The 115,343-nt window shown below is 57.3% G+C and carries 102 protein-coding genes (2 of these 102 cut by a window edge); 62 read left to right on the top strand and 40 right to left on the bottom strand.

The genetic code is table 11. The features are described from left to right. Positions 1 to 712 carry the 3' end of a DUF3772 domain-containing protein gene (locus AABB92_RS08590; RefSeq protein WP_031377410.1) on the top strand. It extends 1,733 nt beyond the left edge of the window, so the window shows 712 of its 2,445 coding nt (coding positions 1,734–2,445); the start codon falls outside the window, past its left edge; it ends in the stop codon at positions 710 to 712. A gap of 121 nt (positions 713 to 833) precedes the next feature. Here the strand turns inward: AABB92_RS08590 and AABB92_RS08585 are convergent, their stop codons facing one another. From AABB92_RS08585 to dld, 3 genes are all read right to left on the bottom strand, one after another. Then, positions 834 to 3,485, bottom strand: a complete 2,652-nt coding sequence (locus AABB92_RS08585) for a beta-N-acetylhexosaminidase (protein ID WP_046288439.1) — start codon at positions 3,483 to 3,485, stop codon at positions 834 to 836. 51 nt (positions 3,486 to 3,536) lie between these two features. After that, the gene (gene chiP / locus AABB92_RS08580) at positions 3,537 to 4,904 is read right to left on the bottom strand and encodes a chitoporin ChiP (protein WP_046288543.1); all 1,368 of its coding nucleotides are present in this window, start codon (positions 4,902 to 4,904) and stop codon (positions 3,537 to 3,539) included. A 353-nt stretch (positions 4,905 to 5,257) separates the two neighbouring features. Further along, a complete protein-coding gene (dld, locus tag AABB92_RS08575) occupies positions 5,258 to 6,961 on the bottom strand; it encodes a D-lactate dehydrogenase (RefSeq protein ID WP_031377409.1) in 1,704 nt (567 codons plus the stop codon). Between the two features lie 156 nt (positions 6,962 to 7,117). Here dld and bglX point away from each other — a divergent pair, with 156 nt between their 5' ends. The 5 genes from bglX to idi all read left to right on the top strand — a co-directional run bounded on the left by bglX (position 7,118) and on the right by idi (position 14,446). Then, a complete protein-coding gene (bglX, locus tag AABB92_RS08570) occupies positions 7,118 to 9,415 on the top strand; it encodes a beta-glucosidase BglX (protein ID WP_031377408.1) in 2,298 nt (765 codons plus the stop codon). An 81-nt stretch (positions 9,416 to 9,496) separates the two neighbouring features. Then, entirely contained in the window at positions 9,497 to 10,372 is an 876-nt protein-coding gene (locus tag AABB92_RS08565; protein WP_031377407.1) for an oxygenase MpaB family protein, read from the top strand. Between the two features lie 215 nt (positions 10,373 to 10,587). After that, positions 10,588 to 11,697: a suppressor of fused domain protein gene (locus tag AABB92_RS08560; protein WP_046288438.1), complete on the top strand. Its 1,110-nt coding sequence runs from the start codon at positions 10,588 to 10,590 to the stop codon at positions 11,695 to 11,697. Between the two features lie 177 nt (positions 11,698 to 11,874). Next, positions 11,875 to 13,770, top strand: a complete 1,896-nt coding sequence (locus tag AABB92_RS08555) for a methyl-accepting chemotaxis protein (protein WP_031377406.1) — start codon at positions 11,875 to 11,877, stop codon at positions 13,768 to 13,770. 148 nt (positions 13,771 to 13,918) lie between these two features. After that, entirely contained in the window at positions 13,919 to 14,446 is a 528-nt protein-coding gene (idi, locus tag AABB92_RS08550; RefSeq protein WP_031377405.1) for an isopentenyl-diphosphate Delta-isomerase, read from the top strand. A gap of 197 nt (positions 14,447 to 14,643) precedes the next feature. On the opposite strand, the gene AABB92_RS08545 is transcribed toward idi, so the two are convergent. Further along, positions 14,644 to 16,119, bottom strand: a complete 1,476-nt coding sequence (locus tag AABB92_RS08545; RefSeq protein WP_046288437.1) for an MFS transporter — start codon at positions 16,117 to 16,119, stop codon at positions 14,644 to 14,646. Between the two features lie 354 nt (positions 16,120 to 16,473). Between AABB92_RS08545 and osmF the strand changes: the two genes are divergently transcribed. From osmF to AABB92_RS08525, 4 genes are read left to right on the top strand one after another with little or no spacing between them, the layout of a single operon-like run. Further along, on the top strand, positions 16,474 to 17,385 hold the full coding sequence (gene osmF / locus AABB92_RS08540; RefSeq protein WP_046288436.1) for a glycine betaine ABC transporter substrate-binding protein OsmF: 912 nt from the start codon (positions 16,474 to 16,476) through the stop codon (positions 17,383 to 17,385). 3 nt (positions 17,386 to 17,388) lie between these two features. Further along, positions 17,389 to 18,564, top strand: a complete 1,176-nt coding sequence (locus AABB92_RS08535; RefSeq protein ID WP_031377404.1) for an ABC transporter permease — start codon at positions 17,389 to 17,391, stop codon at positions 18,562 to 18,564. Then, positions 18,557 to 19,504, top strand: a complete 948-nt coding sequence (locus tag AABB92_RS08530) for an ABC transporter ATP-binding protein (protein ID WP_031377403.1) — start codon at positions 18,557 to 18,559, stop codon at positions 19,502 to 19,504. Before AABB92_RS08535 ends, AABB92_RS08530 begins: the two co-directional genes overlap by 8 nt. Then, complete coding sequence (locus AABB92_RS08525) at positions 19,492 to 20,223, top strand: ABC transporter permease (RefSeq protein WP_046288435.1); 732 nt, start codon at positions 19,492 to 19,494, stop codon at positions 20,221 to 20,223. The genes AABB92_RS08530 and AABB92_RS08525 overlap by 13 nt, the downstream gene beginning before the upstream one ends. Positions 20,224 to 20,396: 173 nt before the next feature. Here the strand turns inward: AABB92_RS08525 and AABB92_RS08515 are convergent, their stop codons facing one another. After that, positions 20,397 to 21,131 (bottom strand): MerR family transcriptional regulator, encoded by a 735-nt coding sequence (locus AABB92_RS08515; protein ID WP_031377402.1) that lies wholly within the window; start codon positions 21,129 to 21,131, stop codon positions 20,397 to 20,399. A gap of 150 nt (positions 21,132 to 21,281) precedes the next feature. On the opposite strand from AABB92_RS08515, the gene AABB92_RS08510 reads away from it, so the two are divergent. The 4 genes from AABB92_RS08510 (at position 21,282) to ybiB (ending at position 25,699) form a co-directional block, all read left to right on the top strand. Beyond that, positions 21,282 to 21,845, top strand: coding sequence for an XRE family transcriptional regulator (locus AABB92_RS08510; RefSeq protein ID WP_031377401.1), 564 nt, complete (start codon positions 21,282 to 21,284; stop codon positions 21,843 to 21,845). Next, a complete protein-coding gene (locus AABB92_RS08505; protein ID WP_046288434.1) occupies positions 21,842 to 22,360 on the top strand; it encodes a GNAT family N-acetyltransferase in 519 nt (172 codons plus the stop codon). Before AABB92_RS08510 ends, AABB92_RS08505 begins: the two co-directional genes overlap by 4 nt. A 172-nt stretch (positions 22,361 to 22,532) precedes the next feature. Continuing rightward, on the top strand, positions 22,533 to 24,701 hold the full coding sequence (gene dinG / locus AABB92_RS08500; protein WP_031377932.1) for an ATP-dependent DNA helicase DinG: 2,169 nt from the start codon (positions 22,533 to 22,535) through the stop codon (positions 24,699 to 24,701). 29 nt (positions 24,702 to 24,730) lie between these two features. Further along, positions 24,731 to 25,699 carry a DNA-binding protein YbiB gene (gene ybiB / locus AABB92_RS08495; RefSeq protein ID WP_046288433.1) on the top strand — a complete coding sequence of 323 codons (969 nt, stop codon included), beginning with the start codon at positions 24,731 to 24,733 and terminating at the stop codon, positions 25,697 to 25,699. A gap of 1 nt (position 25,700) precedes the next feature. Here ybiB and AABB92_RS08490 read toward each other — a convergent pair whose 3' ends face one another. From AABB92_RS08490 to hutH, 3 genes are all read right to left on the bottom strand, one after another. After that, a complete protein-coding gene (locus AABB92_RS08490; RefSeq protein WP_031378060.1) occupies positions 25,701 to 26,858 on the bottom strand; it encodes a M20 aminoacylase family protein in 1,158 nt (385 codons plus the stop codon). A gap of 191 nt (positions 26,859 to 27,049) precedes the next feature. Continuing rightward, on the bottom strand, positions 27,050 to 28,738 hold the full coding sequence (gene hutU / locus AABB92_RS08485; protein WP_031378059.1) for a urocanate hydratase: 1,689 nt from the start codon (positions 28,736 to 28,738) through the stop codon (positions 27,050 to 27,052). A gap of 10 nt (positions 28,739 to 28,748) precedes the next feature. Further along, the gene (gene hutH / locus AABB92_RS08480; protein WP_046288432.1) at positions 28,749 to 30,308 is read right to left on the bottom strand and encodes a histidine ammonia-lyase; all 1,560 of its coding nucleotides are present in this window, start codon (positions 30,306 to 30,308) and stop codon (positions 28,749 to 28,751) included. A gap of 306 nt (positions 30,309 to 30,614) precedes the next feature. On the opposite strand from hutH, the gene hutC reads away from it, so the two are divergent. Then, positions 30,615 to 31,370: a histidine utilization transcriptional repressor HutC gene (hutC, locus tag AABB92_RS08475; RefSeq protein ID WP_031378058.1), complete on the top strand. Its 756-nt coding sequence runs from the start codon at positions 30,615 to 30,617 to the stop codon at positions 31,368 to 31,370. Here the strand turns inward: hutC and AABB92_RS08470 are convergent. Beyond that, entirely contained in the window at positions 31,354 to 31,896 is a 543-nt protein-coding gene (locus AABB92_RS08470; protein ID WP_046288431.1) for a HutD/Ves family protein, read from the bottom strand. The two genes, hutC and AABB92_RS08470, sit on opposite strands and share 17 nt — an antisense overlap. Continuing rightward, positions 31,893 to 33,248: a formimidoylglutamate deiminase gene (locus AABB92_RS08465; RefSeq protein ID WP_046288430.1), complete on the bottom strand. Its 1,356-nt coding sequence runs from the start codon at positions 33,246 to 33,248 to the stop codon at positions 31,893 to 31,895. Before AABB92_RS08465 ends, AABB92_RS08470 begins: the two co-directional genes overlap by 4 nt. Positions 33,249 to 33,329: 81 nt before the next feature. On the opposite strand from AABB92_RS08465, the gene hutI reads away from it, so the two are divergent. The 7 genes from hutI to AABB92_RS08430 all read left to right on the top strand — a co-directional run bounded on the left by hutI (position 33,330) and on the right by AABB92_RS08430 (position 40,257). Further along, positions 33,330 to 34,547 carry an imidazolonepropionase gene (hutI, locus tag AABB92_RS08460; RefSeq protein WP_031377043.1) on the top strand — a complete coding sequence of 406 codons (1,218 nt, stop codon included), beginning with the start codon at positions 33,330 to 33,332 and terminating at the stop codon, positions 34,545 to 34,547. After that, positions 34,544 to 35,332, top strand: coding sequence for an N-formylglutamate deformylase (gene hutG / locus AABB92_RS08455; RefSeq protein WP_031377042.1), 789 nt, complete (start codon positions 34,544 to 34,546; stop codon positions 35,330 to 35,332). The genes hutI and hutG overlap by 4 nt, the downstream gene beginning before the upstream one ends. Positions 35,333 to 35,641: 309 nt before the next feature. Further along, complete coding sequence (locus tag AABB92_RS08450; protein WP_031377041.1) at positions 35,642 to 36,490, top strand: transporter substrate-binding domain-containing protein; 849 nt, start codon at positions 35,642 to 35,644, stop codon at positions 36,488 to 36,490. 12 nt (positions 36,491 to 36,502) lie between these two features. Next, positions 36,503 to 37,222: an ABC transporter permease gene (locus tag AABB92_RS08445; RefSeq protein WP_031377040.1), complete on the top strand. Its 720-nt coding sequence runs from the start codon at positions 36,503 to 36,505 to the stop codon at positions 37,220 to 37,222. 11 nt (positions 37,223 to 37,233) lie between these two features. Continuing rightward, positions 37,234 to 37,965, top strand: coding sequence for an ABC transporter permease (locus AABB92_RS08440; RefSeq protein ID WP_031377039.1), 732 nt, complete (start codon positions 37,234 to 37,236; stop codon positions 37,963 to 37,965). Position 37,966: 1 nt separating this feature from the next. After that, a complete protein-coding gene (locus tag AABB92_RS08435; protein WP_031377038.1) occupies positions 37,967 to 38,761 on the top strand; it encodes an ABC transporter ATP-binding protein in 795 nt (264 codons plus the stop codon). Next, positions 38,758 to 40,257 (top strand): HAL/PAL/TAL family ammonia-lyase, encoded by a 1,500-nt coding sequence (locus AABB92_RS08430; protein ID WP_031377037.1) that lies wholly within the window; start codon positions 38,758 to 38,760, stop codon positions 40,255 to 40,257. The genes AABB92_RS08435 and AABB92_RS08430 overlap by 4 nt, the downstream gene beginning before the upstream one ends. 3 nt (positions 40,258 to 40,260) lie before the next feature. On the opposite strand, the gene AABB92_RS08425 is transcribed toward AABB92_RS08430, so the two are convergent. Next, positions 40,261 to 40,893 (bottom strand): flavin reductase family protein, encoded by a 633-nt coding sequence (locus AABB92_RS08425; protein WP_031377036.1) that lies wholly within the window; start codon positions 40,891 to 40,893, stop codon positions 40,261 to 40,263. A 140-nt stretch (positions 40,894 to 41,033) separates the two neighbouring features. Here AABB92_RS08425 and rlmF point away from each other — a divergent pair, with 140 nt between their 5' ends. Then, positions 41,034 to 41,957 (top strand): 23S rRNA (adenine(1618)-N(6))-methyltransferase RlmF, encoded by a 924-nt coding sequence (rlmF, locus tag AABB92_RS08420; RefSeq protein WP_031377035.1) that lies wholly within the window; start codon positions 41,034 to 41,036, stop codon positions 41,955 to 41,957. Positions 41,958 to 41,990: 33 nt separating this feature from the next. Here rlmF and ybiO read toward each other — a convergent pair whose 3' ends face one another. From ybiO to rhtA, 6 genes are all read right to left on the bottom strand, one after another. Beyond that, positions 41,991 to 44,264: a mechanosensitive channel protein gene (gene ybiO / locus AABB92_RS08415; protein WP_031377034.1), complete on the bottom strand. Its 2,274-nt coding sequence runs from the start codon at positions 44,262 to 44,264 to the stop codon at positions 41,991 to 41,993. A 147-nt stretch (positions 44,265 to 44,411) separates the two neighbouring features. Next, a complete protein-coding gene (glnQ, locus tag AABB92_RS08410) occupies positions 44,412 to 45,134 on the bottom strand; it encodes a glutamine ABC transporter ATP-binding protein GlnQ (protein WP_031377033.1) in 723 nt (240 codons plus the stop codon). Beyond that, positions 45,131 to 45,790, bottom strand: a complete 660-nt coding sequence (glnP, locus tag AABB92_RS08405) for a glutamine ABC transporter permease GlnP (protein WP_031377032.1) — start codon at positions 45,788 to 45,790, stop codon at positions 45,131 to 45,133. Before glnP ends, glnQ begins: the two co-directional genes overlap by 4 nt. An 80-nt stretch (positions 45,791 to 45,870) precedes the next feature. Beyond that, positions 45,871 to 46,617 (bottom strand): glutamine ABC transporter substrate-binding protein GlnH, encoded by a 747-nt coding sequence (glnH, locus tag AABB92_RS08400; protein ID WP_031377031.1) that lies wholly within the window; start codon positions 46,615 to 46,617, stop codon positions 45,871 to 45,873. Between the two features lie 328 nt (positions 46,618 to 46,945). Next, complete coding sequence (gene dps / locus AABB92_RS08395; RefSeq protein WP_031377030.1) at positions 46,946 to 47,449, bottom strand: DNA starvation/stationary phase protection protein Dps; 504 nt, start codon at positions 47,447 to 47,449, stop codon at positions 46,946 to 46,948. 325 nt (positions 47,450 to 47,774) lie between these two features. Further along, the gene (gene rhtA, locus AABB92_RS08390) at positions 47,775 to 48,689 is read right to left on the bottom strand and encodes a threonine/homoserine exporter RhtA (RefSeq protein ID WP_031377029.1); all 915 of its coding nucleotides are present in this window, start codon (positions 48,687 to 48,689) and stop codon (positions 47,775 to 47,777) included. A gap of 368 nt (positions 48,690 to 49,057) precedes the next feature. On the opposite strand from rhtA, the gene ompX reads away from it, so the two are divergent. Further along, positions 49,058 to 49,570, top strand: coding sequence for an outer membrane protein OmpX (gene ompX, locus AABB92_RS08385; protein ID WP_031377028.1), 513 nt, complete (start codon positions 49,058 to 49,060; stop codon positions 49,568 to 49,570). Positions 49,571 to 49,963: 393 nt separating this feature from the next. On the opposite strand, the gene AABB92_RS08380 is transcribed toward ompX, so the two are convergent. Further along, entirely contained in the window at positions 49,964 to 50,155 is a 192-nt protein-coding gene (locus tag AABB92_RS08380) for a hypothetical protein (protein ID WP_031377027.1), read from the bottom strand. A gap of 258 nt (positions 50,156 to 50,413) precedes the next feature. Between AABB92_RS08380 and mntR the strand changes: the two genes are divergently transcribed. From mntR to AABB92_RS08345, 7 genes are all read left to right on the top strand, one after another. After that, positions 50,414 to 50,872 carry a manganese-binding transcriptional regulator MntR gene (mntR, locus tag AABB92_RS08375; protein WP_046288429.1) on the top strand — a complete coding sequence of 153 codons (459 nt, stop codon included), beginning with the start codon at positions 50,414 to 50,416 and terminating at the stop codon, positions 50,870 to 50,872. 21 nt (positions 50,873 to 50,893) lie between these two features. Next, positions 50,894 to 52,003 (top strand): SLC13 family permease, encoded by a 1,110-nt coding sequence (locus tag AABB92_RS08370; protein ID WP_031377026.1) that lies wholly within the window; start codon positions 50,894 to 50,896, stop codon positions 52,001 to 52,003. A 151-nt stretch (positions 52,004 to 52,154) separates the two neighbouring features. Further along, the gene (locus AABB92_RS08365; RefSeq protein ID WP_031377025.1) at positions 52,155 to 53,300 is read left to right on the top strand and encodes an HlyD family secretion protein; all 1,146 of its coding nucleotides are present in this window, start codon (positions 52,155 to 52,157) and stop codon (positions 53,298 to 53,300) included. After that, complete coding sequence (locus AABB92_RS08360; RefSeq protein WP_031377024.1) at positions 53,297 to 54,865, top strand: DHA2 family efflux MFS transporter permease subunit; 1,569 nt, start codon at positions 53,297 to 53,299, stop codon at positions 54,863 to 54,865. The genes AABB92_RS08365 and AABB92_RS08360 overlap by 4 nt, the downstream gene beginning before the upstream one ends. Position 54,866: 1 nt before the next feature. After that, positions 54,867 to 56,399: an efflux transporter outer membrane subunit gene (locus AABB92_RS08355; RefSeq protein ID WP_046288428.1), complete on the top strand. Its 1,533-nt coding sequence runs from the start codon at positions 54,867 to 54,869 to the stop codon at positions 56,397 to 56,399. Positions 56,400 to 57,275: 876 nt separating this feature from the next. Beyond that, positions 57,276 to 57,677 carry an H-NS family histone-like protein gene (locus AABB92_RS08350; RefSeq protein WP_031377023.1) on the top strand — a complete coding sequence of 134 codons (402 nt, stop codon included), beginning with the start codon at positions 57,276 to 57,278 and terminating at the stop codon, positions 57,675 to 57,677. A gap of 178 nt (positions 57,678 to 57,855) precedes the next feature. After that, a complete protein-coding gene (locus tag AABB92_RS08345) occupies positions 57,856 to 59,448 on the top strand; it encodes an ABC-F family ATPase (protein WP_046288427.1) in 1,593 nt (530 codons plus the stop codon). Positions 59,449 to 59,482: 34 nt separating this feature from the next. On the opposite strand, the gene moeB is transcribed toward AABB92_RS08345, so the two are convergent. Together moeB and moeA are read right to left on the bottom strand one after the other, a co-directional pair. Then, on the bottom strand, positions 59,483 to 60,244 hold the full coding sequence (moeB, locus tag AABB92_RS08340) for a molybdopterin-synthase adenylyltransferase MoeB (RefSeq protein WP_031377022.1): 762 nt from the start codon (positions 60,242 to 60,244) through the stop codon (positions 59,483 to 59,485). Then, a complete protein-coding gene (gene moeA / locus AABB92_RS08335) occupies positions 60,245 to 61,480 on the bottom strand; it encodes a molybdopterin molybdotransferase MoeA (RefSeq protein WP_031377021.1) in 1,236 nt (411 codons plus the stop codon). Between the two features lie 266 nt (positions 61,481 to 61,746). On the opposite strand from moeA, the gene AABB92_RS08330 reads away from it, so the two are divergent. From AABB92_RS08330 to AABB92_RS08305, 6 genes are read left to right on the top strand one after another with little or no spacing between them, the layout of a single operon-like run. Continuing rightward, a complete protein-coding gene (locus AABB92_RS08330; RefSeq protein WP_046288426.1) occupies positions 61,747 to 62,706 on the top strand; it encodes an isoaspartyl peptidase/L-asparaginase family protein in 960 nt (319 codons plus the stop codon). A gap of 9 nt (positions 62,707 to 62,715) precedes the next feature. Continuing rightward, a complete protein-coding gene (locus AABB92_RS08325) occupies positions 62,716 to 64,572 on the top strand; it encodes a dipeptide ABC transporter ATP-binding protein (protein ID WP_031377020.1) in 1,857 nt (618 codons plus the stop codon). 54 nt (positions 64,573 to 64,626) lie between these two features. Then, a complete protein-coding gene (gene gsiB / locus AABB92_RS08320) occupies positions 64,627 to 66,162 on the top strand; it encodes a glutathione ABC transporter substrate-binding protein GsiB (protein ID WP_031377019.1) in 1,536 nt (511 codons plus the stop codon). Between the two features lie 46 nt (positions 66,163 to 66,208). Next, a complete protein-coding gene (gene gsiC / locus AABB92_RS08315; protein WP_031377018.1) occupies positions 66,209 to 67,138 on the top strand; it encodes a glutathione ABC transporter permease GsiC in 930 nt (309 codons plus the stop codon). After that, complete coding sequence (gene gsiD / locus AABB92_RS08310) at positions 67,135 to 68,040, top strand: glutathione ABC transporter permease GsiD (RefSeq protein WP_031377017.1); 906 nt, start codon at positions 67,135 to 67,137, stop codon at positions 68,038 to 68,040. Before gsiC ends, gsiD begins: the two co-directional genes overlap by 4 nt. Beyond that, on the top strand, positions 68,037 to 68,486 hold the full coding sequence (locus AABB92_RS08305) for a DUF4385 domain-containing protein (RefSeq protein ID WP_031377016.1): 450 nt from the start codon (positions 68,037 to 68,039) through the stop codon (positions 68,484 to 68,486). The genes gsiD and AABB92_RS08305 overlap by 4 nt, the downstream gene beginning before the upstream one ends. Before the next feature lie 60 nt (positions 68,487 to 68,546). Here AABB92_RS08305 and rimO read toward each other — a convergent pair whose 3' ends face one another. Beyond that, positions 68,547 to 69,878: a 30S ribosomal protein S12 methylthiotransferase RimO gene (rimO, locus tag AABB92_RS08300; RefSeq protein ID WP_046288425.1), complete on the bottom strand. Its 1,332-nt coding sequence runs from the start codon at positions 69,876 to 69,878 to the stop codon at positions 68,547 to 68,549. 376 nt (positions 69,879 to 70,254) lie between these two features. Between rimO and AABB92_RS08295 the strand changes: the two genes are divergently transcribed. The 5 genes from AABB92_RS08295 (at position 70,255) to AABB92_RS08280 (ending at position 74,766) form a co-directional block, all read left to right on the top strand. Beyond that, positions 70,255 to 70,890 (top strand): carbonic anhydrase, encoded by a 636-nt coding sequence (locus tag AABB92_RS08295; protein WP_031377015.1) that lies wholly within the window; start codon positions 70,255 to 70,257, stop codon positions 70,888 to 70,890. Positions 70,891 to 71,027: 137 nt separating this feature from the next. After that, positions 71,028 to 71,687: a DUF3313 domain-containing protein gene (locus AABB92_RS08290; protein ID WP_031377014.1), complete on the top strand. Its 660-nt coding sequence runs from the start codon at positions 71,028 to 71,030 to the stop codon at positions 71,685 to 71,687. A 72-nt stretch (positions 71,688 to 71,759) separates the two neighbouring features. Beyond that, positions 71,760 to 71,933 carry an Hha/YmoA family nucleoid-associated regulatory protein gene (locus AABB92_RS23445; protein ID WP_152659102.1) on the top strand — a complete coding sequence of 58 codons (174 nt, stop codon included), beginning with the start codon at positions 71,760 to 71,762 and terminating at the stop codon, positions 71,931 to 71,933. Next, a complete protein-coding gene (locus tag AABB92_RS08285; protein WP_031377013.1) occupies positions 71,930 to 72,883 on the top strand; it encodes an Rpn family recombination-promoting nuclease/putative transposase in 954 nt (317 codons plus the stop codon). Before AABB92_RS23445 ends, AABB92_RS08285 begins: the two co-directional genes overlap by 4 nt. A 740-nt stretch (positions 72,884 to 73,623) precedes the next feature. Further along, positions 73,624 to 74,766 carry a PQQ-dependent sugar dehydrogenase gene (locus tag AABB92_RS08280; protein ID WP_031377012.1) on the top strand — a complete coding sequence of 381 codons (1,143 nt, stop codon included), beginning with the start codon at positions 73,624 to 73,626 and terminating at the stop codon, positions 74,764 to 74,766. 1 nt (position 74,767) lies between these two features. On the opposite strand, the gene AABB92_RS08275 is transcribed toward AABB92_RS08280, so the two are convergent. Further along, positions 74,768 to 75,424, bottom strand: a complete 657-nt coding sequence (locus tag AABB92_RS08275; RefSeq protein WP_031377011.1) for an HAD family hydrolase — start codon at positions 75,422 to 75,424, stop codon at positions 74,768 to 74,770. A gap of 272 nt (positions 75,425 to 75,696) precedes the next feature. Between AABB92_RS08275 and AABB92_RS08270 the strand changes: the two genes are divergently transcribed. Further along, entirely contained in the window at positions 75,697 to 76,899 is a 1,203-nt protein-coding gene (locus AABB92_RS08270; protein WP_031377010.1) for a serine hydrolase, read from the top strand. Between the two features lie 39 nt (positions 76,900 to 76,938). Here the strand turns inward: AABB92_RS08270 and ybjG are convergent, their stop codons facing one another. Beyond that, the gene (gene ybjG / locus AABB92_RS08265; protein ID WP_031377009.1) at positions 76,939 to 77,544 is read right to left on the bottom strand and encodes an undecaprenyl-diphosphate phosphatase; all 606 of its coding nucleotides are present in this window, start codon (positions 77,542 to 77,544) and stop codon (positions 76,939 to 76,941) included. Between the two features lie 408 nt (positions 77,545 to 77,952). Then, positions 77,953 to 79,641, bottom strand: a complete 1,689-nt coding sequence (locus tag AABB92_RS08260; RefSeq protein ID WP_046288424.1) for an aspartate:alanine antiporter — start codon at positions 79,639 to 79,641, stop codon at positions 77,953 to 77,955. Between the two features lie 258 nt (positions 79,642 to 79,899). Here AABB92_RS08260 and ybjM point away from each other — a divergent pair, with 258 nt between their 5' ends. Further along, positions 79,900 to 80,265: an inner membrane protein YbjM gene (gene ybjM / locus AABB92_RS08255; protein WP_046288423.1), complete on the top strand. Its 366-nt coding sequence runs from the start codon at positions 79,900 to 79,902 to the stop codon at positions 80,263 to 80,265. A 118-nt stretch (positions 80,266 to 80,383) separates the two neighbouring features. On the opposite strand, the gene AABB92_RS08250 is transcribed toward ybjM, so the two are convergent. After that, the gene (locus tag AABB92_RS08250; protein WP_031377006.1) at positions 80,384 to 80,647 is read right to left on the bottom strand and encodes a GrxA family glutaredoxin; all 264 of its coding nucleotides are present in this window, start codon (positions 80,645 to 80,647) and stop codon (positions 80,384 to 80,386) included. A gap of 256 nt (positions 80,648 to 80,903) precedes the next feature. Here AABB92_RS08250 and AABB92_RS08245 point away from each other — a divergent pair, with 256 nt between their 5' ends. The 10 genes from AABB92_RS08245 (at position 80,904) to rlmC (ending at position 89,673) form a co-directional block, all read left to right on the top strand. Continuing rightward, entirely contained in the window at positions 80,904 to 81,155 is a 252-nt protein-coding gene (locus tag AABB92_RS08245) for a DUF1418 family protein (RefSeq protein WP_031377005.1), read from the top strand. 16 nt (positions 81,156 to 81,171) lie between these two features. After that, entirely contained in the window at positions 81,172 to 81,894 is a 723-nt protein-coding gene (gene nfsA, locus AABB92_RS08240; protein ID WP_031377004.1) for an oxygen-insensitive NADPH nitroreductase, read from the top strand. A 21-nt stretch (positions 81,895 to 81,915) separates the two neighbouring features. Beyond that, positions 81,916 to 82,818 (top strand): 30S ribosomal protein S6--L-glutamate ligase, encoded by a 903-nt coding sequence (gene rimK, locus AABB92_RS08235; protein ID WP_046288422.1) that lies wholly within the window; start codon positions 81,916 to 81,918, stop codon positions 82,816 to 82,818. Between the two features lie 86 nt (positions 82,819 to 82,904). Beyond that, positions 82,905 to 83,384 (top strand): YbjN domain-containing protein, encoded by a 480-nt coding sequence (locus AABB92_RS08230; protein WP_031377003.1) that lies wholly within the window; start codon positions 82,905 to 82,907, stop codon positions 83,382 to 83,384. A gap of 386 nt (positions 83,385 to 83,770) precedes the next feature. After that, entirely contained in the window at positions 83,771 to 84,880 is a 1,110-nt protein-coding gene (gene potF / locus AABB92_RS08225; protein WP_031377002.1) for a spermidine/putrescine ABC transporter substrate-binding protein PotF, read from the top strand. A 123-nt stretch (positions 84,881 to 85,003) separates the two neighbouring features. Beyond that, complete coding sequence (gene potG, locus AABB92_RS08220) at positions 85,004 to 86,137, top strand: putrescine ABC transporter ATP-binding subunit PotG (RefSeq protein ID WP_031377001.1); 1,134 nt, start codon at positions 85,004 to 85,006, stop codon at positions 86,135 to 86,137. A gap of 9 nt (positions 86,138 to 86,146) precedes the next feature. Next, complete coding sequence (gene potH / locus AABB92_RS08215; protein WP_031377000.1) at positions 86,147 to 87,109, top strand: putrescine ABC transporter permease PotH; 963 nt, start codon at positions 86,147 to 86,149, stop codon at positions 87,107 to 87,109. After that, positions 87,106 to 87,951, top strand: coding sequence for a putrescine ABC transporter permease PotI (potI, locus tag AABB92_RS08210; RefSeq protein WP_031376999.1), 846 nt, complete (start codon positions 87,106 to 87,108; stop codon positions 87,949 to 87,951). The genes potH and potI overlap by 4 nt, the downstream gene beginning before the upstream one ends. A gap of 75 nt (positions 87,952 to 88,026) precedes the next feature. Then, positions 88,027 to 88,494 carry a YbjO family protein gene (locus tag AABB92_RS08205; RefSeq protein ID WP_031376998.1) on the top strand — a complete coding sequence of 156 codons (468 nt, stop codon included), beginning with the start codon at positions 88,027 to 88,029 and terminating at the stop codon, positions 88,492 to 88,494. Positions 88,495 to 88,542: 48 nt separating this feature from the next. Next, complete coding sequence (gene rlmC / locus AABB92_RS08200) at positions 88,543 to 89,673, top strand: 23S rRNA (uracil(747)-C(5))-methyltransferase RlmC (protein WP_031376997.1); 1,131 nt, start codon at positions 88,543 to 88,545, stop codon at positions 89,671 to 89,673. Positions 89,674 to 89,711: 38 nt separating this feature from the next. On the opposite strand, the gene AABB92_RS08195 is transcribed toward rlmC, so the two are convergent. From AABB92_RS08195 to AABB92_RS08170, 6 genes are all read right to left on the bottom strand, one after another. Continuing rightward, positions 89,712 to 90,443, bottom strand: a complete 732-nt coding sequence (locus AABB92_RS08195) for an arginine ABC transporter substrate-binding protein (RefSeq protein WP_031376996.1) — start codon at positions 90,441 to 90,443, stop codon at positions 89,712 to 89,714. Between the two features lie 124 nt (positions 90,444 to 90,567). Further along, positions 90,568 to 91,236 (bottom strand): arginine ABC transporter permease ArtM, encoded by a 669-nt coding sequence (gene artM, locus AABB92_RS08190; RefSeq protein WP_031376995.1) that lies wholly within the window; start codon positions 91,234 to 91,236, stop codon positions 90,568 to 90,570. Beyond that, positions 91,236 to 91,952 (bottom strand): arginine ABC transporter permease ArtQ, encoded by a 717-nt coding sequence (gene artQ / locus AABB92_RS08185; RefSeq protein WP_046288421.1) that lies wholly within the window; start codon positions 91,950 to 91,952, stop codon positions 91,236 to 91,238. The genes artM and artQ overlap by 1 nt, the downstream gene beginning before the upstream one ends. Before the next feature lie 6 nt (positions 91,953 to 91,958). Further along, the gene (gene artJ, locus AABB92_RS08180) at positions 91,959 to 92,690 is read right to left on the bottom strand and encodes an arginine ABC transporter substrate-binding protein (protein ID WP_031376994.1); all 732 of its coding nucleotides are present in this window, start codon (positions 92,688 to 92,690) and stop codon (positions 91,959 to 91,961) included. A 15-nt stretch (positions 92,691 to 92,705) separates the two neighbouring features. After that, positions 92,706 to 93,434 (bottom strand): arginine ABC transporter ATP-binding protein ArtP, encoded by a 729-nt coding sequence (gene artP / locus AABB92_RS08175; RefSeq protein WP_069728086.1) that lies wholly within the window; start codon positions 93,432 to 93,434, stop codon positions 92,706 to 92,708. Positions 93,435 to 93,658: 224 nt separating this feature from the next. Then, the gene (locus AABB92_RS08170) at positions 93,659 to 94,198 is read right to left on the bottom strand and encodes a lipoprotein (RefSeq protein WP_031376992.1); all 540 of its coding nucleotides are present in this window, start codon (positions 94,196 to 94,198) and stop codon (positions 93,659 to 93,661) included. 106 nt (positions 94,199 to 94,304) lie between these two features. Between AABB92_RS08170 and AABB92_RS08165 the strand changes: the two genes are divergently transcribed. Next, positions 94,305 to 94,625: a heavy metal-binding domain-containing protein gene (locus tag AABB92_RS08165; RefSeq protein ID WP_031376991.1), complete on the top strand. Its 321-nt coding sequence runs from the start codon at positions 94,305 to 94,307 to the stop codon at positions 94,623 to 94,625. After that, positions 94,622 to 95,446, top strand: coding sequence for an N-acetylmuramoyl-L-alanine amidase (locus tag AABB92_RS08160; protein ID WP_031376990.1), 825 nt, complete (start codon positions 94,622 to 94,624; stop codon positions 95,444 to 95,446). Before AABB92_RS08165 ends, AABB92_RS08160 begins: the two co-directional genes overlap by 4 nt. A gap of 11 nt (positions 95,447 to 95,457) precedes the next feature. Here AABB92_RS08160 and ltaE read toward each other — a convergent pair whose 3' ends face one another. The 3 genes from ltaE to AABB92_RS08145 all read right to left on the bottom strand — a co-directional run bounded on the left by ltaE (position 95,458) and on the right by AABB92_RS08145 (position 99,266). Further along, complete coding sequence (gene ltaE / locus AABB92_RS08155; RefSeq protein WP_031376989.1) at positions 95,458 to 96,459, bottom strand: low-specificity L-threonine aldolase; 1,002 nt, start codon at positions 96,457 to 96,459, stop codon at positions 95,458 to 95,460. A 66-nt stretch (positions 96,460 to 96,525) separates the two neighbouring features. Next, positions 96,526 to 98,247, bottom strand: coding sequence for a ubiquinone-dependent pyruvate dehydrogenase (gene poxB, locus AABB92_RS08150; RefSeq protein ID WP_031376988.1), 1,722 nt, complete (start codon positions 98,245 to 98,247; stop codon positions 96,526 to 96,528). Positions 98,248 to 98,366: 119 nt separating this feature from the next. Further along, entirely contained in the window at positions 98,367 to 99,266 is a 900-nt protein-coding gene (locus tag AABB92_RS08145) for a LysO family transporter (protein ID WP_031376987.1), read from the bottom strand. A 135-nt stretch (positions 99,267 to 99,401) separates the two neighbouring features. Here AABB92_RS08145 and AABB92_RS08140 point away from each other — a divergent pair, with 135 nt between their 5' ends. Further along, on the top strand, positions 99,402 to 101,042 hold the full coding sequence (locus tag AABB92_RS08140) for an ATP-dependent nuclease (protein WP_031376986.1): 1,641 nt from the start codon (positions 99,402 to 99,404) through the stop codon (positions 101,040 to 101,042). Between the two features lie 75 nt (positions 101,043 to 101,117). On the opposite strand, the gene cspD is transcribed toward AABB92_RS08140, so the two are convergent. Continuing rightward, complete coding sequence (gene cspD / locus AABB92_RS08135; protein WP_046288420.1) at positions 101,118 to 101,342, bottom strand: cold shock-like protein CspD; 225 nt, start codon at positions 101,340 to 101,342, stop codon at positions 101,118 to 101,120. Between the two features lie 316 nt (positions 101,343 to 101,658). Here cspD and clpS point away from each other — a divergent pair, with 316 nt between their 5' ends. Then, positions 101,659 to 101,979, top strand: coding sequence for an ATP-dependent Clp protease adapter ClpS (gene clpS / locus AABB92_RS08130; protein WP_003849318.1), 321 nt, complete (start codon positions 101,659 to 101,661; stop codon positions 101,977 to 101,979). Between the two features lie 52 nt (positions 101,980 to 102,031). After that, positions 102,032 to 104,308, top strand: a complete 2,277-nt coding sequence (gene clpA, locus AABB92_RS08125; protein WP_031376985.1) for an ATP-dependent Clp protease ATP-binding subunit ClpA — start codon at positions 102,032 to 102,034, stop codon at positions 104,306 to 104,308. 86 nt (positions 104,309 to 104,394) lie between these two features. Here the strand turns inward: clpA and infA are convergent, their stop codons facing one another. From infA to trxB, 5 genes are all read right to left on the bottom strand, one after another. Then, complete coding sequence (gene infA, locus AABB92_RS08120; protein ID WP_002211347.1) at positions 104,395 to 104,613, bottom strand: translation initiation factor IF-1; 219 nt, start codon at positions 104,611 to 104,613, stop codon at positions 104,395 to 104,397. Between the two features lie 345 nt (positions 104,614 to 104,958). Continuing rightward, positions 104,959 to 105,651 carry a leucyl/phenylalanyl-tRNA--protein transferase gene (gene aat / locus AABB92_RS08115; protein WP_031376984.1) on the bottom strand — a complete coding sequence of 231 codons (693 nt, stop codon included), beginning with the start codon at positions 105,649 to 105,651 and terminating at the stop codon, positions 104,959 to 104,961. Positions 105,652 to 105,683: 32 nt separating this feature from the next. Beyond that, positions 105,684 to 107,414, bottom strand: a complete 1,731-nt coding sequence (gene cydC, locus AABB92_RS08110) for a heme ABC transporter ATP-binding protein/permease CydC (protein ID WP_031376983.1) — start codon at positions 107,412 to 107,414, stop codon at positions 105,684 to 105,686. Further along, positions 107,414 to 109,183, bottom strand: a complete 1,770-nt coding sequence (gene cydD, locus AABB92_RS08105) for a heme ABC transporter permease/ATP-binding protein CydD (protein WP_031376982.1) — start codon at positions 109,181 to 109,183, stop codon at positions 107,414 to 107,416. The genes cydC and cydD overlap by 1 nt, the downstream gene beginning before the upstream one ends. 144 nt (positions 109,184 to 109,327) lie before the next feature. Next, positions 109,328 to 110,296 (bottom strand): thioredoxin-disulfide reductase, encoded by a 969-nt coding sequence (trxB, locus tag AABB92_RS08100; protein WP_031376981.1) that lies wholly within the window; start codon positions 110,294 to 110,296, stop codon positions 109,328 to 109,330. A 522-nt stretch (positions 110,297 to 110,818) separates the two neighbouring features. Between trxB and lrp the strand changes: the two genes are divergently transcribed. The 3 genes from lrp to lolA form a co-directional block, all read left to right on the top strand. Further along, positions 110,819 to 111,313 carry a leucine-responsive transcriptional regulator Lrp gene (gene lrp, locus AABB92_RS08095; protein WP_006118610.1) on the top strand — a complete coding sequence of 165 codons (495 nt, stop codon included), beginning with the start codon at positions 110,819 to 110,821 and terminating at the stop codon, positions 111,311 to 111,313. A gap of 118 nt (positions 111,314 to 111,431) precedes the next feature. Further along, entirely contained in the window at positions 111,432 to 115,022 is a 3,591-nt protein-coding gene (locus AABB92_RS08090; protein WP_046288419.1) for a DNA translocase FtsK, read from the top strand. Positions 115,023 to 115,203: 181 nt separating this feature from the next. Then, positions 115,204 to 115,343, top strand: partial view of an outer membrane lipoprotein periplasmic chaperone LolA gene (gene lolA, locus AABB92_RS08085; RefSeq protein WP_031376650.1) — the 5' end (the start) only. It continues 472 nt past the right edge of the window; the window shows 140 of its 612 coding nt (coding positions 1–140); its start codon is at positions 115,204 to 115,206; its stop codon lies off the right edge, out of view.

Raw genomic sequence — 115,343 nt, 5'->3', positions numbered from 1 at the left:
CACCATGGATGTTGGCATGCGGGTGTCGCTGGTGACGTTGTTCAGCAACATTGGCTACGTGCTGATTATCCTGCTGACTCTGTCGATCATGGGGCTGCAGTGGAACAAACTGGCGTGGATTGTCAGTGCGCTGTCGGTCGGTATCGGTTTTGGTCTGCAGGAGATTGTGAAGAACTTTATCTCGGGGCTGATTCTGTTAACCGAGCGTCCGGTGAAAGTGGGCGATCTGGTGACCATCAGCGGTATTGAAGGCGATATCCGCCGGATTAACGTGCGCGCCACCGAGATCCAGCTAGGTGATAAATCCACCGTTATCGTGCCGAACTCGCAGTTCATCTCGCAGAACGTGCGTAACGCCACCATGGGTAATGCGCAGGGTGTGGTAACGATTACGCTCACCTTCCCGCTGGATATCGATCCTTCTAAAGTTCGCGATATCCTGCTGGAGGTCTATAACGAAAACGAACGCATTCTGGATACGCCAGAGCCGTCGGTGTCGTTTAAGGATCTGACCCAGCAGGGGATTGTGCTGAGCGTGACCGGCAACGTAGCCGGGCAGCGCCAGATCTCCGGGGCGAAGAGCGACCTGCTGTTTGATATTCTGACCCGCCTGCGTAAAGAGGGCATTATGCTCTCTACGCCGCAAACCATGATCATCGAGCGTCGCCCGCAGGCGGCAATAGCCTCCTCCGACGAGCAGCTGCTGTCATAAATATCAGGCCGACGCATGTCGGCCTTTTTTATCTCATGCCGAGCGGCCTTTCATCGCGGCGCACTGCTCCGGGTCTATACCGATCCGGCAGCAGGCTGACCGCTTCAACTACCACTGTGCCTTACAGCGTTTCAACCCGGCTGTGACGCTCGCCATCAGCACTCACCGAGCGGATCTGCACCGCACCGCTTACCGCCGGCGGTCGGATGGCATCATATCGCAGCCAGTGGCTGCCCTTATCGAGGCTGTACTCCAGCGTCACGCCCGGTAGCGCCACGTTCATCGTCAGCACGCCGTTGATAATTTTCGCACCAGGCTGCGGCAGGCGGTAGCCGATACCGGATTTATCCAGCTTCGCCAGCTCACGCTGTCCCAGCAGATTGGCGAAGCGTTGCCAGTCCTGCTGCAGTGCGTGCCGATCGACCAGACGGGTCTGGCCGCCGATAAATTCGCGTCCGGCCTGATAGTCCAGCTCCCAACTGGCGCGATGCCAGCTGCGTTCCGCCACGGCGAACAGGCGGGGATAAATCATATATTCCATCTGTGGGTCGGTGCGCACGGTTTCACTCCACAGCTGAGCCGAAATGCCATAGGCACCGCGCCACGGCTTATCCGATTTAGCCGTGAAATATTTACCGTCGCGATCGGTCGAGGTTTCGGCATTCTGCGGCAGGTTGTCCGGCGCGAAGGCAAATATTTTACGTTCATCGCTGAAGCGGGTGCCCCAGTAATAACCGCGCTCAAGTGGATTCACTTCGTACGGGAAATCCAGATAGAGGTAATCCGGGCTGGTGATCACCACATCGTAGCCTTTTTGCGCCCAGTCGCCGGCGCTGTCAAAACCGCCCCAGTAGAGGGTATCCCAGAAATTGACCGCCACTCGCGGCGTGGCGAAGGCGCGGGCGTTCTGCGCGTCTTTTAACCCATCCTGCCATGCCTGCATGTTGCCAATACCGTGCCGGTTAACCGTCTTGCTTACCGCCAGCGCGAAATAGCTCGGCAGGTGGGTCAGGTCGGTGACTTTGCCACTTTTCACCAGCGCCTGACAGACCTGCGATTTCGCCCACGGCTGATCTTCCTGTTGCCAGTCACGCAGGCCAGTGCCGGGCTTAGGGTGCTGGCGATCGGAATAGCCGGCACCAAAACGGATATTTTTCGCCTCATCACCGCCGAACTGCCAGCGGGTTAACGGCTGTCCCGCCTGACGGTGCATCGCCTGCATCTCCCCAATCACTTTGTCGACAAAGCGCAGAGAGCTATCAATGCACGGGTTGAGGTAGCTGGTACGATCGTAGAACTGTACCGAGGTGGTATTGGAATCGTCGGTCGGATCGCGCAGGCGATATGCGCTGGCCTGTTCGGGTTGCCCGGCGCGCATCAGCCGCTGATAGCGCGCCTCCATGGCAATTACTGCCGCGCGGGCGTGGGCCGGCATATCGATCTCCGGCATTACGGTGATATGGCGGGCCGCGGCATACTCCACAATCTCAATGTAGTCGGCGCGGCTGAAGTAACCGCTGCCGTTGTTGTCGCTAAACGGCCCGGAGCCGAGCTGCGGCAGCAGGCAGCGCTGCTCGCTGACATCATGGCAGCGCTGGCTGCCCACCCCGGTTAATTCCGGTAAGCCGGGGATTTCGATGCGCCAGCCCTCATCGTCGCTGAGATGAAAGTGGAAAACGTTCATCTTCCAGGCCGCCATCTGATCGAGCAACCGCAGCACCACCTGCTTACTGTGGAAATTACGCGCCACATCAAGGAAGGCGGCGCGATAGGCAAAACGCGGCGTATCCCGCGCTTCCAGCGTGGCGATCTGCGCTGTGCCGTCGGCGGGTACCAGCGACAGAATCGACATCAGGCCATAAAAAGCGCCCGCGGCATCGTAGCCCACCACTCGGGCACTGCGGCTGTTGATATTCAGCTGGTAGGCACCGGACTTCGCCAGTTTGCCACTGAAGTGGTCGGGCCGGATTTCGCTGGCGATCGCGTAGCCCGCTGCACTCTGTTTAACCCCCAGTCGTTCGAAGTGCTGGCTGACTACCTGGCGAGTGGCTGTGTTGAGCCCGTTAAGCGACAGCTTCACGCCGTGGCTGAGCGTGGCATCGTGCGGGTGAAGTTTGACTTCAAGCGGCGTCGGGCTGATCTGACCGCGCAACGCCGAGGCCGGCAGGGTGGCGATATCGCTGTTTTTATCAAAACGGCTGACCGGCTGCATCAGGATGTTCTGGTCGTCGGCGCTGCGTCGCCAGTTATCGCCGAAGGGCAGCACAAACTGACTCAGATCCTCACTGTCGGTGCTGGCAATAATTTTTGGCGTCGCTTCTCCGGCGGTCACATACCAGCGCGGCATCACATCGGTGATAAATAGCTGCCAGTACTCGTTAACGATTGGGATCGTCACCGATTCACCCGCGCCAATACCGGTGAACTTGTCGGTTGGCTCAAGGCGTGTCAGATCGCCAACAATGTGCGTCATCTTAAACTGGTCGTTATCTACCCGCAGCGTCTGGTGCACGTTGCTCATGGTGATTGCCCAGTTTTTGCTGGTCAGCGCCGGGCCATGATTGGTCAGGGTAATGGTGGCGCGGTTACAGGAAGACCAGTCGGCACCCAGTGCGGCGCAGTTTGTGCCATGCAGGGCAGCCAGATTATCGGTCACCTGATAAGTGACGCCGAACTGGCTGATTTGATTAACAATCTGCTGGTCGGACAGGCTGGCGTGACTGGCCAGAGCAACGCTCAGCAGGCTGAGCGCGAAAAAACGTGGGTTTACCATTTTCTTTATCCTTATGTCGGCAGAAGCGATAGCCGGGTCAGAGCCGCAAGGTCAGAACAGGGTGAAAGGCGCGATTACCATCAGCTTGATATCCTTCTCATCCTGAAAAATGTTGCCGTAGCCGCCGCTGTAACTGGGCAGATTGCTGTGATTGTCGTAGCGGGTGTAGTGCAGCTTAAACAGCGTATCTTTGGCGCGACCCTGCTGAATCTGGTAGATCAGATCGAGGTTCCAGGCTGATTCAGTCAGCCGCTGGCGCTGATCGAAGGCGGGTTGGCTGGAAGGCTTTGCATCCCAGCCCCAGACCCAGGAACCGCCCACTTTCCATCCCGCCAGCTGCCACGGCGTTAAATCGAGCAGGGCACCGGCAAAGATTGCTTTTTCACCGTTGGCGTTCCAGTCAGAGCGGGCATCCCACCAGATATCCAGGCGGCCATTGGAGCTGGCGTAGCCTGGGGTCATGCGCTGTAAGAAGAAGCCCTGATTGCCTTCTGCTTTGACCCAGCTGCCCTCGAGCCGCAAATCGACCGGACCGACGGTATAGCCGAAGGTGATCGCCTGTAACCAGGCGAGGCCGTCATAAACATCACTGGCATTACTCGCGCCGCCATGTTGTTTATCCTGCGCGCCGTAAAATTGATAACTGGTTCGCAGGTCGTTGCCAGTGAGTGGAATTGTCCACGACGCTTTAGCAAAATATTGATCGATATAGCCAGCTGACTGACCAAAAGCGCCTTCCAGCACCAGACTGTTTTTGAAATCATATTTAACGCCGAAAGAATGCAGGTAACGAATATCCGTTACGCCATCTGCCTGTCGGAAATGATATAAATCACGATACCAGGGGGCTTTATATTTATCGCTCCACAGATATGAAAACGATAATTCGCCCGCCTGGCCGAAATCATAAATGGCACCGGCTTCCGCGCCGCGATAGGTGCCGGGTAAAAAACTCCAGTGTGGCGCAACTAATGTCTGTCCGGCTGGCTGAATATAACCCGCCCGTAACCAGTAGTCCTGATATCGGGCTTTCAGCGCCGCTTTATACAGCGAGGCACCGCTGGTGTCGCCCTGCCAATCTTCATCCCAGCGATTACGTGCCCGGCTGAAGCCAATTTCATTCGGTGCGGCCGGGCCGCTGTGGGCCAGTTCGGCTGCACCGAACACGGCGAGATCGAGGCCCAGCCAGTCGGCGGCGTACCCTGACTGGAAGTCGAGATTAGCGTTAAGCGTAGTGTGGTGCAGGTTAGCCCGATATTCACCGTTGTGTTCACTGTTTGGGTCGATCTCTTTTCGATCACGCTGACGTTGCCAGTAAAAAAGATTACCGCCCAGTGAAGAATCGTCAATAAAACCAGCCGCCTTAACCGGGTGAAGCCATAAGGCGGATCCGGTACTGGCCAGAATAACTAATTGCATTAAAGCTAACGCGTAATTAAATTTTCGCATTGCGATTCCTTGCTGAATAGAGCGCCAGGGTGCGGGATGTCATAAATAAGTGCTGGAGCCAATCTATTTTTCGCGACGCGAATTATCAATCGGGCGATCGATCTTTTGTGAGAGATTGTGCAGAAAGAAATAATACGAAAATAAAGCAATTGCGACTTAATACTGATAATTAATTTTTATCGCTGTGAATGTTTTTTTAGCTAATAAAGATTGTTAATAAAGGTGCGGTGCAGAGGCGAAATGTATTTAAGCCAAAACAGACCATTAAAAAAGCCTGCTCAGCGTGGCAGGCCTGGGTCGCAGATGTGCTAGCGGGTGACAGCTTAAGGCTGTCTGACCGCCCAGCCTTTCAGTTTACTGGTTTTGCCGATGCCCGGATTGAAGCTGTTGGTGGGATCGAGTTGCCGGTAAAACGCCGCCAGTTGGGGTTTGGCCTGATAGAGGTGTCCGACGTTGTGCTCAGCCGGATATTCCGCACCGCGCGCCTGTAAAATCTCCAGCATCTGCGCCTTCAGCGCATGCGCGTCGACCCCTTTCCGGACGATGTAATCCTGATGGAACACGTGACAGAAGAAGTGGCCGTAGTAGAGACGATGGCTGAGCGAGGCTTTTATCGCCTCAGGCAGGGTTTCGAACCAGTCCGGATCGTTGCGGCGTAATGCGATATCCAGCGCCAGAATATCTTCCACTTCATCCGCGTGCACCGCGTGATAACGAACTGCCGCGCCCGCCGCGGCAAAGCGATGCAGAAAGGCGTGAGCCCCTTCTTTGCCTTCACACTCAAAGTATTCGCCGCCGCCTTCGCGGAAGTAATCGCGTAAATAGTTGCGGGCTTCCGCAACGCCATCGCCCGACATCTTCAGCATCAGATAGTGTTCATACTTGTCGCGATACTGCTTCATGCGTTTCGGCAGATGGGCCGGGAACAATCGGCTCAGACGCTGCAGCAGCCGGTCGCTGAAGTGCGGTTTAATAAACGACAGTTTGCTCAGCCAGGCGTCAACGCGGCCTTTAAGGGTGAAAAACAGCGGCATCTTGTCGGTGCCCAGCTTGTCGATCATCAGGAAGGTGTCTTTGCCGTAGACCTCAGCGATGTCATAGATGTCGCGGTGCATATATTCGCCCGCCACCGGCAGGTTGCTGAAGTGCGCCAGCATGTGGCGACGGATATCGCTCAGCACGCTCGGATCGTTGGTACCGATATAAAATACCTGCTGCTGAGGCTCGGTGGCAAAGGTGTCGAGACGTACGGCGAACACCGCCAGCTTCCCGGCACAGCCCGATGCCTCAAACAGGCGGCGGGCATCAGCGTTATAGCGGGCTGGCGTATCGGCATCGACTTCACGCACCCGGCTGGCGTAATCGTGATCGGAGGCGTGGCGACCGTCATGATGGACATCGGTTTGCTGCCAGCGATCGTCATCCAGCCGGCCGAGGATCTCTTCCGGCGACTGGCCTAAATCGATGCCAAGGTGGTTAACCAGCCGCAGTTTTCCCTGCGCATCAATCTGCGCGTACAGCGCCATTTCGCTGTAGGCCGGGCCGCGTTTGATCAACGATCCGCCGGAGTTATTACAAATCCCGCCCAGCACCGAGGCGCCAATGCACGACGATCCAATGACCGAATGCGGCTCGCGTCCCAGCGGCTTAAGCACTTTCTCCAGCTGATAGAGCGTGCTGCCCGGGAACGCCAGCACTTGCTTACCGTCATCGATTAACTGCAGCTTATCCAGCCGCAGGGTGCTGATGATCACCAGCGGGCGATCGTAATCATCGCCGTGCGGGGTAGAGCCTTCCGTCAGGCCGGTATTGGCCGCCTGCATCAGAATAATGGCATCGGCATTCACCAGCGTCTGCAGCACCCGCCACAGCTCCAGCAGGGTGGCAGGGAACACCACCGCCAGCGCGTCGCCTTCGCCGGAGCGAAAGCCTTTACGATAGCGGGCGGTCTGTTCAGGTTCGGTGAGCAGGTGAGCGGGGCCGACCAGGCGGCGTAGGTCAGAAAGCAGGGCAGAGGTCTGTTTCATGGGCAATTCCCTTGTCTTATCAGTGCGTCATTACTGTAGCACGTCAACTCACTGCAACGCAGTGTGACACCGGCAGGCTACCTGCTATTCTCTTCTTGTGGCACACTGCCGCCTGTTTATTCGATATTGCGCAGTTACTTAAGAGAACCCACCCTGATGAAATGGATTTACTCTGTTAGTCTCGCTGTCTCCCTCGCGATGCAACCGGCATTGGCTGAGACAGTGCCAGGTAACCACCCGATGACCGAACAGGCGCGGGATGCGTTCGTCAACGATCTGCTGACCAAAATGACGCTGGATGAGAAAATCGGCCAGCTGCGTTTAATCAGCGTCGGGCCTGATAATCCAAAAGAAGTCATCCGTGAGATGATCAAGAAAAGTCAGGTTGGCGCGATTTTCAATACCGTTACCCGTCAGGATATCCGCGCGATGCAGGATCAGGCGATGCAGCTCAGCCGGCTGAAAATTCCGCTGTTCTTCGCCTACGATGTGGTTCACGGGCAGCGCACTATTTTTCCGATCCCGCTCGGCCTGGCCGCCAGTTGGGATCTTGATGCGGTAAAAGAGGTGGGGCGGGTTTCCGCCTATGAAGCCGCCGACGACGGCCTCAACATGACCTGGGCGCCGATGGTGGACGTCAGCCGGGAACCGCGCTGGGGCCGTGGCTCAGAAGGCTTTGGTGAAGATACCTACCTGACCGGCGAAATGGGCCGCAGCATGGTGCAGTCGATGCAGGGCAAAAGCGCGGCTGACCGCTATAACATCATGACCAGCGTTAAACACTTCGCGCTGTATGGCGCAGTGGAAGGCGGACGCGATTACAACACAGTCGACATGAGTCCGCAGCGGATGTTCCAGGATTATCTGCCGCCCTATAAAGCCTCGCTGGATGCAGGCAGCGGCGGCGTGATGGTGGCGCTGAATTCAATCAATGGAGTACCGGCCACGGCGGATAGCTGGCTGCTGAAAGATTTGCTGCGCGATAAGTGGAAATTCAAAGGCATCACCATCAGCGATCACGGTGCCATTAAAGAACTGATTAAGCATGGTGTTGCCAGCGATCCACAGGATGCGGTGCGTATTGCGCTGAAGTCGGGCGTCGATATGAGCATGAGCGACGAATATTACAGCAAATATCTGCCCGATCTGGTGAAGAGCGGTGCGGTCAGCATGGCGGAGATCGACGATGCGGCGCGTCACGTCCTCAATGTCAAATATGACATGGGGCTGTTTAACGATCCGTACAGCCATCTGGGGCCGAAAGAGAGCGATCCGCAGGATACCAACGCCGAAAGTCGCCTGCATCGGGCCGAAGCGCGCGATGTCGCACGCAAAAGTATGGTGCTGCTGAAAAACCGGCTGGAGACCTTGCCGCTGAAGAAGTCGGGCACCATTGCCCTGATTGGCCCGCTGGCGGACAGTCAGCGCGATATCATGGGCAGCTGGTCGGCGGCCGGCGTAGCGAAGCAGTCCATTTCGCTGCTGCAGGGAATGCGCAATGCCACAGCCGGCAAAGCGACGCTGCTGTATGAAAAAGGTGCCAACATCACCGATAGCAAAGGCATTCAGGATTTCCTCAACCTGTATGAGCAGGCGGTGTCGGTCGATCCGCGTTCGCCGCAGCAGCTGATTGATGATGCGGTGGCCAAAGCGAAGCAGGCAGATGTGGTGGTTGCGGCGGTTGGTGAAGCGCAGGGCATGGCGCATGAAGCCTCCAGCCGCAGCGACCTGGTGATCCCGGCCAGCCAGCAGAAGCTGTTAGCCGCGCTGAAGGCTACCGGCAAACCGCTGGTGATTGTGCTGATGAATGGCCGTCCGCTGGCGCTGGTGAATGAAGACCGGATGGCCGATGCGATGCTGGAAACCTGGTTCAGCGGCACCGAAGGCGGCAATGCTATCGCTGACGTGCTGTTCGGAGATTACAATCCGTCGGGCAAGCTGCCGGTCTCCTTCCCGCGTTCAGTCGGTCAGATTCCGATCTACTACAACCATCTGCCGACCGGCCGTCCGTATAACCCGGAGAAGCCGAACAAATACACCTCGCACTATTACGATGCGGCTAACGGCCCACTCTATCCATTTGGCTATGGCCTGAGCTATACCACTTTCACCGTGTCGCCGGTAAAAATGTCCTCATCGACCATGCCGCGTAACGGCAGCATTGAAGCCAGCGTCACGGTGACCAACAGCGGCAAGCGCGACGGTGCAACGGTGGTGCAGCTGTATCTGAACGATCCGGTTGCCTCCATCAGCCGGCCGGTTCAGGAGCTGCGCGGCTTTAAGCGCATCATGCTGAAAGCGGGCGAGTCGCAGACCGTGACCTTTAAGATTGATGTCGATGCGCTGAAGTTCTGGAACCAGCAGATGCAGCAGGTGGCAGAACCGGGTAAATTCAATGTGATGATCGGGCTGGATTCCGTTCGTACCCAGCACGCACAGTTCGACTATTTATAACCGTCCCTCTTTGCTTCCTGAGGGAGATGCGGCGCGCCAGAGGTTACGGCGCGCCGCATTCTTTCTGTTATCAGAGCCATCATGATTAATCTGCGTGACCGCATCCAGCAACAGGTGTTTCGTCTTAACGGCCTGTCGCTGAATGAATTCGACATTTCTCAGCCGCCTGGCGATCCCGGTCTGTTTGGCCCGGACAGCATCATCTGGCAGGTACACGGTGATTTTACCTCAATGATGTGCGGCGGCATCAGTGCGCTGCTGCTACAGATGCTGCACCCGGCTGCGCTGGCTGGCGTCTGGGATCACTCTAACTTTCGTCAGGATATGATGGGTCGCCTGCGGCGCACCAGCCAGTTCATTGCGGTCACCACCTTTGGTAACACCCAGGATGCACATACGCTGATTGAGCGGGTGAAGCGTATTCACCTTAAAGTCAGCGGCGTCGACAGCGCTGGCAAACCTTATGCCGCCAGCGATCCACATCTGCTGACCTGGGTACACGTGGCGGAAACCAGCCGTTTTCTGGCTGCCCATCTGCGCTATAAAAATCCGCGCCTCAGTCGCGCCGATCAGGATCGCTATTATCAGGAAGCCGCGCTGATCGCCGAAGCGCTGGGAGCGGAACGGGTACCCAAAAGTGTCGTCGATGTTGCGGATTACCTGCAACAGATGCGTTCGGAGCTGCGTTTTGATCAGCGCACGGCGGAAGTGACGCGCCTGCTGATGAACGCGCCCGCCCCAAGCTGGCAGGCCAGACCGGTAATGAAAGTGATGCTGAAGTCAGGCTTTGGCCTGATGCCGGACTGGGCGCAGGCGATGTCGGGCCGTGAAATCGGCCGCTGGCAGCAGGCGGTGATCGATCAGCAGATCGCGGCGATTGCCGTCGGTTTACGCTGGTCGATTCAGCGCGGTGCCTGGTATCGGGCGATGGTCAGGATGGGCCGCCATCCGGTCTGATGACTGCCCGATTCGCGCCGGTGCGCTTTCATTTTCAGTCGGCTAAACGCAGCGTATCCGCCTCTGCGGCCGCCCCCCTCCCGCCCGAATCTGACTCCGCCATACTCGACTCGATGACGCACTTTGAGACTATTACCCTTGTCTCAGATGGCGGCAGTCACGATCCTGCTCTATTCTCGGGGAAAATGGATTCCTCCAGGCTTTGTCGAGGCACTATGACGTACAAATCCCTGATTGCTGAAGTCCACAATCAGCAACGCACCCTGACCGCGATTGTTGAGCAGGATGCGCGCACCGCCTATTTTTACATCTGGCCGACCGATCTGTTTCGCAGCCAGTACGCGGTGCGCGGCTGTTGGTTACGTAATCTGCTGCCGGCACCGGCACAGGAAGATCGTGAAGCGATGGAGCAGGGCATAGCGCCGCTGCTCAGCGCCGAATATTGCCGTAATCTGGAAGCCGAGCCGGAACTCGATCCGGCTGGCCTGCAGGTGCTGTGGGAGCCGAGTGATGATGGCGCGGCCTTGTGGTATTACGGCCAGTTGCTGGCGGTGATCCCAGGCTGGAGTCTTTATCAGGATAAGCAGGTCAGCTTCTCTGCCGGCTGCATCAAAAAAAACCGACTGACGGCGCCGCTCGGATCGGCTTCCACCAATGATTATTACGCCCGCGCCGAGCAGCAGCGTCAGTTCTGGCGTGAATGGCACGACGGCAGTGAGTGGGATAAGGTGCAGCAGGATTTAATGGCCTGCTATCAGGCCCGCTTTGGCGAGTCGGTGAAATATTACGCCATCGATCAGGGCAGCTGGCCACCGATGGCGATTTCCCAGCACTGGCACCAGGGCGTCTGGTACTTCCTGACGCTCGGCATGAGCATCCGGCCGATGCCGCAGGTCGATTATCTGTTTGATGAGCTGGCGCCGCAGTATCGCCGTATCGAACTGGGCATGGCGGTTGACGGTGAAGTAATGACTGAAGGCAATGCGGTGCAGATGGCCAGCGCGCTGGCGGAGTTTGTGCATCTGCCGTGGGCGCGCCTCACCTGGCTGGGGGAAGGGCACACCCTGGCGTCAGAAGTGGCACCGGTCGGCTTTGACAGCTTTTTACTGGCGGGTGAACTGGCCAGCGAGAGCGCGCAGTTCAAACTGCCGAAGCGCGACGGCGATCGACCCACGCTGCTGTGGACTACCCCGATTACCGAGGCGGAGCGCCAGTTCGCCCAGGCTGATGAGCACGGCGGACAACAGCTGCGCGAGCGGCTGACGGCAGACGGCAATAACCATATTTTCCGGCCGCGTCAGCAGGTGGTGGATTCGCCGGAGTAGTGCCCGACCCGGTCGCTTCCGGCCGCCTGGCGACGACACGTCGCCAGGCGTAATACTAAATTCTCAGGCTAATCAGCCATTTTTCAAATCTGTGATCCTGCTCATCTCAAGTTCCGCTGGGCCGCGCCGTTAACCCGGATAAGGCAATCGCGCCACACCAGGTCCAGGGGAACAAAGATGTTAAAAACAACACAGTCCCGCTTCACTGCAACACTCATCGCTTTCTTCGTTGCACTCCTGTTGATCACCGTCTGGGTGATCAACCAGTTTGTCGCTCCACAGTTGATTGACAGCGAAAGCCGCCTGGTTCGCTATCAGGTTGATTCCCTGGCGTCCGGCATCGTTGAACAGATGAACCGGGTTCAGGCGCAGCAGCGCGCTATCACCGAGGCCGCGTCTGTGATGGATAGCGCCACCATCGACACCTTACTGCCGACGCTGGTGAACCAGTATCAGGACAGTAACGTGTTTGGCGGCGGCATCTGGCCACTGCCGAATCGTCGCGATCCGGCAAAAGAGAAAAACAGCAGCTTCTTTGCCCGCAACGCCAGCAACGAACTGCAGGTCAACACCTACTGGAACTCCGATGCGGCTGACAAATACTGGGAGCAGTCCTGGTACAAAGATGGCATGGCAGCAGAGAAAGGGCAGTGCGCCTGGGCCAAAGCTTACCAGGATGCAGCCAGTCCGCAGCCGCGCACCAACTGCGCCATGGCGATCTATCGCGACGGGACCGTCTGGGGCGTTGCGACCATTGACGTCACGCTCGGCTTCTTTAACCAGCTGGCAAAACAGATGGGCGAGGCGATTCACGGTAACGTGCTGATCGTAGAAGCCGACGGCAAAGTGGTCGGTAACGGTGCGCTGGTGAACGCGGCACCGAAACTGGAAAACCTGGCCGACGTGCCGTTGCCGATGGCCGCGCCGCTGAAATCGCTGCTGAGTGGCATCGGTAATCAGCCGCTGGAGACCACCTTTGACAGCAACGACGGTGAGCAGACGCTGTTAGTGCAGGCGATCCCGGGCAGCCCGTGGTATCTCGCCAGTAGCCTGCCGACCAGCCTGCTGAAAGCGCAGTCTCACAATATGCTGACCCGTCTGGGCCTGGTGCAGATCCCGCTGGCGGTGATCCTGCTGCTGGTGCTGCTCGGTTTTGTGCGTGCCATGATGAAACGCCTCAGCGTGCTCAACAGCAATATCGAAGCCCTGTCGACCGGCGGTGCGGATCTGACTCAACGTCTGCCGGCCAGCAACAGCCCGGAATTTAACGCGGTGGCGCAAAGCTTCAACCAGTTTATCAGCTACCTGCAGGGGCTGATGCAGCAGGTCGGCGACAGCGCGCTGGCGATTACCGCTGCCTCGCGTGAGATTGCCAGCGGCAACGCCAACCTCTCGTCACGTACTGAAGATCAGGCCAGTTCGATTGTCGAAACTGCGGCCTCGATGGAGCAGCTGACCGGCACGGTGCGCCAGAATGCTGACAACGCCACGCACGCTAACCAGCTGGCCGGCGATGCGTCACAGGTGGCGGCGCGCGGGACGGAAGTGGTACGTCAGGTAGTGACCACCATGGGCGAGATCCATCACTCCTCGCGTAAAGTGGTCGATATCATCAGCGTGATCGACAGCATCGCCTTCCAGACCAATATCCTGGCGCTTAACGCCGCGGTGGAAGCGGCGCGGGCCGGTGAGCAAGGGCGCGGGTTTGCCGTGGTGGCGTCGGAAGTGCGTAACCTGGCACAGCGCTCGGCTAACTCAGCGCGTGAGATCAAAAAATTGATCGAAGAGTCGGTGTCGAACATTGATGCCGGTAGCGCGCTGGTGGAACAGGCGGGACAAACCATGGATGAGCTGATGCAGGGCGTCAGCAGCGTCACCACACTGATGAGCGAAATCATGTCGGCCAGCCGCGAACAGAGCATGGGGATTGAGCAGGTTAACGTCGCGATCACCCAGCTTGACGGCACCACTCAGCAGAACGCCGTGCTGGTGGAGCAGGTATCAGCTGCGGCACAGGCGATGGAAGTACAAAGCACTCAGCTGGAACGGGTGGTGCAGAGCTTCAGATTGTAATCCCTCCTCAGGCCAGCCTTGCTGGCCTGATTTTCTTCCCGCCTCATCCGCCTATCCCAGACTGGCTGCTGTTAAAAATTCCGCGTTGTGACCGCCCAAACTGGCAATCTTGTGCCAGAATAGTTGGGAATAATCTCAAGGAAACGCCATGTCTGCTATTGAAGTTATCCTCGTTGACCACCTCGATCGTCCCACCGGCAAAATGGAAAAGCTGGAAGTGCATGAAAAAGGATTACTGCACCGCGCGGTGACGGTCTACGTCTTCAATTCCCGGCAGGAGCTGCTGTTACAGCGGCGCGCCAGCGATAAATATCACTGTGGTGGTTTGTGGAGTAACACCTGCTGCGGTCATCCTTATCCCCATGAATCAACCCAGGATGCCGCTGAACGGCGTCTGCGTGAAGAGATGGGAATGGAGGTCAGCCTGACGCCGATGTTTGAGCTGAGCTACAACCTGCCGCTGAGTAATGGCCTGACCGAACACGAATATGGTCACGTCTTCTTTGCGGTTTGTGATCGCCTGCCACAGCTTAATCCGCAGGAGGCTGACGCTTTTGATTACCGTTCACTGGCGACCATTGAACAACAGATGCGCCAGCAGCCGCAGCAGTTCACGCCGTGGTTTTTGCATACTTTTCCGCGCATTCCGGCCCATCTCGACGCGTTTCCGGCATAAAAAAACCGCACGCTAAGGTGCGGTTCGGGTCGTCGATAACGCGATGGCTCAGGCAGCATACCTCCTTCGCAAAATCGCTGTTTCAGGCAGGCTCAGCACGGGCCATGCACGGCCCGCGCTGCTTTGCTAGCGACGTACGCTCCCCTCGCTTTATCTTCCGCAGCCGTTATCGCTACATCCTGAGAAGCTATTCAGGATCAACGCGGCAGCTCAAAATCCTCGGCATCCACATCATAACCTGACGGTTCCCAGCGGATCGCCAGTAAGGCCAGCAGGCCCGCCAGCGGGGCCAGAAAAATGACCCAGAACACCCCGGTCCCCAGCGCCGCGACCAGCACCGGAAACAGGAACAGCGACAGGGTCGAACTGCCACGCATCAGCGTCTGGTTAAAGCCAACCCCCACGCCACGCAGCGAGGTCGGATAGCTGAGTGAGGCAAAAGTCATGGTATGCGAGCCGGGACCGAAGCCCTGACCAAACAGGAACAGCGCCAGCATACCAATCGCCAGGGCCGCTTCCTGACCGCCGTCCGGGCGTCCAATCAGCGCCAGCCCGAGCAGTGCCACGCACTGACAGGCATAACCGGCCACCGACATCTTCCATGCTCCGAGACGCGGCACCAGCCGTACCGCCAGAACGCCGCCGACAAACGCAAACAGCAGATTCAGCGCCAGCGACACCAGAATGGTGGTCAGCATCGACTGGGCAAAGAAGCTGGAGATAATCACCGGCAGGCCAAACGCCACGGCGTTATAGGCAAACGAGGAGGCGATGGAGGTGATGGTCGCCAGCACGGTGCGGCGTCGATAGACACCCTGCAACAGCGCGCCGTAGTTACGCCAGCTGGCTGGTCGCGCCGGTCGGACGGGCGTCAGCGCCGCATCCGGTGCCACCTGGGCGTTGATATTCCACGCGCTGCGTAAGATTGAGGCGGCCGCCTGCAGATCGCCCTGATTAGCGGCCCACACCGGCGACTCGCTCATGTAACGACTGCGAATGGCGATGATGATGATGGCCGGTACCGCGCCAAAGCCAAGGATCAGCCGCCAGAGCCAGTCGGTATGGCTTTCCGGCAACACCGCGTAGAGCAGCAGCACCAGCAGATAAGAGATGCTGATCGCTGCGTACCAGGTCGGGCACCACATCGCCACGCTGGCCGCTTTATTGCCTTTACCGCGCAGCTTCGAAAACTCTGCCAGGAAGGCCATCGCCACCGGCAGATCGATGCCGACGCCGAGCCCCATCACGAAACGCGCTCCGCCTAACACATATTCGTTTGGCGCAAACGCACAGGCGATTGCCGCCACCACGAAAAAAAACATATCGGCCATGAAAACCCGATAACGGCCAATTTTATCGGTCAGGTATCCGCCGATCAGCGCGCCGATGATCGCCCCGAAGGTGATGGACGAGGCGATCATCCCGGTGCCGGTCGGGGTCAGATTAAATTCGCGCGCCACGTCTTTGATACCAAACGCCAGCGCGCCGAGATCGTAGGCGTCGAGAAATACCCCACCGAGCGCGATAGCGACCACAATGCGCGCGTTATTACGGGCGCTGTCGCCGCTGTTCACCAGGCGGGAGACATCCGCCGCGCTGCGGATCCACTGCGTTTCGCCGCTCGGCGCACTCCCTGTTGTGGCCACATGGGCTGAAGAGATCAGGTCGGTCATGATGTTGTGAGTCTTTTATTATAAAAACAGGCCATCGAGAATAGCCGTTTAGACGCCCAGACGTAAATTCAATTGAGTTATGAATAATAAGTTTTTAGTCTCAAATCGTTATTAATTTGCGATAAAGTCATCTACGAGCCGGCACAGCCAGGCTACGCTTTTAAGGCAGATAACCAAACCGCTCTGCGTCAGGCGACGGCATTCATTGCGGCGCTGCCGCTGCACCGGATCACCGGATCAGTGCTGGGCACCGCGATGCGCGAACCTGAATCACCGGGGTGACAAGAATCGATAACAACAGATCAAAACAACAGGTCATAACAACAGGCAATAACACGCGATAAGGAACAGGTCATGGTCAAAGTTCGGGGTTGGATTGGAATGAGCGCGTTGCTGCTCAGTCTGGGCATCGCACACGCTGCCGATCCGGTGCGGGTCGGTTCAAAAATTGATACTGAAGGTTCACTGCTGGGTAACGTGATTTTGCAGGTGCTGGAGAAGCATGGCGTCAAAACCGTCAATAAAATTCAGTTGGGTACCACTCAGGTGGTGCGCGGCGCTATCACCGCCGGGGAACTGGATATCTACCCGGAATATACCGGCAACGGCGCTTTTTTCTTTAATGACGAAAAAGACAGTGCCTGGAAAAATGCCCGTCAGGGCTACGAAAAAGTCAAAAAACTGGATGCCGACAAAAATCACCTGGTGTGGCTGACGCCTGCGCCAGCCAACAACACCTGGACCATTGCGGTGCGTAAAGATCTGGCAGAGAAAAATCAGCTGACCTCGCTGGCCGACCTCAGTGCCTGGCTGAAAAAGGGCGGCACTTTCAAGCTGGCGGCCTCGGCAGAATTTATCGAACGCAGTGATGCGCTGCCGGCCTTTGAAAAAGCCTACGGTTTCGATCTTAAGCAGGATCAGCTGCTGTCGCTGGCCGGCGGTGATACTGCCGTTACCATCAGCGCGGCGGCGCAGCAAACTTCAGGCGTTAATGCGGCGATGGCCTACGGCACCGACGGCCCGGTGGCGGCGCTGGGATTACAGACGCTGACCGATCCAAAAGGCGTGCAGCCAATCTACGCCCCGACGCCGGTGATCCGTGAATCGGTGCTGAAAGCCTATCCGCAGATTGGCGACTGGCTGAAACCGGTATTCAGCGCGCTGGACGAGAAAACGCTGCAGCAGCTGAACGCCAGAATTGCGGTGGACGGCCAGGACGCCAGCAGCGTGGCGAAAGAGTGGCTGCAACAGCAGAAGCTGCTGTAACTGATGAAGATATCGCGGGAAGCGATACGACGTCCCGGTCAGCAGCCGGTCGCACTGCTGCTGCTGGCACTGCTGAGCCTGGCGCTGGTGGCGCTGCCTTTTCTGACCTTCGCGCCGAACCGACTGGTGGCAGGCGCGCCGCTGATGGGCTGGCAGATCAGCCAGTCGGCAGTAGTGCTGCCGCCGCTGGCGGTATTATGGCTGCTGCTGTGGTGTCCGCCGTCGCGCGTCAGCCTCAGCCTGGCGCTGTTGTCGGCCGAACTGCTGCTGGCGGCGATGATCTGGCTGAGCGGCACTCAGGCGACGCTGCTTAGCCAGCACGGTAGCCGACTGGCTCGCACCAGCTTTGCCAGCGGCCTGTGGTGCAGCGGGGCGCTGCTGCTGTTGCTGATCACCGACACGGTGCGGCAACTGACCCGTCACCGGCTGGCACAGCTGCTGCTTAACCTGCAGGTGTGGCTGCTGCCGCTGTTGCTGCTGTTCAGCGGCCAGCTTAACGATCTCTCCCTGCTGAAAGAATATGCCAATCGCCAGGCGGTATTTGACGCCGCGCTGGTGCGCCATCTGACGTTGCTGGCGGGCACCGTGCTGCCAGCGCTGATCATCGCGCTGCCGCTGGGCATTCTGCTGTTCCGACAGCCACGCTGGCAGAGCGGGGTATTTGGCGTATTGAATGTGATTCAGACAGTGCCTTCGGTGGCGCTGTTTGGCCTGCTGATTGCGCCGCTGGCGGGCCTGGCACAGCGTTTTCCGTGGCTGAGTGCCTGGGGTATCAGTGGCATCGGCATGGCTCCGGCGCTGATTGCGCTGGTGCTTTACGCCTTACTGCCGCTGGTGCGCAGCGTGGTGGTCGGTCTGCAACAGGTGCCGCAGGAGGTGCGTGAAAGCGCGCGCGGCGTCGGGATGAGCGGCCGGCAACAGTTTTTCGCGGTTGATGTGCCGCTGGCCTTACCGGTATGGCTGGCGGGTCTGCGGGTGGTGGTGGTACAAACTCTGGGCATGGCAGTGGTCGCGGCGCTGATTGGTGCCGGCGGCTTTGGCGCGATTATTTTCCAGGGCCTGCTGAGCAGCGCGCTGGATCTGGTGCTGCTCGGAGTGATTCCGGTGATTGCGCTGGCGGTCACCGTAGATGCGCTGTTCCGCCTGCTGATCTCACTGCTGGAGAAAAAAGATGATTGAATTTAACGGCGTCTCGCGCGCTTTTAACGGCAAAGCGGCGGTCAGCGATCTCTCATTGACGGTGGCGGAAGGGGAGTTCTGCGTGCTGCTGGGCACCTCCGGTTCCGGTAAGTCGACCACCCTGAAGATGATTAACCGGCTGGTTGAGTTCGACAGCGGCGAGATCCGTTTCGCCGGCGAGTCGATTCGTCAGCTTGATGCCCGCGCGCTGCGGCGGCGGATGGGCTATGCCATTCAGTCGATCGGCCTGTTTCCTCACTGGACGGTAGAAAAAAATATCGCCACGGTGCCGGCGCTGCTCGGCTGGTCAAAACCGCAGGTCACGCAGCGGATAGAGGCGCTGCTGACGCTGCTCAACCTCGATGCGCAGCTGCTGAACCGTTATCCGCATCAGCTTTCCGGCGGACAGCAGCAGCGGGTTGGCGTGGCGCGTGCGCTGGCGGCCGATCCGGAGGTGTTGCTGATGGATGAACCGTTTGGCGCGCTCGACCCGGTGACCCGTGGCGCGCTGCAACAGGAGATGCTGCGTATTCACCGGCTGTCGGGACGCACCATTGTGCTGGTAACCCATGACATCGATGAGGCGCTGACGCTGGCCGACCGCATCGTGCTGATGGATAATGGCGGGATCGTCCAGCAGGGAAAACCGGTTGAGCTGCTGACCCAGCCGAAAAATGAGTTTGTACGTGATTTCTTTGGCCGCAGCGAAATGGGCGTGCGCCTGCTGTCGCTTGGACAGGTCGGCAACGCCGTGCGGCGCGGTGAATGGCTGGCGGGCGAACCGATTGCCGCCGGGCTGACGCTACGCGAAGCGCTGTCGCAGTTTATTACCCGGCGAACCGACAAACTGCCGGTGATTGATGAACAGCAGCAGCCGCTGGGCGTGCTCTATTTTCACGATTTGCTGACGCTGCGTGAGGAGACCGCATGCGCCGGCTGACCGATCCGCTGCTCTGGCTGGTGCTGCTGTATGGCGCGCTGCTGACGCTGATGCCCTACAGCGGGCCGCTGTTCCATCGCTGGTTTCCCGAGCTGGCGCGGCCGCTTTATCAGCAGGAGACCTTCTGGCAACTGACGCTGGCGCACCTGTTTCTGGTCGTCACCGCCAGCCTGCTGGCAATGGTTATCGGCGTCGGCAGCGGGGTGATAGTGACCCGGCGCGCCGGTCGGGCGTTCCGGCCGCTGATGGAAACGCTGGTGGCGGCCGGACAAACCATTCCGCCGGTGGCGGTATTAGCGATTGCGGTGCCGGTGATGGGATTTGGTGCCTGGCCTGCCGTGGTGGCGCTGCTGCTCTACGGTTTGCTGCCGATCTTGCAGGGCACGCTGGCCGGTCTCGACAGCGTACCCGCCAGCAGCCGGGAGATTGCCGAAGGGGTCGGGATGAGTGCATGGCAGCGTCTGTGGCAGATTGAGCTGGCGCTGGCCGCCCCGGTGATTATCGCCGGGATCCGCACCTCGGTGATCATCAACATTGGCACCGCCGCTATCGCCTCAACGGTCGGGGCAAAAAGCCTCGGTTCACCGGTGATCATCGGCTTAAGCGGGTTTAACACGGCGTATGTGATTCAGGGGGCGTTACTGGTGGCGCTGCTGTCGATTGTCAGCGATCGCCTGTTCGAGCGCCTGCAACGCTGGCTTAGCGTGAGTGAACGATGAGTGAATAACCGACCAGCATCAGACCGCTGGTACCGCCAGCCGCCATTATGAAAAACAGCGTAGCGAAGAATGTTTTTTTCCAGTTCATGGGAAAACCTGAGCGCGTGAATATGAGGCGGGAATGATAGCGCGCGCAAGGCAGCAGGCAAAGTGCCCAGCGTGCGTTTTTGTCATCAGGGTGTTTCGTGCAACCGCACGGCGTAACCCTGTTCTTGCCAGTGCGACAGTTGATCCTGCTGACGACGGGTCAGTTTTTTACCGGTAAATACAAACATATTCATGCCGGGAAACAGTTCGGGACGTGGCACGTCGAGCGGCTCAGCCAGCACATCGATGCGCCAGCCATGTTGCGACAGACGCCAGCCTTCCAGCCAGATACGGGTACGATCCTCAATGCCCCAGCCGATAATCAGCGCGTCTTTGCCCGCTTTTTTGCGGCTGCCGGTCAGGCAGAACGCCACATAATCAATCAGCAGGCCATCCAGCAGGCTGCACATGGTGCGGGCGGTATTCTGGTCGAGGCTGAGCTTCTGGCGCACCGGCATAAAGACGTGATCGATCAATGCGTCGATTGGATGTTCACGACCGATGGCCGCGATCTTGTTACGCAGCTTGGAGGGTCTGACGTGGCGTAACACGCTGATGAGTTCATCCTGCAGGGTGGTCCAGCCGTCGTGCGCATCAACATCACCGCCTTCCAGCAGCGCTTTGACTTTACCTACCGGCACGCCGCTTTCAATCCAGCGCATGATCTCTTCAATGCGCTGAACATCTTCTTCATCAAACTGACGATGCCCACCTTCGGTACGCTGCGGCTTCAGTAAGCCATAACGTCTTTGCCAGGCGCGCAAGGTCACTGGGTTTATGCCACAGCGCTCGGCGACGTCACCGATACTGTATAGGGTCATAAATTCCTCTTTAGACTGATCTGAGTGGAATTACCATAACGAAGCAAACTAAGTTGTACAATACATTTTTGAGTGTACAACTTGACCGCTGCGCCTTTTCTCAGCTATATCTCATATAAGAGAAATTATTCCCAATTATGAGAGGATGCTATGCCGGACCTGAATACAGAACAGCGCCTGGCTGCGCGGCTGGCGGAATTACGCTTGCAACGCGGCTGGTCGCTGGATGAGCTTTCAATCGCAACGGGTATCAGCCGTGCGTCATTATCACGTATTGAGCGCAGCGAGACCAGCCCTACCGCCGCACTGCTTAATCGTCTGTGCGTGGCGTACGGATTAACCATGTCGCGCCTGCTGAGTGAGGTGGAGGAAGATGCAAAGCTGCTGATCCCGTATGACCAGCAGCCGGTATGGAGTGATGAGGCCAGTGGCTTTCACCGCCGAAATGTGTCACCGCCTGTTACTCATTTTAGATGCGAATTGGTGGAGGGCAAATTACGCCCCGGCGCGCGTATCGATTACGACGCGCCGCCGATTCACGGTATGGAACAGCATATCTGGCTGCGTGAAGGCGGCCTGACCGTCAGCATGGCAGCTCAACGCTGGAGCTTACGTCCCGGCGACTGTTTACGCTTTCATCTGACGGGAAAATCGGCCTTTGAAGCGCACCTGACCGAGGGCGCGCACTATTTACTGGTGGTGGCAAAACCATGATTAATTATCAGATGCTCAGTGCCAGCGAGGCACAGCAGGCGTTACCCGAACTGTGTGAGGTGTTGCAGGCCTGCGTAGCAGACGGGGCCAGCGTCGGATTTATTGATGCCGCCGACCATCAGGCGATTGACCGTTTCTGGCAGGATCGCATTTACAGCCTGGCGAGTGGCGATGCCGAATTGTGGGTGGCGCGTCAGCACGGCAGCGTGGTGGCGACGGTGATGATCAACAGCAGCTCAATGCCCAACGGCCGCCATCGGGCGGAGATCACTAAACTGCTGGTGCATCCGCAGGCGCGCCGCCAGGGCATTGCCCGCCAGCTGATGCTGCAGGCGGAACAGCAGGCGCGACTGCAGGGTAAAACGCTGCTGGTGCTGGACACGCGCAGCGGTGATGTCGCCAGCGATCTCTATCGCTCGCTCGACTGGCAGGTCGCCGGCTCTATTCCGTTCTACGCCGAATCCACCACCGGTGAGCTGGATGCCACGACCTATATGTTTAAACTGCTGGGCTAGCCGGTCCCGGCTGCCGCCACCCCCGGCTGCCGCCACCCCCGGCTGCCGCCACCCCTGGGCGGCATCCGTGGCCGCTTGTGGAACCGCAGACGAAAAAATTGTCCTGAAAGCTGACGCCGCCAGCATACTGTGTAAAAATACAGGCAATTTTTACGGTGTGGTAACAAACAAAATGGCCCTGACAGCAGCAGTAAAAAGCCAGATAGCGCAGTGGTATAAAGCGCTGCAGCAGCAGGTGCCCGATTTTATCCCGCGCGCCGCCCAGCGGCAGATGATTGCTGAAGTGGCAAAATGCCTGGCGGGCGATGATGCGCGCCATCTGGCGGTCGAAGCGCCAACCGGCGTCGGCAAAACCCTCTCTTATCTGATCCCCGGCATCGCGACCAGCCGCGCCCAGGAAAAACGTCTGGTGATCAGCACCGCGAACGTGGCGTTGCAGGATCAAATCTTCACCAAAGATCTGCCGCTGCTGAAGAAAATCATCCCCGATCTCACCTTTACCGCCGCCTTTGGTCGCGGGCGCTACGTCTGTCCGCGCAACCTGGCGGCGCTGGCGGCTGATGACGATCAGCAGGGCGATCTGCTGCTCTATCTGGATGATGACGCCATCAGCAGCACCAAAGAGGAGCAGACGCAGTGCGGCCGGTTGCAGAAAGCGCTGGATCGCTATCAGTGGGACGGACTACGCGATCACAGCGAGGAAAACGTCAGCGATAGCCTGTGGCAGCGGCTCTCAACCGATAAAGCCAGCTGCCTCGGCGCCCACTGTCGCTGGTATCGTGAATGCCCGTTTTTCGTGGCGCGGCGTGAAATAGAGCAGGTCGATGTGGTGGTGGCCAACCATGCGCTGGTGATGGCGGCGATGGAGAATGAGTCGGTATTGCCGCCGGCTAAAAACCTGATGCTGGTGCTGGATGAAGGCCATCATCTGCCGGAAGTGGCGCGCGATGCGCTGGAGATGAGCGCTGATATCACCCCAGGCTGGAGCAGCCTGCAGCTGGATCTGTTTATCAAGCTGGTGGACAGCATCATGACCCAGATGCGGCCTAAATACCCGCCGCCGCTGGCCAATCCGGAGCGGCTGAAAGCACACTGCGAGGAGCTGCGCGAGCTGCTGACCATCACCAGCCAGGCGCTCAATCCCCTGTTGCCACCGCACAATCAGCCGGGCGAATACCGCTTTGTGCTCGGGGCGTTACCGCAGGAGCTGCTGGACCTTTGCGCCCGGCTGTTCAAACTCAGCGACGCGCTGCGTGGCCTGAGCGAAGGCCTGATCAATGCCCTGAGCGAGCAGACCGGCAAAGTTGATGTGGTGCGCTTGCACCGCAATCTGCTGCAGCTGAACCGCCAGTTCGGCTGGTTTGAATCGGTCAGTAAGCTGTGGCGACTGGCGGCGATGGAAAAAGCTTCCGGCGCGCCGGTGTCGAAATGGATCACCCGCGAACTGCGCGAAGGTCAGGCGCACCTGCTGTTCCACTGCGCCGGGATTCGCGTCAGCGATCAGCTGGAAAAGATGCTGTGGCGTAAAATTCCGCATGTGGTGGTCACCTCCGCCACGCTGCGCTCGCTTAACAGTTTTAACCGCCTGCAGGAGATGTCCGGTCTCAACGAGAAAGCCGGTGACCGCTTTGTGGCGCTCGATTCCCCGTTCAACCATGTTGAGCAGGGCAAGCTGGTGATCCCGCAAATGCGCTATGAACCCCTGATGACCCACGAAGCGGAGCACATCGCCGAGATGGCGGGCTTCTTCCGGCAGCAGATGAAGCTGAAGCAGCACAAAGGGGTGCTGGTGCTGTTCGCCAGTAACCGGGCGATGCAGCAGTTTGTCGCCTGCCTGCCCGATTTACGACTGTCGATGCTGGTGCAGGGCGATCAGCCGCGCAGCCGACTGGTCGATCTGCATCGTCAGCGGGTGAGCAAAGGCGAAACCAGCATTCTGATTGGCCTGCAATCGTTCGCTGAAGGGCTGGATTTAAAAGGCGATCTGCTGAGTCAGGTGCATATTCATAAAATTGCTTTTCCGCCGGTAGACAGTCCGGTAATTTTGACCGAAGGCGAATGGCTGAAGAGCCTGAAGCGTTATCCGTTTGAGGTGCAGAGTTTACCCAGCGCCTCGTTTACCCTGATTCAACAGGTCGGACGCCTGATTCGCAGCCATCAGTGTTACGGTGAAATCGTGATATACGATCGCCGTCTGCTGAGCAAAGCGTACGGTAGCCGACTGCTGGCGGCGTTGCCGATCTTCCCGATTGAGCAACCCGATACCCCAGAGCCGGACGCCATACCGGCCGCCCCGGTGGCCACACGTACCGTGCGTAAACGACGTCCGACGCGGCGCTAAGCCGTCGCGCACTTAACCGGAAGCGAGTGATGGAACTGAATAAAATTATTAAAGAGATCGGCCGCGGAAAAAATCATGCCCGCGACATCGATTTCGACACCGCCGAAGCCCTCTACAGCGCGATGCTGGCTGGCCAGGTGCCGGATCTGGAACTGGGCGGCATCCTGATTGCGCTGCGTATCAAGGGCGAAGGCGAAGCTGAAATGCGCGGCTTCTATCAGGCGATGCAGGCGCAGATGATGAAGCTGAACGCCCCGGCCAACCGGCCGATGCCGATGGTAATCCCGAGCTATAACGGCGCGCGCCGCCAGGGCAACCTGACGCCGTTACTGGCGCTGTTGCTGAACCGGCTCGGTTTCCCGGTGCTGGTGCACGGCGTCAGCGACGATGCGACGCGCATCACCAGTGAAGCGGTATTTGACGCGCTAGGCGTGCAGCCGGTGACCACCGCTGAGCAGGCTCAGGCCCGGCTGGACGCGGGTGAGCTGGTGTTTATTACCGTCGATCACCTCTGCCCGCCGATGGCGAAACAGCTGTCGCTGCGCTGGCGGATGGGGGTGCGGAACAGTGCGCATACGCTGGCAAAACTGGCAACGCCGTTTGGCGAACGCGAGGCGTTGCGGCTGTCGAGCGTGTCGCATCCGGAATATGTGCCGCGGGTGGCGAAATTCTTCAGCGATATTGATGCGCCTGCGCTGCTGCTGAATGGCACCGAGGGCGAGGTCTATGCTAATCCGCAACGTTGTCCGGCGATCAGCGTGATCCACGGTGCGGGATCGGAGGCGGAAGTGTGGGTTGAGCGTCAGCCCGAGGTCCAGGTTGAGCTGCCGGCAGATAAATCAGCGGCGGTCACCGCAGCCTGGATTGAGCAGGTGATTAACCAGCAGCGACCGGTACCGCAGGCGCTGCGGCTGCAGCTGGCCTGCTGCCTGCGTGCCAGCGGTGAATGCGACTCGCTGGCGACCGCCGACCAGCGGCTGCGCGCCGCCGGTTACTGATTCAGGCGATCGGCAGTGCCTGTTCAACCAGGTTCTGCCAGAAGCGGATACCGATCGGCAGTAACGCATCATTAAAATCGTAGCGGGCATTGTGCAGCGGCGCCGAAGGCTCTTCACCGTCGGCGCCGAGCCAGAAGTAAGCTCCCGGACAGGCTTCCATCATGCAGGCAAAATCTTCTGATGCCATCGAAGGATTGACCTGCCAGTGAACATTCTCTTCTCCCAGCGTCGCCAGCGCCACCGCGCGAACCTGCTCTGCCGGCGCGGCATGGTTGGCCGTCACCGGATAACCGGGTAGCCAGCTGGTTTCGCCGCTCACCCCAAACGGTCGGGGCAGGGTCGCCACAAACTCATCGATCAGTGCCCGCACTTTATCGCGCACTGCCGGTTGCAGGCAGCGTACCGTGCCGCGCAACACAATCTGTTCCGGGATGACGTTGATCGCCTCGCCCCCGTGGATCTGCGTCACGCTGACCACCGCAGACGAAAGCGGTGACAGACGGCGTGACGGAATGGTCTGTAGCGCCAGGATCAGCTCAGCCGCGACCACCATCGGATCGGCACCGCTTTCCGGCATCGCCGCGTGGCAACTCTTGCCGTGCAGGGTGATTTCAAACGAATCAAGCGAGGCCATCATCGCACCGGGATTAACCGCCAGCGACCCGAGCGGCAGGCCCGGCCAGTTATGCATGGCGTAAACCGCATCCATCGGGAACCGCTGGAACAATCCCTCTTCAACCATTTTGCGCGCACCGCCCAGATTCTCCTCGGCGGGCTGAAAAATAAAGTGCACCGTGCCGCTGAACTGGCGTGTCGCCGCCAGCTGGCGGGCAGCGGCCAGCAGAATGGCACTGTGACCATCGTGACCGCAGGCGTGCATCACGCCCGGCGTCGCAGATCGCCACTCGACCTCACCTTTTTCGGTGATCGGCAGCGCATCCATGTCGGCACGCAGCCCGATAACCGGGCCGGGACCATTCTCCAGCGTGCCAATCACTGCGGTACCTGCCAGACCACGAAACACCTGTAATCCGGTCAGCTCAAGTTCGCGGGCGATAAGATCACTGGTGTGATGTTCCTGGTAGCCTAATTCAGGCTGGCGATGGAGCTGGCGACGCCAGTGCAGGGCATCTTCAAGCAGGGCGGGGGAAAGGGTCATGCAGAAACGTGCTCCTGACAGAATGAGAAGATTTCACTTTAGTGGTCGGGACGCGCGGCGTCTATTGCCGTTAGGGCGAAATCTGGCTATAGGCTAAATCAAAATGGAATAACTAATAAGTAACGGTGGCCAACGAGGCGGGGCGAAGCGGGTAAAAGCGGGGCCAGCCTGGCGCTGACCCCGACGGTAGGTTACTTCTGCAGCATCGGCAGATTCAGGCCGTGTTGCTCTGCACAGGCCTGCGCCTGTTGATAACCAGCATCGGCGTGGCGCATTACGCCGGTCGCCGGATCGTTCCACAATACCCGACCCAGTCGCGCATCCGCCTCTTTGCTGCCGTCGCAGACAATCACCACCCCCGCGTGCTGTGAGAAGCCCATTCCCACGCCGCCGCCGTGATGCAGGCTGACCCAGGTCGCACCGCCAGCGGTGTTAAGCAGCGCATTGAGCAACGGCCAGTCTGACACCGCATCCGAGCCATCTTTCATCGCTTCTGTTTCACGGTTTGGTGAAGCGACCGAGCCGCAGTCGAGATGATCGCGGCCAATCACCACCGGCGCTTTCAGTTCGCCATTGCGCACCATTTCGTTGAAAGCCAGGCCAGCGAGATGACGTTCGCCGAGGCCGAGCCAGCAGATGCGGGCCGGCAATCCCTGGAAGGCGATGCGCTCCTGCGCCATGTCGAGCCAGCGATGCAGGGTTTTATGCTGCGGAAACAGCTGCTTTAATTTGGCGTCGGTTTTGTAGATATCTTCCGGATCGCCCGACAGCGCCACCCAGCGGAACGGTCCTTTGCCCTCACAGAACAGGGGACGGATGTAGGCCGGGACAAAGCCCGGGAAGTCGAATGCGTTGGCGACCCCTTCATCCAGCGCCACCTGACGGATGTTGTTGCCGTAGTCGACGGTCGGAATGCCCATATGACAGAAGTCGAGCATCGCCTGCACGTGAACTGCCATCGAGGCGCGCGCCGCTTTCTCTACCGCTTTAGGCTGTGACACCTTCTCCTGCTGCCAGCGCGCCAGATCCCAGCCAATCGGCAGATAGCCGTTGATCGGATCGTGGGCCGAGGTCTGATCGGTGACGATGTCCGGTTTCGGTCCGCCCGCTCTGGCACGTTTGACCAGCTCCGGCAGGATCTCGGCGGCATTGCCCAGCAGCCCGACCGAAATGGCTTTTTTCGCCGCGGTTGCCTCGTTAATCAGCGCCAGAGCCTCATCCAGCGAGGTGGCTTTATGATCGACGTAGCGGGTACGCAGACGAAAATCGATGCGCGACTCCTGGCACTCAATGGCCAGCACGCAGGCACCTGCCAGCACGCCAGCCAGCGGTTGTGCACCACCCATCCCGCCCAGACCGGCAGTCAGTATCCAGCGTCCGCTCAGATCGTTGTTGTAGTGCTGACGTCCCGCTTCGACGAAGGTTTCATAGGTGCCCTGGACGATGCCCTGCGCGCCAATGTAGATCCACGAACCGGCGGTCATCTGGCCGTACATCATCAGGCCCGCCTTATCCAGCTCATGGAAGTGATCCCAGGTGGCCCAGTGCGGCACCAGATTGGAGTTTGCCAGCAGCACGCGGGGCGCGTCGGCGTGGGTACGGAACACCCCGACCGGCTTGCCGCTCTGGATTAGCAGCGTCTCATCAGGCTGTAACGCCCTGAGTGAGCGCAGGATCTGCTCGAAGCATTCCCAGTTACGCGCCGCTTTGCCAATGCCGCCGTAAACCACCAGATCTTCCGGCCGCTCGGCAACGTCAGGATCGAGGTTGTTCTGGATCATCCGGTAAGCGGCTTCAATCAGCCAGTTGGCGCAGTGCAGGGTGGTGCCATGCGGAGCACGAATCTCGCGTGCCACGGCCTGAGACAGGGTTTCGCTCATTACAGATTCCTTATTCAGCAGAAGAGAGGGCGCGCAGGCTGGGCAGCAGCGCGGTCAGAGCCTGAGGCCAGTCAGCGCGACTTGCCCACTGACGCATCGCGTCGATATCGGGTGCCAGCAGGCGATCCTCTTCCAGGAAGGCCACCCGCTGGCGGATGAGGTCAATCGCCTGCTCGAGTGTTGGCGAGCTTTTCAGCGGTCGGTTAAATTCAATGCCCTGCGCCGCTGCCATCGCTTCGATGCCAACGACCGCTGCGCTGTTGAAACACATGCTGCCGAGGCGGCGGGCAGCGTAGGTCGCCATCGACACGTGATCTTCCTGATTGGCGGAGGTCGGCAGGCTGTCTACGCTGCCGGGATGTGCCAGTGATTTGTTCTCGGAGGCCAGCGCCGCCGCAGTGACCTGGGCGATCATAAAGCCGGAGTTCACCCCGCCGTCACGCACCAGGAACGGTGGCAGACCGGATAAGCCGGTATCCAGCAGCAGTGCCAGGCGACGTTCAGATATCGCCCCGACTTCAGCAATCGCCAGCGCCAGGATATCTGCGGCAAAGGCCACCGGCTCAGCATGGAAGTTACCGCCGGAGATCACATCGCCGCTGTCGCTGAACACCAGCGGGTTATCGGAGGCGGCGTTGGCTTCAATCTGCAATATCCGCGCCGCGTGGCACAGATTATCGAGACAGGCGCCCATCACCTGCGGTACGCAGCGAATCGAGTAGGGGTCCTGCACCCGGCCGCAGTGGGCATGGGAGGTGAGGATTTCACTGCCTTCAATCAGGGCGCTGACCGCGGCGGCCACGGCAATCTGCCCCTGCTGACCGCGCGCCTGATGAATGCGGGCGTCGTACGGCTTCAGCGAGCCTTTGATCGCTTCCAGCGACAGCGCACCGGCCATCAGTCCGGCGGCAAACAGGTTTTCAGCTTCAAACAGGCCCCGCAGCGCCAGCGCGGTCGAGACCTGAGTGCCGTTGAGCAGCGCCAGCCCCTCTTTCGGGCCGAGCACAAACGGCGACAGCCCTACCGATGCCAGGCCTTCCGTCGCCGGGATCAGCGCGCCGTTGAGCCGCACCTGACCTTCACCCAGCAGCATCAGCGACATATGGGCCAGCGGTGCCAGATCGCCGGAAGCGCCCACCGAGCCTTTTTCCGGGATGCAGGGCATAACGCCGGCGTTAAACAGCGCCAGCAGCGCCTCGACCAGTTCGATACGCACGCCGGAGTGGCCGCGCGCCAGGCTGATAATTTTGGTGGCGACCACCAGACGGGTCACGTTGTCCGGCAGCAGTTCGCCGAGGCCGACGCTGTGCGACAGCACCAGATTACGCTGCAGATCGGCCAGTCGGCCGGCCGGGATTTGCGTCTGCGCCAGTTTGCCGAAACCGGTGTTAATGCCGTACACCACCTTGCCGGAGGCGACAATCGCCTCGACGGTTTGCTGCGCGTCTGCAATGGCCTGGCGCGCCTGGTGATCAAGGCTAAGGGTGACGTTACCCTGATAGATAGCGCGTAATGTGGCGAGATCCACCTCGCCTGGCACCAGGTGTAATCGCTGCGACGATCCTGACATACTCTACTCCTGTCTATACAAGTGTGCTGGCGTGGCTAAGGGATGTTCATTGCCCTGATCCAGCGGGATAATGCGAGTGAAGCATAAGTGTCTATTCTTGTCTATACAAGTAGCAAGGGCCGTGCCAGACCGATCACAAAAATGCATCACCCGCCAGCCATGGGTTACCGGCAAACTGTGACGCAGCGCCTGCACCAGCCCGATGCGTCGCCTGCACTGATGAGGCGCAACCGGCGGTGACGGATGTATATACATTCACGCAGCGAGACAGTAAACTTGAGGCATTATCAGGATAAGGAACAGCAAATGGTCGAGCATACGGCACTGGCACAACTGGCTGCGGCCATGAGCGATGAACCCGCGCCGATTTATCAGCGTGTGAAGCAGGCAATTGTCAGCCAGATTCGGGAGGGACGTTGGAAGGCTAACCAGCGAGTGCCCTCAGAAAGTGAACTGGTGAATGAGCTGGGCGTCAGCCGGATGACGATTAACCGGGCGCTGCGTGAGCTGACCAGCGAAGGGTTTCTGGTGCGGATGCAGGGCGTCGGCACTTTTGTCGCCGAGATGAAAGGCTACACCGCGATGCTGGAGGTGCATAACATCGCCGACGAGATCGCCCAGCGCGGGCATCAGCATAGCTGCAAAATTCTCGCCATCGGCCAGAATAAAGCCGATCCTGAGCAGGCGGCGGTGCTGGGACTCTCCACCGGGCAGACGCTCTACCATTCGCTGATTGTGCATTATGAAAATGAGCTGCCGGTGCAGCTGGAGGATCGGCTGGTTAACCCGCTGGTCGCGCCCGATTATCTGACCCAGGATTACCACAGCCAGACGCCTTATACCTATCTGATGCGGGTCGCGCCGCTGACCGCGGGCGAGCACATTGTTGAAGCGGTGCTGCCCGACGCGCGCCAGCGTAAACATCTGGCGCTGGAGGAACATGAGCCTTGTCTGCTGATCCGCCGTCAGACCTGGAGCGACAACAAAATCGTTACCTATGCGCGCCTGCTCTATCCCGGCTCACGCTATAAACTGCTGGGCCGGTTTAAGGGACACGGCTAAGCCGGGTCAGCAGCAGCCGGGCATCCGCTCCGATTGGGCGCAGCCCGGTAAGCTGGTCTGCCCAGCCGATCCCGTGCTGCACTTCCAGCCGCTCGCCGTCCGCCAGTTGCCATTGGCCCGCCAGCACCCAGGCGACGCCATGCGGGCTGCTGACCGCATCGGTCACCACCTCAACCGTTGCCTGCCACTTCCCGCGTCGGGTCATGATATTAAAATCCTCACTGATCCCTCCCTCCAGCCGGGCATCTAACGCCAGTTCACCGGCAAACGCCCAGGGCTGCAACGGCGTTAAGCGGTGCTGCACGCCGGGGCCGGTCAGTATGACCGCGTCACCGTGCAGCAGGGTGATGATGCGATCAATGCCGGGAAAGGCGGAGAACGGCCCATCCTGCGCCAGCGTCGCGATGCTGGCGCGCCATTCAAACGATGCCGCGCCGGGCGGATAACCGATCAGCTCGCGGGTCTCTCCGCCGCCGTTACGCCAGCGACTGACCGCTAAGTCAGCATAAGCAAATCGGGTAATCATCGCAGGGCCGCCATCGCCTGGCTGAACCGGGCCGCACAGGCAGCCTGCGCCGGATGATAGCCCTCTTTGATCACCGCATTGCCGGCGACGTAGACGTCACGGATCTGATCGCGCTGACCGGCGAACAGCCAGCGATTCAGCACCGAACGCTGATCGACACTGCCGAGCCACGCCTCGTCGCGCAGCACCAGCCAGTCGGCCCGCTGTCCCACTGCCAGCGAACCCTGCTGAATGCCGCACGCCTGAGCGCCGCCTGCCGCGGCCTGCTGCCACAGCAGATCGCCGACCGAAGGCTGGTCCGGCAGGGTGATGCGATTGCGGCGCTGGTCGCGCAGCCGCTGGGCATACTCCAGCCAGCGTAATTCTTCGTTAATACTCAGCGAAACGTGGCTGTCGGAGCCAATGCCCCAGCATCCGCCCTGCGCGATATACTCCACCGCCGGAAAAATGCCGTCGCCCAGATTGGCCTCGGTGGTCGGACATAACCCGGCCACCGCACCACTGGCGGCGAGGCGCGACAGCTCATTCTGATCGAGATGGGTGGCGTGAATCAGGCACCAGCGGCTATCGACCGCAAAGCGATTCAGCAGCCACGACACCGGCCGCTCTCCGCTCCACGCCAGCGAGTCATTGACCTCTTTTTGCTGTTCCGCGACGTGAATATGCACCGGCAGAGTCGGGTCACTGGCCGCCAGCACCTGCTGCATCTGGCTTTCACTCACCGCGCGCAGCGAATGAAAACAGAGTCCCGCATTCAGTAGCGGCCGGTTGCGTTGCAACTGATGCAGGCGGGACTGCTGCTGCAGATAGCGATCGGTTTGCTGAATAAAGCGTTTCTGTCCGGTTGTCGGCGGCTGTGCACCAAACCCGCTGTAGCTGTAGAGCACCGGCAGCAGAGTCTGCCCAATACCCGCCACTTCGGCCGCGCGGATCAGCTGTTGCAGCATCGCGTCATCGGGGTAGGGCGTGCCGTCAGGATCGTGATGCAGATAGTGAAATTCCGCCACCTGGCTGTAGCCGCCTTTCAGCATCTCGATGTAGAGCAGGGCGGCAATATCGCCAACCTGTTCCGGCGTCAGGCGCTGCACCATCCGGTACATCAGATCGCGCCAGGTCCAGAAACTGTCCTGCGGATCGCCTGCGACTTCGGCCAGGCCTGCCATGGCGCGCTGAAAAGCGTGCGAATGCAGATTGGCGATCGCCGGGATCACCTCGCCATCCAGCCGGATCGCTTCTCCGGCATCGCTGTCGGGCGTAATAGCCTCGATAAAACCGGCCGGATTGACCGAGATACGAACCTGTTGTCGCCAGCCTTCAGCCAGCATTGCGCGCGGGGCAAAAAAAGTCGCCATGGTTGATCCTCAACGGATGTGGTTGTATATACATATACATACTTTAACGCACAGTGTAAACGGCGGAGGCAAGAGGCAGCGATGGCAGAGGATATGCAGGTAGAGAGTGTCTGGACCGGTGCCGATCTGGTGACCATGCGCGGCGGTAAGTACCATCTGATCCCGCAGGGCGCGCTGGTCGTCAGGGCGGGCAAGCTGGTATGGGTCGGGCCGCAGGCAGAGATGCCCGCGTTCCAGGCTGAACAGCATCACCGCCTGGCCGGCGGCATTATTACGCCGGGCCTGGTGGATTGTCATACTCATCTGGTGTTTGGCGGCGATCGCAGCCAGGAGTTCGAACAGCGCCTGAATGGCGTCAGCTATGCGGAAATTGCGGCTCAGGGCGGCGGCATTCTCTCTACCGTGCGCGCCACCCGAAGCGCCAACGAAGATCAGCTGGTGGCGTCGGCGCGCTGGCGGCTCGATCGTCTGCTGGCGGAAGGGGTCACCACCGTGGAGATCAAGTCCGGCTACGGGCTTGATGAAGAGAGTGAATTGCGCATGCTGCGCGCGATTCGCCGGCTCGGTGACAGCGTCGCCGCCGATGTGCTGGCGACCTGTCTGGCTGCCCATGCGTTTCCGCCGGAGTTCAGGCACGATCCCGGGGGCTGGATCGATATCATCTGCGATCGCCTGTTGCCGCAGGTCAAAACGCAGGGGCTGGCAGATGCGGTTGATGCGTTTTGCGAGCATCTGGCGTTTTCACCGCAGCAGGTGACGCGGGTGTTTGAACGGGCAAAAGCGCTGGGCCTGCCGGTGAAACTGCACGCCGAGCAGCTCTCTTCGCTGGGCGGAGCCACACTGGCGGCGAGCTTTGGTGCCCTGTCGGCCGATCATCTGGAATATGCTACCGAAGCAGATGCGCAGGCGATGGCGCAGCATGGCACGGTCGCGGTATTGCTGCCCGGCGCATTCTATCTGCTGCGTGAAACCCAGCGTCCACCGGTGGCGCTGTTTCGTCGCTACGGCGTACCGATGGCGCTGGCCAGTGACGCGAATCCGGGCACTTCGCCGGCACTGTCGTTGCGCCTGATGCTGAACATGGGCTGTACGCTGTTTGGCATGACGCCGGAAGAGGCGCTGGCCGGGGTCACGTTATACGGTGCCCAGGCGCTGGGATTAGCCAGCAGTCACGGCTCGCTTGAAGTGGGAAAAGTGGCGAACTTCGTCCACTGGCCGCTGGCACGTCCGGCGGAACTGGTTTACTGGCTGGGTGGCGAGCTGCCCTGTACCGTTATCTATCGTGGAGAACGTCAATGAAGGCTTTTCATTTTACTCAGGGCAAGCTGCCGCTGCTGGTCAGCATTCCGCATGCCGGTACCCAGCTGACGCCGGAGGTTGAAGCCGGGCTGAGCGAGGCTGCACGCGGCCTGCCCGACACCGACTGGCACATTCCGCTGCTGTACGATTTCGTGCGGGATCTCGGGGCCAGCGTGCTGATTGGTCACTATTCCCGTTACGTGATCGATCTCAACCGGCCGCCGGATAACCAGCCGCTCTACACCACTGCCACCACCGGCCTGTTCCCGGAGACGCTGTTTGACGGGACGCCCACCTTTGCGCCAGGCAAAACGCCGGATGCGGGCCAGCGTCAGGGCTATATCGACCAGATCTGGCATCCCTATCATCAGCAGATCCAGCAGGAACTGGCGCGCCTAAAAGCGCAGCACGGTTACGCGCTGCTGTTTGATGCGCACTCGATTGCCAGCTCTATCCCACGCCTGTTTGAGGGACGACTGCCCGATCTTAATATCGGGACCAACGACGGTGTCAGCTGCAGTCCCGCGCTGATCGGGGCGATTCAGTCGGTGTGCGCCGCACAAAGTGACTACAGCTGGGTGATCAATGGCCGCTTCAAGGGCGGCTATATCACCCGCGCCTACGGCCAGCCGCAGCAGCAGATTGAGGCGGTACAGCTGGAACTGGCGCAGCTCAACTACATGGATGAAACGCCGCCTTACGCCTGGCAGCAGGCACGTGCAACTCAGCTGCAAAAACTTCTCAAAGCGCTGATTCAGCGCATGCTGGCTCAGGCCAGCGCCTGATAGCCGACTGCACTGAGCGGGTGCAGTGGTGCGCTGATCCGGTGCAACGGCGGACACAGACTGACGTGTCGTCCGCCGTTGCACCCTTTCCCACCGTAAAACCAGAGCTGGCATAAGCTTTGCTAAGTTGTATGTACAAGTGCAACGGCTGACAATCGCGCGGAATAATTCCTGTCTGGCTCACAAAACGATAAAGACGGCAATGAACTGCGCCACGTTAACTTGTATATACATGACATATCATCCTGTGAAATTTTTGTTAAATCTTGCCAGGGCGATCACCAGGCCGCTACTTTTCAGGAGAACCGTATGATACACCGTCCGATCCTTCGTCATTTAACACTCGCGACCCTTGCTTCCAGCCTGTTGCTCTGTGGCGTTACTGCCCAGGCGAAAGAGTGGAAATCGATCACTATTGCTACCGAAGGCAGTTACGAACCCTGGAACCTCACGCTGCCAGGCGGCAAGCTGGGCGGGTTTGAACCGGAACTAATGGCTGACCTGTGCCAGCGTATGGCGATCCAGTGCAAGCTGGTGGTGCAGAACTGGGACGGGATGATCGCCGGCCTCAACGCCGGAAAATATGATGTGATCATGGACGCGATTGTCATTACCCCCGATCGCAAGAAGGTGGTGAACTTCACCGTGCCTTACGCCTCAACGCCCGCCACCTTTATCAGCGTTAAGGGCAGTTTGCTGCCTGCTGATACGCAGATCGTCAAGCTGCATGATGACCCGCAACAGATTGAAACCGCCATTGCCTCGTTGAAAGCAGCGCTGAAGGGGAAAAGCATCGGTATCGCCTCCGGCACGGTATACACGCCGTTCATCGATAAATATTTCAAAGATGTCGCGGATGTCCGCGAGTACACCAGCTCCGCCGATGCGATTCTCGATTTACAGGCGGGCCGTATCGATGCCGTGTTTGACGACGTGACGTTTGCACAGTCAATGCTGGCGCGTCCCGACAATAGCAACCTCAGCTTTAGCGGCCCGCAACTGGGCGGTCCGATCTGGGGCGAGGGGGAAGCGATGGGCGTGCGGATGGCAGATAACGATCTGAAAGCCAGACTCGACCAGGCGATCAAGGCGGCACTGGCCGACGGCACGGTAAAAAAACTGAGCGAGAAGTGGTTCAAAACTGACGTTACACCCTGAGTGAGGTAAATCATGATAAGCCTGCTGAGTTTTGGTGCCGACGGCTGGGGGCGCTTAATCCTGAGCGCTACGCTGACCACGGTGCTGCTCTCCTTTGCCGCACTGCTGGTCGGCGCGGTGGTCGGTTCCGGCGTGGCGGCGGCGAAGCTGTCGCCGCACCGGGCCGTGCGCTGGATGGGAGAAGGCTATTCGGTGATCTTTCGCGGCATCCCGGAACTGCTGGTGATCTATCTGTTCTATTTCGGCGGTTCGGGATTGATCACCCAGGTCGGGCAGCTGTTCGGCGCTGACGGGTTTATCGAAGCGCCACCGTTTCTGATCGGCGCGCTGGCTATCGGGCTGATCTCCGGATCTTATCAGGCAGAAGTCTACCGTGCCGCCCGTCTGGCGCTGGCGAAAGGAGAGATTGAAGCTGCGGTTGCCATCGGCATGCCGCGCTGGCGTATTCGTCAGCGCATCCTGCTGCCACAGGTAGCGCGCTATGCGCTGCCGGGGCTGTCAAACGTCTGGCAGATGAGCCTGAAAGATTCGGCGCTGGTATCGGTGACCGGCATTGTGGAGCTGATGCGCGCCAGTCAGATCGCCGCCGGTTCCACCCGCGATTACTTCACCTTTTACCTGGTCGGCGGCGCCTGTTATCTGGCGCTGACGCTGCTGTCGAACCGCGCCTTCCTGCGGGCCGAATCCCGCCTTGGCCGTGCCTGGCAAAGCCGCACCGCTGCCCAGCATTAAGGAGCCTGATCATGATCGATTTTGCCTTTCTCAGTGACACCTTTCTTCGGCTGAGCGCCGCCTTGCCGGTGACGCTGGGGCTGTTTATCAGCGCCTTCCTGTGTGGCGGGGTGCTGGCGGTCGGTATTCTGGCGTTACGGATGAGCCGCTGGCGACTGCTGAGCGCGTTTGCTCGCGGCTACATCCTGGTGTTTCGCGGCTCGCCGCTGATGATTCAGCTGTTTCTGATCTATTACGGACTCGGGCAGTTTGGCGTGATCCGCCACAGTTTCGTCTGGCCATTTCTGCGGGAACCTTTTAGCTGCGCGGTACTGGCGCTGTCGCTCTGTACCGCCGCTTACACCGCCGAGATTCTGCGTGGCGCATTGCTGGCGGTGCCGCCAGGTCAGGTGGAAGCGGGCATGGCCTGTGGCATGTCGCGCGGCCTGCTGCTGCGAAGGATTATCGCGCCGGTGATGCTGCGTTACGCACTGCCAGCCTACTCGACCGAGGCGATTCTGCTGGTCAAATCGACCGCGCTGGCCAGCCTGGTCACGGTGTGGGACGTCACCGGCGTGGCGCAGCAGATCATTCAGCGTACCTACCGCACCATGGAGGTGTTTCTCTGTGCCGCTGCGATCTACCTGATCCTCAATTTCATTATTGTTCAACTGTATGCCCTGCTGGAACGGCGTCTGACGCCGGTGCATAAACCGGCAAAAAAGCCGTTACCGGTCGCTAAGCCGATCCCCGGAGGAGAATAAAATGTCAACCCTGCCACCCATCACGCTGTCGGCCAGCGATATCCATAAATCCTTTGGCGCAATGGAGGTGCTGAAAGGCATCTCGCTGCAGGCGCATCAGGGGGACGTGATCTCGATTCTGGGTGCCAGCGGCTCGGGAAAAAGTACCCTGCTGCGCTGCATTAACCTGTTAGAGACGCCCGATGCCGGTGTGGTCAGCGTCGGCGGCGAAACCATTGAGATGAAACGTCATGCCCGCGGTCATCAGCTGGCGGCGAATCCGCGCCAGATTGAGCGGCTGCGCTCACGGCTCGGCATGGTGTTTCAGAGCTTTAATCTCTGGTCGCACCTGACGGTGCTGCAAAATGTGATTGAAGGGCCGCATTACGTGCTGAAGCGTGACAAAAAAGCCTGCATCGCTGAAGCCGAAAAGCTGCTGGACCGCGTCGGCTTGCTGAACCGCAAGGATTTTTATCCGGCGCAGCTCTCCGGCGGGCAGCAGCAGCGAGTCGCCATTGCCCGCGCGCTGGCCATGGATCCGGAAGTGATGCTATTTGATGAACCGACCTCGGCGCTCGATCCGGAGCTGGTCGGGGAAGTCCTGAAAGTCATGCGCAGCCTGGCGGAGGAGGGACGCACCATGCTGGTGGTAACCCATGAGATGGGATTTGCACGCAACGTCTCTAACCGGGTGGTGTTTATGCATCAGGGCACCATCGATTGTCAGGGCACGCCGCAGGAAATGTTCGGCGAACAAGGCTCGGCGCGGTTTCAACAGTTTATTTCCAGTCATCATCAGGTGGAGCCGGTGCTATGAGTCAGACCCTTGTCTGGGGCGATACGCCGTTACAGTGGCGGGATGTGGTTAAGGTGGCGCGGCAGGGCACCACGCTAGCGCTGAGCGACAGTGCCTGGCAGCGCATTGCGCAGGGCCGGGAAATCGTCGGCAATATCGTGGCGGCAGGTCAGGTGGCCTACGGCATTAATACCGGCCTGGGGGCGCTGTGCAACATCACGTTGTCGGACGATGAACTGAGCCAGCTGTCGCGCAACACTTTACTCAGTCACGCCTGTGGTGTCGGGCCATCGCTTGGCAAACCGGAAGTCCGCGCCATTCTGTGCGCCGCGATCGCCAACTACAGCCATGGCAAATCGGGCGTGTCGGTGGTGCTGGTGGAGCGGCTGCTGGCGCTGCTCAATTTGCAGATTACGCCTCAGGTGCCGTCGCAGGGGTCGGTGGGCTATCTGACTCACATGGCACACATCAGCCTGGCGCTGATGGGTGTGGGTGAGGTGGAGTGGGAAGGGCATCTGATGCCGGCGCAGCAGGCGCTGGAACGCAATGGACTGGCCCCTTTCCGGCCAGGTGCAAAAGAGGGGCTGAGCCTGGTCAACGGCACGCCGTGCATGACCGGTCTGGCCTGTCTGGCGCTCGACGATGCAGAACGTCTGCTGGACTGGGCGGATATCACCGGGGCGATGAGTTTCGAGGCGTTACGCGGTCAGCTGGCGGCGTTTGATCCTGAGGTGCTGGCGCTGAAAGCCAGTCCCGGTATTCAGCGCAGCGGCGAACGTTTACGCCGGTTGTTAATGGACAGTGCGGTTTTAAACGAGAGTCAGGGCATTCGTACCCAGGACGCGCTCAGTCTGCGCGCGATGCCGCAGGTCCACGGTGCCTGTCGCGATCAGTTCGATCACGCGCAGCGTCAGGTGGAGACTGAACTGAATGCCTGCACCGACAATCCGCTGGTGCTCGGCACACCGCAGGCGTGGCGGGTCATTTCGCAGGCCAATCCGCACGGTGAATCGGTGGCAATGGCCTGTGACGTACTGGCGATTGCGCTGGCGGAGCTGGGCAGTATTGCTGAGCGGCGGCTCGATCGGCTGGTGAATCCGCTGGTGAGTGGCCTGCCGCCGTTTCTGGTGGCACAGCCGGGCGTTAATTCGGGCATGATGATTGCGCAGTATGTCGCCGCATCACTCTGTGCTGAAAACCGGCAGCTGGCACAACCGGCGGTGCTGGACAACTACGTCACCTCCGGATTGCAGGAAGATCATCTGAGCCTTGGCACCGGCTCGGCATTGAAACTGCTGAAGCTGGTGAGTAATGTTGATCACATTATCGCTATCGAATATCTGCTGGCCGCGCAGGCGCTGGAATTTCACGGCGAGGCGCGATTGGCCAGTGGCACCTTACATGCCTGGCGACGACTGCGGCAGAGCGTGGCAAGCTGGCAGCAGGACCGCTGGCTGGCACCGGACATCGCCCGGGCGGTGAGCGAAATCAAAGCGCATCCGGTCGATGCGCTGTGATCATCAGCCGCGGCGCGCGTCCGGACGGACTAAATCAAAGCGCTGCGCTTCACTGATGCCGTAGTAGGCGCTGGGCCCACCGGCGCGCAGAATCGGCTCGGCTTTGGCGGTCTGATAAATGCCCGCTTCCAGCAGGTTTTCACTGATGTGGATCGCCACCGCTTCGCCGAGCACCAGCCAGCTCTCAATCGGCTTTCCCTGCGCATCCTGTAACTGGATCAGCTGGGTCAGCCGGCATTCGAAGTTAACCGGGCTTTCGCCGACCAGGCTGGCTTTGACCTGCGATGCCGGTAACGGCGTCAGTCCGGCATAGGCAAACTCATCCTGATCGGCTGACAGCGACGCTGAGCTTTCATTCATCGCTTCAGCCAGTGGCCGGGTCGCCAGGTTCCAGACAAACTCTTTGGTATCCGCAATGTTCTGCACGCTATCCTTCCAGCCGCTGCTGGCGAAACCGATGATCGGCGGATGGTAGTTGAAGCAGTTAAAAAAACTGTAGGGCGCCAGATTGCGCTGGCCGCTGGCGCTGATCGAACTGATCCAGCCAATCGGACGCGGGCCGATGATGGCGTTCAGGGGATCGTGCGGCAGACCGTGGCCGGCACGCGGTTGATAGGAATAGCGTTTATGCGTCATAACCTCTCCGGTGGGGATTTTATCCATCTTAGCCCGACAGCATCGTCTGGCGGCAGCCGAATCGGGTAAGCGGATTGTGCGGGTTTATTTTCCGTCGCTCACAGCGTATTGTACGCGCGCCTGAATAATTGAGAGAACGTATGAAAAAGTCAGCCAGCTCGTCGCCTTTCCACGCCCGCAATCGCCATCAGGGCGAATACGATTTTGCCGCGTTAACCGCTGCGCATCCGCCGCTGGCGGCCAAAGTGCGGCCTAACGGTTATGGCGTCGATTCAATCGACTTTGCGGACCCGGATGCGGTGATGTTGCTCAATCAGGCGCTGATTAAGCTGTTTTACGGCATCGACTGGCAGCTGGCGCCGGGATCGCTCTGTCCGCCCGTGCCGGGACGGGCGGATTACCTGCACTACCTGGCCGATCTGCTGGCGCTGGATAACCACGGGGCGATTCCGACCGTCGACGTGCTGGATATTGGCTGTGGCGCAAACTGCATCTATCCCCTGATCGGCGCAGCAGAATATGGCTGGCGCTTCACCGGCACCGAAATTGATGAGGCGGCGATCAAAGCGGCTAACCGGATTGTCGCGGCTAATCCTGGCCTGGCGCGCCAGATCCGCCTGCGTCGTCAGAAAAACAGCGATGCGGTGCTGGCCGGCGTGGTCAGCAAAAACGAATTTTTCCACGCGGTGATGTGTAATCCGCCGTTCCACGCCTCGGCAGAGGAAGCGGCGGCCGGATCGCAGCGTAAAGTGCGCAATCTCGGACTCGATAAAGCTGCGCCGCTTAACTTCGGCGGTCAGCATAACGAACTCTGGTGCGTTGGCGGCGAAAAGGCGTTTGTCGGTAAGATGATCGGCGAAAGCGTGGCGCTGGGCCGTCAGGTGGTGTGGTTCACCTCGCTGGTGTCGCGTAAAGAGAATCTGGCCACGCTGGAAAAGCAGTTGCGGGCGCTTGATGTTGCTGAGGTCCGGGTGGTGAATATGGCGCAGGGCCAGAAACAGAGCCGTTTCCTGGCGTGGAGTTTTATGCCTGCCGCGCAGCGCAGCAAAGTGTTAAGTCGTTAACCCGCAGGGCGGGCCGGATGGCCCGCGCTGAACTTATGGCGGTGACGGCAACGCCGGTAACGCGGCGGCCCCGGCAACATCACCGGCGGTTTGCATCACCTGCACCGTGTGATGCGGCGCTTTAATTCCGGCGGCGTCAAAGTGCTTCTTCACTTTATCATCCAGCGCAAAACGCACCGTCCACTGTTTGAGCGGCTGAGTGGTAAACGAGACGCGTACCGTAAACGCCTGGTTGGTCAGTCCCACCAGACCGGCAAAGCCCGGCTCACCAATCACCATGCCGCGAATGTCCGGATTCTCCAGTAATTCTTTCACTGCTGCCTGCAACGCCTGATTAGCGCGTTCGCTATCCTCATTGCGATCCACATCATAGTTAGCGACAAACGAACCGATGCCGCGCACAAAGTTGGCAAAAGTGGTAATCGATGACCACGGAATGATGTGATAAGCACCGGTATCCTGGCGCACGCCGACCGAGCGAATCGACATCCGCTCTACCGTGCCGGTAATCGCGCCGATGGTCACCAGATCGCCGGTATTCATGCCGTTTTCGAACTGGATAAAGATACCGGTAATAATATCTTTCACCAGCGTCTGTGAACCGAAAGAGACTGCCAGCCCCAGCGCACCGGCGCCAGCCAGCAGCGGCGCAATGTTCACCCCAATCTCAGAAAGCAGGATCATAATGGTGATGGTGCTGATCACCACCGCCAGCGCGTTGCGGAACAGGGTCAGCAGGGTGCGGGTACGGGCACTGGGCATCGGACGGCCATGTGAATCCGAAGCCAGCCGACTTTCAATCAGGCTGGCCAGCACGGTCCAGCCAACGGCCGACAGCAGCACAATCATTACGATGCGGATCAGCACATCCACCATTTTTTCCCCGGCCCCGACCGTCAGCCAGTGCCACAAATCAAACAGGTTCCAGGCGTTAAGCAGCAGCAGCAGGGTGGCGAACACCGTCAGCACGCGCGCCAGCTTGAGCAATGCTTTGACCCAGTCGTTGACGCGCTTTTGCAGTTCCGGGTAGTTACGCCTTAAATCGGGCGACAGGATGATGGTTTTGCTAATCCAGCGGGTCAGTATTCCGGAGACAAAGGCGGCGATACCGATGATCGCCAGGCTTCGTACCGTGGCGGACATCATAAATTTCAGGCTGTCGCCGGGATTAAAAATCGAGAACAGGAACAGCGCAATAAAATAGGCGCTGGCCAGCCAGTGCCAGATCACGGCGAAGGCGCGGATAAACAGCGCGAAGAACGCCATGCTGCGGTCGGCCAGCCCTATCAGCGCGTTATGGATGCTGCGCTTGTTGGTGAAGATCAGATACAGCGCCCAGCTGGTCATGATCGCCATGATGATGATGTTGACCAGTGCGGCAATCTGCACGTTGACCTGATTACTGACAATCGGTACCACCACCAGCAGGCCGTAGCCCATCACCCCGCTCAGCCAGCTCAGCCGGGTATTCCAGTACGCAGCGCGGCTGTCGGTAAGATGGAAAAAGCGCAGTGCCGGGAAGTGCGGACAGAAAATCAGGCGCAGCAGTGCTTTAAAAAACTCAATCAGGGCGAAGGCGTTGAGGAACAGCCCTTGCTGATAGGCGATGGTGCGGTTGTCGCTGTGAAAGTTGTCGCTGATGATCTGACCGACAAACAGCGCCAGCGCCAGCAGCAGCAGGTCGATAATAAATGCACCGCCGATGGCGGCGGGCAGCTGCAGCCAGTTACGGTGATCGCGGTTTTTATGCCGTCCCCAGACGCCCAGCCGGCGATAGATCGGATAGACCAGGCGGCGCAGCAGCCAGTAGAAGGCGAACATCGCCAGCGCCAGGCCCGCAAAATGGTTTAGCGCGTTGATAAAGGTGGTGGGATTAAAGGTCTTATGAGGCGCTTTGACAATATTGTCATGCAGCCGCACGAACTGCGAGGCGACCACGCCGCCGTACTCGCGGGTAACCTCGGTCAGCCCCTGCAACACCGTTTTATCTTCCTGCTCCGCAGCGGGCGGCAGCAACTCCGGCGCAGCGCTGGCAGACGGCGAGGTCGAGACGTGACGCAACTGCTCAATCAGCGCCTGCCGTGACTGTTCATTCTCAAGGATATTGGCCAGTGCGGCGTATGCCGCTTTTTGCTGGTCGGGATCGGGCTGGCTGGATTGATCGCCTGACCCTTTGCTGGTTTGCTGCGCGGCAACTGCCGCCTGCGGTAAAGTGACCGCCGGAACCTGTGGTGCCAGGCTAAATAACATCAGGAACAGCAGGATCCAGCGCCACACAACGGGGCGGGGTGGGCAGGCTGACGACATGGCTCTCTCCTTAGCTACGCGCGTGCTTCACAAGAGGGAAAGTATAGTCAGGCGATTGATATTAACGTGGTTAATGAGGATTAATCTGCCGCGGCGACGGCGCGGGACAGGCAGGAAAAGCGGGCCGGCAGGGCGGCCCGCCCGTCATCAGGAGACGTGCTGCAGGAATTCGCGCAGACGATCGCTGGGCGGATTGCTGATCAGGCTGTCGGGATCGCCATCTTCCGCGATACGACCCTTGTCGATGAAGATCAGACGCGATGCTACCTTCTGCGCGAAGCCCACTTCGTGGGTCACGATCACCATCGTCATGCCTTCTTCTGCCAGATCCTGCATCACTTTCAGCACTTCATGACGCAGCTCCGGGTCCAGCGCCGAGGTAGGCTCATCGAACAGCATCATTTTGGGTTTCACCGCCAGCGCCCGGGCAATCGCTACCCGCTGCTGCTGACCGCCGGAAAGCTCAGACGGGAAGTGGTGCGCGCGCTCAGCCAGCCCCACTTTGCCCAGCAGCTCTTTCGCCAGCTGGCGGGCCGCCTCTTTGCTGGCGCCACGCACCCGGATCGGACCAAAAGCCACATTATCCAGCGCGCTCATCTGTGGAAACAGGTGAAACTGCTGGAAGACCATGCCCGCTTCCTGACGGATCAGGCGATCATCTACTTTCGGATCGTTGACCCGCAGACCGTCGACGATCAGCTCGCCGCTGGTGATCTCTTCCAGCTTGTTAATGCAGCGCAGCAGAGTCGATTTGCCCGAGCCGGACGGCCCGATAATCACCACCACTTCGCCCCGGTTAATCTTCAGGTCAATATTATGCAGCACCTGGGTCTGGCCAAAATGCTTCGAAACATCTTTAAATTCAATCACAGGATTTTCACCCTTTTCTCAACACGGCGCAGCACAAAGCTCAACACCAGCGTAATCACCAGATAGATGATCGCGACGGCGCTCCAGATCTCCAGAGCGCGGAAGTTACCGGCGATAATCTCCTGACCCTGACGCGTCAGTTCAGCGACACCGATAACAATAAACAGCGAAGTATCTTTGATGCTGACAATCCACTGGTTACCCAGCGGTGGCAACATGCGGCGCAGCGCCAGCGGCATAATCACATAGCGTAGCGTTTCGCGGCTCGACAGACCGAGCGCCAGCCCCGCTTCGCGGAAGCCTTTGTTGATCGACAGCACCGCACCACGGGTAATTTCCGCAATGTAGGCGCCGGAGTTAATCATAATGGTCACCACCGCCGCGCTGAACGGATCGATACGCAGGTCAGGGAAGGCCATCGGCAGGGCGAAATAGATAAACATCACCTGCACCACAATCGGGGTGCCGCGGATAATTTCAATAAACACCAGCGCGATGTTGTTGGTGATCCAGCCGCCGTAAGCGCGGGCGAAACCGGCCACCAGGCCGATAATTAACCCGCCAACCAGGCCGATGATTGAGATGATTAAGGTCATCTTTGCGCCTTCAAGCAGCGCCGGCATGGCGGGCCAGATGACGCTCCAGTCAAACTCCATGGTGTGACTCCAGATATGTTGCGATGGAAAAAAGCAGGGAAAAAGTTTCCCTGCTGAAAAGTTAGTGCTGCTGAAAATTGTTATTTAGGTTCGGTACCGAACCATTTTTTATACAGCTGATTGTAGGTGCCGTTCTCTTTGATGGTTTTCAGCGCGCCGTTCACTTTTTCACGCAAATCGTCGCTGCCTTTCGGGAAGGCGATACCGTACTGCTGCGCTTCAATTGATTCGCCTACCGCTTTGAAGCGGCCTTTACCGGCGGTATTGATGAAGTAGAGAATGTTTGGCGTATCATGCAGTACCGCGTCAGCGCGATTGGTACCGAGTTCCATGTAGGCGTTGTCGATGTTCGGGAACTGACGCAGATCTTTGGTTTTGATGTTGGCTTTAGCGTAATCAACCGAGCCGGTGCCGCTCTTCACGGCGACCACTTTACCGCTGAGATCGCTGATGCCTTTGATGTCGTTCTCATTGTTACGCACCATCACCAGCAGACCGCTTTTGTAATAGCCATCAGAAAACTCGATAGCCTTTTTACGCTCTTCGGTAATGGTGATCCCTGCCAGCGCCAGATCGACGTTGCGGGTCTGCAGTGCCGGGATAATGCCGCTGAAATCCATTGGCTTGAGGGTGTAATCGAGTTTCAGTTGCTTAGCAATCGCATCCCACAGGTCAACGTCGAAGCCGACATATTTGTCGCCCTGTTTGAACTCAAAGGGAACGAAGGCGGTGTCAGTAGCGACCACCAGTTTCTTTTCTGCTGCGGTGGAAGAGAGGGAGAAGGCCAGCGCCAGCGCGGCCACAGAAACTTTTAACAGTGACTTCATCATTTTTCCTTATTACTACCAGGCGGCAGGGCCTGTGTTTGCGGCTTGTCATATGAAAGAATTATGCCAACTTTGCAAAATACACCAAATCAGTGGGTTAAATAACCCAGCTGACACGATTTTGCAGGAATATCTGCCTCTGCACTATTTTGGTGATCCAAATTGGTGCAGATTGCTGTTTTGGTGCAACCGGTAGTGTGCCTCAGTTGTAAAGGCTGTGAAGCGGAGGAGGGAAGAACTGTTAACAGGGTCATAAAATTGCGGTAACACAGACGTAAAAAAGGCGGGTCTCCCCGCCAGTTTTGTCTCATTGATAAATCAATGGCTGTTATTCAATGTTAGCTTCGATAAACCACAGGAATTTATCCAGGTCACGTGAAGCGGCAGTAAAGATGTCAGCAGTATCTTCATCTTTAACTTCTGAAATCGCTTTGCGGGTGTCGTTGGCAACGACGCTATAACGATCGGCCAGCGCTTTCAGGTGGTCCTGCACGCTGTGGATGTTAAGCGGGTAGCTTTTCAGGGGTGTTTTATCATTAACTACCTGCGCGGTACCCAGCGCAACGCCGCCCAGCTGTACAACACGCTCAGCAATGGTGTCCTGATGATCGGTAATTGTGGTACGGAAGCCGTCCAGCATTTCGTGAACACCAATAAAGTTAGCGCCACGCATATTCCAGTGGGCCTGCTTGGTGATCAAAGACAGATCAATAAACTCGACAACCAGACGGTTCAACACTTCAATGGTGGCTTTTTTCTCATCATCTGCCACATCGTTGCGGGTATAAATCAGGTCGGAAGATTTAGTTTTAACCAATTTAGCGGTACTCATCGTTTCAGTCCTCTCTTTGATGGTTGTCCTAATCAAGTACCGGATAAGTATAGCAGCGGTTTTCAGCTTTGCATTAACGGCTGTGTCGATGGCTGAAATAGTGCGTATCTTCAGCACAGGCCGCGCCAGGCGGGAAGGGTTAATGCCATGTTAAAATACAATGGAAGGTTAAACTGTTTATAAATCAGATTGTTAAATGTTAATGTAAATAACAGATAAGCGACTGTTTCAAAATACGAAAGACAGTCGCTTGATTTAGTTAAGAATAATTCTCACGTTGAGTATGATTGTTATTTAAGCGGCTGATCAAAATCCTGTTTATCGTTTATTTGGTCCCGCTGCTGTTAATTTCCACTTCGCTTAACTGACTCTTTTTTGGCTTCATGGTGAGGGTGGAACCGGCTGAGGCAGTGATGATCGCCAGTAGCGCCAGGCACTGCAGCGGCGTCAGGGTTTCGCCGAGAAACAGCATGCCGGAAAAAGCCGCCATCGCTGGCTCCAGGCTCATCAGCGTGCCGAAGATGCGTGCCGGTAAGCGCGTTAACGCGATCATCTCAAGCGAATAGGGGATAGCGCTGGAAAGCAACGCTACCAGCAGTGCCACCGGCAGCACGCTCCAGTGCCAGATGCCGCTTTCGGCAAACGTCAGGCCGAGCGGAACAAAAATAATCGATGCGATCAGCGAGCCAATCGCCACGGTGGCAGGACCGTGCTCCGCACCGGCGCGCTGGCCAGCCAGAATATAGATTGCCCAGCAGGCGCCTGCACCCACCGCCAGCGCGGCACCCAGCGGGTCAATCGATGCCATGCCAGCACCGAACGGCAGCAGGAAGCCTAATCCCACCACCGCCAGCAGCACCCAGACAAAATCGAGCAGGCGGCGCGATCCGAATAGCGCCAGCGCCAGCGGACCGGTAAACTCCAGTGCAACCGCTACCCCGAGCGGCACGGTACGAATCGCCAGATAGAACATAAAATTCATCGCACCAAGCGCCAGCCCATACATCAACAGCGGCATCCGCTGTTCGCGGCTGAAGCGTAAGCGCCATGGTTTGAAGATCAGGCAGAGAATCAGGGTGCCGAAGCCGAGACGCAGGGCAGTGATGCCGGTCGCGCCGACGCTCGGGAACAGTGTTTTGGCCAGAGAGGCACCACCCTGCAGCGATAACATCGCAATCAGCAGCACGGCGATCGGTAACAAGACGGGCGTAAGGCTTTTTTGAGCTGAAGAGGCAGACATCCTGTATACATTTCCTGGTCATAAGCGCGATGAGTCAGTCAGTGTAAAGGAAATGGCGAGCAAAAAAATGACAGAGTGGCGTTTAAATTTGCGTTAACTGCGCAAATTCTGGCCAGATTCAGGACCAATTTGGTAAAGAAACGTCAGGTTTTTTTAGGATTTTACTTAAAGACCGAAAACATGAAAAAAAATTTATTGCAGGAAGATGACGGTTTTTATAAGAAAAATGAATGACATAGGTTGTTGCATTAACTTCCTGTTACACCAAACATTCTGTTAGACAACAAAATGCGGGCAGAGTTTCTCGCTATTTTTTGTTATATTTTCAGCGTTGTCAGGAGAGAAGTATTTTCACATTTGAGGTGGTTATGAAAAAAATTGCATGTCTTTCAGCATTAGCCTGTGTACTGGCAGTATCTGCAGGTTCAGCAATGGCACAGAGCACCGTAACTGGTGGCTATGCTCAGAGCGATTACCAGGGCGTGGCTAACAAAGCTAACGGCTTCAACCTGAAATACCGCTATGAAGACGGTTCTAACCCACTGGGTTGGATCGGCTCATTCACCTACACCGAAAAAGATCGTACCGAAGATGGCTTTTACAACAAAGGTCAATACTACGGCATCACTGGTGGTCCTGCTTACCGTCTGAACGACTGGGCAAGCATCTACGGTGTTGTGGGTATCGGCTATGGTAAATTCCAGCAGAACGACACCGCTTCACGTGACAAATCTGATAGCAGCGACGTAGGTTTCTCATACGGCGCTGGTATGCAGTTCAACCCAATCGAAAACGTTGCACTGGACGTGGGCTACGAGCAGAGCCGCATCCGTAACGTTGACGTTGGCACCTGGATTGCTGGCGTAGGTTACAGCTTCTAAGTTTAGCTTAGACGACCTGCCAAAAAACGGCCCTTTATGGGCCGTTTTTTATTGCGCGCTTGCCAGACGGCTTGTGCAGAAGCGGGACACTCCGCCCGTTTAACGCGGGCTTCTGCTGTCCAGCTAGCACAATGCCGCAGGCCGAATCGCGCCTGATCTGACGTGGCGTGGTGTCAGGTTATCAGCCAGGGAAAGGGGCAAGGGAAACATTGTCTGGCGGCAGTGACCGCTGAAGTAAAGCTTACCTGAAGCGAACGTTATCTGAACTGCATAACAGCTGAAGAGAACATTATCTGAAGGGTAGGTTGCCTGAGAAGAATATTATCTGAGCGAAACAGAGAAGTGGCCCTCCAGTGATTCACTGAAAGGCGCTGTAAACGGGCAGGTAAAGAATTATCCGCGCCAGATCAGATTCTGACAGCGACGATCTTCGGGCTTTTTGCCGAGTAGTTTTTCAATCAACATCAGACGCAGTGTGAATGGGGAACGCGTCAGCAGGCACAGCCAGGATTTCATCTCCGTGGTTGTTCTCTTTTCAGCCTGGAAGCATTTGCTGCAATCTAAACAGCATTTCAGGGTGCTCATAGAATCACCTCCCAATCAATATCGACGTAAAAGTAAGCAGAGTCCGGCGACGTAACCCATAAACAACAACAGTAACAGATAGGGATCGATCATGATCTTGATCACCGGCTGCTTACATTATCAACAAATATAGCATTGGCTATATCATTTAGCCAAGGCTAATGACGAAAAATTTGAGCTTCTTTGCACCTGGTTTACAATGAGCGCAGCTACATCCGTACGGCAGTGACAGTACGGACATAATAAAGAGGAAGCTGAATGAGTCGTCGTGCCAAAAGCGTGGTTTCTGCCCCGCAAGGACCACTGAAAGATATTGAAGAGCATGTCGAAGGTTTTCGGCAGGTGCGCGAAGCGCATCGTCGTGAATTAATTGATGACTACGTTGAGTTAATCTCTGATTTGATTGGTGAATTTGGCGAAGCCCGTCAGGTTGATATGGCGGCGCGATTGGGCGTTTCCCAGCCAACGGTGGCAAAAATGCTGAAACGTCTCGGCAGCGCCGGACTGGTTGAGCAGGTGCCTTATCGCGGCGTATTTCTCACCAGCGAGGGCGAGAAGCTGGCTGAGGAGAGCCGTGCCCGTCATCATATTGTTGAAACTTTCCTGCTGGCGCTGGGGATCAGCCCGGAAACTGCCCGCCGTGACTCAGAAGGTATTGAGCATCACGTCAGTGATGAAACCCTGGCCGTGTTCCAGAAGTTCTGTGAAACCCGTTAACTCTTAAGGCGCAATGCCATCATGCCGCAGCTGTTTCGATCTTTTTTGCATGACTCGATTTTGCATTTACTCGTCGTTATTGGTGTGGTGCTGGCATTTCTGGCTGACTTTCGCTGGCCGGATCTGCCTGGTGCGGTGGACTGGCACACCATTATTACCCTCACCGGCTTGCTGATCCTGACTAAAGGTCTGGAAACCAGCGGTTATTTTGATGTGCTGGGCGGACGGCTGATCGCCCGCTTTCGCCATGAACGCGCGCTGGCGCTGTTTATGGTGCTGGCGGCGGCGCTGCTTTCAACCTTTCTGACTAATGATGTGGCGCTGTTCATTCTGGTGCCGCTGACCCTGACGTTGCGTAAGTTCTCGCGCTTACCGATTTCACGGCTGATTATCTTTGAAGCGCTGGCGGTTAACGCCGGATCGCTGCTGACGCCGGTCGGCAATCCACAAAACATTTTGTTATGGAGTCACGGCTCGCTCAGCGTGGCCGGCTTTATTGTGCAGATGCTGCCGCTGGCGGTCTGGCTGTTGCTCAGCCTGGTGCTGTTAACCTGGTTTAGCTTTTCGAAGCGCACTATTGAGAAACACGATAATCCGCACCAGCCGCAGTGGCAGAAGCCGCTGTTTGTAGTCAGCGTGCTGCTCTATCTGCTGTTTATCGCCGGGCTGGAGTGGCAGGTGACCGGCTGGGTGCTGCTGTTGATCATCGCCAGCTTCCTGCTGATGGCGCGCCCGGTGTTACTGCGCATCGACTGGAGTCTGCTGGCGGTGTTTATCGCTATGTTCATCGACGTCTGGCTGCTAACGCGCCTGCCGGTAATGCAGGCGCACTTTGATGCAATTGCCCAGCTCGGTCAGGGACAGCTCTACCTGCTGGCGATTGGATTGTCACAGGTGATCAGCAACGTGCCGGCCACGATTCTGCTGCTGCAAAAAGTCCCGCCGTCTGAGGTGCTCGCCTGGGCGGTGAATATCGGCGGCTTCGGCCTGTTGCCCGGCTCGCTCGCTAACCTGATCGCCTTGCGAATGGCGCAGGATCGTGCGGTCTGGTGGCGTTTCCATCTCTTCTCCCTGCCATTACTCGGCTGGTCAATGGCCAGCGGCTGGCTGTTGCTGCAGTTGCTCAAATAAGTCCACTTCATCCTGCTGCCAATCCCAGGTAGCAGGATGTGCGCCTTTCCTCAGGTTAGGTAAAGTTATGCTGGATTTTGTCAGTTTTCGATCTAAGGTTAACGAGACCTTTTATGCCCGGGAATTAGGGCCTTAGCCAGTGATGGGAACTATGAGCGAGAACAACCAACGCGATCCACACCAGCAGGACGCAGAAAATGCGCCGGATAAGAACAGTCAGTCTGATGATAACCAGGATAACGATCAGCAGCCTGAACGCAAACGCCCCGGCAAGAAACCGTTGATAATTCTGGCAATTGTGGTAGTGGTGATGCTGATTGTCGGTTTCTGGTTCTGGTTCTCAACCCGTAACCAGGAGACCACCGATGACGCCTTTACCGAAGGCGATGCGGTGACCATCGCACCGAAGGCATCCGGTTATGTGGTTAAGCTGTTGGTTAAAGATAACCAGCGGGTGAAGAAGGGCGATCTGCTGGTCGAAATTGATCCCAGCGATAATCAGGCGCAGCGCGATCAGGCCAAAGCCCAACTCGGCCTGGCGGTCGCTCAGTTGCACCAGGCGCAGGCGCAACTGGCGCTGTCGCGGGTACAGTATCCGGCCCAGCGCGATCAGGCGTTAGCCGATCAGGCCAAAGCGGAAGCGAATCTGCTTAACGCGCAGGCGGATTACCGTCGCCAGCGCGGCGTCGATCCACGCGCCACCAGCCAGCGCAATATTGACACCGCGGCGGCACAGTTACGTTCTGCTCAGGCCCAGTTGCAGAGCGCGAAAGCGCAGGTGGAAGTAGCGTCGCAGGTGCAGTTACAGATTCGCCAGCAGGAAACCAACGTTGAAGCGCGTCAGCAACAGGTTGAACAGGCCAGAGCGCAGCTCAACACCGCCGATCTTAATCTCTCCTACACCCAGGTGCGCGCTCCGTACGACGGCTTTGTTACCAAGCGTAATGTGCAGCTCGGCACGCTGGTACAGGCAGGATCTTCGCTGTTCTCGCTGGTGTCGCCGGATATCTGGATTACCGCCAACTTCAAAGAGTCGCAGCTTGAGCGCATGAACCCAGGCGACAAAGTGGCGATCACCGTTGATGCCTGGCCGGATATGAAGCTGGAAGGGCACGTCGACAGTATTCAGATGGGCTCCGGTTCACGCTTCTCCACTTTCCCATCAGAAAATGCCACCGGTAACTACGTCAAAATCGTGCAGCGCGTACCGGTCAAGATCGTGATTGATAAAGGTCTGGACCCGAATCATCCGCTGCCGCTCGGCCTGTCGGTTGAACCGAAGGTGACGGTGGAATGAGTGCCCCGCAGAGCTGGAAACCGGCCAGCAATCCGTGGCTGGTAGCGGTCACGGTCACCCTGGCGGTGTTTATGGAGATCCTCGATACCACGATTGTTAACGTGGCGCTGCCGCATATCGCCGGTTCGCTCTCTTCCAGCTATGACGAGTCAACCTGGGTGCTGACCTCGTATCTGGTGGCAAACGGCATTGTGCTGCCGATCTCCGCCTTCTTCAGCCGACTGTTTGGCCGTAAGCAGTTTTTCCTGATCTGCATTGTGATGTTCACCATCTGCTCTTTCCTGTGTGGCATCGCCACTGAGCTGTGGCAAATTATTCTGTTCCGCGTCCTGCAGGGCTTTTTTGGTGGCGGCTTGCAGCCGGTGCAGCAGTCGGTGCTGCTGGACTATTTTAAGGCGGAAGATCGCGGCAAGGCGTTTGGTCTCTCCTCCATCGCCATCATCGTGGCACCGGTTATCGGGCCAACGCTGGGCGGCTGGATCACCGATAATTACAGCTGGCGCTGGGTGTTCTTTATAAACATTCCGGTCGGCGTGCTCACCGTACTGGCGATCTATCAGTTGCTGGAAGATCCGCCGTGGGAGCGCAAATGGGCCAAGGGCAAACTGAAGATCGATTACATCGGTATCAGCTTAATTACCCTCGGACTCGGCTGTCTGCAGGTGATGCTGGATCGCGGTGAAGACGAAGACTGGTTTGCCTCGCACTTTATTGTGCTGTTCGCCATTCTGGCAGTGATCGGTATTGTCGGGGCGGTCTACTGGCTGATGTATGCCCGCAAGCCGGTGGTCGATATTCTGGTGATGAAAGACCGAAACTTCTGGGTGGCCGGGCTGCTGATGGCCGGGATGGCAATGATCCTGTACGGCAGCTCCGTGGTTCTGCCGCAGCTGGCGCAGCAGGATCTGGGCTATACCGCCACCTGGTCCGGTCTGGTGCTGTCACCTGGGGCGGTGCTGATTGTGCTGACCATCCCGCTGGTGCTGAAACTGATGCCGATTGTGCAGACGCGCTACATCATTGCGTTTGGTTTCAGCTGTCTGGCGGTCGCGTTCCTCTACTCTTCGACCCTGACACCCGACGTTGATTTCACCACGCTGGTGTTGATGCGTAGCGCGCAGTCTATCGGGCTCGGTTTCCTGTTCGTGCCGCTCACCACTATCGCGTTCGTCACTATTCCGCAGCGGCTCAATGCTGACGCCTCGGCGCTGTTTACCATGTTCCGTAACGTCGCCGGTTCGATTGGTATTTCATTGTCGACCGCCGCCATCACCGAACGTGAGCAGGTGCGCTCGGCGCATATGGTGCATAACATGACGCCGCTCAACGAGCCGTTCAACATCACCGTTCAGCACTGGGCGCAGGCAATTCGCGACTTTACCTCAGCGGTAGGCGATCCCATCACCCTGGCAAGCGGTCAGCTCTATCAGGAGATGATCGCCCAGTCGCGTATTCTCGCTTACATCGATGTCTTCTCAGGCCTGAGTATTGTCGCCCTGATTTTGATTCCATTTTGTTGGCTGCTGTCGCCGATTAAGAGCGAAGGCAGTGCAGGAGCACACTGACATGAAGGTTATTTCTTCTCGCGGCCTGAAACCGTTGAGCCTGTTTACGCTGGCACTTTCGCTGGCCGGCTGCGCCGTCGGGCCAGATTATCAGGCACCGAAGCCGGCGGTGCCCGGCGGCTACAACAGCCTGGATTCGCAGGAAGCGTCTAAGCCGCAGAGTGCGGCGATCAACTCCCGCTGGTGGCGCAGCTTCAACGATCCGCAACTCGACAGCCTGATCGCCCGTGCAATTGAAGGCAACCTGACGCTGCAACAGGCGGTGCTGCGCATTGCCGGGGCGCGTGAGCAACTGAGCCAGGCGCAGGGCGGCCTGTTTCCCAGCCTCAACGGTTCGGCCAAAGTCAACCGCCAACAGCTCGGGCTGGAAGGCTTGCTGAAAGCCAATGGCGCGACCGATCAGCTCGACAGCAATGTCGCCAGCCAGCTCAATGGGCTGACCCAGCCGGTCACGCTCTATCAGGGCAGTTTCGATGCCAGCTGGGAACTCGACCTGTGGGGCAAAGTGCGCCGTCAGGTTGAGTCCGCCAATGCCCAGCAGCAGGCGGCGATTGAGCAGCGCAACGATGCGCTGGTGTCGCTGGAAGCGGAAGTGGCGCGTGCCTGGCTGCAACTGCGTGGCGCACAAAGTACTATCCAGACGCTGCAGCAGCAGATTGATGTGGCGCAGCAGACCACCGAACTGACCCAGAGCCAGCAGCGTAACGGACTGGCACCGTTGACCGATGTGGAAAACGCCCGCGCCCAGCTCAGTAGCCTGCAGGCGCAGCTGCCGCAGTATCAGTCGCAGGCACGTCAGGCGATGAATGGCTTAGCGGTGCTGCTGGGCAAAACGCCAGGCTCGCTGGATGCTGAACTGAGTGCGCCGAAAGCACTCCCGCCGCTGCCGCAGTTTGTCCCGGTGGGGATCCCTTCTACGCTGGCGCGACGTCGTCCTGATATCCGTCAGGCGGAAGCGACGCTGCATGCACAGACGGCGGAGATTGGCGTTTCCGTCGCGCAGCTGTTCCCCAGCCTGTCACTGACCGGCCAGCTTGGCGTGCGCAACACCGACGTCAGCTATCTCGATAACTGGAGCAGTCACTTCTACAGCTACGGCCCGTCATTATCGATTCCAATTTTCCAGGGCGGACGGCTGGTGTCGAGCGTCAAACTGGCGCGGGCGCAGCAGGCCAGTGCCGCACTCGACTATCGTCAGACGGTGCTGACCGCCTTACAGGACGTGGAGAATGCGCTGGTCAGCTACCGCGCCGATCAGCAGCGGGTCACCGCGCTGGACCAGACCACCGGTTCGTTGCAGCGTGCCTTCGATCTGGCCAGCGATAGCTACCGTCAGGGACTCTCAACCTTCCTCGAGGTGCTGGATGCACAGCGTCAGCTGGCGCAGGCTGAAGAGCAGGCTACTCAGGCGCGGATGCAGAGCGCGCTGGATTTAGTCGCGCTGTATAAAGCGCTGGGCGGCGGCTGGGAAACCTATCAAAACGTCGAACTGCCGCAGTATTCGGTATTTGGTCCGGCGACAGAGGTGAATTAACCTTCAGGCGGTGGCAGAGACCCGGCTGCCATCGCCGCAATTTTTTACACCGGCAACACCGACCCTGCCAGTCACTGTTCCTCCCCACATTGCGCGTTTCTCGCTCTGATAACTCATTGAATCATCACCGTTCACTGCATTTTTACCGGCCGCGCGTCAGCGGGAATAAACCAGGATTAATATCAGGGTTATTATTCAGCTAAGGCCGGGCACCGCGCCGGCTATTATTTACCTGAACAGGATAAATAGCGTTAGCAACGCCCGGTTAGCCGCGCGGGGGTTTTCTGTTTTTATTCACAGCCAGGTTTATCGGCGTCGGGTATGCCATCTGCCGATGTGTCTGCTTAATAGGCCCGATACGTCGGTTAAATCGGTTAACCGGCCGCAGTCCGCCTGAGGTTTATCTGACGAACTGCGCCTGCACGGCGAAATTTTTAAACCATCCACAGGCATTAATAAAAATGCGCCAGCACGGTGAACCTTTTGCGCTATTACGGTGCGTCGCGGCGGGGGGCTTTTCGCGTTAATCTGTAAACTATTGTGACTGAGATCGAAATTAATCGCGCTTTTAATCTCGCCCTGGTATGCAGCGGACCCCAAATAAAAAACAGGGCGTCAGACTCTTTAAACCGGTGTTTTTTGCCCGTCACAGCGGGCGAAGGATGCCTGTAATCGATTCCAGTGACGGAAGTAAGACGCCGTTCAGTGTTAATTCAGCGTTAATAAAACGTCAGGAATTAGCCGCTCAAATTCAGCCAGCGTTTTTGAAATAACATCTAAGAATTATCTGGAGCGTAAAAATAATTTATTTTTTTATTTGAATTAGGTAATCTTGTCGCTACAGTTTTATTAACCCCCTTAAACAAGGACATTGTGATGAGTGACGCATTTAAAGTTCTGAACAATATTCGCACATTACGTGCCCAGGCCCGTGAACTGCCACTGAGCGATCTTGAAGAGATCCTCGAAAAATTAAACGTTGTGGTCACCGAGCGCCGTGAAGAAGCGGAAGCGGAAGAGACGCAGAATCGCGAAAAAGAAGAAAAACTGTCGAAATATCGTGAAATGCTGCTGGCTGACGGCATCGATCCTAATGAATTATTAGGTGCGCTGGAAACCGGTAAAAAACGCGCTAAGCGTGCACCGCGTCCGGCTAAATATTCTTATACCGACGAAAACGGCGAGAAAAAATCCTGGACTGGCCAGGGCCGTACCCCGGCAGCGATTAAAAAAGCGCTGGATGCCGGTAAAAGCCTGGACAGCTTCCTGATCGATTGATCAACACAATCCTTGTAAGTGGGAGCCGGGGGGCCTTAATGGCCCTCCGGCTTTTTTATTTCTGCCGCGATATCAATCATCCCACCCGCAATTCGCGGCTTAGACTGGCGTGCGCTGCGTCACATCTGGCATAATAGCTGCCGTTTTTCTATCCACTCTCTTCACAAAGGTCAATGCCGTGTTAGTTAGCAGCAATATCACCATGCAGTTTGGCAGTAAGCCACTGTTCGAGAACATCTCCGTTAAATTTGGCGGCGGTAATCGTTACGGTTTAATCGGTGCGAACGGCAGCGGAAAATCCACCTTCATGAAGATTCTGGGTGGCGATCTGGTGCCTTCAGGCGGCAACGTCTCTTACGATCCCAATGAGCGTATCGGTAAGTTACGTCAGGATCAGTTCGCCTTTGAACAATATAGCGTGCTGGACACCGTGATTATGGGTCACCATGAATTATGGGAAGTTAAGCAGGAACGCGATCGTATTTATTCTTTGCCGGAAATGAGCGAAGAGGAAGGCTATAAAGTTGCCGACCTCGAAGCAGTTTACGGTGAAATGGACGGCTACAGCGCCGAATCCCGTGCCGGTGAGTTATTACTCGGCGTCGGTATTCCGGTTGAGCAACATTATGGCCCGATGAGTGAAATTGCTCCAGGATTTAAATTGCGCGTCCTGCTGGCGCAGGCGTTGTTCTCTAATCCTGATATTTTGTTACTGGACGAACCGACCAACAACCTGGATATCGATACTATCCGCTGGCTGGAGCAGGTGCTGAACGAACGTGACAGCACCATGATTATCATTTCGCATGACCGTCACTTCCTTAATATGGTCTGCACCCACATGGCTGATTTGGATTATGGCGAGCTGCGGGTCTATTCCGGCAATTATGACGAATATATGACCGCAGCGACCCAGGCGCGTGAACGTCTGTTAGCCGATAATGCCAAGAAAAAAGCGCAGATTGCCGATCTGCAATCTTTTGTCAGCCGCTTTAGCGCCAACGCCTCTAAATCCCGTCAGGCAACCTCGCGCGCAAAACAGATGGATAAAATTAAACTGGATGAGGTAAAAGCCTCCAGCCGTCAGAACCCGTTTATCCGTTTTGAACAGGACAAGAAATTGTTCCGTAATGCGCTGGAAGTCGAAGGCTTAACCAAAGGCTTTGATAACGGTCCGCTGTTTAAGAATTTAAACCTGCTGCTGGAAGTGGGCGAAAAACTGGCGGTAATCGGTGCCAACGGTATTGGTAAATCGACCCTGCTTAAAACGCTGGTCAGCCAACTGAACCCCGATAGCGGCAGCGTTAAATGGTCAGAAAATGCACGCATCGGTTATTACGCTCAGGATCACGCCGAAGATTTCGCCAATGACCTGACAGTATTTGACTGGATGAGTCAGTGGAAACAGGCTGGCGACGATGAGCAGAGCGTGCGCAGTATTCTTGGCCGCCTGTTATTCTCGCAGGATGATATTAAGAAACCGGCCAAAGTGCTGTCCGGTGGTGAAAAAGGTCGCATGCTGTTCGGTAAGCTGATGATGGAAAAACCGAACATCCTGATTATGGATGAACCGACTAACCACCTCGATATGGAGTCGATTGAGTCACTTAATATGGCGCTGGAGATGTACGAAGGGACGCTGATTTTCGTTTCACACGACCGTGAATTCGTCAGCTCGCTGGCGACCCGGGTGATGGAAATCAAATCGGATCGGGTGGTGGACTTCACCGGCAACTACGAAGATTACCTGCGTAGTCAGGGCATCGTCTGATACCGGACGGGGTAGCGCAGGCTACCCCGTTTTTTCATCGGTGCTGCGCGCCACACACTTCGCACTGCGCGTCCTGCGCCACCTTCATGCTCCGGAACTCTGCGCTTAACGCATCGTACATCAGCAACCGGCTGGTGGCGGGCGTGCCGTAGTCCGCCAACAGCTTAATCGCCTCCATGGCCTGCATCGCACCTATCACGCCAACCAGCGGCGCCATTACGCCTGCCTCGACACAGCTCAGGGTTTGTTCGCCAAACAGCCGGCTGATGCAGCGATAGCAGGGCGTACCTGGCTGCCAGTTAAACACGCTGATCTGGCCTTCCATCCGAATCGCCGCGCCGGATACCAGCGGCACCCGTTGCTGACGACACAGCCGGTTAAGCTGCTCACGTGCCGCCACATTATCGGTACAGTCCAGCACCACCTGCTGCTGAGCGATGAGCGCCAGCAGCGCCGTATCGTCCAGCTGGCCGTGGATTGGCTGCAGCTGGCAGTGGGGATTGATCGCGGCCAGGCTTTGAGCGGCGGATTCAACTTTGGCACGGCCTATATCCGCATCATGATGCAGGATCTGCCGCTGCAGATTAGAGTGTGACACGCTGTCGAAATCGAGCAGCGTTAGCCTGCCGACCCCGGCCGATGCCAGATAAGGCGCGGCGGCACAGCCCAGTCCACCCAAACCGACAATCAGCGCCTGACTGGCTTTCAGCCGTTCCTGGCCGTCAAAATCGAAGCCCCGCAGCACGATCTGCCGGTTGTAGCGCAGCATCTCTTCATCGGTTAGCTCAGGCAGCATTTACCCCTCCAGCAGCGCATTAAACGGCTCTACCTCGACCCATTCGCCCGGCTCAACGTTGCCGCGATCGCGTTCCAGCACGATAAAGCAGTTAGCCTGCGCAAATGAGCTGAAGACGTGTGAGCCCTGCATGCCAGTGGTCTGCACTTCCAGTTCGCCCTCAGCATTCTGTTGCAGCACCCCACGCTGAAAATCGAGCCGGCCCGGCGTTTTTTTCAGACGCGACGCGCTACGCACCTTCTGACGCGGTGGCAGCACCGCTTTCTTCTGCCCGGTTAAAGCGGCGAGCAGCGGTTGTACCAGTTGATAAAAAGTGACCGCAGCGGAAACCGGATTGCCCGGCAGCCCACAGAACCAGCTACTGGCGAGTCGACCAAAGGCAAACGGCTTACCAGGTTTGATCGCCAGCTTCCAGAAACTGATGGCGCCGAGCTGCTCCAGCATGCTTTTGGTGAAATCGGCTTCGCCGACCGACACGCCGCCGGTACTGATGACCACGTCAGCCTGACGATCGGCTTCCTCAAACGCTGCACGCAGCGCCGCAGGATCGTCCTTAATAATGCCGAGGTCGATCACTTCACAGCCCAGTTTGTGCAGCATCAGCGACACCGCGAAGCGGTTAGTATCGTAAATTTGTCCGGCCGCCAGCGGCTGACCAACCGGCTGCAACTCATCACCGGTAGAGAAGATCGCCACCCGCAGTTTGCGCACGATCTCAACCTGCGCAATACCGAGTGAAGCCAGCAGCGGCAGTTCAGCCGCGCCGAGCCGCACACCGGCTTCAAGCACCACGTGGCCGGGCTGGATGTCGTCACCGGTCAGGCGAATATTTTGTCCGGCGCGCACCGGCGCGGTAATCACAATCGCATCGCCACGGGTTTCGGTCTGCTCCTGCATCACCACCGCTTCACAGCCTGGCGGCAGCGGGGCGCCGGTCATGATCCGCACCACGCTGCCCAGCGGCCATTCGCCACTGAACGGCGCGCCGGCAAACGCTTTACCGGCAACTGGCAGTGGCTCACCGCGGCTGACATCCGCCAGCCGCACCGCGTACCCATCCATCGCTGAATTATCAAACGGCGGTACCGCAATCGGTGAGGTGACGGCCACGGCAGTGATCCGCCCGGCCGCTTCGGTCAAAGGGACGCTCAGCGTGTCAGTGATCGGCGTCAGCTGCGCCAGCATTTTTTGTTGTGCCTCCTCAAGGGAGATCAATCCTGCAGTAAAGCTTTCCATGGTTATTCCAGTTGGGTTATCTCAGATGCTGCTTATTATGGTGGGATTTGTCCGCTGAGTCACATCGGTATCCGCGCTCTGCTCTCTGCCAGGCACGCGCCTGCCACTAAAGTGAAATATGGCCGGGTGAAAAGGTTATAACCATCGGAACAGTTTCTTCTTTACAACACTTAGCAGGCTTTCTATAGTCAAAAATTACCGAAAATGGATTAAAACCATTCTAAATCAGTGTTTTTCGTGCTGATGCAACCACAGGGCAGAGCGTTATGGGCAAAGCAGTTATCGCCATTCATGGGGGAGCGGGCGCAATTACGCGCTCAGCGATGAGCGCCGAAAAGGAGCAGCACTATCGCCAGGCCCTGCTGGATATTGTGACGCACGGTCAGCAGATGCTGGCTGAGGGTGCCAGCGCACTCGACGCGGTAACAGAAGCGGTACGCCAGCTGGAAGAGTGTCCGCTGTTCAACGCCGGCAAAGGCGCGGTGTTTACCCATCAGGGCACCCATGAGCTGGACGCCTGCGTGATGGATGGCCGCACGCTGGATGTCGGGGCCGTGGCGGGCGTCAGTCGGGTACGCAATCCGGTGCTGGCGGCGCGCGCGGTACTGGAACAGAGTCCGCATGTGCTGTTTATCGGCGAAGGTGCTGAGCAGTTCGCCGAGGCGCAGGGCCTGCAGCCGGTGGCGGCAGATTACTTCTCGACGCCAGAACGCTGGGAGCAGTTGCAGCGCGCACTAAACAGCGACGAAACGGTGCTGGATCACGATGGCGCTGCCGGCGATGGCGATCCGCTCGACCCGGACCGCAAATTTGGCACGGTGGGTGCCGTGGCGCTCGATCTTAATGGCAATCTGGCTGCGGCGACCTCGACCGGCGGCATGACCAATAAACAGACCGGACGGGTCGGTGATTCCCCGCTGCCGGGCGCGGGCTGCTACGCCAGCAACGACAGCGTGGCGGTCTCCTGTACCGGCACCGGCGAAGTTTTTATCCGTACTCTGGCCGCCTACGACGTGGCGGCGCAGATGCGTTACGCCGGCCGCACGCTTCAGCAGGCCAGCGTCAATGTGATTCACGATAGCGTGCTGGAGCTGGGCGGCAGCGGCGGCCTGATTGCGGTCGATCGCGAAGGTAACGTGGCGCTGCCGTTCAATAGCGAAGGAATGTACCGGGCGGTGGCACGGGTCGGCGAGGCGGCCGATGTGGCCATCTACCGTGACAGTTAAGGAGCAGGCATGAGCGATCGGCAGGCGTTACCCTCACTGGCGCCCGACCAGGTGCTGGCGGTACGCGATCTCAGTGTGCATTTTCAGCATCAGGGCACGGTGACCGAGGCGGTACGCCATCTCTCCCTCGATCTGTTTCGCGGCGAAACCCTGGCGCTGGTGGGCGAGTCAGGCTCCGGTAAGTCTGTCACCTCGCTGGCGCTGATGCGGCTGATTGAGCAAAACGGCGCAACGGTTCGCGGTGAGGTACAGCTGCGCCGCCGCAACGGTGAGGTACTGGATATCATGCGCGCCCCGGCCGGTCAGATGCGGCGGGTACGCGGCGCGGATATGGCGATGATTTTTCAGGAGCCGATGACCTCGCTCAATCCGGTGTTTACCGTTGGTGAACAGATCGCCGAATCGATTCGCTTGCATCAGGGCAAAAGCCACGCCCAGGCGCTGGCAGAAGCACGCCATATGCTGGACCTGGTGCGTATTCCGGATGCACAAAATGTTTTGTCCCGCTTTCCGCATCAGCTCTCCGGCGGGATGCGTCAGCGAGTGATGATCGCCATGGCGCTCTGCTGTAAACCGGCGTTACTGATTGCCGATGAGCCTACCACCGCGCTCGACGTCACCATTCAGGCCCAGATCCTGCAACTGATCCGCGTACTGCAAAAAGAGATGCAGATGGGCGTCATCTTTATCACCCACGATATGGGCGTGGTAGCGGAAATGGCGGATCGGGTGCAGGTGATGTATCGCGGCGAAGTGGTGGAAAATGCGCCGGCAGCCCAGCTGTTTAGCGCGCCCCGCCAGCCTTACACCCAGGCGTTACTGGCGGCGGTCCCTAAGCTCGGCTCGATGCACGGTCAGCCACTGCCCGCTAAGTTCCCGCTGCTGCACGGCGGGGAAGAGCAGCAGACGCCGCAGGATACCGTGCGCCGTGACCAGCCGCCGATTCTGCAGGTCCGCGATCTGGTGACGCGGTTTGATATTCGCGGTGGGCTGTTTAACCGGGTGAAAAGCCGGGTGCACGCAGTCGAAAAAGTCAGTTTCGATCTCTATGCCGGTGAGACGCTGGCGCTGGTCGGCGAGTCCGGTTGCGGTAAGTCGACCACCGGCCGTTCACTGCTCAGGCTGGTGGCCAGCCAGGGCGGGACGCTGACCTTCAACGGTCAACGCATCGATAACCTCAGCGGCGCGGCGCTGGCACATCTGCGGCGTGACATTCAGTTTATTTTTCAGGATCCCTACGCCTCGCTCGATCCGCGACTGACGGTAGGCTTCTCGATCATGGAGCCGCTGCTGGTGCACAAGGTGATGCCGCGTCGTGAAGCGGAACAGCGAGTGGCCTGGCTGCTGGAAAAGGTCGGGCTGCTGCCGGAGCACGCGCAGCGCTATCCGCACGAATTTTCAGGCGGCCAGCGGCAGCGCATCTGTATTGCCCGTGCGCTGGCACTTAATCCGAAGGTGGTGATTGCGGATGAGTCGGTCTCGGCACTCGATGTCTCGATCCAGGCGCAGATCATCAACCTGATGCTCGATTTACAGCGCGAATTTGGTATCGCGTTTCTGTTTATTTCGCATGATATGGCGGTGGTGGAACGCATCAGTCACCGCGTGGCGGTGATGTATCTCGGCCAGATTGTTGAGATGGGGCCGCGTCAGGCGGTATTTGAGCAGCCACAGCATCCTTATACCCGAAAACTAATGGCCGCCGTCCCGGTTGCCGATCCGGCGCACCATCGCCGGGAACGCGCGTTAATGGTTGATGAGATCCCCAGTCCAATCCATGCGTTAGGGGATGAACCTGAAGTGGCACCGTTGATGGAAGTGGCGCCGGGGCACTTTGTCGCCCGCCACGTTATCAGCGCGACCTGAATAGTGAAGATATCGCTTCGGCGACCCACCCGACAGGGATTACAGGAGAACAAGATGCAGATGACGATGCGTAAAGGGTTAGTGGCGGCTGGCGTATTAAGTAGCGCCCTCACATTGCCCGCCTGGGCGGCGCAGGATGCGGTGATTGCCGTCGCGTCCAACTTCACCACCCTCGATCCGTATGACGCCAACGACACGCTGTCGCAGGCGGTCGCCAAATCGTTTTATCAGGGGCTGTTTGGTTTTGATAAACAGATGAAGCTGACCAACGTGCTGGCGGAGAGCTATCAGGCCAGTCCGGATGGGTTGACCTACACCATCAAGCTCCGCCCGGGCATTAAGTTCCAGGACGGCAGCGACTTTAACGCCGAAGCGGTCAAGGTCAATCTCGACCGCGCCAGCAACCCGGATAACCACCTTAAACGCTATAACCTGTTTAAGCAGATCGCCACTACCGAAGTGATCGATCCGACCACGGTGAAAGTGACCCTGAAGCAGCCGTTCTCGGCCTTCATTAACATTCTGGCCCACCCGGCGGCGGCGATGATTTCACCGACCGCGCTGAAAAAATATGGCAAGGATATCGGTTTCCATCCGGTCGGGACCGGCCCGTTTGTGTTTGAAACCTGGAACCAGACCGACTTCGTCAAGGTGAAGAAGTGGGACGGCTACTGGAAGCCGGGCTATCCGAAGCTGGACAGCATTACCTGGCGACCGATCGTGGATAACAATACCCGTGCGGCGATGCTGCAAACCGGGGAAGCCAACTTTGCCTTCCCGATCCCTTATGAGCAGGCCAAACTGCTGGAGAAAAACAGCAAGCTCGAGGTGGTAACCACACCGTCGATTATGCAGCGTTACATCAGCCTCAACGTTACCCAGAAGCCGTTCGACAACCCGAAAGTACGTGAGGCGCTGGAGTATGCCATCAACCGCCAGGCGCTGGCGAAGGTGGCCTTTGCTGGTTATGCCACCCCGGCCACCGGTATCGTCCCGCCGGCCATCGACTTCGCTCAACACTATCCGGCCATCAGCTACGATCCGGCTAAAGCCAAAGCATTGCTAAAAGAGGCGGGCTACCCCAACGGCTTCGAAACCACCCTCTGGTCATCACACAATCACAGCACCGCGCAGAAAGTGTTGCAGTTCACGCAGCAGCAGCTGGCGCAGGTCGGCGTGAAGGTTAAGGTCACCGCGATGGATGCGGGACAGCGTGCGGCCGAAGTTGAAGGCAAAGGCCAGAAAGAGAGCGGCGTGCGGATGTTCTACACCGGCTGGTCCGCCTCAACCGGTGAAGCCGACTGGGCACTGACGCCGCTGTTTGCCACTGCCGCCTGGCCACCTGCGATCTTCAACACCGCGTTTTACAGCAATCCTAAGGTTGATAAGGATCTGGCGGATGCGCTGAAAACCACCGATCGCGCGCAGAAGGCCCAGCTGTATAAAGATGCCCAGGACACCATCTGGCAGGATCATCCGTGGATCCCGCTGGTGGTTGAGCAACTGGTGTCCGCCAACAGCAAAAATCTCAGCGGTTTTTATGTGATGCCCGATACCTCATTCAATTTTGATGAGGCCAGTCTGAAGTAACGGAGCCGGCCAGCCCACGCGGCTGGCCGCAGCTGCAGGATGTTGCATGCTTAACTATTTTCTTAAACGGCTGTTGGGGCTGATCCCCACCTTGCTGATTGTTGCGGTGCTGGTGTTTCTGTTTGTTCACCTGCTGCCGGGCGATCCGGCGCGTCTGATTGCCGGACAGGAGGCGGATGCCTCGGTGGTAGCGCTGGTGCGTCAGGAGCTTGGACTTGATCTGCCGCTGCCGCAGCAGTTCTGGCACTTTATTCTCAATGCATTGCAGGGCGATTTCGGTCAGTCGATGGTATCAAAACGGCCGGTGGCGGATGAGATCGCCTCGCGCTTCATGCCGACCTTATGGCTGACCCTGACCAGCATGGTCTGGGCCGTGATTTTTGGTATGGCGATCGGCATTGTTTCCGCCGTCTGGCGCAATCGCTGGCCCGATCGCCTCGGCATGACGCTGGCGGTCTCCGGCATTTCGTTTCCGGCTTTTGCGCTTGGCATGTTGCTGATGCAGATTTTCTCGGTGGAGCTGGGCTGGTTGCCGACGGTCGGGGCAGAAAGCTGGCAACACTATATTCTGCCGTCGATTACTCTCGGTGCGGCGGTGGCGGCAGTGATGGCGCGTTTCACCCGCGCCTCGTTTGTCGAAGTGATGCAGGAAGATTATATGCGTACCGCGCGCGCGAAAGGGGTGCGCGAGTCGCTGGTGGTGGTGAAACACGGACTGCGTAACGCGATGATCCCGGTGGTGACCATGATGGGCCTGCAGTTCGGTTTCCTGCTGGGCGGATCGATCGTGGTTGAGGTGGTATTTAACTGGCCAGGCCTGGGACGACTGCTGGTCGATTCGGTGTCAATGCGCGACTATCCGGTGATTCAGGCGGAAGTGCTGCTGTTTTCACTGGAGTTTATTCTGATCAATCTGATGGTTGATATGTTGTATGCGGTGATCAATCCCGCCATTCGCTTTAAGGAATCGCGATGAAAAACTGGCGACGCGATGCGGCACTGAAAACCCTGCCGCTGATCAAGGAGAACCGGGTACGCACGCCGTGGCGCGAGTTCTGGCGGCGTTTCCGGCAGCAGCCGGTGGCGCTGCTGGCCGGACTGTTTGTGCTGCTGCTGATTGTGCTGGCGTTTATCGCCCCTTACGTGGCGCCGTTTGATGCTGAAAACTATTTCGATTACGACCGGCTGAATGACGGGCCTTCACTGCTGCACTGGTTTGGTGTCGATTCACTCGGCCGCGATATTTTCAGCCGGGTATTGGTGGGAACCCGCATTTCACTGATTGCCGGTTTCTTCTCGGTGGCTATCGGCGCGCTGATTGGTACGCTGTTTGGTCTGTTAGCAGGCTATTACGAAGGCTGGTGGGACCGCATTACCATGCGCGTTTGCGACGTGCTGTTTGCCTTTCCCGGTATTTTGCTGGCGATTGCGGTGGTGGCGATCATGGGCAGCGGAATGAGCAACGTGATTGTGGCGGTAGCGATTTTCAGCATTCCGGCGTTTGCCCGCCTGGTGCGCGGTAATACCCTGGTGCTGAAGCATCAGACCTACATTGAGTCAGCACGCAGTATTGGCGCCTCTGACTGGACCATTATCATGCGGCATATTCTGCCGGGTACCGTCTCACCGATTGTGGTCTATTTCACCATGCGCGTCGGCACCTCTATCATTACTGCCGCCAGCCTGTCGTTTCTCGGATTGGGCGCGCAGCCGCCGACGCCAGAATGGGGCGCCATGCTGAACGAGGCGCGTGCCGATATGGTGATTGCGCCGCACGTGGCGATTTTCCCCAGCCTGGCGATCTTCTTCACCGTTCTGGCATTTAATTTACTCGGAGACGGGCTGCGCGACGCGTTGGATCCTAAACTCAAGACATGAAACCTTTCGATTATGATCAGGACTTCAGCACCATCGACTTCCGCCAGCATCCCGAACGTTATCAGGTCGGACGTGGGGAGCAGGGGGTGCTGATGGTCGAGCCCTATAAGAGCGAAATCCTGCCGTACTGGCGTTTTCGTACCGTACCGATTGCCGAAGCGTCGGCGGAGAAAATCATGGCGCTGTTTGAGGCGTATCGTCAGCAGGATGATTTTGTCGGCATGGATATGGCGCGTAAGTTTATTCAGATGGGCTACACCCGCGCACGTCGCTACAGCAATCATCAGGGCGGACGAAAATATGATGCTGACGGTAAAGAATTACCGCGTGGCGTGAATGAAGAAAAGGCCGCGGCGGCGGCCATCTTTAAAGGCTACTGGGATCGGATCCGGGCCGATGAGGACTATCTGACACGCAAGAAAGCGCATCAGCAGCAGTATGGTTAAGCGCGAATAAGGCCCGATGCGGCAACGGGCATCACTGCGCGCCGCCATTCAATGCCGGGATTAAACGCGGCTCGCCCAGAGATCGTACTCATCGGCATGCTCAACTTTGACCCGCAGCATGTCGCCCGGTTTAACGTTACGCTCGCCGTTAAGGTAGACCGCGCCGTCAATTTCCGGCGCATCAGCCATACTGCGGCCAATCGCGCCTTCCTCGTCCACTTCATCAACCATCACCAGAATCTCACGTCCGACTTTCTCCTGCAGGCGTTCAGCTGAGATCTGCTGTTGCAGCTGCATAAAGCGATCGTAACGCTGCTGCTTCACCGCCTCGTCGACCGGATCGGGCAGCTGGTTGGCGGTCGCGCCTTCCACCGGGCTGTACTGGAAGCAGCCTACCCGATCGAGACGCGCCTCTTTGATAAAGTCGAGCAGCATCTGGAAATCTTCTTCGGTCTCGCCGGGAAAGCCGACAATGAAGGTGGAGCGCAGCGTCAGTTCCGGGCAGATTTCACGCCAGCGCTTAATCCGCTCCAGCGTGCGTTCCACCGCGCCAGGACGCTTCATCAGCTTCAGAATGCGCGGGCTGGCATGCTGCAACGGAATATCGAGATAGGGCAGGATTTTGCCGGCCGCCATCAACGGAATAACTTCGTCGACGTGCGGGTAGGGATAGACGTAGTGCAGACGCACCCACACGCCGAGCTTCGCCAGTTGCTCACACAGGCTGACCATGCTGGTTTTTACCGGCGAGCCGTTCCAGAAACCGGTGCGGTGTTTCACATCAACGCCATAGGCTGAGGTATCCTGCGAGATCACCAGCAGCTCTTTAACGCCCGCTTCGACCAGCCGTTTGGCCTCATCCAGTACCTCACCGACGGCGCGGCTGTCGAGATCGCCACGCATTGATGGGATGATGCAGAAGGTGCAGCGATGGTTGCAGCCTTCGGAAATTTTCAGATAAGCATAATGACGCGGCGTCAGTTTCACGCCCTGTTCCGGCACCAGGCTGAGGAACGGGTTGTGCTGAGGCTTTGGCACGTAGCGATGCACGTGCGACAGAACCTGCTCATAGCTGTGTGGACCGGTAATTTCCAGCACTTTCGGGTGCACTTCACGAATCTGATCAACCTTAGCGCCGAGACAACCAGTGACAATCACTTTGCCGTTTTCATTCAGCGCTTCGCCAATCGCCTCAAGCGACTCCTGAACCGCGCTGTCGATAAATCCGCAGGTGTTTACAATCACGATTTCAGCATCGTCATAGCGCGGCACCACATCATAGCCCTCGGTGCGCAGTTCGGTGAGGATGCGCTCGGAGTCAACGAGGTTTTTTGGGCAGCCGAGCGAGACGAATCCGACCCGTGGCGGCAAAGTTTTTATTGTAGTAGACATAGCTCTGTTTCCGGTTCAGCACAGCGATGGCGCGGGATTTTACCTGTGTTGCTGAAAAAATTGTAGCGTTATCTGTAAGGGTTTAGCGCCGTGTAAAGGTATGAAAAAACCGGTAAAATCGCGGCCGCTGACCGGGCCAGAAACACCGTCTGATTGGCGCTGTCATTTTCCAGTAACTGACCGTGCTATAAAAAGAAATTCCGCTTTTGCCATGCGCATCATCATCAAAGCGAAACGCTGACACAGCGGGTCAGACCGCACCCTTAGGAAATCGCTGGTTGATATTCACTTGTTTTCATTAATAATAAACGGGCAAATCAACACTGAAGGGGCTATGCCCTTCAGGTAACGACGTGGATAATGTGAGAGCTAAATAATGAAAGAGATCATCAATGGATTTCTGAATTTCCAGCAGAATGTGTTTCCTGAAAGGAAGGATCTTTTCAAAAGCCTGGCGTCAAATCAAAATCCCAAAGCGCTGTTTATCTCCTGTTCTGATAGCCGACTGGTACCGGAACTGGTGACGCAGCAGGAGCCAGGAGAGCTGTTCGTTATCCGCAACGCGGGCAACATCGTGCCTTCATTTGGTCCGGAGCCAGGCGGCGTTTCCGCTACCATCGAATATGCCGTGGTCGCGCTGGGCGTGTCCGACATTATCATCTGTGGGCACTCCAACTGTGGCGCGATGAATGCCATCGCATCCTGCGCCTGCATGGACACCATGCCAGCGGTCGAACACTGGCTGCGCTATGCCGATGCGGCGAAAGCGGTGGTAGAGCAGCGCGAATATGAATCGCCAGAGAAAAAGCTGAATGAGATGGTGAAAGAGAATGTCATCGCCCAGCTTAACAACATGAAAACCCACCCTTCCGTATCGGTGGCGCTGCGTAACGGTAAACTGCGTCTGCATGGCTGGGTTTACGATATTGAAACCGGCACCATCATGGCGCTGACCCACGGCGGTAAACAGTTTATTACCCTGTCTGAAAATCCAGACACCTGTTTCGAGTAAGCCGTTGCACCCGCTGCGCTGCAGCGGGTTATTCCGGCCCCGCGCACATAACCCATTAGAAGCACACTTATTTTTCAGCATTTCCCGTCAGGCTTATCTATGCTTGCTTAAACCTTTCCGACATAAGCGAGTTGATAATGCGTAAAACATCTGTTGCTGCTCTGCTGGCGGTCTCTGCCCTGCTGCTCAGCGGTTGCACTTCTCACGTCACAGAGAAGCAGCAATACTCTGGTTTCTTAAGCGATTACAGCCAGTTGCAGCCGACTGAGTCGGCCAGCGGTCAACCGACCCTGCGCTGGATATCGCCCGATTACAAAAGTAGTCAGTATAAAGATGTGCTCTATACCCCGCTGGTCTACTATCCGGCAGCCCATCCTACCGCACGTGTCAGCCAGCAAACGCTGGATCAGGTGCTGAGCTATACCGACATTCAGTTAAAAGGCGCGATCGCCACCCGTCGGCCGCTGACTAATCAGGCTACGCCGCACACCCTGAAAGTGCGGGCCGCCATCACGGCTGTATCTGCAGAGAATGAAGGCGTGCAATTCTACGAGGTGGTGCCGGTTGCGGCGGTGGTGGCGACCACTATGGCGGCGTCGGGACACCGTACCCAGAACAGCGAGCTGTTTCTGGAAATAGAAGCCAGTGACGCGGTGACCGGGAAACCGTTGATCCGGGTAGTGCGCAAAGCGTTTGGCAAAACGGTCAGCAACAGCAATACGCCGATCACTTTTGAAGACCTGAAGCCGGGTATCAATATCATGGTGCGTGACACGGTAAGCTTTAACGCGCCGTGACCCGGCGAGTTTAACGGCTGGTATTCGGCTTTTAAACGGCCGTCAGCGCGGCTGTTCCCCGTGTAAGCGGAGATCACCGTCATCATTTATGCTGCTGCCGATCACCGGCTTACCGAACTGACGTTGAAAAGGCCGTCCGACCCTGTTCCTCCCTCGGTCTGGCATTTGGTCCGGTCAGCGCTGCGGTGGTGTTGGATCGGGTCTGTGGTACCCTGCACCGGTGATTGTCAGAGTCAGGAACGATGAAAAAAAAGAACAGCACGCCTACGCCTCACGATGCCACTTTCCGGCAGTTTCTCACCCAGCCGGATATTGCCCGTGACTTTATGGAACTGCACCTGCCCGCAGAACTGCGTGCTATCTGTGACCTCAGAACTCTGAAGCTGGAATCCGGCTCGTTCGTTGAAGACGATCTGCGCCAGTACTTTAGCGACGTTCTCTACAGCCTGAAGACTACTGCCGGCGACGGGTACATTCACGTGCTGATTGAACATCAATCCACTCCGGACAGGCATATGGCGTTCAGGCTCCTGCGTTACGCTGTGGCTGCTATGCAGCGGCATCTTGAGGCTGGTCATAAAACGCTGCCACTGGTGATACCGGTCCTGTTTTATACCGGCAAGCGCAGTCCGTATCCGTACTCAACGCGCTGGCTCGATGAATTCAGTGATCCGGTGCTGGCGGAAAGTCTCTACAACAGCGCCTTTCCCCTGGTCGATGTAACGGTCATTCCGGACGATGAGATTATGGAACACCGCAGCATGGCGGCGCTGACGCTGTTACAAAAGCATATTCATCAGCGAGACATCGCCAGCCTGACCGATCGTCTGGCCACGTTACTGATGGCGGATTATCTTTCTTCACCCCAGGTAACAGCGCTGATACACTATTTACTGCAGGCAGGCGAGTCAGCTGACTCCGAAGCCTTTGTTCGCGAACTGGCACAGCGTGTGCCGCAATACGGAGAGGCACTTATGACCATCGCACAGCAGCTGGAGCAGAAGGGCATCGAGAAAGGTATTGAAAAAGGTATTGAGAAAGGCATTCAGCTTGGTAAGCAGGAAGGCCGTACCGAAGGCGAGCGCGAAGCCACGCTGAAAATTGCCCGCACCATGCTGCAGAACGGCATTGACCGTAACACCGTCATGAAAATGACCGGCCTCTCAGCAGACGAGTTGGCCCAAATCCGACACTAAAACCTGCCGAACGGTTGGGTAAGGAAGGTCAGATTTATGATGAATTTATTAGCGGTAACAGCAAAAATTAAACGCGCCAGATGCGGACCGTTTTTCGCCGGTCAGAGCGTTAAGCTGATACCGGAAAACTAATAAAACCCGATCTCACCCGTCGGGTTTTTTTATACCTGTCATTTACCGCCCGCTATCCTCAGTGCCAGCCGACTGGCTGGAAGGCGACGGGTAGTGAACCTGCTGGCCCCGCTGAGCACAGTCGTAACGTAATGGCTGGGTTATCAGGCTGAAAAAAAGTTATAGCTGTGATGTCGGGTAAACAGGGTGACGTTGCGGCGGATTCCTGCCTGACCCTGGCGAATAACATCCTCAGGAACTGTTCGCGGGCCTTAAGACAGTGATTGCCGGATGAACTCCTTATCATCTTGTCCACACACATACCGGCATAAGATGATGATTTACTGACCTGCGGTTAGTGGAAATCTCTCAGGCTCGCCCAGGGCTGTTCAGTGAGAGCAACCCGGTTTCAGCTACGGACCCACGATTCAGGGTTGATGCTGCTTGCCTCGTGAAGTGTTCCCTGTGTCTCCGAAGATGAAACGAAAACCGGGCTACGGCTGGCATTGCTGGTAGCCTGTTCCCCACATCTTCAGGGCGTCGCCCTGTTTAATCTTTTGTAAATCCTCAACATCATCGCAGAGTGGCTGACTACGCTTAAGGGCATCCCATCCCGTCAGGAGATCGCTATGGCTCGTTTCGCTCACGCGTTGTTGTTCAGTGGTTCGCTACTGTGTGCCACGCCGCTGCTGGCCGCAGAACCACAGGTACAGGTCCAGCTATTGCAGGATAAGTTACAACATCCATGGTCCGTGGCGTTTCTGCCGGACAACCAGACTCTGCTGATTACGGAACGCAGCGGCCAGCTGCGCAGCTGGACCCCGCAGGGTGGCTTGTCACAGCCGATTTCTGGCGTGCCGCCGGTCTGGGCACAGCGCCAGAGCGGCTTGCTGGACGTGGTACTGGCACCCGATTTCACCAGCAGCCGACGCGTCTGGCTGAGCTATACCGAAGCCAATAGCAGCGGGAAGGCCGGTGCGGTGGTGGGTGTCGGGACGCTGAGCGAGGATAACCGGCAACTGCGCGATTTCCGCGTGGTGATTCGCCAGACGCCTATGCTCTCCAGCGGCAATAATATCGGCACCCGCCTGGCATTCGATAAGCAGGGTTTTCTGTGGATCGCGTTTGGCGATAACTTTGCCAGCAGCACAGCGCAGCATCTCGATAAGCTGCAGGGCAAACTGCTGCGGCTGAATGCGGATGGCGGCGTGCCTGACGATAATCCGTTTGTGAAGCAGAGCGGGGCGCGCCCGGAGATCTGGGCTTATGGCCTGCGTAATCCGCAGGGCCTGGCGCTTAATCCGTGGACCGGAACGATGTGGGAAAGCGAGCATGGTCCGCGTGGCGGTGACGAGGTCAACATCATCGGTAAAGGTAAAAACTACGGCTGGCCGCTGGCGACCTACGGTATCGATTACAGTGGCGACAAAGTACCGGAATCGAAAGGGAGTCATGCAGCCGGAACCGAACAGCCGGTCTATTACTGGAAAGATTCGCCCGCCATCAGCGGCATGGCGTTTTATAACAGTGCCCGCTTCCCGCAGTGGAAAAATTCGCTGTTTATCGGCGCGCTGAAAGAGAAAAACCTGATCCGGCTGAGCGTAAACGGGGAGAAGGTCGTTGAAGAGCAGCGTCTGCTCGGCGATCAGAACGCACGTATTCGCGATGTGCGTCAGGGGCCGGATGGCTATCTCTATGTGCTGACCGATGAAGCCAACGGCAAATTGCTGAAAGTCGGGTTAGCGCAGGACGCCACTGCGTCCCGCGGCTAGCTTAGCGAGCCCAGTGGCAGACCTGCCATCCCCGGTTTAATGCCTCCTGGTGCAGCAGTTTGTCAGGATTAATTACATGCGCGTGATCGGCCTGTTCCAGTAACGGCAGGTCGTTCATCGAATCGCTGTAGGCCCAGGTGTGACCGAAGGCTTCACCCTGCTGTAGCGCTTTCCAGTCGCCCAGTCGCGTCACTTTGCCTTCTTTGTAGGTCATGGTGCCGTAGGTTTTACCGCTGTAGCGCTGATCGACGATCTCGACGCCTATCGCCAGCGCTCCGCAGGCACCCAGCTTTTCGGCAATCGGCAGTACCAGATGCTCGCCGCTGGCGGAGATAATCATCACCTTGTCGCCACGCGCCTGGTGCCACTCGATACGCTCACGTGCAGCAGGATAGACGCGCGGCATAATGTCGCGATGAATAAAGCGACGGACCCAGCCTTCAACGGTCAGGGTTGCCATGCCCGCCAGCGGGGCCAGGGTGGTATTCATGTACTCTTCAATCGATAGCGTGCCGGCATAATACTGCGCCATCAGGGCCTGTTCCTGGTCGATCAGCTCGCGGGGGGCGAAGCCCTGCGATACCAGCCAGCGTAACCACAGGCCAGTGCTGTCTTCACTAATAAGCGTCTCATCCAGATCAAATAGGGCTAAGTCCATGGTCGGTCTCCTCGGTGACTGGCTTTCAGGTTAGCTGATAATTGTGACCGGCTTAACTGTTCTGCGAAAAATCGGAATTGCACGCATTTTTGGTGGCGACAGCAGGGGACGAAACTGGCACGCGCGCGTTGGGGATGCCAGGGTTACTCTACTAAACTCTAAAAAACTTTACGATTCGGCGGTTTTTTTCGCTGCCTCCAACGGTTAGCGTTCTGAGTGGAGGTTTTCTGCCTCCAGAATCCCGATTTAACAAGGACAATCCGGTCAAGCCCATGACAAACACTCGCGTTGCTTCTCGCCTGCGGCTACTCGCTGCCACCTCTTTACTTCTTATCGCCCCGATCGGCGCTTTTGCTGAACAGGCACCTGCCGCGCCTGGCATTGATGCCAAAGCCTGGATACTGATGGATTATGCCAGCGGCAAAGTGCTGGCCGAGTCGAACGCCGATCAGCGTCTCGATCCCGCCAGTCTGACCAAAATGATGACCAGCTACGTGGTGGGTCAGGCGATCAAAGCCGGCAAAATTAAGCCGGACGATCTGGTTACGGTAGGGCAGGATGCCTGGGCGACCGGCAACCCTAAGCTGCGCGGTTCGTCGCTGATGTTTTTAAAACCGGGTGACCGTATTCCGGTCCATGAGCTGAACAAGGGCATTGTGATCCAGTCCGGTAACGACGCCTGTATCGCGCTGGCGGATTACGTGGCGGGCAGCCAGGACTCGTTTATCGGCCTGATGAACAACTACGTTAAAGCGCTGGGGTTACAGAACACCCACTTTATGACGGTTCACGGGCTGGATGCTGAGGGACAGTACAGCACGGCGCGGGATATGGCGTTAATTGCCCAGGCGCTGATTCGCGACGTACCGGAAGAGTATGCGCTGAATAAAGAGAAAGAGTTCACCTTCAATAAAATCCGCCAGATGAACCGTAACCGTCTGCTGTGGAGCACCAATCTTAAGGTAGATGGCGTCAAAACCGGCCACACCTCCGGTGCCGGTAATAACCTGGTGGCCTCGGCAACCGAAGGCGATATGCGACTGATTTCGGTAGTGCTGGGTACTGCCAGCGATGCGATTCGCTTCCGCGAAAGCGAAAAATTGCTCACCTGGGGCTTCCGCTTCTATGAAACCGTGACGCCGATTAAGGCCGACGCGCCGTTTGCGCAGCAGCGGGTCTGGTTTGGCGATAAGAGTCAGGTCAACCTTGGCGTGTCGAAAGATGCCGCGCTGACCATCCCGAAAGGGCAGATGAAAAATCTGAAGGCGAGCTTTAAGCTCAATTCGCCGCAGCTCGAAGCGCCACTGAAGAAGAATCAGGTGGTGGGCACCATTGATTTCCAGCTGGATGGCAAAACCGTCGACCAGCGTCCGCTGGTGGTATTACAGGAGGTGCCGGAAGGGGGCTTCTTCAGCCGGATGGTGGATTTCGTAATGATGAAATTCAACGGCTGGTTCGGGAAGTGGTTCTCATAATTCTGATAAAAAGAAGGGACGCCGCGGCGTCCCTTCTTTTTAATCCTGAGTCCAGCCTTTACGAATCGGCAGGGCAAACAGCGATCGGTAGAGCGGATTAATCACCGCCAGCATCCGCTCGCCGTAGATCTGCCAGGCCAGATGGGAGGCCAGACAGCTCAGTAAGCCAACCAGGAAACCGCCCAGCATATCCATTGGCCAGTGGACGCCAAGGTAGATGCGCGACCAGGCGATGGCGATACCGGCCAGCATCAGAATCACCCCTGACCACAGGCGATGCCAGAAAATAAAGGCCAGCGCAAAGGTGAAGATAGTGGTGCCGTGATCGCTGGGGTAGGAATCATCCGCTGCGTGGTGCAGGAACTGATGGCCGAGTCCAATCGCGAACGGGCGAGGGTGCGGTAACAGCTGGCCGACACACCAGGAAATCGCCAGCGCATACAGTAAAGCCATGCCGGTTTTTAGCACCAGCACCCGCTGTGAAGAGACCTGGTCGCGTGGTCCCCACAGCCACAGCGCGACGATTAACAGCGGCACGATGGCAATCAGATCTTTGGCGATAAAGGTTGCCAGTTGCAGCAGCCAGGCGGGTGACGCAGGCGTGGCATTGATGGCGATAAACAATGAGCGGTTTAACTCTTCCATTATGGGGGACATTCCTCTGCAAACAGGCCGCCAGTCAACGGCTACGCTACCCGCACGGGCAGACACAGACTGACTACAGCGGCAAATCAAACGTCAGCGACAACGCGCTAACCAAAATATTCAGCACAAATTGCTAACAGCACCGGCGCACTATCCTGCTTTTTACCCTGGGTTTCGTCCATAGCAAGGCTCTTAATCTGCTTATGGGTTGCCTGACTGTTTAAGTTTGACAGCCGGACGGCCGCGCTTTAATCCGGAGTGGGGGCGTCATGGCGGAAAAAAGGGCATAAAAAAACCCGCCGGGAAAAAGACCAGCGGGCTCCACAATTTGGGGATTTCAAAGAAAAGCAGTGGCACTTATTCAGACTACCCCTTAACAAAAAAGTTCTGGACGTATACAAAAAAATTTTATAAGGGCAAAAGCGGCCAGATAATCACGATCAGCGTACCCGCCAGCGTCAACAGCACGTTAGCAATGGCGTAAGTTCCGGCGTAGCCCAGCGCCGGAATATTGCTGCGTGCGGTGTCACTGATAATCTCCATCGCTGGTGCGCAGGTGCGGGCACCCATGATGGCCCCGAACAGTAACGCGCGGTTCATTCGCAGTACGTAGGCACCAAACAGATAGCAGATAATCACCGGGATCAGGCTGACCAGTAGTCCGCACAGCAGCATCAGCGCACCCTCACTGCTGACGCCGTGATTGATACCGCTGCCAGCGCTCAGCCCCACGCCGGCCATAAACACCATCAGCCCGAACTCTTTCACCATGGTGAGTGCGCCCTGAGGGATGTAGCCAAAGGTCGGATGGTTGGCGCGCAGGAAGCCGAGCATAATGCCGGCAAACAGCAGGCCGGCAGCGTTACCGAGGCCAAAACTAAAGTTGCTGAACTGAAAGGTAATCAGACCAATCATCAGGCCGACGATGAAGAAGGCGCAGAAGGCCAGCAGGTCGGTCATCTGGCTGTGGATAGCGATAAAGCCAATGCGATCCGCCACGCTTTTAACCCGTCGCGCTTCGCCGCTGACCTGCAATACATCGCCTTTATTCAGCATGATGCTGTCGTCAATCGGCATCTCAATCTGGCTGCGAATCACCCGGTTAAGGAAGCAGCCATGATCGGTGAGATTAAGTTTGCTGAGCCGTTTGTTCACCGCATTGTGGTTTTTCACCACAATCTCTTCGGTCACAATTCGCATATCCAGCAGATCGCGGTCAAACACCTCTTTGCCGTTACGGAAGCTGGGGTCGAGACGGGCGTGCGCATCGGGATAACCGACCAGGGAGATGTCGTCGCCGAGTTGCAGTACCGCATCGCCATCCGGGCTGGCGAGAATACCATTACGGCGGATGCGCTCAATGTAGCAGCCGGTCTGGCGATAGATACCGAGTTCACGCAGGTTTTTGCCGCCGCTCCACGCCACCAGTTCCGGGCCGACGCGGTAAGCACGGATCACCGGTAAAAACACCTTGCGCTGGCTGTCAGCATCCAGCCCGCGCTCGCGAGCGATCTGCTGCGCGCAGGTGGGCAGATCCTGATGCTGCAGGCGCGGCAGGTAACGCGCGCCAAAGATCAGGCTGACCAGGCCAATCAGATAGGTCACGGCATAGCCGAGACTGAGCTGATCCTGCATCAATCCCAGCTGTTTGCTGTCGCTGATACTTTGCCGTAGCGTATCGCCGGCACCGACCAGCACCGGCGTTGAGGTCATTGAGCCCGCCAGCATGCCCGCCGTCAGGCCGATATCCCAGCCAAACAGCTTACCGAGCCCCAGTGCCATAATCAGCGCGCTGACCACCATCACGATAGCGAGCATGAAATAGTTTTTGCCGTCGCGAAAGAATATCGAGAAAAAGTTGGGACCGGCCTCGACGCCAACACAAAAAATAAACAGCATAAAGCCGAGACTTAATGCGTCGGTATTGATCGTAAAGTGCTGCTGGCCTAATAACAGGGAAACCACTAATACGCCGATCGAATTTCCCAGCTGAACCGAGCCAAGACGCAATTTCCCCAGGCAGAGCCCGAGCGCCAAAACGACAAATAATAACAAAACGTCATTTCCACTTAACAATTCTGCGACGTTAATATTCACTGTTTAACTTCTTGTTTACGTGTAACCTGTTGAAGAGAGGCTTGTTTTTCGCTATCTTGAGCAAGCCGTCGGGGGTGCGTTGTATCAGTGTTGCAAATGCGACCGGTGTAACGGCGGCTATTCTAATCAGAAAAATCTTCCTCAGCCATTGGCTAATTTCATTCGTTATCAAAACGAACTGTTTCTTTTTATTTCCACCTGAACGCAGCAGGGATACAGGCAAGTTTTATCCGGGTAATTTTTAGTCAGTGAGGTGTTATGCCGCAGCGTTCTTATCTCTGGACGATCCGCCTGTGTGGGGTGGTGCTTTATAGTCTGGTGTTTGTTTTTACCTGCCACTTCTGGCAAACCGGTCCTGGCCCGTTGCATGGTCAGCCTGAACTGCTGCTGTTTATGCTGCCTGGTATCGTGATGGCCTTGATGCAGGTGGAAAGTCCGTTAAAAAGTACCTTGCTGATGGCGCTGTGGGGCACCCTGGTGGCCGTGCTGCTGTTAAATAATACGCTGCTGGTCCATGCCAGCGGGCTGTTTGTGGTCGCCTGGAGCGTGAGCGCCATGTTCTGGGCTGGCTGCGGCGCGCTGTTGGTGCGCCTGATGCAGATAGTGATGGCCTCGCTGAACTAAAGCGGCCCCGGCCCGGCATAAAGGGCCGGGGCTGAGAAACAGTCAGACGCTGCCCAGCAAAAAGGCGAGACCGGTAACCGCGTCTCGCCTTTTTCATTACCCAGCCTGCAACCGCTAATTAAGCGACAAAGCCCAGGTTTTCTTTGGTCCATGCGGCGAATTCGGTGTAGCCGCCGACGTGTTTATCATCCAGGAAAATCTGCGGCACGGTGGTGACTGGCTTACCGGCGCTGGCTTCCAGATCGGCTTTAGTAATGCCTTCTGCCTGAATATCCACATACTGATAGCTAAAATCATCACGCTCAGCAGTGAGTTTATCCGCCAGCTCTTTAGCACGGACACAATATGGGCAGCCCGGACGACCAAAAATTACAGCAATCATGAAGAACTCCTTGCAGCGTGGTGCGTGATCTACATCACACAATAAAACTGAGAATGGCAATCATGATGCCCGCTCGTATCGCTTAAAGGAAGCAGGATTTGCCTGTTAGTCTGATGCCCGCCACCTATAGCGGCTGGAACCTTGTTATCAGCCGGGCAGGTTTTTTTTCTGTCCGTGGCTCACCCTGAACGGTGGGCAATTTGCGGGTTGTTAACCATAATTGACGCTCAATAACCGGCTAAGGCAGGAGAGGACGATGCAGAATGTCGCCAGATTACCCCGCACGGTGTTGGTGCTGGAAGCGCTTGGCGGCCTGATGATTCTGGCCGCATTGCTGCTGGTGAACCGCTGGCTGCCCGCGCCCGGCACGCTGAACGTCAGGACGCTGGCGACCGGGCTGTTTATCGCGGGTATTGTTTTGATGCTGCCCGCCGCCTGGCTATTAATGTGGCGCACCGCAAAAGCGATCGCGCCGCAGCTGTTTAATCATACTGACAAAAAAAGATAATGTTGCTGGAGACTTTATGACACCGACCATTGATTTACTGTGCAGCCACCGCTCTGTTCGCGCCTTCACCGACCAGCCCGTCAGCGAGGCGCAGCGTGAAGCGATTATTAATGCGGCGCAATCGGCGTCCACATCCAGTTTTTTACAGTGCTCTTCTATTATTCGTATCACTGACCGTGCGCTGCGCGACCAGCTGGTCACCCTGACCGGCGGTCAGTCGTGGGTGGCAGATGCACCCGAGTTCTGGGTGTTCTGCGCTGACTTTAATCGTCACCTGCAGATCTGTCCGGATGCCCAGCTGGGCCGCGCTGAACAGCTGCTGCTCGGCTGTGTCGATACCGCGCTGATGGCGCAGAATGCCATGGTGGCGGCCGAATCGCTGGATCTGGGTGGGGTGTTCATTGGCGGTATCCGTAACAACATCGCCGAGGTAACCACTCTGCTCGGCCTGCCAAAATTTGTGTTGCCGCTGTTTGGTTTTTGCCTGGGCCATCCTGAAACCCGCCCGGATGTGAAACCGCGCATGCCGCACGCAATGCTGGTGCATGAAAACCGCTACCAGCCGCTCGATCCGGCGGTACTGGCGGACTATGACAGCCGCACCGAGCTTTACTATCAGCATCGTGACAGCAACCAGCGCAGCGAAACCTGGAGCGAACTGATTCAGCGCCTGATTATCAAAGAAACGCGCCCGTTTATGCTGGATTATCTGCATCAGCAGGGCTGGGCAACGCGCTAAGCTAACGGCGGAGAACGGACGATGAAAATAGCCATTCTGTCGCGCGATGAAACGCTTTACTCCAGCCGGCGGCTGCGTGAGGCGGCCGAAGGCCGTGGCCATCAGGTGCAAATCATCGATCCGCTCTCCTGCTACATGAACATCAATCCCGCCTCGCCCGCCGTGCACTACTGCGGTGAACCGCTCGGCCACTTTGATGCGGTCATTCCGCGCATCGGCTCTCTGACCACCTTTTACGGTACGGCGGTGCTGCGTCAGTTTGAGATGAGCGGCAGTTACCCGCTGAATGAGTCGGCAGCGATCACCCGCGCACGTGACAAGCTGCGATCGCTGCAGCTGCTGGCGCGCGAGGGAATCGATATGCCGGTCACCGGCTTTGCTTCCTCGCCGGACGATACCGAGGATCTGATCGCCATGGTCGGCGGCGCGCCGCTGGTGGTCAAACTGGTGGAAGGCACCCAGGGCATCGGCGTAGTGCTGGCCGAAACGCGCCAGGCGGCGGAAAGCGTTATCGATGCGTTTCGCGGTCTGAATGCCCATATTCTGGTGCAGGAGTTCATCAAAGAGGCGGGCGGCCGTGATATTCGCTGTCTGGTGATTGGCAATCAGGTCGTGGCGGCGATTGAGCGGGTGGCAAAAGAGGGCGACTTTCGCTCCAATCTGCACCGTGGCGGCAAGGCGTATCCGGTCACTATTACTGAGCAGGAGCGGCAGATTGCCGTCAAAGCGGCGACCACGCTGGGGCTGGACGTCGCCGGGGTCGATATCCTGCGTGCCGCTCGGGGTCCGCTGGTGATGGAGGTCAATGCCTCGCCGGGTCTCGAAGGGATCGAAACCAGCAGCGGTCTGGACATTGCCGGGCTGATGATTGGCTGGATTGAGCAGCAGGCTATCCCCGGGCTCCGTCCTAAAACCGCGGGCTGACACGCGCTTTTCAGCGGTTTTCGTGGCATCGACGCGCATTTTTCCGTAAGCTAAGTCGCCTGTTTATCACCCCATGGAATTTTACGATGGATTCTCTTGTCGTTCCGGATATCGACCTGTTGCGTCGCTGGCTGGATCAGCAAAATATCACCTGGTTCGAATGCGATGCCTGTCAGGCACTACATCTGCCGCATATGCAAAACTTCGACGGGGTGTTTGACGCCAAAATCGATCTGGTCGACAACGTCATTCTGTTTTCGGCGCTGGCTGAAGTGAAGCCCACGGCGCTGATTCCTTTGGTAGGTGACCTGTCGCAAATTAATGCCAGTTCGCTGACGGTGAAAGCGTTCATCGACATTCAGGATGATAACCTGCCGAAGCTGATTGTCTGTCAGTCAATGACCATCACCGCAGGGTTAACCTTTGGTCAGTTCTCTCACTTTATGAAACAGAGTGAAGAGCAGATCTCAATGGTGATCCTTGAGGCGTTTGCTAACAATCTGCTGATGATTGGTGAAGAGGAAGAGCATGTGCCGGTGACCAGCGTGCACTCCGTGCTGCACTGATCAGACCCGATTGCCCGTTAAGCCGTCCCTGTGACGGCTTTTTTTATGTCCGTCGCACCGGATAGCTATAATTTTTTATTCTGCACTTTGCCCTTTAGTGCCAGATATTTGTCGTTCTTTATGCCAGTAAAGCCGAACCTCATAGCTTAAACATGCATAAAATATCGCTTTTAGGCGTTTTTTACGCTGAGGTCTGGTGCAGTCTGAGTCGGGGGGCTATTCTTGCGGGGCTGTGACAGCCGCGTAACTGCGCCACAGCTAATGGTTTTTGCTATTACACTTCCGCTGAATAATGATTCATTGTGTCACTGACCTTACACACAGAACGCAACGTATGGATCACTGGTTTGCAGCGTTGTGATGACCCGCTCAGGAGGATGGAAAACATGTTCAACCAACGTCAGAAATGGTTGTCAGGTGTGGTAGCTGGCGTGCTGATGGCCGCGTCTGCCAGCACCATGGCGGAAGATAAAACGCTGCACGTTTATAACTGGTCTGATTATATCTCGCCAGATACCGTGCCGAACTTTGAAAAGCAGTCCGGCATCAAAGTGGTTTACGACGTGTTTGACTCCAATGAAGTGCTGGAAGGCAAACTGATGGCTGGCAGCACCGGCTATGACGTGGTGGTGCCATCCTCCAGCTTCCTGGCGCGTCAGCTGCAATCCGGCGTGTTCCAGCCGCTGGATAAGAGCAAACTGCCTAACTATAAAAACCTCGATCCGGCGCTGATGGAAAAAGTGGCGCAGCACGATCCGGGCAACAAATACGCCATTCCTTACCTGTGGGGCACTACCGGTATCGGCTACAACATCGATAAAGTCAAAGCGGTACTCGGCGCAGATGCACCGGTTAACAGCTGGGATCTGGTGATGAAGCCAGAAAATCTGGAGAAGCTGAAAAGCTGTGGCGTCTCTTTCCTTGATGCGCCGGAAGAAATTTTCGCTACCGTGCTCAACTATCTGGGTAAAGATCCGAACAGTTCTGACGCCAAAGAGTATTCAGGCGCGGCCACCGATCTGCTGTTGAAACTGCGTCCGAACATTCGTTATTTCCATTCGTCGCAGTACATCAACGATCTGGCTAACGGCAATATTTGTGTGGCGATTGGCTGGTCAGGTGACATTCTGCAGGCGAAAAACCGGGCCGATGAAGCCAAAAATGGCGTGCATCTCGGTTACAGCGTGCCGAAAGAGGGCGCTCTGGCCTTCTTCGACATGATGGCAATTCCGAAAGACGCGAAGAATCTTGATGGTGCCTACGCCTGGCTGAACTACATCATGGATCCAAAAGTGATCGCGGATGTCTCGAACAAGATGAACTACGCCAACGGCAATAAAGCTTCGCTGCCGCTGATCAATGCTGACGTCCGCAACAACCCAGGCATCTTCCCGACGCCAGAAGCGATGTCGAAATTGTTCGTGCTCAAAGTTCAGGATCCGAAACTGGATCGTGTGCGTACCCGTGCATGGACTAAAGTAAAAAGTGGTAAGTAATTCGTTCTGAACGGATTGACTGATTACGCATCAGCAACAGAGGCGCAGTGTCGGCCTCTGTTGTGCCATTTTTAGCGGCGGATTTTGCCGCGATGTTCCGCCTGGCTCCGGAGAGATACGTTAGTGAACGATGCCATTCCCCGTCCTCAAAATAAAACCGCAAAGGCGTTAACGCCGCTGCTGGAAATTCGCAATCTGACAAAATCGTTCGACGGACAGCATGCTGTCGATGATGTCAGTCTGACCATATACAAAGGCGAGATTTTTGCCCTGCTGGGCGCGTCGGGCTGTGGCAAATCCACGCTGTTGCGGATGCTGGCGGGTTTCGAGCCGCCGACCAGCGGCCAGATTGTGCTGGATGGCCAGGATCTGTCGCACGTCGCTCCTTATCAGCGGCCAATCAATATGATGTTCCAGTCTTACGCGCTGTTTCCGCACATGACGGTGGAGCAGAATATCGCCTTTGGTCTGAAGCAGGATAAGTTGCCGAAGGGCGAAATCACCAGTCGGGTGGCGGAAATGCTGGCGCTGGTGCATATGCAGGAGTTTGCCAGGCGTAAGCCGCATCAGCTCTCCGGTGGTCAGCGTCAGCGTGTGGCGCTGGCGCGTAGCCTGGCGAAACGGCCTAAGCTGCTGCTGCTGGATGAACCGATGGGCGCGCTGGACAAGAAGCTGCGCGATCGCATGCAGCTGGAGGTGGTTGATATCCTCGAGCGGGTGGGCGCAACCTGCGTCATGGTTACCCACGATCAGGAAGAGGCGATGACCATGGCGGGCCGCATTGCCATCATGAATCGCGGCAAGTTCGTGCAGATTGGCGAGCCGGAAGAGATCTACGAGCATCCGACCAGCCGCTACAGTGCCGAATTCATCGGCTCGGTGAACGTGTTTGAAGGGCTGCTGCGCGAACGTCAGGCGGATGGTCTGGTTATCGACAGCCCAGGGCTGATGCACCCGCTGAAGGTCGACTCCGATGTCTCGGTGGTGGATAACCTGCCGGTTCACGTCGCGCTGCGTCCCGAAAAAGTGATGCTGTGCGATGAGGTGCCAGCCGATGGCTGCAACTTTGCCGTCGGTGAAGTGGTGCATATCGCCTATCTCGGTGACCTGTCGATTTTCCATGTCCGTCTGCACAGCGGACAGATGATCAGCGCACAGTTGCAAAACGCGCATCGCTACCGCAAAGGGTTGCCGACCTGGGGCGATGAAGTCCGCCTCTGTTGGGAGAGCGACAGCTGCGTGGTGTTGACGGTTTAAGGAGACGCCATGAGCCAGATTTTCCAACGCAGCAAAGCGCCGGCCCGGCTGGTCGGCACGCCGCTGCAACGCTGGGCCACGCGAATTAAAATGCAGCACGGCCGCAAACTGGTGATCGCTTTACCCTATGTCTGGCTGGTGCTGTTCTTCCTGCTGCCGTTCCTGACGGTGCTTAAGATCAGCTTCGCTGACATTGCGCGCGCCATTCCACCCTATACCGAACTGGTCAGCTGGGCGGACGATCAGTTCAGTATTGTGCTGAACTTTGCCAATTACCTGACGCTGACCGACGATCCTCTCTACGTCGACGCCTATCTGCAGTCGCTGAAAGTGGCGGCCATCTCGACGGTGATTTGCCTGCTGGTGGGCTATCCGCTGGCCTGGGCGGTGGCGCACAGCAAGCCGTCGATGCGCACTATCCTGCTGCTGCTGGTGATCCTGCCGTCGTGGACCTCCTTTCTGGTGCGGGTCTACGCCTGGATGGGGCTGCTGAACAATAACGGTATCCTCAACCGTTTTCTGCTGTGGCTGGGCGTGATTGATCATCCGCTGGTGATCCTTTACACCAATACCGCGGTCTATATCGGCATCGTTTACTGCTATCTGCCGTTTATGGTGCTGCCGATCTACACCGCGCTGACGCGTATCGACTACTCGCTGGTTGAAGCGTCGCTGGATCTGGGCGCGCGTCCGCTGAAAACCTTTTTCAGCGTGATCGTTCCGCTTACCAAAGGCGGGATAATCGCCGGTTCGATGCTGGTGTTTATTCCGGCAGTCGGTGAGTACGTGATCCCGGAACTGCTCGGGGGTCCGGACAGCATTATGATTGGCCGTATTCTGTGGCAGGAGTTCTTTAATAACCGTGACTGGCCGGTCGCGTCGGCGCTGGCGGTCATTATCCTGCTGATCCTGATTCTGCCGATCATCTGGTTCCATAAGCATCAAAACCGTGAGATGGGGGAGAAGGCATGAACAATTTGCCGACCATTCGCTCGCCCTGGCGTACCGGGATTCTGGTCTGCTGTTTCCTGTTCCTCTATGCGCCGATGCTGCTGCTGGTGGTTTACTCCTTCAACAGCTCACAGCTGGTGACGGTATGGGACAGCTTCTCCTTCCACTGGTACCGGGTGCTGTTTCAGGATAGCGCGATGATTGACGCGGTGATGCTGAGTCTGAGTATCGCCGCGCTCTCCGCCACCATGGCGGTGGTGCTGGGAACCCTGGCGGCGGTGATTATCGTGCGCTTCGGCCGTTTCCGTGGCCATAACGGCTTTGCGTTTATGCTGACCGCACCGCTGGTGATGCCCGACGTGATCACCGGGCTGTCGCTGCTGCTGCTGTTTGTGGCGATGGGCAACGCCTTTGGCTGGCCGAGCGAGCGCGGCATGCTGACCATCTGGCTGGCGCACGTTACGTTCTGTACCGCCTATGTCGCCGTGGTGATCAACTCGCGCCTGCGCGAACTGGACCGCTCGATTGAAGAGGCCGCGATGGATCTGGGCGCAACGCCGCTCAAAGTGTTCTTCGTGATTACCGTGCCGATGATTGCTCCGGCTATCGTCACCGGCTGGCTGCTGGCGTTTACGCTGTCTCTCGACGATCTGGTGATTTCCAGCTTTGTAACCGGCCCTGGCGCGACCACCTTGCCGATGGCGATTTTTGCCACCGTGCGGCGTGGCGTCAATCCGGAAATCAACGCGCTCGCCTCACTGATCCTGTTCGTGGTCGGTTTAGTCGGTTTTATCGCCTGGCGGGTGATGGCACATGAAGAAAAACAACGTTTAAGCGATATTCAGAAAGCTAAACGTGGCTGAAATCCGTAACATTTGCCACTATAACAACGGGCTGGTTTTACCGGCCCGTTTTTTGATCAGGTGGAGTCACGGACTATGTCAGAAATCCTTAAAAGCAGCCGCACGTTGACCGAGGCACCGGTTCCGGTCACCGTGGCGGGCATTGCCATTATCGCGACGCGCTGCCTGAGCGTGCTGATGCTGGCAAATGAGCTTGGCTACAGCGAGCTCGCCAACTTTGTCCACCGCAGCGCCCAGGCCTGGGACTCAACCTTTATCTTTGTCGCCAGCCAGCTGATCTTCCTGTTCGAACTGCGCTGCGCCTTTACCCTGATGCGCGGCAGCAACCGGGGACGCTGGGGCTATGTCGCCACCCAGGTGATTGTGCTGGGTTATATGCTGATGGCCTCCATGGGCTGGATCTATCCGGAGATATTCAGCATTGATGGCGCGAATAATGTCCAGATCGTCCATCACACCCTGCTGCAAAAGCTGCCGGATCTGCTGGTGCTGCTGCTGCTGTTTCTGCCGCTCAGCAGTCGCGCATTTTTCAGCAAGCGATGATACAATCGCGCTCCGCCCGACCTCTCCACCGTGAATACAGGCTTTCCCATGCATTGCGCGCTCTATGACGCTAACCGTTGCCGCTCCTGCCAGTGGCTGGAAAAACCCTATACCCAACAGCTGACTGACAAACAGTCATGGCTGGAACAGCTGCTGGCCGATCGGCCGGTGGCGCAGTGGTTGCCACCGATCACCTCGCCGCAGCAGGCGTTTCGTAATAAAGCCAAGATGGTGGTCAGCGGTAGCGTGGAGCGTCCGGTGTTCGGCATGGTTCAGCGCAATGGCGAGGCGGTTGATCTGTGCGACTGCCCGCTCTATCCAGCCAGTTTTCAGCCGGTGTTTGCTGCGCTGCGGCCGTTTATCGCCCGCGCCGGGCTGACGCCGTACAACGTGGCACGCAAACGGGGCGAGCTGAAGTATCTGTTGCTGACCGGCAGTAGTCAGGGCGGCATGATGCTGCGCTTTGTGTTGCGTTCGACCACCAAGCTGGCGCAACTGCGCGCGGCACTGCCGGAGCTGCAACAGCAGTTGCCGCAATTGACGGTGATCTCCGCCAATATTCAGCCGGTACATATGGCGATTCTGGAAGGGGAGCAGGAGATTGCGCTGACGCCAGCACAGTCGCTGGCCGAAAATTTTAACGGCGTGCCGCTGTGGATTCGTCCGCAAAGTTTCTTCCAGACCAATCCACAGGTTGCCAGCACGCTTTACGCCACCGCCCGGCAATGGGTGCAGCAGCTGCCGGTCACCAGCATGTGGGATCTGTTCTGCGGCGTAGGGGGATTTGGCCTGCACTGCGCCACGCCAGAGATGACGCTGACCGGCATTGAAATCAGCGCCGAGGCGATTAAATGCGCCCAGCGTTCAGCGCAGATGATGGGACTGGAAAAAGTGCAGTTTGCTGCGCTGGACTCGACCGAATTTGCCACTGGCCGGGACGCGGTGCCACAGCTGGTGCTGGTTAACCCACCGCGACGCGGCATTGGCGCTGAACTGTGTGATTTTCTTAGTCAGATGGCACCCGATTATCTGCTCTATTCCAGCTGTAACCCACAGACGCTGGCAGAAGACGTAGCCCGGCTGAATGATTATCAGATTAGCAAGGTGCAGCTGTTTGATATGTTCCCGCACACCGCCCATTTTGAAGTGCTGGCGTTGTTAACCCGCCAGCCGCGCTAAGCGTAAGACGGGCTCAGACACTGAGCCCGCATCTGCATTTATTCAGGGAACCACTGCTGGTTAATCTGCTGCCAGCGGCCATTGGCTTTCAGTTCGGCGAGGGCATGATTAAAGCGATCGCGTAATTCGGTGTTGCCTTTGCGCACTGCAATGCCGAGGCCGGTGCCGAAGTAGTCTGCATCGGTAACGTGCTCGCCGACGGTTGCCAGATCGCTGTTGGTCTTCAGCCACTGATTCACCACGGCGCTGTCACCAAACACCCCATCCAGACGCCCATTCTTCATATCCAGAATCGCATTCTGATAGCTGTCATACGCCACCACCGTCACCTCAGGATGTTTTTCCTGCAGGTATTTCTGATGGGTGGTGCCGTTCTCGACACCAAGACGCTTGCCCTTCAGGGCGGCAAAATCACTGAACTGGCCTTTGCGGGCGATCACGATTGCGGAGTTGGCGTAGTAGGGCTGGGTAAAATCGACCTGCTTGCTGCGTTCGGCGGTGATGTCCATACCGGAAATAACCGCGTCATAGCGGCGGAACTTCAGCGAAGGGATCAGGCTGTCGAACGCATTGTTGGTGAAGGTGCAGTCGGCCTTCATCTGCTGGCAAAGCGCCTTCGCCAGATCGATGTCGAAACCGACCAGCTGATTTTCACGATTCAGCGATTCAAACGGCGGATAAGTCGCCGAGGCGGCGAAGCGAATTTTATCAGCGGCCTGGGCGCTGAGGGCCAGCGAAGCCAGCGTGGCGGCAACAATCCATTTTTTCATTATACGACTCCTGTAATCACAACCTGTTCACTACTCTGAGAGCTGCTTACCCTGCCAGATAATGAATTTTTATGCAATCGTTGTGATTGTCCAGGCGTATCAGGCGAGCGGGCTCGCCTGACCATCAGTTACGGTGTTCAAAGGCCAGTGCGCGTTTCTCGATCAGCCGCATCATCAGCGTCAGCACCCCGTTAACACACAGATAAACCAGCCCGGCGGCGGCATACACCGTGACATCATAGGTGCGACCGTAGAGCAGCTGACCGTGGCCCATCACTTCCATCAGGGTAATGGTATAGGCCAGCGAAGTGCCTTTAAACACCAGCACCACCTCATTGGAGTAAGAGGAGAGGGCGCGCTTAAATGCATAAGGCAGCAGAATACGCAGCGTATCTTTGCGGTTCATGCCGAGTGCAGCGCAGGATTGCCACTGACCGGACGGAATAGCCCGCACCGCGCCGTAAAAAAGTTGGGTCGTGTAAGCCGCGCTATTGAGCGACAGCGCCAGCATGGCGCACAGCCACGGTTGCGACAGCAGGTGCCATAGCCAGGGGATTTGCTGGATCGACGGAAACTGTCCCGGACCGTAATAGATCAGGAAGATCTGCACCAGCAGCGGCGTGCCGGTAAACAATGTGATAAAGCCTTTTACCAGCGGATTAAGCACCGGCGTTTTCAGCGACAGCACCACGGTGAACAGCAGCGCCAGCAGCAGCGCCAGCACCAGCGAGGCCGCGGTCAGCGTCAGGCTGGTGTGTAATCCTTTCAGTAATTCGGGCAGATACGCCAGCATCAGCTGTTCCCCCGTTCAAATCGGGTGGTGCGCAGCTCAATGCGGCGCAATACCGCCTGGCTGAACAAGGTGATCACTAAATAGATAGCCGCAGCCACCAGGAACCAGGTAAACGGCTCCTGAGTTCGTGTGGCGATACTTTTGGTTTGCAGCATCAGGTCGTTGACGCTGATCAGCGACACCAGTGCGGTATCTTTTAGCAGTACCAGCCACTGATTGCCGAGTCCTGGCAGGGCATGCCGCCACATCTGCGGCATAATCAGACGCAGAAATATCGCCGATTTTTTCATTCCCAGCGCCTGACCCGATTCCCACTGGCCGATCGGCACTGCTTTCAGCGCCCCGCGCAGGGTTTGTGAGGCGTAGGCGGCATACAGCATCGCCAGCGCAATCACGCCGCACAGGAACGGACTGACGTCGAAGTTTTCAATTTCTACCTGAATGGGTAACTGAAACAGGCCGAAATTGAGGGTGAAACCGTCGGAGAGGGTCAGCAGCAGCTGAGAGGCGCCAAAGTAGATAAACAGCACCACCAGAATTTCCGGCAGACCGCGGATCAGGGTGACCAGACCGGTGCCGATCCACGCCAGCGGTTTCCAGCGTAGTGACTCCCAGCCAGCGAAAATCATCGCCAGCACCAGGCCGGCGATAAGCGCACAAACGGCAAGGCCGACGGTCATGCCGGCGGCGCTTGCGAGTGGGATCATTTCATTCATCAGAAATTACTGCGGGAACCATTTGCTGTAGATCGTTTTGTAGGTGCCGTCGGCTTTGATTTTATCCAGCGCACCGTTGAATTTGGTTTGCAGATCGGTATTGCCGGTACGCACTGCAATGCCGAGGCCGGTACCAAAGTAGGCTTTATCGGTGACTTTCTCGCCCACTGGCGCCAGCGTCGCGTTCTGCTTCAGCCACTCATTAACCACCGCCGTATCGCCGAATACCGCATCAATACGGCCATTTTTCAGATCCAGCACCGCATTCTGATAGCTGTCGTACGGCACGGTAGTGATTTCACTGTGCTTTTCGGTCAGGTATTTCTGGTGAGTGGTGCCGTTTTGTACGCCGACGCGCTTGCCTTTCAGCGCCTCAATGCTGGCCACTTTCCCTTTCTGCGCCACGAACAGCGCCGAGTTGTCGTAGTAAGGCTTGCTGAACAGCACCTGTTTTTCACGCTCAGGGGTGATATCCATGCCGGCCATCACCGCATCAAAGCGACGGAATTTCAGGCTGGGGATCAGGCTATCGAACGCCTGGTTGGTGAAAGTACAGGTCGCATCAATCTCTTTACACAATGCATTCGCCAGATCGACATCGAAGCCCTGAATCTTGTTGTCTGAATCGACGAACTCAAACGGAGGGTAAGAGGCTTCGGTGGCGAAACGAATGGTCTGCGCCGCGGTGGCGCTCAGGCTAAAACCAGCAAGCAGTGCAGCAAGTACGACTTTTTTCATTGTTAGCATCCTGACTTAGTGCGAAAGATAGTGAGCAAACGCCTCGGTTTGCGGCTGTGTAAAGCGGCTGGCATCACCCTGTTCCACAATGTGACCATTTTCCATGTAGACCACGCGGCTGGCGGTTTTACGCGCCACTTCCACTTCATGGGTAACGATCACCTGCGTAATCCGGGTCTGGGCCAGTTCGCGAATAATGGTGACAATCTGAGCGGTAATTTCCGGGTCGAGCGCAGCGGTCGGCTCATCAAACAGCAGCACCTGCGGCTCCATCATCAGGGCGCGGGCAATCGCCACCCGCTGCTGCTGACCGCCGGAGAGATGCAGCGGAAAACGGTCGCTGTAGGGCGTCAGACGCAGACGATCGAGCAGCTTGTCTGCCCGGGCACGCGCGTCACTCTTGCTCAGACCCAGCACCCGGCAGGGCGCTTCCATCAGGTTCTGCAGCACGGTCAGATGCGGCCAGAGATTATATTGCTGGAACACCATTCCGACGTTCTGGCGCAGTTCACGGATCGCGGCCTCAGCCGGCTTCTGGCTGAAATCGAAATGATTACCGGCGATCTGCAACTGACCTGAACGGGGTTGCTCCAGCAAATTCAGCACCCGCAGCAACGAACTCTTACCGGCACCGCTGGGACCCAGCAATACCAGTGTCTCGCCTTGCGGACACTCAAGATTAATGTCGAACAGCGCCTGATGAGCACCGTAGAAGCAGTTTATTGCGTTTAGTTGAATACTCATGCGCCAGATTTGAATAGCTATTAGTGTCGCGGATTTTAACGTCACCAGAATAGTTATGCAATTGAGGTGGGTTAAAATTTATGAAACAGCCGGGAAAACCGCTAAAGCTTAGCACAATATCATGTGCTGTCCGGCGGGATGACCCGACGAATGCCGGGCTAGCGGAAACAAAAAAAGCGCGGGTATCAGTACCTCGCGCTTTTTATCACTCGCCGAACGGGTGATTATTTTTTCGATTTTTCAAGCATCTGACTCAGGCTGCCACCCTCGGCATGTGCCGGGTTCGCCATATAGCGAACATCATCGACTACCCAGCAACTGCCCTGGTGGATCATCAGCACTTCATCCTGCCACTGCTTGCCGTCGCGGCTCAGTTCAACCCGCAGCGGAATATTGCGCGCATCACGGTTAGGAATGGTAGAAGCGTCGGCTACGCTGGCAGCGGTCGGACCCTGTGACAGGCTGGAGAAGAGATCGCCGTTGCGCCACTGTGCGCCGGCGTTACTGCCGCTGGCGGCCTGCAGTGAGTGATAGAGTGCATCGCTCAGGTAAGGGCGATATTTTGCCAGCGTGTTGCTGTCCGGCAGACCCTGGGTCGGCTGCTGAACGCGCAGATCATAGAACTGTTGGGCAACCTGGTCAGGGCCGCCTTCGATGCACGGCGCGCTACGCGGGCCATTATCCTTAATCACGGGCTCAACGGTGGTACAGGCGCTGAGCAGCAGGGCCGCGGGGATCATTAGCGCAAACGCGTTGTTTCTCATCTCGATTTCCTTATTGTTCTCTGGCAAGGTGCCCTTTTTAGCATAGAGTATAGCCGTGCTTTTTAGTCGAAAGAGCCTTAGTCCGGTTTTCAACAAGGAGAAGACGATGAAATTTTCAACTACCCCCACGCTGGAAGGCCACAGCATCACGGATTATTGCGGTGTGGTAACCGGCGAAGCGATTCTCGGTGCCAATATCTTCCGCGATTTTTTTGCTGGCATTCGCGATATCGTCGGCGGCCGATCCGGCGCCTATGAAAAAGAGCTGCGCAAAGCGCGTGAGATCGCCTTCAAAGAGCTGGAAGAGCAGGCCAAAGCGCTGGGTGCTAACGCGGTTGTCGGAATTGATATCGATTACGAAACGGTCGGCAAAGAGAGCAGTATGCTGATGGTCAGCGTCAGCGGGACGGCGGTAATCGTTCGTTGAAACGCCTGCTGTTGCTGCTCGCAGCGCTGATGCTGGTGGGCTGTCAGTCCGGGGTGGAATCCCGTCCCGGCTACTGGGCCGACCTGCGGCATCCCGCCCAGGGTGCGCGACCACGGGTTAAAGTGATTGTGATTCACTATACCGCCGAAGATTTTTCCTCTTCGCTGGCAACCCTGACCGATCAACAGGTCAGCGCCCATTATCTGATCCCGCGGCAGCCGCCACAGCGCGCCGGTAAGGGCGTCATCTGGCAACTGGTGCCGGAGCAGCAGCTCGCCTGGCAAGCCGGACCGAGCTTCTGGCGTGGAGCCAGCCGGATTAACGACACCTCAATTGGCATCGAACTGGTGAATCGCGGTTATCGCCGTACTCTGACCGGTCGCGAGTGGCAGCCGTTTACCACGGCGCAAATCACTGCGCTGGAGGCGCTGCTGCGTGATATCAGCCAGCGCTACGCGATTGCGCCGGAAAACATTGTTGGTCACAGCGATATTGCCCCGCAGCGTAAACAGGACCCCGGACCGCTGTTTCCTTGGCAGCAACTGGCGCAGCGGGGATTGGGTGCCTGGCCTGATGCCCGGCGGGTGGCGTTTTACTTAGCCGGTGAGGATCCGCACGTGGCGGTACCGGCTGAAGTAATCGTCGATCGCTTACAGCGTTACGGCTATCCGGTGAATAGGGCGATGAGCGCGCGCGAGCAGCAGACGGTGATCGCAGCGTTTCAGATGCATTTCCGGCCGGCAGACTATCGCGGCAACGCAGATGCCGAAACTGCCGCGATAGCGGCCGCGCTGCTGGAAAAGTATGGCGCGGCGCAGTAAGCGGGAAAAAATTACTGCTGCAGAAAGGCTTTCCAGTGGGCCACCACCTGCTCAAGCGCGGCGCGATCGGCATCCAGATGGGTCACCAGTCGGGTGCGGGGACCGGCGCTGATCAGCACGTCGCGCGCTTTCATCCACGCCGCTAGCGGTTCAACCTGGTTGGCCGGTAGCTGGACAAACAGCATATTGGTTTGCTGATCAATCACTTCCACGCCAAGCTCATGCAGTTGCTGTCCCAGCCAGGCGGCATTATCGTGATCCTGCTGCAGGCGTGTCACGTTATGCTGCAGGGCATAAAGCCCGGCCGCTGCCAGAATTCCGGCCTGACGCATACCGCCGCCGGTCATTTTACGCCAGCGGCGCGCCCGCTCAATCAGCGTCGCATCACCACACAGCAGGGAACCGACCGGCGTACCCAGACCTTTTGACAGGCAGATGGTCAGGCTGTCGCAGTAGCGGGCGATCGCCGCCAGCGTAGTCTGCTGGGCGACGACCGCATTGAAGATGCGTGCGCCATCAATATGCAGTGCCAGCTGCCGCTCTCGGGTAAAAGCCCAGGCCTGTTCCAGATAACTTATCGGCAATACTTTGCCGTGATGGGTGTTCTCCAGGCTCAGCAGGCGGGTGCGGGCGAAGTGAATATCATCAGGCTTGATGGCGGCGGCCACGTCGCTGAGCGGCAGCGTACCATCGTCAGCGGCCAGAATCGGCTGCGGCTGGATACTGCCCAGCACCGCCGCGCCGCCCGCTTCATATTTGTAGTTATGCGCCTGCTGACCGACGATATACTCATCACCGCGCTCACAGTGGCTCAGCAACGCCACCAGGTTGGCCTGGGTACCGGTCGGGAAGAACAGCGCAGCCGCTTTACCGCTCAGGCGCGCCGCTTCTGCCTCAAGGGCGTTAACGGTAGGATCATCACGGTAGACATCATCACCGGTTTCGGCGGACATCATGGCGCTTAACATGGCGGCACTGGGCCGGGTCACGGTATCACTGCGTAAATCGATCACCTGAAGCTCCTGAACGTGGCGGAAAAAAAAGGCGGGCATCGCGCCCGCCTGGGTGAAGCTGTTGTTTTACCGCAGCCAGTTGGTTTTCGCCAGTTCTACCACTTCGTCGCCGCGTCCATTCAGAATGGCGCGCAGCATGTACAGGCTGAAGCCTTTGGCCTGCTCCATTTTAATTTGCGGCGGCATCGCCAGTTCTTCTTTGGCAGTGATGACATCGACCAGAACCGGACCGTCATGGGCGAACGCCTGCTCCAGCGCGCCGTTCAGCTCTGATGCTTTTTCTACCCGGATGCCTTTAATACCGCACGCTTCGGCGATGGCCGCAAAGTCGGGGTTGTCCAGCTCGGTGCCGTCGGTGAGGTAGCCGCCAGCTTTCATCTCCATCGCCACGAAACCCAGCACGCTGTTGTTGAAGATCACCAGCTTGACCGGCATTTTCAGCTGCGCCAGCGAGATAAAATCGCCCATCAGCATGCTGAATCCACCATCCCCACACAGTGCCACCACCTGGCGATTGCGGTCAATTGACTGGGCACCCAGCGCCTGCGGCATCGCGTTGGCCATTGAGCCGTGGTTAAACGAGCCGAGCAGCCGGCGCTTGCCGTTCATCTTCAGATAACGCGCCGCCCAGACCGTCGGCGTACCGACGTCGCAGGTGAAGATGGCGTCTTCACTGGCGTAGTGACTGATCTGCTGCGCCAGATATTGCGGATGAATCGGCTGTTTATCGTTGGGCTGGGCCAGCTCGTCAAGACTTTTACGCGCATCGACATAGTGTTCCAGCGCGCTGTCGAGATGACTGCGGTCGATTTTGCTGGTCAGCTGCGGCAGCAGTGCCTGCAGTGTGGTTTTCACGTCGCCGACATAAGCTTCATCAACGTGACAGTGCGAACCGAGGCTGCCGGGATTGATATCGATCTGAATAATGCGGGCCTTTTCCGGATAGAAGGCGCGGTAGGGAAACTGGGTGCCAAGTAGCACCAGCGTTTCGGCATTCATCATGGCGTGGAAGCCGGAAGAGAAGCCGATCAGCCCGGTCATGCCGACATCATAAGGATTGTCATATTCGATGTGCTCTTTACCGCGCAGCGCATGGACAATCGGCGCTTTCAGCGTCTCCGCCAGCCTGACCACTTCCTGATGCGCACCGGCGCAGCCGCTGCCGCACAGCAGGGTAATATTGCTGGCCTGATTCAGGGTCTCAGCCAGTTGGGCCAGTTCAGCGGCCTGTGGCAGAACCTGCGGCAGCTGCGGCGGATACCACGCAGCGTTAGCGTTTTCGGGGGCTAGCTTAAGTGCAACATCGCCCGGCAGGACGACCACCGAAACGCCGCGATTGAGGATCGCTTTGCGCATGGCGATACCCAGCACCTGCGGCAGCTGCTCAGGATTGGATACCAGTTCGCAGTAGTGGCTGCATTCGCGGAACAGCTCCTGCGGATGGGTTTCCTGAAAATAGCCGCTGCCGATCTCGCTCGACGGAATATGCGCCGCAATCGCCAGCACCGGCACGCGGTTGCGATGACAGTCGAACAATCCGTTGATCAGGTGTAAATTGCCTGGCCCACAGGAGCCGGCGCAGACCGCCAGCTCACCGCTGATATGCGCTTCCGCGCCTGCAGCAAACGCCGCCACTTCTTCGTGGCGCGTCGGCATCCATTCAATGGTGCCCATGCGGTTCAGACTGTCACTCAGGCCATTTAATGAGTCCCCGGTAACGCCCCAGATGCGTTTGACGCCGGCGTTTTCAAGCGTTTTAGCGACCAGCGCCGCCACGGTTTGTTTCATCTTATTCTCCTTTGTGGGTGCGCCAGACCGATGGCGCGACCAAAACCGCAAAAAAGAAGCGTAGACGACGTAACAGAAAAGCAGCCGTGAAAAAATGCGCTGGAGGCTGCCCGCGCCGGTCAGGCCGAGAACAGGGCGATCAGAATCGGAGCCAGCAGGCTCATGACAAAGCCGTGCACAATGGCGGCGGGCACGATCTCATTGCCACCGGCCCGCTGCAGCACCGGCAGGGTAAAGTCCATTGAGGTGGCACCACATAAGCCTAAGGCGCTGCAGCGATGGCGGGCGATGAGCGCCGGGATCAGCATAATCGCCACCAGCTCGCGCAGCAGATCGTTGAAGAAAGCGGCGCTGCCGAGCACCGGGCCAAACGCTTCGGTGAGCAGAATACCTGAGAGCGAGTACCAGCCGAATCCGCTCGCTAACGCCAGACCGGTTTTTAGCGGCAGGCCCAGCGCCAGCGCTGCGATCATTCCGCCGACCAGCGCGCTGACCAGTACCACGCTGGCCACCAACATTCCCCGTCGGTTGAGAATGATCTGACGCAGCGTCATCCCGCTGCCACGAAGCTGAATGCCAACCAGAAACAGCAGGAAAATCAGCGCATATTCACTGGCGGTAGCGGCATAATGCAGTAACGGCCATTGGGTCAGGCCGAGCACAAACCCGATCACCACTACGCCGCACAGCTTGAGTGAATCCAGCGCCATGTGCAGCCGTGAAGGTAATTTTTCCTGTTTATGGCTGTGCTGCCAGGGCACGCGCTTCTCCAGCCAGCGCAGCGCCAGCAGGTTACATAACAGGATGCACAGCGCGGTCACCAGCGCGGTGTGAAACACGGTAACCAGATTGCTGCTGAGGTTATCAAGAAACGCCAGGCTGATGCCCATGAAGAACAGGATCACGTAGACCATCCAGCCCAGCAGGCGATTGACCTGACGCAGCACGGTGGTTTGACGGAACGGTAACAGCCAGCCCGTAATCAGCGGCAGCAGGATAATCAGAAGTCCGGAGTACATAAAAAATAAGGCCATCCATGCAGTAAGTGGCGACACGCTAACGAAAAAGCGCGGTAGAGTAAACCCTCGGCCGCGCGTGACCTGACCAGTCGGTGTCCGGCAACCCTGCTTCGTTTAGCAAGAGGATGGAACCCTATGATTCTGGAACATATCGACATTCGCGGTTTTCGCGGCATCAACCAGCTTTCCCTGCCTTTAACCCAGACCAACCTGCTGATTGGTGAGAATGCCTGGGGTAAATCCAGCCTGCTTGATGCGCTGAGTTTACTGCTGTCACCGCATCACGATGAGTATGTTTTTACCCCGGCTGACTTTCATTTTACGCCGGGCGATGTCACGGATTCGATGCGTCGTCTCTCGGTGGTGTTTCACTTTCGCGATGATGGCAGCGCTGATGATGCGCTGCTGGCACCGTTCTGGCAGCGTGACGCACAGGGCGCGCGCTGGCTCTATTACAGCGTGCGTGCCACCTGGCGTCAGCAGGGGGTCAGTGCCAGTCGGCGCTTTGTCGACCGCCAGCTTCAGCCGCTGACACAGGAGAACTGCGCGGCGGCCATTGCACGCCTGCTGCAACGGCATCCGGTATTGCGACTGCGCGATGCGCGTTTCAGTAAACGATCCCGGCATGAGCTGCCGCCGGACGATCCGATCCTGCATCCTCAGCTGATGGCTGGAATGGAAGATCTGGCACGCGATCTTGAACGGCACCCGCAGCAACTGAGTGATGAAGTCTTGCGGCAGGGATTGAAAACCCTGCAGCAACTGATGGAGCATTACTTTCTGGTACAGCAGCCAGCCGCCGCGGTTGCCCGGCGGGTCGATCCGCAACAGCGTCATGGCGATCGGGGATGGCAGGCGCTGGATCAGCTTAATCAGTTGATCGCTGGCAATGATTCGCGCAGCCGGCAACTGATTCTGCTGCAGATGTTTACGCTGCTGATTCAGGCGCGGGGCGATCTGCCGCTGGCGCCTGACGCCCGTCCATTGTTACTGATTGAAGATCCGGAAACCCGCCTGCATCCAATCATGCTGTCGGTGGCGTGGAATATGCTGTCGCTGCTGCCGCTGCAAAAAATTGCCACCACCAACTCGGCGGAGCTGTTGTCGCAGGTGCCGGTTGAGAATGTCTGCCGACTGGTGCGTGAACCGTCACGGGTCGCGGCGTGGCGCATCGGCCCGGAAGGCCTGAGCGCGGAAGAGAGTCGCCGCATTGGCTTTCATATTCGCGTCAACCGACCGGTGGCGCTGTTTGCCCGTTGCTGGCTATTAGTTGAGGGTGAAACCGAAGTCTGGATCATCAATGAGCTGGCGCAGCAGTGCGGCTACAGTTTTGCCGCCGAAGGGGTAAAAGTGATTGAGTTTGCCCAGTCCGGCCTCAAACCACTGCTGAAATTTGCCCGCCGGATGGGCATCGCCTGGCATGTTCTGACGGACGGAGATGAGGCGGGCAACAAATATGCCACCGCCGCCCGCAGCCAGCTGCAGCCGCACGATAGCGAGCAGCAGCATCTGACACAACTGCCGGCGCTGGATATCGAAAACTTCCTCTTCCAGCAGGGCTTTCGCGATGTTTATCTGCAGATGGCGCACCTGCCGTTAAACGTGAGGATGAGTGCCAGGCGTATTATTACCAGGGCGATTCACCAGAGCTCGAAGCCTGAGCTGGCGATCGCAGTGGCTACCTCAGCGGCGGAACGCGGTCAGGATGCCATTCCGCTGTTAATGCGCGAGATGTTCGCCCGGGTCATCGGGCTGGCGCAGGGTAAGGCGGATTAAACGCGGGCCACAAGAAAAATGCCAGCGTCGGTGGCTGGCATTTTTAGGGGAGTGTTCAGTAGGGGGAAGCAGATGTCAGGCAACGGCCTGCACTTCTGCTACCGGCACGATCAGACTGGCGTGATTGCCTTTCGGACCTTCGTGGACATCAAACTGAACTTGCTGGCCAGCTTTCAGCGTTCTGTAACCATCCATCTGAATCGTTGAGTAGTGGGCAAAGATGTCTTCGCCACCGCCAACTGGACAGATAAAGCCAAAGCCTTTGGCGTTATTGAACCATTTAACTGTACCCGTCTCCATGCTTTTACTTCCCTCGCAAGACATTTTATAAGTAGGTGAGGTCATTGAAGCTGTGAGTCGAGTTTGATTAAAACTCAATCAGCTTGTGCAAGTAGAATGTAGAGAAATGGCCGCTGGCGTCAAGCAAACCCCCGGGCTCGGTGGGGAAAAAATCATCAAAATTTGAGGCAGTTAACGCTATTGCGAATTTTGTGATACAGGTCGCGGGTGGGAATTTCTGAATAAATTTTCATCAGCGGCCAGTGGCTTGACAGGCATGTTAAACTCTCAACATGTAGCCGCTTAAATGCGATGGGCGAAATCTCAACGGAACACTATGGCAAACACAAACGACTGGCTTAACTTTGAACATCTGGCCGAAGACAAAGTACGCGAAGGGTTAAAGCCGCCTTCAATGTATAAAGTCATTCTGAATAATGACGATTATACACCTATGGAATTTGTTATTGACGTTGTACAAAAGTTCTTTTCTTATGATGTTGAACGTGCAACGCAACTGATGTTGAAAGTTCACTACCACGGCAAGGCGATCTGTGGTGTATTTACCGCAGAAGTCGCCGAGACTAAAGCGGCCCAGGTGAACAATTATGCGCGGGAAAACCATCATCCGTTGCTGTGTACGCTGGAAAAAGCCTGATCCCGTCTCCATATAGGAAACAGGTCAGAGCGATAATTGGGGGAGGTGCCTAATGCTCAATCAAGAACTGGAACTCAGTTTAAATATGGCTTTCGCCAGAGCGCGTGAGCACCGTCATGAGTTTATGACCGTCGAGCATCTGTTACTGGCATTGCTCAGTAACCCGTCGGCCAGAGAGGCATTGGAAGCCTGTACGGTGGACATTGTGGCTCTGCGGCAGGAACTCGAAGCCTTCATCGAACAAACCACACCCGTTTTACCTGCCAGTGAGGAGGAGCGCGATACACAACCGACGCTCAGCTTCCAGCGCGTATTACAGCGTGCGGTTTTCCATGTCCAGTCATCCGGTCGCAGCGAAGTTTCCGGTGCGAACGTGCTGGTCGCTATCTTCAGCGAGCAGGAGTCGCAGGCCGCTTATCTGTTGCGTAAACATGAAGTCAGCCGCCTTGATGTGGTGAACTTTATTTCACACGGTACGCGTAAAGATGAGCCTGGCCAGGCGCCTGGCGCAGAAAATCCGGTTAACGAAGAGCAAGCAGGCGGGGAGGATCGTATGGAAAACTTCACCACCAATCTCAATCAGCTTGCTCGCGTCGGTGGCATCGATCCACTGATCGGTCGCGATAAAGAGCTGGAGCGTACTATCCAGGTACTGTGCCGTCGCCGTAAAAATAACCCACTGCTGGTGGGGGAATCGGGCGTCGGGAAAACCGCCATAGCGGAAGGGCTTGCCTGGCGTATCGAGCAGGGCGACGTGCCGGAAGTGATGAAAGACTGCACCATCTACTCGCTGGATATTGGTTCGCTGTTAGCCGGCACCAAATACCGCGGTGACTTTGAGAAACGTTTCAAAGCGCTGCTGAAGCAACTCGAGCAGGATGAGAGCAGCATTCTGTTTATCGATGAAATCCATACCATCATCGGTGCAGGTGCCGCCTCGGGCGGCCAGGTTGATGCCGCTAACCTGATTAAACCGCTGCTTTCGAGCGGGAAAATCCGGGTAATGGGTTCCACCACCTATCAGGAGTTCAGCAACATCTTCGAAAAAGACCGTGCCCTGGCGCGTCGCTTCCAGAAGATCGATATCACGGAGCCCTCTGTTGATGAAACCGTGCAGATCCTGAATGGCCTGAAAACCAAGTACGAAGCGCACCACGATGTGCGTTACACCGCGAAAGCGGTACGTGCGGCGGTGGAGCTGGCGGTGAAATACATCAACGACCGTCATCTGCCAGATAAGGCAATTGACGTGATCGATGAGGCCGGTGCGCGTGCGCGCCTGATGCCAGCCAGTAAGCGCAAGAAAACCGTTAACGTGGCTGACATTGAAACCGTGGTCGCACGCATTGCCCGTATTCCGGAGCAAAGCGTCTCGGCAACCGATCGCGATACGCTGAAAAATCTCGGCGACCGCCTGAAAATGCTGGTGTTTGGACAGGACAATGCCATTGAGGCACTGACGGAAGCGATCAAAATGAGCCGGGCAGGATTGGGTCAGGATCGTAAACCCGTCGGCTCGTTCCTGTTCGCCGGACCGACCGGTGTCGGTAAAACCGAAGTCACGGTACAACTGGCGAAAGCGCTGGGCATTGAACTGCTGCGCTTTGATATGTCCGAGTACATGGAGCGTCACACCGTCAGTCGTCTGATTGGTGCGCCTCCGGGTTATGTTGGCTTTGATCAGGGCGGCCTGCTGACGGATGCGGTGATCAAACATCCTCATGCGGTGGTACTGCTGGATGAGATTGAGAAAGCGCACCCTGACGTGTTCAACCTGCTGCTGCAGGTGATGGATAACGGTATGCTGACCGATAACAACGGTCGCAAAGCGGACTTCCGTAACGTGGTGCTGGTGATGACCACCAACGCCGGGGTACGTGAAACCGAACGTAAATCTATCGGCCTGATTCATCAGGACAACAGCACCGATGCGATGGAAGAGATCAAGAAGATCTTTACGCCAGAGTTCCGCAACCGTCTGGACAACATCATTTGGTTCAGTCACCTGTCACCAGAGGTGATTCATCAGGTGGTCGACAAGTTTATTGTCGAGTTGCAGGCGCAGCTGGATGCGAAAGGGGTATCGCTGGAAGTCAGTGATGAAGCACGTGACTGGCTGGCTGAGAAGGGCTATGACAAAGCGATGGGGGCCCGTCCGATGGCACGCACCGTACAGGAAAGCCTGAAAAAACCGTTAGCCAATGAACTGCTGTTTGGTTCGCTGGTGGATGGCGGCTCAGTCTCGGTGGCGCTGGATCGTGAAAAAGGTCAGCTGACCTATCACTTCCTCAGCGCAGAGAAACGCAAAACAGAAGGCACCGTGCACTGATTGACGGCAGCCAGATATGAAAAAGGCCGGATTCTCATCCGGCCTTTTTTTTCGCTGCATTTCTGGTGCCGCGAGACTATCGCAGCTTAGCGACTACGGAAGACAATGCGGCCTTTGCTCAGGTCGTACGGGGTCAACTCGACTGTGACTTTGTCGCCCGTCAGGATGCGGATGTAGTTTTTGCGCATTTTACCGGAGATATGAGCGGTAACCACGTGTCCGTTCTCAAGTTCTACGCGGAACATGGTGTTAGGTAACGTATCCAGTACGGTACCTTGCATTTCAATATTGTCTTCTTTGGCCATCGAATCCTCTGGGTGTACTACCTTTCAGTTGAACCGGCAAGATAATGCCCAATTCAACGATTTATGTAAAGAACCGTCGGCGATTTTGCCAACGCTTTGCCGTGCTTCGCGTCATAACGCGAGCATTACGGAAAAATTCGGGTGTTTATGTGACGTCTGCGGGGGATTAGCGGGCTAAGAATCTGTATCAACCGGTTACACGCGCACGATTGAAACAGTTCCGAGAGTGCGTTGAGATTCCCAGCCTGGCAATTCCGGCTTGTAAAAACTAAGCGCGGACGACATACCAAACTCGACTATTATATCACTTATACGCCTTTATGTGTGCAAAACATCTGCGCGCGGCTAAAAAAGGGTTTGTGTTCGCCAGCATCCGTCGCTGACCGGTTGCCACGCAAGGCTTTGTACATATTGCAGATAGTCAGCACGCGGGATTTCCAGCGCGCCCAGTGAAGCCGTATGCGGGTTAAGTACCTGACAATCCACCAGTCGGCCCTGATGTTTGATGAAATGCTGACAGAAAACCAAAAGTGCGGTTTTTGACGCGTTCTCCTGACGACTGAACATCGATTCACCGCAAAAGATTTGGCCCAGCGCCAGGCCATACATTCCGCCTACCAGCTTGTGCTCATCCCAGACCTCAATCGAATGCGCATGACCGGATTCATACAGCCTCAGCCACGCACGTTTGACCTCAAAGGTAATCCAGGTTCCTTCTTCACGACCCGTGGCGCAGCCGTCAATCACCTCAGCAAAAGCCTCGTTCATTGTCACGCGATAAGGCGAGCGCTGATGAAAACGCTTCATACTGCGGCTAAGGTGAAAATGTTCCGGCAACAGTACCGCGCGTGGATCGGGTGACCACCAGAGAATCGGATCGCCGGGTGAAAACCAGGGGAAAATGCCGTGCTGATAAGCGTTAAGTAAGCGTGCAGGGGAAAGATCGCCGCCCATCGCCAGCAAGCCATTCGGCTCGCGCAGGGCCATCTCCGGTGGCGGAAATTGCAGAGATTCCCGTGACAGTTGTACCAGTCTCATTGCGTTGTTCTACTCATCAGCATGTCGCTAGACTATAGCGCAATCCGCTGCCGGAAACGCCAGTAGCGGCCCGCTTTTGAGATTAATTCGGCATGGCTGCCTTGCTCGACAATCACACCGTTATCCATCACACAAATGCGGTCCATTTGCTCCAGTCCGCTCAGGCGATGAGTCACCATCATCACCGTTTTGCCGATGGTAAGCCGCTGTAGCAGGCTGAGAATGTGCTGCTCAGTGGTGGCATCCAGCCCTTCGGTGGGTTCATCCAGCAGCCAGAGATCGCCATCATGCAGCGCCGCCCGGGCAATCGCCAGGCGTCGTAGTTCACCACCCGACAGTGGGCGACCACCTTCGCCCAGCCAGGCGTTTAAACCCTCCGGCGTCTCCAGCAGGCGCTGCAGGCCGGTATCGATCAGTACCTGACGTAATGTTTCATCGCTGGCGGCAGGGCAGGCCAGCAGCAGGTTATCACGCAGGCTCTGACTGAACAGATGAACCCGCTGAGTCACCACGCTGATACGCTGGCGCAGTTCCGATTCCGGCCAGGAGGCGATCGGCAGATCGTTCAGGCTGATTGTGCCAGGCTGGCACTCCCAGGCACGGGTCAGCAGCGCCAGTAAGGTCGACTTCCCACAGCCGGTAGGACCGAGCAGCGCAATGCGTTCACCCGGGTTAACCTGCAGCGAGAGCTGATTGAGTACCTTATCCGGACGATCGGGATAGCTGAAATCGAGCCGATCAATCTCTACCGCCAGGCTACCGGTCCGGGCGCGACCCTGCGTCGGGAAGGTGATGGCCGGGACCTGATCGATAATGTCATTAACCCGCTGCGCCGAGGTGATCACCTGTGACATCGGCAGAAAAGCCGTGGCAACCGGCGCCAGCGCTTCAAATGCCGCCAGCGCACAAAAAACCACCAGTGCGATCAGCGAGCCGGGTAACTGCTGTTCGCTGATGCTGCCTGCACTCAGCCACAGTAGCGAGGTCACCGTCAGGCCGCTGATCAGCAACAGCAGACTCTGCGCGGCAGCCTGTAAACGTAGCTGCTGGCGCTGCGCCTGAAGCCAGTGCTGTTCCTGCTCATCGAGCTGTTTACGCCACGCCTGTGAAGCGCCATACAGGGTAAGTTCTGCCTGACCGGCCAGCCAGTGCATCAGCTGGGTGCGCCAGCGGGCCCGGCCATCGGCAATGGCTACTCCGGCTGGCGAGCCAAGACGATAAAACAGCGCCGGCAGGATAATCAGGGTGCCCAGCATGATAGCGCCCAGCGTCAGTCCGAGCTGAAGATCGATAAAACTCAGGCCGAGGGTGACCACCATCGTCACCACCAACGCGCCTGCCAGCGGAGAAATGACCCGCAGATAGAGATGATCGAGCGTATCGACGTCTGCAACAAAACGGTTGAGCAGATCGGCCTGGCGAAAACGCGATAGTTGGCCCGGTGAAAGCGCAATCAGGCGGCTGAAGGTATGCACTCGCAGATGCTGCAATACGCGGAAGGTCGCATCGTGGCTGACCAGCCGTTCAGCATAGCGGGCAGCGGTGCGGATGATGGCTGCGCCGCGAACGCCAGCAGCAGGCAGCATATAGTTGAAACTGTAAAGTCCGGCCACGCCGGCTACTGAGGAGGCGGCAAGGAACCAACCGGAAAGCGTCAGCAAGCCGATGCTGGCCAGTAAAGTGAGAATCGCCAGCATTACTCCCAGCGCCAGGCGAAAAGGGTGACGCAGCCAGAGGCGCAGGAACGGACGTAAAGCGGACATCAGCCAATCTCCTGTTGACGGTGTTTCAGCATCTGATTGAACGGCCCCGCTTGTTGCGACAGCGTCTGCCAGTCACCCTGTTGCACCAGTTTGCCGGCCTCCATCACCCACAGCGTCTGCCCGTCGCTTAATGCATCAAGCTGATGGGTAATCATCAGCGTGGTCTGTTGGCTGGCCGCCTGATTCAGCGCCTGCATCACATGACGTTCGCTGAGCGCATCCAGACTGGCTGCCGGTTCATCCAGCAATAATAAATGCGAGGGTTTATAAAGCGCGCGCGCAACCGCAACGCGCTGTGCCTGGCCGACCGACAGCTGGTTACCGCCATCGCCGGGCTGTGTCTCAATCCCCTGCGGCAGCCGTGGCAGGAATTCGTTAACGCCACTGGTTTCGAGCACCGCAGCAAAGCGTGCGGCGTCCCAGCTGGCGTTCATCACAATATTGTCGCGCAGCGTGGCGGCCGGTAACTGAGGATTCTGCCCAACCCAACTGAGCTGCTGATGCCAGTCAGTACGGCGAATGTCACGGATTTCAACCCCGTTTGCCTTCAGCGAGCCCTGATAGGGCAGAAAACCCAGCAGGGCGTTCATCAGGGCCGTTTTGCCGGCACCGCTTTGACCGACCAGCGCGACGCGTTCGCCTGGCGCCAGAGTAAAGTTAAGCGGGCCACACAGCGGCTGACCATCGGGTGCACAGATCAACAGATCGACTGCGGCGAGATCGAGCGGGCCAGTGGCAGTAAACGGCGTGTCACCCTGCGACGGGCCGCTGGTTGGGCTGCCCTGCATGAACTGTTCGAGCGCATCGGCACCGCCGACGGCCTGCGCTTTTGCATGATAAAACGCCCCTAAATCGCGCAGTGGCTGGAAGAATTCAGGCGCGAGAATCAATACCAGGAAACCAGCAAACAGGGTGACGCCCTGACTGTAATCCCCGAAGTGCAGTTCGCCGAGATAAGAAAAACCAAAATAAACCGCCACGACGGCAATCGCTAACGAGGCGAAGAATTCCAGCACCGCCGAAGAGAGAAACGCCAGACGGAGCACTTCCATGGTGCGCTGACGGAAGTCAGTAGTGGCCACCGCTACCGCCTGTTGCTCAGCCGCGCCACGGTGAAACAGCCGCAGCGTTTCGCGGCCGCGTAAACGATCAAGGAAATTACCGCTCAGGCGCGCCAGTACCAGAAAGTTGCGACGGTTTGCTTCGGCTGCGCCCATCCCGACTAACGCCATAAACAGCGGAATCAGCGGCGCGGTCGCGAACAGAATCAGACCCGCTGTCCAGTTAAGCGGAAAGATCGCCAGCAGGATGCAGCAGGGGATCAGCACGGCCAGCGTCATTTGCGGCAGGTAGCGAGCATAATAGTCCTGCATCTCTTCGATTTGCTCGAGCAGCAGGGTGGCCCAGCTGCCGGCGGGCTTGCCCTGAATCCATGCCGGACCGAGCGCTGATAAACGATCCAGCACCTGCTTACGTAATGCCTGACGAATAGCCTGACCGGCACGGTAGCCGACCCGCTCGCGGGCATAATTGATCGCAGCGCGCAGCACGAAGCAGAGCAATAGCAGCAGCATCTTGCCAGCCAGTGCTGCACGTGGTTGCTGTTCAATAATCAGTGCCTGCAGCAGCGAAGCCAGCAGTGCGGCCTGAACAATGATTAACAGTGCGCTAACCACGCCCAGCAGCGTGCTCAGTCGCAACCAGCGACCGGCGAAATGACGTTGCTGACGTAGCCAGCGGGTGAGGTGCTGCTGCCGGGTTTTGTCCATGCGAGACCATGCGTTGAGCCGATGAGCGATGAAAATAATGGGGCATTTTCATCCCGTCCAGGCGCAAGAATCTAGCATGCGGGCAATAAAAAAGGCGACTGAAAAACAGTCGCCCGGAACATTTGAGATCAGAGGGTTAACAACTTACTTATCGTTTTTAACCAGCCCGTCAAGAAAACGTTCAGCATCTAACGCAGCCATACAGCCGGTGCCGGCCGAAGTAATGGCCTGGCGATAGATGTGGTCCATGACATCACCCGCGGCGAACACCCCAGGAATGCTGGTCTGGGTCGCATTACCGTGCAGGCCAGACTGGACTTTGATGTAGCCATTTTCCAGCTCAAGCTGACCGTCAAAGATGGCCGTATTCGGGCTGTGGCCGATCGCTACAAACAGACCGGCGACGTCCAGCGTTTCGGTCTCTTCACTGTGCAGGGTTGAGCGTAAAGTCAGGCCGGTAACACCCATCTGATCGCCCACCACTTCTTCCAGCGTACGATGGGTGTGCAGCACGATATTGCCGTTGCGGACTTTTTCCATCAGGCGATCAATCAGGATCTTCTCTGCACGGAAACTGTCACGACGATGGATCAGATGCACTTCCGCCGCGATGTTAGCGAGGTAAAGCGCCTCTTCAACCGCGGTGTTACCGCCGCCGATCACCGCCACTTTTTGATTGCGATAGAAGAAGCCGTCGCAGGTGGCACAGGCGGAAACACCTTTGCCTTTAAACGCCTCTTCCGACGGCAGGCCCAGGTAACGGGCAGATGCGCCGGTCGCGATGATCAGTGCATCGGCAGTGTACTCGCCGCTGTCACCGGTCAGGCGGAACGGACGGTTCTGCAGATCGACCGTGTGGATATGGTCGAAAATGATCTCAGTATTGAATTTTTCGGCGTGCTCATGCATGCGTTCCATCAGCGATGGACCTGTCAGATCGTGCGGGTCGCCCGGCCAGTTTTCCACCTCGGTGGTGGTGGTCAGCTGTCCGCCTTTTTCCAGACCGGTGATTAATACCGGATTCAGGTTGGCGCGTGCAGCATAAACGGCTGCGGTATAACCCGCTGGACCGGAGCCCAGAATGAGTAACTTACTGTGTTTGGCCGTACTCATGCGTTCCTCAGTTTCATTCGGCTGACATAGCCTGCGATTGTAGGGAATATCCGGCGGCAAAGACAAGGCTTAGGCAATTTTGTTAACGATAGCTGCAAACGGCGTAGACGATGAGTCGGCTTTTTGCCTGCCGGCTGCGCCAAAAGGGGGCAAAAATCGGTTTTTGCTGGTGCAGCAGTTCAAAAATACTCATTTAAAAACAGATACCCAGCGGTCTGTCTGGCATCTTGTACTGAATTTGGACATTTTACTTTGACAATCGCCTGCGCTTTTGCGAAAACATTATCAGAAGCGAATAACATTAATCGGAACAAAACAGGGTTTCCTCTCCTGTTTTGCACACAACTCCGAATAAATGCAGCCTGATATTGGTAATGACGCATGATGTGGACAGACAACATGCGTCATACGGATGAGTGTGAAAGCGCACAGGCTCGGTTAGTTCACTTCAGAAATGCCCCGAACAATGAGCGTTTTCAGGGCGTGGCAGGTAAAGGGAAGGAATTAAGAGAGACAATAATAATGGTAGACAATAAGAAACGCCCCGGGAAAGACCTCGACAGAATTGACAGGAATATTCTGAATGAACTTCAGAAAGATGGTCGCATTTCAAACGTGGAACTTTCCAAACGCGTAGGATTATCGCCTACGCCATGTCTTGAGCGTGTGCGTCGTCTCGAACGCCAGGGTTTCATCCTTGGCTATACCGCGCAGTTAAACCCACATTATCTTGATGCTTCACTGCTGGTGTTTGTTGAGATTACTCTGAATCGTGGCGCGCCCGATGTGTTTGAGCAATTTAACGCCGCTGTACAAAAACTTGAGGAAACTCAAGAGTGTCACCTCGTTTCTGGCGATTTCGACTACCTGCTGAAAACGCGCGTACCTGATATGTCCGCTTACCGTAAACTGCTGGGTGAAACCCTGCTGCGCCTGCCGGGCGTAAACGACACGCGGACTTACGTGGTGATGGAAGAGGTTAAACAGAGCAATCGGCTGGTGATCAAAACTCGCTAATGCGGGGCAGGTGCAAAACCTGTGAGATTTCGGTACACTCCTGTGAATTCATACAGGACCAGCGTCGGGCCAGCCCGACGCTGTTGCTTCTTACTTTACAGGCACCTGGAGAGTTCTCTTGAGCCAGGAATACACAGAAGATAAAGACGTTTCGTTACAATCGCTGAGCAGTGGACGTCGTCTGCTGGAAGCGTTGCTCATCCTGGTGGCGCTTTTTGCCATCTACCTGATGGTTTCTCTGGTCAGTTTTAACCCTTCCGACCCGAGCTGGTCGCAAACGGCCTGGCATGAACCTATTCACAATATTGGCGGCAGCGTTGGCGCCTGGCTGGCTGACACCTTACTTTTCATCTTTGGTGTGATGGCGTACGCCATTCCTCCGGTGATCCTCGGCCTGTGCTGGATTGCGTTTCGTCAACGTGATAACCAGGACTATTTTGACTATTTCGCTGTTGGCTTACGTCTGATCGGCGTGCTGGCGCTGGTGGTTACCACCTGCGGCATGGCGGCGCTGAATGCGGACGACATCTGGTACTTCGCCTCAGGCGGCGTTATCGGCAGTCTGGTGAGTAATGCGATTGCCCCCTGGTTTAGTCCGGCTGGCGGCACGCTGACCTTACTCTGCGTCTGGGCGGCGGGCATTACGCTCTATACCGGCTGGTCGTGGCTGACTATCGCCGAAAAAATCGGTGGCGTGGTGATGGGTGTGCTGACGTTTGCCAGCAACCGTTCCCGTCACGATGAGCCCTGGCAGGAAGAAGAGGATGAGCCGGAAGCGCGTGAGCAAGTTGACGCGCCGCTGCTGCGTGCCGCTAACCCTGACGATGAGGACGATGTGCTGCTTTCTGCACCGCGCAGTGCGGCTGCCGGGGTGGAGCTTTCTCAGCAGGATCCGCTGCTGGCGAAAGCCGCTGCCGCAACCAGTGCAGCCGTAGCGGCCACCACGCAAGCGGCAGAAGGGGCGATCGCCCCAGCGTCTGCGCCAGCGACATCCGCAGCCTCGGTGCCGCCATCCGCTGTACCGCATACGCCGGCAACTTCAGCGCCTGTCTCGCAGCCAGCAGCAGCCCCGGCCTTTACGGCACCGCCGACCGCGGCACCGGCAGCCAACCACGCCACTGAGTCAGCGTTTGCCGCAGCCAGTACGCCTGCGCATAACGCGCCAGCGGAGAATCCGCCGTTATACCGTTTTGAGATGCCGGATGAAGCGTCTGCTTCGCCGTCGTTCAGCGCCTATGACGATGATGAGCCTAAGATGGGTAACTGGCGTGATACGCCATCGATGCCTGCCGCACCGACCGCAGCCGTAGCAGCGGCTGCCACGACTGCCCAGGCGGCGCGCACCGCACCGGTATTCGATCTGGCGCCTGAAACCAACCTCAATCCGCAGGTTAAGCAGGGCATTGGTCCGGCACTGCCGCGTCCTAATCCGGTAAAACTGCCAACCCGACGTGAGCTGGCCTCGTATGGCATTAAATTGCCTTCTCAGCGCATGGCGGAAGAGAAGGCGAAAACCGAAGAGAGTGTTTCGGCTGCACCTGTCGAAGCGGAAGCGGAAGAGGCGATGCAACAGGCTGAACTGCGTCAGGCATTCCAGTCTGAACAGCAGCAGCGTTATGGCACTGGCTGGCAGCAGGATGACGAAGATGAGCAGGAAGCGCAGCAGCAGGCCGCGCTGGCTCGCCAGTTCGCCGAACAGCAACAGCAGCGTTATGAGCCGGAAGTGAAAAAAGAGGCCCCGCTATTTAATCTGGATACGGCGTCCGCTTTTGACTTCTCACCGATGAAAGATCTGGTCGACGAGGGTCCGGTCGAGCCGCTGTTTACGATAGCCGCCACGCCGGAACCGGAAGCCCCTGCGGCCTCGCATGAGCCATGGCAACAGACGCGTGAAGTTTCAACACCTCAGGCTGCCGCACAGGTGCCGGCACCGACCGCTTTTGCGCCAGCTGCGTCAGAGCAGTCTGCCTATACCGCATCGTCTGCGACGCCGTCGCCGTACTCTGCCTCACCGGCAGCCGAACAGACGCCAACGCCAGCCGCGCCACAGCAGTCTGCCTATACGGCACCTGCCGCAACGCAGCAGCACACCGCTTCACCTGCGGCACCACAGGCAGCCGCGTATACTTCGCCTGCTGCCGCGCCGGTTGAAGAGGTTAAGCCGACGCTGCATGAAAGCCTGATCCATCCGTTCCTGATGCGTCATGAACAGCCGCTGGAAAAACCGTCTACTCCTCTGCCTTCGCTGGATCTGCTGACCGCACCGCCAGAAGAGGAAGAGCCGGTCGATATGTTCTCTCTGGAACAGACAGCCCGGCTGGTTGAGTCGCGCTTAGGCGATTACCGGGTGAAAGCCGAAGTGGTTGGCATCTCACCTGGTCCGGTGATTACCCGCTTCGAACTGGACTTAGCGCCGGGCGTTAAAGCTGCGCGTATCTCCAACCTGTCGCGGGACCTGGCCCGTTCACTCTCCACTGTTGCGGTACGCGTAGTGGAAGTGATCCCGGGTAAACCTTATGTCGGTCTGGAATTACCGAATAAGCATCGTCAGACGGTTTATCTACGTGAAGTGCTGGACTGTCCTAAGTTCCGTGACAATCCTTCACCGCTGGCAGTGGTGCTGGGTAAAGACATTGCGGGCCAGCCGGTGGTGGCCGATCTGGCGAAAATGCCACACCTGCTGGTCGCCGGTACCACCGGTTCCGGTAAGTCAGTTGGCGTTAACGCCATGATCATCAGCATGCTGTATAAAGCCACGCCGGAAGAAGTCCGCTTCATCATGATCGACCCGAAAATGCTGGAGCTGTCAGTCTATGAAGGGATCCCGCATCTGCTGACCGAAGTGGTTACGGACATGAAAGACGCCGCCAATGCGCTGCGCTGGAGTGTCGGTGAAATGGAACGTCGTTATAAGCTGATGTCGGCGCTGGGCGTGCGTAACCTGGCGGGTTACAACGAAAAAGTGGAGCAGGCCGAAGCGATGGGCCGTCCTATTCCCGATCCGTTCTGGAAGCCGGGCGACAGCATGGATATGACGCCGCCAGTGCTGGAAAAACTGCCTTATATCGTGGTGATGGTCGATGAGTTTGCTGACCTGATGATGGCGGTCGGCAAAAAAGTTGAAGAGCTGATTGCCCGACTGGCGCAGAAAGCCCGTGCCGCCGGTATCCACCTGGTGCTGGCGACGCAGCGTCCTTCGGTAGATGTGATTACCGGTCTGATCAAAGCCAACATCCCGACGCGTATTGCCTTTACCGTGTCGAGCAAAATTGACTCCCGTACTATCCTCGACCAGGGCGGCGCGGAATCGTTGCTCGGTATGGGTGACATGCTTTACATGCCGCCGAACTCTTCAATGCCAGTCCGTGTTCACGGCGCGTTTGTCCGGGATCAGGAAGTGCATGCTGTGGTTCAGGACTGGAAGGCGCGGGGTCGCCCACAATACATTGAAAGCATTACCGCAGGTGAAGAGAGCGAAGGCGGTGGCGGCATCGACAGTGATGAAGAGCTTGATCCGCTGTTTGACCAGGCGGTGGGCTTTGTGGTCGACAAACGACGCGCCTCTATCTCCGGTGTTCAGCGTCAGTTCCGCATCGGCTATAACCGTGCCGCACGTATCATTGAACAGATGGAAGCGCAGGGCATCGTCTCTGCACCGGGACACAATGGTAACCGTGAAGTGCTGTCGCCACCGCCGCACGATATGTGACGTCTGACGATACGTTTTGCAACATTAATCAATGAGCCAGTCCTGACTGGCTCATTGTTTTTACGCGGTTTAACCCCATATCTGAGAGAGCTTTCGGTTTATTCTCCTGTTCTGATGGCGGAATGGCGACCAGGCTTAATGCAGCTATTCATGGGAACGTTTAAATAAGGAATTGAAGCAGATGAAATTACGCGTAATTGCTCTTGGCCTGCTGGCCACCTTTTCTTCAGCCAGCGTACTGGCTGATGCTTCCAGTGATCTGCAACAGCGCCTGAATAAGGTCAGCAGCTTCCACGCCAGCTTTACCCAAAAAGTGACCGA

Origin of the sequence: Pantoea brenneri (genome assembly GCF_038594305.1) — a bacterium.
Lineage (GTDB): Bacteria > Pseudomonadota > Gammaproteobacteria > Enterobacterales > Enterobacteriaceae > Pantoea > Pantoea brenneri.
Note: the sequence above shows the minus strand (reverse complement) of the source record. Positions and strands in the feature narration are given on the sequence as shown.

Bases quoted from the DNA above. Each gene is read 5' to 3' on its own strand.
- AABB92_RS08535 (WP_031377404.1), top strand. From the start codon at position 17,389: ATGAAGATATCGCGGGAAGCGATACGACGTCCCGGTCAGCAGCCGGTC.
- cydC (WP_031376983.1), bottom strand. From the start codon at position 107,414: ATGTCCGCTTTACGTCCGTTCCTGCGCCTCTGGCTGCGTCACCCTTTT.
- AABB92_RS08145 (WP_031376987.1), bottom strand. From the start codon at position 99,266: ATGTACTCCGGACTTCTGATTATCCTGCTGCCGCTGATTACGGGCTGG.
- ybiB (WP_046288433.1), top strand. From the start codon at position 24,731: ATGGAACTGAATAAAATTATTAAAGAGATCGGCCGCGGAAAAAATCAT.
- AABB92_RS08425 (WP_031377036.1), bottom strand. From the start codon at position 40,893: ATGACGCATAAACGCTATTCCTATCAACCGCGTGCCGGCCACGGTCTG.
- AABB92_RS08450 (WP_031377041.1), top strand. From the start codon at position 35,642: ATGATACACCGTCCGATCCTTCGTCATTTAACACTCGCGACCCTTGCT.
- AABB92_RS08505 (WP_046288434.1), top strand. From the start codon at position 21,842: ATGATTAATTATCAGATGCTCAGTGCCAGCGAGGCACAGCAGGCGTTA.
- bglX (WP_031377408.1), top strand. From the start codon at position 7,118: ATGAAATGGATTTACTCTGTTAGTCTCGCTGTCTCCCTCGCGATGCAA.
- AABB92_RS08465 (WP_046288430.1), bottom strand. From the start codon at position 33,248: ATGGCGACTTTTTTTGCCCCGCGCGCAATGCTGGCTGAAGGCTGGCGA.
- AABB92_RS08515 (WP_031377402.1), bottom strand. From the start codon at position 21,131: ATGACCCTATACAGTATCGGTGACGTCGCCGAGCGCTGTGGCATAAAC.
- glnH (WP_031377031.1), bottom strand. From the start codon at position 46,617: ATGAAGTCACTGTTAAAAGTTTCTGTGGCCGCGCTGGCGCTGGCCTTC.
- chiP (WP_046288543.1), bottom strand. From the start codon at position 4,904: ATGCAATTAGTTATTCTGGCCAGTACCGGATCCGCCTTATGGCTTCAC.
- AABB92_RS08430 (WP_031377037.1), top strand. From the start codon at position 38,758: ATGAGTCAGACCCTTGTCTGGGGCGATACGCCGTTACAGTGGCGGGAT.
- poxB (WP_031376988.1), bottom strand. From the start codon at position 98,247: ATGAAACAAACCGTGGCGGCGCTGGTCGCTAAAACGCTTGAAAACGCC.
- AABB92_RS08295 (WP_031377015.1), top strand. From the start codon at position 70,255: ATGAAAGAGATCATCAATGGATTTCTGAATTTCCAGCAGAATGTGTTT.
- AABB92_RS08370 (WP_031377026.1), top strand. From the start codon at position 50,894: ATGCCGCAGCTGTTTCGATCTTTTTTGCATGACTCGATTTTGCATTTA.
- AABB92_RS08285 (WP_031377013.1), top strand. From the start codon at position 71,930: ATGAAAAAAAAGAACAGCACGCCTACGCCTCACGATGCCACTTTCCGG.
- dps (WP_031377030.1), bottom strand. From the start codon at position 47,449: ATGAGTACCGCTAAATTGGTTAAAACTAAATCTTCCGACCTGATTTAT.
- gsiC (WP_031377018.1), top strand. From the start codon at position 66,209: ATGCTTAACTATTTTCTTAAACGGCTGTTGGGGCTGATCCCCACCTTG.
- gsiB (WP_031377019.1), top strand. From the start codon at position 64,627: ATGCAGATGACGATGCGTAAAGGGTTAGTGGCGGCTGGCGTATTAAGT.
- potH (WP_031377000.1), top strand. From the start codon at position 86,147: ATGAGCCAGATTTTCCAACGCAGCAAAGCGCCGGCCCGGCTGGTCGGC.
- ybjM (WP_046288423.1), top strand. From the start codon at position 79,900: ATGCCGCAGCGTTCTTATCTCTGGACGATCCGCCTGTGTGGGGTGGTG.
- AABB92_RS08275 (WP_031377011.1), bottom strand. From the start codon at position 75,424: ATGGACTTAGCCCTATTTGATCTGGATGAGACGCTTATTAGTGAAGAC.
- cspD (WP_046288420.1), bottom strand. From the start codon at position 101,342: ATGGAGACGGGTACAGTTAAATGGTTCAATAACGCCAAAGGCTTTGGC.
- mntR (WP_046288429.1), top strand. From the start codon at position 50,414: ATGAGTCGTCGTGCCAAAAGCGTGGTTTCTGCCCCGCAAGGACCACTG.
- hutI (WP_031377043.1), top strand. From the start codon at position 33,330: ATGGCAGAGGATATGCAGGTAGAGAGTGTCTGGACCGGTGCCGATCTG.
- clpA (WP_031376985.1), top strand. From the start codon at position 102,032: ATGCTCAATCAAGAACTGGAACTCAGTTTAAATATGGCTTTCGCCAGA.
- AABB92_RS08250 (WP_031377006.1), bottom strand. From the start codon at position 80,647: ATGATTGCTGTAATTTTTGGTCGTCCGGGCTGCCCATATTGTGTCCGT.
- AABB92_RS08445 (WP_031377040.1), top strand. From the start codon at position 36,503: ATGATAAGCCTGCTGAGTTTTGGTGCCGACGGCTGGGGGCGCTTAATC.
- glnP (WP_031377032.1), bottom strand. From the start codon at position 45,790: ATGGAGTTTGACTGGAGCGTCATCTGGCCCGCCATGCCGGCGCTGCTT.
- AABB92_RS08355 (WP_046288428.1), top strand. From the start codon at position 54,867: ATGAAGGTTATTTCTTCTCGCGGCCTGAAACCGTTGAGCCTGTTTACG.
- AABB92_RS08585 (WP_046288439.1), bottom strand. From the start codon at position 3,485: ATGGTAAACCCACGTTTTTTCGCGCTCAGCCTGCTGAGCGTTGCTCTG.
- AABB92_RS08440 (WP_031377039.1), top strand. From the start codon at position 37,234: ATGATCGATTTTGCCTTTCTCAGTGACACCTTTCTTCGGCTGAGCGCC.
- lrp (WP_006118610.1), top strand. From the start codon at position 110,819: ATGGTAGACAATAAGAAACGCCCCGGGAAAGACCTCGACAGAATTGAC.
- ybiO (WP_031377034.1), bottom strand. From the start codon at position 44,264: ATGTCGTCAGCCTGCCCACCCCGCCCCGTTGTGTGGCGCTGGATCCTG.
- AABB92_RS08245 (WP_031377005.1), top strand. From the start codon at position 80,904: ATGCAGAATGTCGCCAGATTACCCCGCACGGTGTTGGTGCTGGAAGCG.
- nfsA (WP_031377004.1), top strand. From the start codon at position 81,172: ATGACACCGACCATTGATTTACTGTGCAGCCACCGCTCTGTTCGCGCC.
- aat (WP_031376984.1), bottom strand. From the start codon at position 105,651: ATGAGACTGGTACAACTGTCACGGGAATCTCTGCAATTTCCGCCACCG.
- ybjG (WP_031377009.1), bottom strand. From the start codon at position 77,544: ATGGAAGAGTTAAACCGCTCATTGTTTATCGCCATCAATGCCACGCCT.
- trxB (WP_031376981.1), bottom strand. From the start codon at position 110,296: ATGAGTACGGCCAAACACAGTAAGTTACTCATTCTGGGCTCCGGTCCA.
- rlmF (WP_031377035.1), top strand. From the start codon at position 41,034: ATGAAAAAGTCAGCCAGCTCGTCGCCTTTCCACGCCCGCAATCGCCAT.
- AABB92_RS08435 (WP_031377038.1), top strand. From the start codon at position 37,967: ATGTCAACCCTGCCACCCATCACGCTGTCGGCCAGCGATATCCATAAA.
- potI (WP_031376999.1), top strand. From the start codon at position 87,106: ATGAACAATTTGCCGACCATTCGCTCGCCCTGGCGTACCGGGATTCTG.
- AABB92_RS08365 (WP_031377025.1), top strand. From the start codon at position 52,155: ATGAGCGAGAACAACCAACGCGATCCACACCAGCAGGACGCAGAAAAT.
- AABB92_RS08305 (WP_031377016.1), top strand. From the start codon at position 68,037: ATGAAACCTTTCGATTATGATCAGGACTTCAGCACCATCGACTTCCGC.
- gsiD (WP_031377017.1), top strand. From the start codon at position 67,135: ATGAAAAACTGGCGACGCGATGCGGCACTGAAAACCCTGCCGCTGATC.
- clpS (WP_003849318.1), top strand. From the start codon at position 101,659: ATGGCAAACACAAACGACTGGCTTAACTTTGAACATCTGGCCGAAGAC.
- hutU (WP_031378059.1), bottom strand. From the start codon at position 28,738: ATGAGCGAAACCCTGTCTCAGGCCGTGGCACGCGAGATTCGTGCTCCG.
- potF (WP_031377002.1), top strand. From the start codon at position 83,771: ATGTTCAACCAACGTCAGAAATGGTTGTCAGGTGTGGTAGCTGGCGTG.
- ompX (WP_031377028.1), top strand. From the start codon at position 49,058: ATGAAAAAAATTGCATGTCTTTCAGCATTAGCCTGTGTACTGGCAGTA.
- dld (WP_031377409.1), bottom strand. From the start codon at position 6,961: ATGAAACAGACCTCTGCCCTGCTTTCTGACCTACGCCGCCTGGTCGGC.
- AABB92_RS08380 (WP_031377027.1), bottom strand. From the start codon at position 50,155: ATGAGCACCCTGAAATGCTGTTTAGATTGCAGCAAATGCTTCCAGGCT.
- artJ (WP_031376994.1), bottom strand. From the start codon at position 92,690: ATGAAAAAAGTCGTACTTGCTGCACTGCTTGCTGGTTTTAGCCTGAGC.
- AABB92_RS08490 (WP_031378060.1), bottom strand. From the start codon at position 26,858: ATGACCCTTTCCCCCGCCCTGCTTGAAGATGCCCTGCACTGGCGTCGC.
- moeA (WP_031377021.1), bottom strand. From the start codon at position 61,480: ATGGAAAGCTTTACTGCAGGATTGATCTCCCTTGAGGAGGCACAACAA.
- cydD (WP_031376982.1), bottom strand. From the start codon at position 109,183: ATGGACAAAACCCGGCAGCAGCACCTCACCCGCTGGCTACGTCAGCAA.
- artM (WP_031376995.1), bottom strand. From the start codon at position 91,236: ATGCTGGCGTATCTGCCCGAATTACTGAAAGGATTACACACCAGCCTG.
- AABB92_RS08470 (WP_046288431.1), bottom strand. From the start codon at position 31,896: ATGATTACCCGATTTGCTTATGCTGACTTAGCGGTCAGTCGCTGGCGT.
- rimO (WP_046288425.1), bottom strand. From the start codon at position 69,878: ATGTCTACTACAATAAAAACTTTGCCGCCACGGGTCGGATTCGTCTCG.
- AABB92_RS08510 (WP_031377401.1), top strand. From the start codon at position 21,282: ATGCCGGACCTGAATACAGAACAGCGCCTGGCTGCGCGGCTGGCGGAA.
- artQ (WP_046288421.1), bottom strand. From the start codon at position 91,952: ATGAATGAAATGATCCCACTCGCAAGCGCCGCCGGCATGACCGTCGGC.
- AABB92_RS08545 (WP_046288437.1), bottom strand. From the start codon at position 16,119: ATGACCGACCTGATCTCTTCAGCCCATGTGGCCACAACAGGGAGTGCG.
- AABB92_RS08530 (WP_031377403.1), top strand. From the start codon at position 18,557: ATGATTGAATTTAACGGCGTCTCGCGCGCTTTTAACGGCAAAGCGGCG.
- moeB (WP_031377022.1), bottom strand. From the start codon at position 60,244: ATGCTGCCTGAGCTAACCGATGAAGAGATGCTGCGCTACAACCGGCAG.
- AABB92_RS08525 (WP_046288435.1), top strand. From the start codon at position 19,492: ATGCGCCGGCTGACCGATCCGCTGCTCTGGCTGGTGCTGCTGTATGGC.
- AABB92_RS08350 (WP_031377023.1), top strand. From the start codon at position 57,276: ATGAGTGACGCATTTAAAGTTCTGAACAATATTCGCACATTACGTGCC.
- AABB92_RS08360 (WP_031377024.1), top strand. From the start codon at position 53,297: ATGAGTGCCCCGCAGAGCTGGAAACCGGCCAGCAATCCGTGGCTGGTA.
- AABB92_RS08270 (WP_031377010.1), top strand. From the start codon at position 75,697: ATGACAAACACTCGCGTTGCTTCTCGCCTGCGGCTACTCGCTGCCACC.
- AABB92_RS08170 (WP_031376992.1), bottom strand. From the start codon at position 94,198: ATGAGAAACAACGCGTTTGCGCTAATGATCCCCGCGGCCCTGCTGCTC.
- AABB92_RS08330 (WP_046288426.1), top strand. From the start codon at position 61,747: ATGGGCAAAGCAGTTATCGCCATTCATGGGGGAGCGGGCGCAATTACG.
- rlmC (WP_031376997.1), top strand. From the start codon at position 88,543: ATGCATTGCGCGCTCTATGACGCTAACCGTTGCCGCTCCTGCCAGTGG.
- hutG (WP_031377042.1), top strand. From the start codon at position 34,544: ATGAAGGCTTTTCATTTTACTCAGGGCAAGCTGCCGCTGCTGGTCAGC.
- artP (WP_069728086.1), bottom strand. From the start codon at position 93,434: ATGAGTATTCAACTAAACGCAATAAACTGCTTCTACGGTGCTCATCAG.
- rimK (WP_046288422.1), top strand. From the start codon at position 81,916: ATGAAAATAGCCATTCTGTCGCGCGATGAAACGCTTTACTCCAGCCGG.
- AABB92_RS08560 (WP_046288438.1), top strand. From the start codon at position 10,588: ATGACGTACAAATCCCTGATTGCTGAAGTCCACAATCAGCAACGCACC.
- AABB92_RS08290 (WP_031377014.1), top strand. From the start codon at position 71,028: ATGCGTAAAACATCTGTTGCTGCTCTGCTGGCGGTCTCTGCCCTGCTG.
- AABB92_RS08195 (WP_031376996.1), bottom strand. From the start codon at position 90,443: ATGAAAAAATGGATTGTTGCCGCCACGCTGGCTTCGCTGGCCCTCAGC.
- osmF (WP_046288436.1), top strand. From the start codon at position 16,474: ATGGTCAAAGTTCGGGGTTGGATTGGAATGAGCGCGTTGCTGCTCAGT.
- rhtA (WP_031377029.1), bottom strand. From the start codon at position 48,689: ATGTCTGCCTCTTCAGCTCAAAAAAGCCTTACGCCCGTCTTGTTACCG.
- AABB92_RS08140 (WP_031376986.1), top strand. From the start codon at position 99,402: ATGATTCTGGAACATATCGACATTCGCGGTTTTCGCGGCATCAACCAG.
- AABB92_RS08205 (WP_031376998.1), top strand. From the start codon at position 88,027: ATGTCAGAAATCCTTAAAAGCAGCCGCACGTTGACCGAGGCACCGGTT.
- AABB92_RS08325 (WP_031377020.1), top strand. From the start codon at position 62,716: ATGAGCGATCGGCAGGCGTTACCCTCACTGGCGCCCGACCAGGTGCTG.
- hutH (WP_046288432.1), bottom strand. From the start codon at position 30,308: ATGTCAGGATCGTCGCAGCGATTACACCTGGTGCCAGGCGAGGTGGAT.
- dinG (WP_031377932.1), top strand. From the start codon at position 22,533: ATGGCCCTGACAGCAGCAGTAAAAAGCCAGATAGCGCAGTGGTATAAA.
- AABB92_RS08555 (WP_031377406.1), top strand. From the start codon at position 11,875: ATGTTAAAAACAACACAGTCCCGCTTCACTGCAACACTCATCGCTTTC.
- AABB92_RS08165 (WP_031376991.1), top strand. From the start codon at position 94,305: ATGAAATTTTCAACTACCCCCACGCTGGAAGGCCACAGCATCACGGAT.
- AABB92_RS08565 (WP_031377407.1), top strand. From the start codon at position 9,497: ATGATTAATCTGCGTGACCGCATCCAGCAACAGGTGTTTCGTCTTAAC.
- idi (WP_031377405.1), top strand. From the start codon at position 13,919: ATGTCTGCTATTGAAGTTATCCTCGTTGACCACCTCGATCGTCCCACC.
- infA (WP_002211347.1), bottom strand. From the start codon at position 104,613: ATGGCCAAAGAAGACAATATTGAAATGCAAGGTACCGTACTGGATACG.
- AABB92_RS08230 (WP_031377003.1), top strand. From the start codon at position 82,905: ATGGATTCTCTTGTCGTTCCGGATATCGACCTGTTGCGTCGCTGGCTG.
- hutC (WP_031378058.1), top strand. From the start codon at position 30,615: ATGGTCGAGCATACGGCACTGGCACAACTGGCTGCGGCCATGAGCGAT.
- AABB92_RS08280 (WP_031377012.1), top strand. From the start codon at position 73,624: ATGGCTCGTTTCGCTCACGCGTTGTTGTTCAGTGGTTCGCTACTGTGT.